Source organism: Brevibacillus fortis (assembly GCF_046196545.1).
Classification (GTDB): Bacteria; Bacillota; Bacilli; order Brevibacillales; family Brevibacillaceae; genus Brevibacillus; species Brevibacillus fortis_A.
Genome location: NZ_CP176370.1, coordinates 4,595,344 through 4,710,686, shown reverse-complemented (window position 1 = coordinate 4,710,686; position 115,343 = coordinate 4,595,344). Strand labels below are relative to the sequence as shown.

Here is a 115,343-nt window from a genome sequence, read left to right as displayed (position 1 = left end):
CGGGTAGTGTATGGCTTAGTGGAGCAGATGGAGTACAAGCCTCACAACCCATTGTTGTTCAAAATGCAACGAACCATGTGCAATCTCAAGCTCCAAAGCTACCAACGAATGAAAATGCTACAGCGCATCAAAAATCGATAGAAGCATTGGTGAATCAAATAGTAAAAGAGCCGGGGATTCCTGGGATGATCGTTCAATCTACTCGAAATGGACAAAAATGGTCGTACGCAGCAGGCGAGGCGAATATAGAAGACAAGAGCAAGATGAGACCCGACTTTCATTTCCGCATAGGCAGTGTGTCAAAGATGTTTGTCGCCACCGTTGTCTTGCAACTAGCAGAAGAGAAAAAGCTATCCCTTGATGATTCCGTCGAAAAATGGTTGCCCGGAGTGCTGAATAGCAGCGGGTTTGATGGCAATAAAATCAAGATCCGACACTTGCTGAATCATACGAGTGGAATCCCCGACTCTGTTGATCAATCGTTTTTAGACATGTTGATTCATAATCCAAAGATGAAGTTTACATTGGAGGAAGAGCTCAAGGTAGCATTAAGTAAAAAACCATTATTTGCACCAGGTACGGATGTAGAATATGCGAATACCAATACGATACTAGCGGGCATGATCATCCTAAAAGCCACAGGGAAATCATACGAAGAACAGATTAAAGAACGGATTATTGTTCCGTTAAAACTAACAGGGACGAGTTTGCCAGGAAGTTCTACTCTTATCCCAGTCCCACATGCGAGGGGATACTTCAATGATTTAGGAGAAGGACTGAAGGATTATACAAATATGAATCTCGCATGGGCAGGTGGCCCGGCTGGTGATATCATCTCGACTACAGATGATCTGAATACATTTATAGGTGCATTATTAGGTGGAAAACTCCTGAAACCCGAGATGCTCGATCAAATGTTGACGGGTACTCCCTACGAAGATGGAGGTTATGGTCTGAATAACGTTGGTCTGGGGATTTTTGAATATAAGTTGGCAAATGGTACTTCCGTTTGGGGTCATGGAGGCGGAGTCCCGGGATCCAATACACTGGTGGTCGGTACTGTAGGGGGAGAGCATGTAATATCCATGAATGTGAACGTGTTGGACAGGAAAGTGCTGGATAGATTTTATAAATTGATAGAAAAAGAGTTTCAACAGTAAAAGGTCGACGTTATTTCCTGACTTGATTTTATCGCATCCAAACGATAAGATGTATGAATGATAACCATTATCAAATGGGGCGAATAACTAGTCAAGAAGGTGACCGATGTGTCCATTGCCAAAGTAATTCGAGAGCGCCGCTCGATTAAAAAAGATTATAAACCAGATACTGTGTCCGAAGAACTTGTTCTGGAGCTGTTGAATGACGCAGTGTACGCGCCGAACCATGGTATTCGTGAGCCATGGAGATTTATGTTTGTATCGTCAGAGAAAAAAGAAGCGTTTGTGGAGAAGCTGATCACCTGCTATCCTTCAGAAGCCCATCAGGTGCGCAGAGACATGTACAATCAACCGGCAGCTTATTTGGTTGTCATCATGAAAGAAGATCCGCGCCAAAAACAATGGGAAGAGGATTTCAGTGCGACGGCTGCTCTCATTCAAAACTTCCAGTTGCTCGCATGGGAGCGTGGATTAGGTGTAGTCTGGAAAACAAACGCGCACAACTGGGACCCGAAGGCACACGCCATCTTGGGTGTTACGCCAGGAGAGAAAATCGTTGGTTTCCTTCACCTCGGTTTTTTCGATCAGGAAAATGTACCAGCAGCACGCACACGCACACCTGCCGAAGAAAAGTTCACTCGGTTCGAATAAACGAAAAAACGAGACCATTCGAAGGTCTCGTTTTTTTGCAACTACTTTGCTGCTGCTTCCTGCGCTACGACTTTTACCATGCTTGAAATGATCCCCAGATGGATGGACTCGTGCATGACGGCAAAGTTAAAGACTTCTCCTACCGTCGTGAACTGGAAGGGACCCATTGTAATGGGGGCTGGCAAAGCTGCCTCTAGCTCGTCAGGGGTGACGGAGGCCAACCTTTCGAGCTGTACGGACAAGTAGTGAATCAGCGCATCTTTGGTGGGAGGTGCAGTCGTCCAGTCAGAAGGCTTCGTTCCCGTCTGAAAAAGAGTAGCGTAAGAAGCGGGAAGGTCAGATTGGTAAGGCAAGCCAATGGACAGGAAATGCTGAAAACAAAAGACGATATGCCCGATATTCCAGCGAAGTGTGTTTGAAAAAGCGGGGGATTGGACATCCAATAGCTCCTCAGGAATCAACGGAATCTGTTGCAGGCCAATTTGACGCACGGATGTGGCTGTAGTGAGCATGCTTTGAGACATGAGACAAAACCTCCCTATCATTTTCCTATGATTGACAGTGCTCTTACCGTCAACTAAAGTGTACGTCGTAGGGGAAAACGCAACAATCATGCTTTTCCGATTAGAATGATTAGTAAAAATGATAATGGGCACAAGAGGTGAAGCAATGGAGCTCAGGCAATTGGAGTATTTTATGGCAATATGTGAGGAAATGAATTTTTCCCGGGCCTCAGAAAAGCTGTGTACCTCGCAGTCCAATCTCAGCCAGCAAATCAAGTTTTTAGAGAGTGAGCTGGGTGTCCCGCTGTTTGACCGCTTGGGCAAGCGAATCACACTGACAGAAGCAGGAAAGGTATTGCTGGAACAGAGTCGGCATGTTTTTTCCCATATCGACTACGCACGCGAAGCGATTGCTGCCATGAAAAACAACGAAGGCGGCACGCTCACGATCGGTGTCCTGCCTGGCGATGCTGACTTGTTGTTTGATGCTCTTCTTGTAGAATTCCACCGCTTGTATCCGAAAACATCCTTATCCGTCATTGAGACTACAAGAATAGTGGAGCAAATCATATCCGGCGAGATTGATTTGGGCGTGACTGTGTTGCCTGAGCCAGATGAGAGAATCACTGTCATTCCGCTTTTTCACGAAGAATTCGCGCTTGCGGTTCATAGCGCACATCCACTTGCCAAGGAAAAGGCGATCAAGTTTGAGCAGCTTCAAGATGTAAAAATGGTGATGTTTCCGCCGGATCATCAAGCGAGACAGCTCATCAATCGCTATTGCCTACAGGAAGGCTTTCGCTTGCAGCCTCATATCGAAACGACCACACTCCTGTCTCTATTGACTCTTGTAAAAAAGGGGATCGGGGGCTGTATTTTGCCTAGTTTATTGCTGCAAAATGTAAACGACGATGAGATTGCGATCATCAACCTCTTGCATCCGACTCCCAGCCAAGACATCTGTTTGGTTTATCGCAGGGACAAATATATGGGGTTCGCCGCTCGCACCTTCATCGATACACTACAGGCGTATATTCAATCCGCCATCGACAACGTCCATGCTTCGCCTAAAAATAAAAATCACTCGTAAGATTTTCCTTTCCTTGGTAAAATGCATATCATTACGAACCTTACGATCTGGTCGATGGGAGGAAGTTCACATGCATCCAAAAAAAGTCCCCCGTTAATCCCGAGGTCCTCCATTCATGCATTTGTGTCAGCTCACCCCCAAAATAGATCAAGGGAGATGTACGTAAATGAACATGAATGGACCTGTAAAAATATCTCGAAGTGAACGATTTCAAACCTGCCAAGAAATTGCTGCGAGATTACATGAAGTGTACAAAGAAAAAGTTCTCGCCATTGGGGTGTATGGTTCCATTTCTCGAGGGACAGACGGCCCTTATTCGGATATCGAGATGTTTTGTGTACTAGAAGAATCAGGGGAAGAAATAGAATTTAGCTACGAATGGTCAGCGGGACCTTGGAAGGCTGAAGTGAATGTGTGCAGTGCAGATGTTTTGCTGAACACTGCTGCTACTGTCGAGGATGATTGGCCGCTGACACATGGCCCATTCTTTTCTCCGCTGAGTCTATACGATCCGAAGGGCTTTTTTGAAACGCTCAAAAAAGCAGCAGAATCACCATCGCAGGAAGTGTTCACAGAAGGAATCAACGGTATTCTCGTAGGGGAAATGTACGAATTTATTGGCAAGTTGCGGAACGTAAATCTAAACGGCCCACATACCTATCTGCCCTACTTGGCCATGCAGTTTGCCCAATACGGTGCGATGTTGATCGGGCTGCACAACCGAAAGCTTTACTCGACAGGGGCCAAGGTTTTGCCGGAAGCGCTGGAATTGCCGAATCGTCCGGCTGGATTCGATCAGGTAGCCAGATTGGTGATGGCGGGGGATCTGACTGATTCAGCAAAAATCGTATGCGCTTGCGAAGCATTCTGGGATGGTCTCCAAGAGTGGGCTGCACAGTATCAGTATGTGATTCATTCAGAGCGAATCCCTTTTTAATCGATAAAAAACAAGACGAGACCCCTTTCGCGAGGGGTCTCAACTTACCAAGAAAGCCTTGCTTCCTAGCGAGGCTTTTATTTTTGGGGCTTATTCCACTTTGCCGCTCAGATGCTCATGAATGAGCTTCCATTCATCTGTCTCTGTTTTCGTAAAAATATTCGTAGCTCTGCCACTTCCCGTGACGAATTCTCCGTTGTAATAGCCTTGATATTGATACGTGTATACACAGCTAGCGGACCTTTGATCGACAGCAATCCACTTTACATCCGTAGCCGCATAGACTTCATCCTTGATCAAATGCCATGCATTTTCAAAGTAAGCGCCGATCTCACTCATGGATGTACAAGTCTTGTCAGAAAACCAGTAAATGGCATTCGGATGAAGCACTTTTTCTACATTGGCAAAGTCATGTGTATTGGTAGCGTCAATATATTGCGCCAACGCCTGTTTATACCCTTCCACAAATGATCCCTCTCTCCGCTAAAAATGGTCTATTTATCCATATTTTATATCTTTGCGGCAAGGAAAAAAAGCCCGCCCGATGTAGAAGGGGGCTATTCGGGCGGAAATGGAGGACGTAATGTCCATCGTAGGGTCTGACACATTCATGATAGTTGTCTGATGTTAAGGAAGAGTAGAGAGAACATGAAGCATTTGTTAATTTTAGGTTTTGTATAAAAGCCGAGGGGCAAGCACCCGTTTTTTCCTTTTTGATCGCTGGAATAGACAGGCATCCATACAGGAGAGATGCGGTTGTCATAAGCTGAATGCAGTACTGATCCTTGCCAGCAGATCGGTGCGTCCATCTGATCTCAATGAGAGGAGAGGAAGATTATGGGTTGCAATCGCGGTGGCTTTTTTGGAGGCGGTTTCCTTTGGATTCTCATCATCATTTTTCTCGTATTTGCCTTCCTAGATGATTAAGGCTTCATAGTAGAGAAAAGACTCTGTACTCTTATACAAGAGACAGAGTCTTTTCTCTGGTCATTACTTCAAATGCTGCAAAAACTGACGTGTGCGTTCCTCACGCGGCTTTGCGAACAGATTCGAAGGTGTATCTCGCTCCACGATGATGCCTTGGTCCATAAAAATAACCTCGTCGGCAACTTCCCGAGCGAACCCCATCTCGTGCGTGACGACGATCATCGTCATCCCTTCCTGGGCAAGCTCCTTCATCACCTTCAACACTTCGCCAACGAGCTCCGGGTCGAGAGCGGAGGTAGGCTCGTCAAACAGCATGACTTGCGGGTCCATCGCCAGTGCCCGGGCAATCCCTACACGCTGCTGCTGTCCTCCAGACAACTGTGCAGGAAAATGGTCCAGCTTGTCACCGAGCCCTACTTTTGTCAGCAGAGCAGCGGCTTTCGCACGTGCTTTTTCTTTGTCTTCTTTTTTGACAGTGACGGGTCCCTCCATCACATTTTCAACGGCTGTCATGTGCGGGAAGAGATTGTAGTTTTGAAACACCATCCCGGTTTGCTTTCGCAGCTTCGGAATACTTGTTCTCTCTACTTTTTTGGAAAAGTCCAGCTTCACGTCCCCGATCTGGACGCTGCCGCTGGTCGGAACCTCAAGTGCATTCAGGCAGCGAAGCAAGGTTGTTTTCCCGGAGCCAGAAGGACCGATGATAACGACTACCTTTCCTTTTTCCACCGAGAGGGAAATGCCTTTGAGTACATGTAAGGTATTGAATTGTTTATGCACATCCGTGATCGTAATCATGCGTTTTCACCTGCTTTTTAGACATAACGGTCCAGCTTGTTTTCAATGCGATCCTGGATAATAGAGAGTACGAAGCAAATCACCCAGTAGATAAGGGCTGCTTCCGCGTAGACGAGCAGCGGCTCATATGTCGCAGCGACGACTTCTTGGGCTTTGCGAAACATCTCTGGTACCAGAACGACCGAAGCCAGGGAAGTATCCTTGACCAAACTAATAAACGAGTTGGACAAAGGAGGAATGGAGACGCGAGCTGCCTGAGGGAGCACGACTCTGTGCAGCGCTTGCCAGTAGGTCATCCCCAGGGAGTAGGCTGCTTCCCATTGCCCTTTGTGAATGGACAAGATCGCTGCACGTACCACCTCGGAGGAATAGGCACCGACGCTGAGTGAGAAACCGATGATTGCTGACGGTATCGGATCGATCATCAAGCCGATGCTCGGCAAGCCATAAAAAATGATGAACAATTGGACCAATAAAGGAGTACCGCGAACGATCGATACATAAAAGCGGGCGATGGCAATCAGCGGCTTTATGCCGGATAGGCGTGCCAGCGCAGTGAGAACCGCAATGATCAGACCAATGAAAAAGGAAGCGATGGCGATTGTCAAAGAATAGAGCAAGGCTCCTTTCAACAGAGGAAGAAAGGAGCTTTGCGCGATATCGATCCATCGGTTCAGGCGTTCTGGGTTTTCGAAGAGGCTACTTAGAGACATCTGCACCAAACCATTTCTCTGATATTTTTGCGAGGGTACCATCTTTCGTCATGTCATCCAGTGCTTTGTTGAATGCATCAACCAGCTCTGTGCTGCCCTTGCGGAAGAGGAAACCGTTTTTCGCTACGTTCGGATCTTTTGCGATGATTTTGATAGGAACATCAGGCTTTTGCTTCATGAAGTCCAACAGGGAAATCCCATCGTTGATCGTAATGTCTACACGTTTGGAAACAAGCAAGTCGATCGCTTGGTTAAAGCCTTCCACACCGACGATTTCCGCTCCGTTTTTCTTCGCGATATCTGTGAGGTTGCTCGTCAATGTTTGGGCTGCTTTCAAACCTTTAATATCCTCGAAGCCTTTTACGGTCGTGTTGTCTTTATGGGTGACGAGGACCGCTGTGGATACGGTGTATGGATTGGAGAAATCGTATTTTTCCTGGCGATCAGGGCGAATGCCTACCTGATTCGCTACGACATCAAAGCGCTTGGAGTCGAGTCCTGCGAACATCGCATCCCATTGTGTTTCTTGAAACACAGGCGCAACGCCGATGCGCTTCGCTACCTCAGTCACGACCTCCACATCATAGCCCGTCAGCTTGCCAGACTGATCGTGGAACGTAAACGGCGCATACGTACCCTCGGTTCCGATCAGAATTTTTCCGTCGGCTTTTACTTTTTCCAACAAGTTTTGTTCTTTTTTCTCTTCTGTTGGGGCAGGAGCGGCACTATTTTGCGGTGGTTGTCCCGTTGAAGACGACCCGCAACCTGCCAATGCGACTAACAGAGTGGAAGCGAGAAGGGAAAATAATAGTTTTTTCATAAATTAACCCCCACTAAACCGATGTGAATTTGAATAGGAACATACTAAAAGGGACAGACAATTTTGTCAACGCCTAAGAATTACTTCGTGATATCTTCGCCGAACCATTTGATGGAAATTTTGGAAAGGGTGCCGTCCTGCTGCATCTCATCGAGCGCCTTGTTAATCGCGTCCGTTAGTTCTGTACTTCCTTTACGGAACATGAAAGCAGTTGGTTGGCCCTCGGTATTTTTGGCCACGACTTTGATTGGTGTATCCGGCTTTTGCTTCAGGAAATCAAGTACCGACAAATTATCGTTGAGCACAACGTCCACGCGTTTTTGTGCAATCAGGTCAATGGCTTGATTGAAGTTGTCTACACCGACGATTTCTGCCTCATTGGCGCGTGCCAGGTCAGCGTAGTTGCTGGTCATGGATTGTCCGGCTTTTAACCCTTTGATATCCTTGAAGTCTTTGACGGTGTTATTGTCCTTGTGAGTCACCAAAACCGCACGGGAAACCGTATATGGCCTGGAGAAATCGTACTTTTCCTGACGATCAGGGCGGATTCCTACCTGATTGGCAATGACGTCAAAGCGCTTGGAGTCGAGTCCCGCAAACATGGCATCCCACTGGGTTTCCTGGAATACAGGCTCTACACCGAGCCGCTTGGCTACTTCCGTGACAACCTCCACATCATAGCCAGTCAATTTGCCCGACTGATCATGGTACGTAAACGGAGAGTATGTACCTTCCGTACCAATGACGAGTTTTTTCTCGGCTTTCACTTTTTCCAGCAAATTTTGCGAAGCTGCTTGATCAGCAGGCGGAGTCGTATTATTCGGCTGAGAAGGCGAACCGGAAGTGCTGCAGCCAGCCATTCCCAGTAGCAGACAAGATAGTAAGGTAGACAGAATGACTTTTTTCATGTTGTAATCCCCTTTATGTTAATCGGATTTCATGGATTCATAGTAGTGGTCGTTCATGTCTTTGTCAATCTTTAAATTGTTAAATCCTATTTGATTACTTTGGATTAAAAGGAACAAGGTTCTATGTAGCTGCGGTGGGGAGAAGAATATTTCCAGTCTAGGCTCCAGGCTCCGTCCTGCTGGGGGCTAAGACTGTCCGCTCCAAAGGGATTCGCGGGGAAACGCAAAAGTGGTAGCCGCTTCGTCGCATGGGCACGTTGCGTTTCTTTTGCCCGCAAATCCCTTCTCCGCTTGGTAGGACTCCACAAGTCGCTACGTCTGGAAATATTCTTCTCTGTCGTAACTAATGACATTTCTTCATTCTTTCAAAGCGTTAAAAACCGGAGTAAGCACGGAAAGCTCGTAGAGGAAACAGGAGAAAACAGCGAAGATCTTTGGTACACCGACCGAGACGGAATGCCAAAAGCGAAACACGCCTTTAAGCGTCCACCTCTGCAATACATCCTGAAAGGACCACTTTGGACGCGGTTTCGCTTTTGGCATGGAGGCGGGCAGAGGGTCCCACAGCGGGTGGGACAAGAAGCTGAGCGTTTTCTCCTGTTTCCTCCCCACCACTACAGTAACGTTTATACTTGTTATCTCTTTTAAGATTCTCTATTCATGCGGTGGCTATGTGCATGAGACGAAAACTTGGCGCAGAAGTAGTGGTTGAGGTTCCTCGTCAAGAAGCGTACAATTAGTACGAATTGAAAGGCCTACAAGCAATGACGTGCTTGTTCTTCATAGGAGAGCGCACCGACAAAAGGAGTCAATCAACATGTTAAACGACTGGCGTATGTATACAGATGGAAGTGGAATGGAGCAAAAGCATGTAGCTTGGCATGAAGTGCTGAAGGAAATTGCTCAATTGGATGGAGTAACGCGGACGTTGGTTCACGCAGCGTATGGAGACCATGTGGATTTGGTCGTAGCAGGCGGGAACAACGGCAAAGTTTTGGTGCAATGGAAAGAACACGAGCCGGTTGAGCAGCACTTTGTACTTGCGGCAGACAAGCAATCGGCGGTGATGTCCACGCTCGTCATCGAGGGTAGTGAAGTTGCCTTTCCCCTTTCCTGGTGTGTTCCGCTTGAGCAGGTTGTTCCTTTGTGCGGAGATTTGCTACGAACATGTGAAAAAGGGGAGCCGACCGAACTCGAATGGCTTCCGGTAGAAATGTAGGCAGGAGGGCAGCATGGAACTACAAACGTTGCAGCAGTCCATCCTCATCATGGCCGTCATCATTGGGATCGGTAGCTTAATCGGCTACCGGCAACCCTTGACTGCGGACTCTCGCCAACTCGTCATCACGATTATTGTAAACGTAGCCATGCCGTGCATTATTTTAGACGGGATCTTTCAGACAACCATTGATCAGCAAATTTTATACCAAATTTTTGCAATATTCTTCATTTCGATTATCCTAAACTGCTTGGGCATTTTTATCGGCTGGTTAGGTGCGCGTGCACTTCCGCTTCCGGTGAAAAAACGTCGGGAGATTGCGCTCTTGTCCGGCTTGGGGAATACAGGCTTCATCGGCTTGCCGCTTTGTGCGGCATTGTTTGGGCCAAAAGGGGCGCTCTTGGCGGCTATTTTCGACGCAGGCGTGGATGTTGTGCTATGGACAGTGGGTGTGATGATGCTCCAGGAAAAAGGAAGCTTCTCCTTGAAAGGGCTCAAGACACTCATCAACATTCCGATGATTGCGATCGTATTTGGACTCGGTTCTGCCATCATCGGGTTTGTGCCGCCTGAGCCTGTGAAGCAGCTGTTTGGAACGCTGTCCAAGCTCGCCTCTCCGTTAGCCATGATGTACATTGGTATGCTTTTGCCTATGTTTTTGCGCAACAAACCGCAAGTGTCATTGAAGCTTTTGAGTATGCCACTCACATTTAAATTAGTTGTTTTTCCGCTGATGACGGCGTTTCTTTTGTCCGTTTTTTCAATCGACAGCGATATTGTCAGCGTTTCCCTTGTGCAAGTAGCAATGCCCACCCTGACATTGGCCTCGATCTTGTTCGGGCGCTATGCGGCGGATGAGGAGATGGGCGCCATGACGACGGTTTGTTCCACCTTGCTGGCCCTCTTGTCTATCCCGGTTGTTCTAGTCATGGGAAATTGGCTTTTGCACTAATCTCTCGCCAATCTCAGTCATAGTGAAACGAATCAGAGGAAACCTATGTCTAACAAGTAAGAATGACGAAAATGATGATCAGGGATGGAGGAACAACAATGAAAGGCAAATCGATTCTGGCTGTTGCACTGACGCTGCAAGTGTTAACGGCTTATTCTGTGCAGGCGGCAGTGTCTAGCACACCACAAACAACGACAACTGCGATACTGGTAAACGGAGAGCAATCTTCCTTGGCAAAAGCACCGATTCTCGTCCAGCAGCGCACCTATGTATCTGCCGAGGATGCGAGCCGGATTTTAGGAGGCACTTGGAAACAAGATGCAACGAGTGGAGAAATGAAGCTGGCAAAAGGTACGCTGACATTCCAACTCGCTACAGGAAAAGTAGCGTTGAATGGCAAGTGGCTGCTAGATGGGCAGGGCGCAATCGTGCGTGACAAGCAAGTGTATGTGCCGTTGAGATGGATGGCAGAGCAGGCCGGACATCAAATCACGTGGAATGCTGAGAAAAAGGCGGTGGAAATTTCGATGGCCGGGGAAGAGAGTGCTTTTACGCTTGTCGATGCCGATAAGCTGACGGAACAGGAACGTTCGTTTATTGACTCGGTAAAAGAACAGCAAGGCATCCACAAGCAGGGAGATCTTTATGTCATCGCACGTGGGGCCTCACCGAATCCTGGCTACGGTCTGCAAGTAACCAAAGTTGAGCAGAGCTGGGAGCAGCTTTTTGTGTATGTCAAACAAACGCTGCCTGACCCGGGCAGAATGTACCCGCAAGTGATTTCCTATCCGTATTTGGCGGCAAAAGTGAAGCTGCCACCTTACACGACGATTGTCTTTTTGGATGCAGAGACGAAGAAGCCGCTGTTTGCCACAGATGGCAACGGAAGTCGATAAGAAAATCGGGTAAAAGACGTACAGGGCCTGCTAGTGAGGAGCACATAGCAGGCCCTCTTGTTTTTGTGTGACTCCTGAGGTAAGATATGGTTGTGATTTCCTATCCCTTGAGAAACGGAGGTGTGTGTACGTGTTCGGAACTCTGCAAGCATGGTTTGTGGTAGAAACTTCCAGTATGACGCATGGTTTTACATTCAACGGGACCAGTCTGTCCTTTTTTGCGCATACAACTGAACGGAGTTTCCATAGGCGTACCATGCATCGATCAGGGGCGGTTTGTTCTTGTCTATAATGGGTAACTGACATAGGTCGGTCCCTTTCACGATGCCGCAGGTAATGGCCTGCGGCTTTTTTGCGTCCACTCGCACATGCGGTGTGGTCTCAACATTGTGCCGGGGCCATCAGGAAATCCATTATTTTGAACCGTTACCAACATTCCAAGGAGGAAATAATCATGATTATTGTCGCGACACAGCAATTGCAGAAATCGTACGGAGCAGATCCGGTTTTACAAGATATCACATTGGAAATAAAAGCAGGGGAACGCGTCGGGATCGTCGGACCGAATGGAGCAGGCAAAACCACGTTGTTCAAGCTGCTGGCAGGTATCGAAAGCCCCGATTCTGGTGAGCTTTTTCGGGCAAAAGGAACGATTTGGGCGTACCTGCCGCAAACGCCGCAGTATCCGGCTGAATGGACGGGGGCGGATGTTGTAGCCAGCGCGTTTGCTGATGTCATCAAGCTGCAGGAGCAGATGCGCGAGCTCGAGCAGCAGATGGGAATGCTTTACGAAAATGAACAAGAGCTAAACCGCCTCATGCTGCGCTATCAAAAGCTGCAAGATGAATTTGAACAACTGGATGGCTATCAGTGGGAGACGAAAATGACTCAGGTGACACAGGGCTTGGGTGTTAATTCAGAACTGTTAGCGACACCTTTTGCCCAACTCAGCGGAGGCGAAAAGACGAAGGCTGGCCTTGCAAAGCTACTCTGCCAACAAAGCGATGTTCTGCTCTTGGATGAGCCGACCAACCATTTGGATGTGGAGTCGATGGAATGGTTAGAGGAGTTTTTAAACAATTATCAGGGTACGATCCTGATCATCTCCCATGATCGTTATTTTTTGGATGCGGTCGTCACGTCCGTCTATCATGTGGACGGGGGAGAAGCCGAATCCTATATTGGCAATTACAGCGCATTCGCTACGGAGCGTGAAGAACGCTTGCTGCGCCAGTTTGCCGCTTATCAGGAACAACAGAAGCAAATCAAGAAAATGAAAGAGACAATCAAACGGCTCAAGGAGTGGGGCAATCGCTCCAATCCGCCGAACGAGGCTTTTCACCGAAGGGCAAAAAGCATGGAAAAAGCGTTGGCGCGGATTGAGCGTATCGAGCGACCGAAAATGGAAGCGGATCGCATGGGCTTGCAGTTTATGAAGACCGACCGAAGCGGGCAGGATGTGCTGAATGCGACGGGGGTACAGAAAACATTTGGCGGAAAACAGTTGTTTACGGATGCTAGCTTTTTATTGCGCTACGGCGAGAGAAAAGCGCTGCTTGGACCAAATGGCTGCGGTAAATCTACGCTAATTCGCATGCTGCTGGGAGAGGTTGAGCCAGACGCAGGTACGCTCAAAATTGGCAGCAGCGTTAAGGTGGGCTACTTGTCACAGCAAGCTTTGGAAGGGGATCAAAACCAGCGGCTGATTGACGTTTTCCGTGAAGTAGCCAGAGTGACCGAGCCGGAAGCACGGCATTTGCTGGCGAGGTTTATGTTTTACGGCGAACAAGTTTTCAAGCGGATCGGGCAGCTGAGCGGTGGAGAGCGGATGCGACTGCGCTTGGCCCAAATGATGCATCAGGAAATCAACCTGCTCATTCTCGACGAACCGACCAACCATCTAGATATTGAAGCGCGAGAAACATTGGAGGAAGCGTTGGCGGATTTTCGCGGGTCGTTATTTATCATCTCGCATGATCGCTATTTCCTGCAAAAGATGGCAGATGGTGTGTTTTGGGTAGAAAATAAGCGGCTGGTTCACGATGTGGGTTCCTATGAGGAAGCAAGGGAAAAGCAAAAACAGCGGATCGCTGCTCGTGCCAGTAAGCCGGAGGAAATAGAGCGAAAGCAGCCAGCAGTCAAGCAAGTCCAAGAGACGGCCGTGACGAATGCGACAGCCAAACGTCCGAATCCGTACAAGCTGGCAGAGCTTGAACAAAAAATAGCCTCATTAGAAGGAAAAAAAGGTGAACTGACGGCCTTACTCCAAAGTGAAGGGGCCGATTACGAGCAGTTAGTGGCTTGGCAACAATCGATCGATCAGGTGCAGCAGGAGATAGATGTAACCTTTTCGGCTTGGATGGAGCTACAGGAACAGTAGGCTGCAATAAAAATAGCACCGCCAGCAAAGTGTTAAATGCTGGCGGTGCTTCATTTTCTGACTCATGATTGTGCTTGTGTGCTTGGTTCTGGCAGGCGACGATAGCCGCTGACGAACCAGAGGAGGAGCAGTACCATCAAGACTCCTCCGAGGAAGAACGGACCGCTGTGGGAGACTTGGTAAACCGCTCCACCAGCTAATGGACCCAAGATGCGTCCAAGGCTGTCCATGGAGCTGATTGCTCCACTCGTCACGCCTTGGCCTTGCGTCGTTCGTTGGGTGATCATTGCTGTGGCTGTCGCTCTGATCATTCCTTGTCCCGCTCCGAATAACGAGAGGATCAGCGCCAGCACCCAAAAGTTACCCGACAACGGAATGGCAAAAAATCCAATGCCGTAAAGAATCATCCCAATGACGAGGACGCTTGCTTCCCCTAGCTGCTTGACCATCCTTCCGATGAGCCCGCCTTGTACCGCGGCAGCGATCAAGCCCATGACGAGAAACATATAGCCGAGGTCTTTGGAGGTAAAACCGTACAAATCACTTATGTACAGGGCAAAAGTCGTTTCTAGTCCGGAAAAAGCAAAGGAGACCGTAAACAAAATACCGTACAGCAAGGACATGGAACCGAACAAAGAGACAAGCGGATTTTGCCGCTGTTCTTTATGCAGATTCGCCCGTTTTTCTTTCGGCAAGCTCTCTGGCAAGGCAAACAGGATCAGGAAAAACGTAAGCAAGGCCACGATACCCGAAGCGTAGAAGGGAACGGCAAAGCCGAATTCACTGAGCAGTCCACCAATCACCGGACCAAAGACAAAGCTAAGTCCAATCCCGGCGCCAATGACCCCCATCCCTTTTGCCCGTTCTTCTGAAGGGAAGAGATCCGCCACCATAGCGGTTACAGTTGGCAATGCGGCTGCCGAGACGATTCCACCCAAAATGCGATACAGGAGCATTTCTGTATAACTGTCAGCTAGTCCAAACAGGATAAAGGTGATGGAAAAGCCGAACAGCCCGAATGATATGAGTGGCTTTCGCCCGATTCTGTCTGAAAGTGCTCCCCAAATCGGTGCAAACACCAGCTGCATAATATTATAGCTGGCAAAAAGCACGCCGATTTGAAACGAAGTCGCACCCAATTTTTCCGCGAAAAAGGGAAGAATGGGGATAATGATGCCAAAACCGAGCATGATGAAAAAAGCAATAAAGAACAAGAGGGCAAGGTGCTTCTTATTCACTACGTCTACCTCTTTTCGCACAAAAATCTGTTCAAGCGGATTGTTTGCTTTTTCCACCTTACGTGAAGGAAAAGGCGAAGTCAAGCCAACAGCATGGGCAGTTATCGCGAGACGTGCTATAATAGAAAAGAAATAAGAATGGCTACTAATATTGTCAAGTATATATCCATGAGGTGTTTGTTACATGTCTACTGCGATGCTTTACTACCTGGCCTGGCATGAAGATGATTGGCTGGATGAAGTGCTCGATCGTTTTCCTGAGATCAATGCCATTGTGCCTTCGGTCAAAACGTCTGAGTTACTGGCTAAACAAAGAGAGTCCGGAGAAGTTGAGCGAGCTGTCCTCGTTCTGAATGCGGCTGTCGAACAGGAGAGATGCAAGGAGTTTTTACGCTTGTGTCAAGAACACCCGCAGCTGTCCGCGGACCCTTTGTATATCGTCGGATTGAAACCGGAAGAGGAGGAGGCGTGGCAAGAAGCGTATCCACACGCGAAGATCATCGTCATTACCGGCTTTGCTGTCGAGTTTGATTACGATGCCGTCCTCGCAAGGATGGAAATCGATCTGGAGGGAGCTCATTGAAAATAAACCCGAATGAATTCGATTTGAAGGCGTTTCTGCACCGTTTCGGATTGGTTATTTATACAGGTGATCCTGAAGGGGATTTGCTGTTGATAGAAGATGAAATTCGGGAGCTATATGAGCTGAATGTCATTGACAAGGAAGAGTTCATTGAAGCCATGTCAGCGTTGCGTAGCAAGCGTAAGGCTGAGGGAAGAGAATAGAATAAAGAGTAAAAACGTGTTTGCCAAGCCGTGTGTATGCGGTAGTTGGTAAACACGTTTTTTTGTGGTCGATACCCTATAGTGGAATGTAATTTCGCAACTTTATACCTATTTTTTATGATCAGTCCAGTATCTGATACCTAGCATATGGGTATTATTTCCTTTTTATATAGAATGGATATTGGTCTTCATCTATTAGCATGAGCATCTTCCATCTGTATAGGAACCTTACAGAGAGGAGGAGACTGTATGCCCAATATTGAAGGTATCTCCGTCCAACAATCGAATGCGGAACGCAAGAGCTATGTGGTTGTTGGTGCCATTTTATCATGCAGCAGCGGAAGTCAGTTAAGTCGGCTGAAAATGCCGTTCAGTCATGGTGTTTTTGTAAAAGGGAAGCCGCAAATGAACATCATGGACTTCGTTCCTAACGTCAATATCATGCCATTTGGTAAGTGCAGCAACTTGAAGAATCCCACCGTTGCCTCTGCCACTTTAGCTAATAATGGTGTGCTGACACAGATGCCTTGCATACCTGTGATGACCATGCCATGGATCGATGGCAAAGCGGACAAAATGGTCGGCGGACACCCCGCATTGCTGAACAAATCCACGAATATGTGTTTCCATTGTGGACTGATCAAGATTGAGGACGATGGGCAGGATTTGGGTGGTGTAACGATAGGGAATCAGTCGTCAACAAACAGTGGGCCTTCAGATGCCAGTTTTGGACAAGGACCCGCTTGCGAGAAGCCACAGCAAAAGCCGACCATGTGGGACAACTTCGTCAAAGGAATATCAAAGCTGGGAGATGTTCCTGCTGCAATGCAAAAAGCGGCAAGTGAGCTGCCAGGAGCTTTGGAGAAAGCCGCAAATGATTTGCCAAAAGGTTTGCAAAAGGCGGCAGAGGATTTACCTAAGGGTGTAAATCTGTTTGTGCAAGAAAGCTATGTTAAGCCGATACAGGAAGACTTGGATACGTTGCGGGATGATCAGCTAAACCTCGCTGATGCAGATGCAGTCGGTGGGATTGTTTTTGCGGCACTTACGGTGGGAAGAAGTAAAAATGCTGAGGATTTATGGGATGGGTTAGCGAATGTAAATAAGAGGAAGGTTGATATTAATAAGAATACTAAATTTTCCGAGATGGGTGAAGAGCAACAACTTAATATAGCAAAAGAGTATAGAAAGAGTGCACCAATTGAAATACCTGAAAATGCAAATATGAAAGCAAAGTCAATGAACGATGGCTACGAACAAATAACTTACAAGTGGAATGACGGGACCTATAAGTATGAAGTCAGGTGGCATACAAGAACCTCTGGAGCGCCTGTTGATCAAGGAAACACCTGGGTAATTCAAAGAACTATTCCTGGTAGTGGAGGACAAAAACCAAAGTCATTTTATAAAATTGGAGAAAATGAATGGGTGGAAGGGTACAAATGGTATGAAGCAATAGCTGCTAGAAAAGCGGGAACCGCTACACCTGAACAAGTAAGAATATTAGATCAAGGTCATTGGAAGGAGTAAGGTTATGAAATCAGAAGCGATAAATGATTTATATTATATTGGATTTGAAGGAGAGCCTGAGATAATCTTTATGTATGAAAAATCAAATGAAGTGCAAGTGCTCAAACTTTGGAATGGCTATTTTGAATCATTGCTAGATTGCTTGGTTCAACAGGCTCCCGTTCAAGATGGAATTTTACATGAATATTACGTTCATGAAGGATGGTATGAAGAAAGCCCTTGGGAAATCAAAAATGTTGAAAAAGCAGTACAATTGTTTAAATCATTTGATGTTAAGAAAGTTACAGAAAATGAGTCAAGTAATATTATTCCAGTGCTCCCGGCTATTACAATGGATATTATTAGCTTTTTAGAGCAAGCAATTCAAAGTGGAAATAGAGTGTTTATTGTGTACGAATAAGTGAATTTCTATCATTTTGTGTAGACCAGTTTTCCAATTTTAATAACAAAGATCGTACAATAAAATCCAAACCAAACAAAAAACTTGATAGCCAAGCATAATTCACTTTCAAAGCTCATTCCACTTTGAACACAAAGGAGGAATGAGCTTTTTTGCGCACTTCGTAAGAAATTCTTCAGAAATACTTATCCTTTTCTTAAGGATTTCTGTCTTCTTTTGAAAGGTTTACCCGTTAGGATAGAGTGCAGAGAGAAAGGAGGCGGCACAGGTGGAGTTTACAGGGTATTACGAGCTATTCTGGGAGATGGTTACAGGCATGCTGGGAAAATTCATTCCTGATGAGATTACGGTCATGACCGTGGGGGCGCAGATTGCCAATACAGGAGCGGACTTTTTTACAGCATTTGCCGTTATATACCCCGTTTTTTTCATTGTTTCTTGCGCGGGGTACTTACTGGGAGTGAAGGCATTTGGCTGGATGGCCCGGAATCTGGGCTTGCGTGGTGATTTCTTGTCGGCATTGCGCGGATCAATGGGCTGTCTGCTTGCTTTTGGTATCTTTCTTCCAATTATTCGTCATATCGTGCCTATCCTCGCCGGTGCCAGCCGAATGCCGTTTCGGCAGTTCCTCCTATTCTTTTTGCCGAGCAGTATCGTTTGGACCTTGCATTACTTTATGGCAGGCTATTGGTTCTCCGATCAACTGGAAATATTGGTTGCGGGCGTTTACCAATATAGCAAAATTACACTGACGATCGTTTGTTTCGCAGGGTTTTCGTTCCTCATGATTCGCCAGTTTCAGCGTCTTGGTGGAATGAAAGAACCTCGAACGAATAAGCAACCACCTGTTTCGTAATCGATACGAATTCCTAGAGTACGGCGTCTACTATCCACGAACTTTTCGGATGGCAGGCGCCTTTTTGTTATGTGGATTTATTTTTGTTATGTTCTGGCATTTTTAAAAGTTCGCGAAAAAGAAGTTTACATTTGGTAATAGTGGGGTAGATTACCAAATGTCGTCGTGTCATGAATTTCCATTTTTTCAATTTGTGTGATTGGGGGCTTTTGCATGAGGAGCATAAAAAATGTGCTGGTAACCATTTTGGCTGCCATCACCATCGGTATTTTTATTCTTCAGCTAGTGTTTGGTTTTCTCCAGTTTGAGCAAATTATCTCGAATGAAGTAGAAGCAAAGCTACAAATGCAGGTAGCGAAAGAGGCAGCTTATCTGAATGGTATGCTGGACAAGACAGGCAAGCTCTCGGAAACACTCACTTATTCTGTCTCACATGGCTCCAAGGAAACAATCAAGCATATCGAAGGGACGCTGGTCGATGTCGTAGCGTCTGAGCCTTTGATTGTGGGCGGTGGATTTTGGATGGAGCCATACAGCTTCGACAGCTCGCAAAAGCTGTACGGCAGGTACGCTATCCGCAATAACGACAAAGTAGAGCTCGATCCGGCTTACAGCGACGGCAGCTATGATTATCTTGCGCAGGATTGGTACAAGGCGGGGATGGTTGACAAACCATATGTGTGGACTGAGCCGTATACCGACCCGATTTCCAAAGTTCCTATGGTTACAGCGATTGCGCCCATTAAAGTGGGAGGAAAAATCAGCGGTACGACGACATTGGATATCGGGCTTACGGAGCTTAACAAAAGCATCGAAAATCTGAAGGTTGGCGAAACAGGCTACGGCTTTATCGTTTCCAAGTCGGGCATTTACGTTTCCCATCGCGATGCACAAAAGAACTTGGAAGCGAAAATTACGGACGAGTCTGAGACGGGGCTAAAGGACATTGCCCAAAGCATTACCGAAGCAACCGAAACGGGGATGACCCAAGCTACCATAGGTGGTCAAAAGCAATACGTCACCTTTGCTCCAATCGGGGAAACGGGCATGACGCTAGCTACTGTCATGCCCGCAGCAGAGATTAAGGGGCCGATTACCCAATATCTTTACATCAGCCTGATTATTTTTGGTGTCTCCATCAGTATTTTCCTCCTGATCTTGTACTGGTTCATCAATCGACAGGTAGCACGTCCATTGCTGCAGCTGAAAGCAGGCATCGTCAACTTGGTGGAAAAAAAGGATTTAACCCAGACGATCCCAATCCGGCGCAAGGATGAAATTGGCGACGTAGCGACAGCGGTGAATGCATTCATTGAGGATCTGCACGGAATGATGAAAAATATTAGCGGCTATACCGGTCAAGTAGGGACAGTCTCGGAAACCTCCGCAAAGAAGGCTCATGAAGCACGACTTGCCTTTGGTCAGGTGGCCTCGTCGTTCCAAGAGGTAGCAACCGGCACGGAGAATCAACAGCATAGTGCCGAAGAAAGTGCGCGGGCTATGGAAGAGATGGCGATCGGTATTCAGCGGATTGCCGAAGCCTCCTCCACGATGGCCGAATCATCGAAACATATGGCAAATGAAGCGGTGGCAGGCAACCAATCCGTAGAAAAGGTGTCAGGACAGATGGATTCGATCAACCGATCCGTAAGCCATTCTGCCGATGTCGTTCGTTCGTTGGATAGCCGATCAGCAGAAATCTCACAGATCGTGGAAGTAATCGCAAGCATCGCATCCCAGACGAACCTGTTGGCACTCAATGCGGCGATTGAAGCTGCACGTGCAGGTGAACAGGGAAGAGGTTTCGCTGTGGTAGCGGATGAAGTGCGCAAGCTGGCAGAGCAGTCCAACGACTCGGCCAACCAAATTGCCAACCTGATTACCGAAATCCAACGGGAAACAACTTCAGCGGTACAAGCCATGGATGAGGGAACACGCGAGGTTGAAACCGGAATCCAGATCGCCCATGAGACAGGAGAAGCATTCCGCCGGATCATGGATTCTACCCAGGATGTAGCAGATCAGATTCAGGAGATTTCCTCCGTTGCAGAACAAATGTCAGCGGCAACGGAACAGGTGACGGCATCCATATTGCAGTTGTCCTCGATTGCAAAGGAATCTGCCGTAAGTGCATCGAGTGTGGCTGCTTCAACGGAAGAGCAGCGCATCTCGATGAACCAGCTCTCTACATCCGCAGAGCAGCTAAACCAGATGGCAAAGGAATTACAGCAAATGATCAACCGTTTCACACTCTAACCACTGTTTGCAAAAAAATGCAAAATGATGAACTGCTGCTGTCATGCGATGGTAGCAGTTTCGTTCGTTGACAGAAAAATACAAGTCAGAATATAATGAATACGAAATAAAGCAAGCTAAAGCAAAATTTTGCAAACAAAAATCCGAGGTTGGTGGAACAGAATGCATAACCATAAGTACGACGTTGTGGTGATTGGTGGTGGAGTAGTCGGTACAGCCATATTACGCGCCCTTTCGTTTTATCAACTGAAACTGCTTTTAATCGAAAAGCAGCCTGACGTTTGTGAAGGGACAAGCAAGGCGAACAGTGGGATTGTTCATACCGGATTTGATGCAAAGCCAGGCACGGTTGAGGCAGAGTGCCTGCGCCGCTCCCGCAGCTTATGGCCGATGTTAGTTGAGAATCTGAGAATCCCCTACATTCCATGTGGCGCCGTGATGGTAGCGACAAACGAAGAGGAAAAGCAGATAATCGAAACCACCTATGTTCCCAATGCAAAGGCGAATGACGTAGATGTTCACTGGATTTCTGCTGAGGAGATTCTGGAGATGAATCCCGCTGTGACAGCCAAGGTAACAGGCGGATTGGCAGTACCGGGTGAAGCTATCTGCGATCCATTCTGGGCCACCAGAGCCTTCGGAGAGATAGCAGTGCTAAACGGTGCGGAGGTTGTGCTTGGGCAAGGCGTCTCCCGCATCGAGACATTACCGGATGGAGAGGGCTTGCTCCTTACGCTGGAAAATGGTGAAACCGTCACGACCCGCTATGCGGTGAATGCTGCCGGATTATGGTCCGATGAAATTGCCCGGATGGTGGGAGATGAGAGCTTCTCGATTTCACCGCGTAAAGGCCAGTTTATCCTGACCGAAGAGGCGATATCCATCTCTTCGATCATCCTGCCTGTCCCTACGAAAACCTCCAAGGGCGTGTTGGTTTCACCAGTCGTGTTCGGCGGTTTTCTACTTGGGCCAACGGCGGAAGATCAAGAGGACAAATGGGATCGTGCCACCTCACAGATTGGCATGGAATCGGTACTGGCAGGCTGTGAGAAGCTGGTTCCCGACTCTCGGCAGTTTTCCACGATTCGCCAGTTTGCCGGGGTCAGGGCAGTTTGCAGCGAAGGAGATTTTGTCATCCGTCCATCCGCTGTACAGCCACACATGATTCATGCCGCCGGGATTCGTTCCACTGGACTCTCTGCTTCCCCTGGCATAGCAGAGCTGGTAGCGGAAACTCTCCAGAATGCCGGGCTTGAGCTGCAAGCAAACGAACAGGCACAGCATGCCCTGCCGGATCTCTTTTCAGAAGAGCAGGAAACAGGAGAAATCATTTGTCTGTGCCGCTCCATTACCCGGAGTGAGATCGTCAATTCGTTGAAGCGTCCTCTCACCCCGCAGACCATTGATGGAGTGAAGCGACGGACGGGCGCCACCTTAGGAGAATGCCAAGGAAACTGCTGTATTCCCAAAATCATCGATGTTATGGCCGAGACCTATCCTGAACAGACCGGGAAGCAGCCTTTAAAAGGAGTAAGAAACTCTTATCTAGCTGTAACACAAGGAGAGAAGCAGGCATGATGTATGAATTGGTGATCATTGGAGCAGGAATCTCGGGATTGACAGCAGCCCTTTCAGCGTGGGAAGGAGGAGTCACCTCTGTTCTCATGATCGATTACCAGAAGAGAAGAGGTGGCTTCACCTTACCGTATTGGAGCTCTGATGAGTTTGCTCCAGAACGGGAACTTTTGAGAAAAGCCGCGTCGCTTCCCTACGAGATTCACGAACAATCAACTGTCGTCGGTTTTTTCCCTGGGGCAAACGGTCAACTGCACCAGTTGTACGTCCAATCGCCGATGGGCACCTATTCTATTGAGGCAAAAAAGGTACTGATCGCCTCAGGCTCGCTGGAAAAACCGCGTGAGGCGCACAAAATTCCGGGGACACGTCCGGCAGGAGTCATGACGCCGATGATGGCGATGCAGCTGATCGAGCGAGGTCATCAGCCGGGCCGCAAGATTGTGTTGATCGAGAATGGCAAAATCTCTCGTAGTACAGCGACCCTTCTCGAAAAAGAGACGAGCAATTTGGTCAAATATGCTGAGTCAGATTGGGAGCTTACCTCTATCAAGGGATTGTCCCGTGTAGAAGGAGTACAGCTGCGGAATCGGATGACGGATGAGATAAACGAAGTGGCATGCGATACGCTCATTTTTGCAAAAGGTCGGGTGCCCTGCACGTTTTTCTTGAAAGGAACACCAATCGAACGAGATCATCACGATGCGATTATCGTAGATGCCACGGGGAAAACGAATCTGCCAGATATTTATGCAGCGGGGAGTTGTACCTGCCTTGGCGACGATGATCACACCAATTCGATGGAATTGGCGAAAGAAACAGCCAAGCACCTCTTTTAAAGAGATCATCAGAAGGGAGAGTTTACGATGAAGCTATCCGACTCGTTTACCATTCAGGCAAGCAAAGCGGATGTATGGTCCGTCTTTATGGATGTTGAAAAGCTTTCAGGCTGCGTACCAGGCTGCAAAGAAGTAAAAATGAGCAGCCCCACCCGTTATGAAGCCAACATGGAAGTGAAAATACAGTTTATGACGATTCAATTCCGCGTCACGGGGGAATTAAAAGAAGCGGTAGAAGGAGAAGCGCTGCAAGTAGAGATGACCGGACAACCGGTAGCGTTGGCAGGATTGTTCCGCAATCAATTGCACCTTCAGCTAAAAGAGGAACAGCCGGGAACGACAAGGGTAGAATACGAGATGGATATGCAAATGACAGGACGACTGGCATCATTAGGAGATATACTAATGAAGGGGACTGTGAAGAAAAAGGCAGAAGAATTTGCGACCAACGTCCAGACTCTGTTCCAGTCTAGTCAGGAGATTTACAATTAAGAGAAGATGGTGATCATCCATGCTACAAGAAGAAAGACAGCAGCTGATCCTGCAAATGCTACAAGAGAATCAATCCGTTCGTATTGCAGAGCTATGCAGCCGATTAACGGTGACGCGCGAAACAATCAGGCGTGATTTGTATGAAATGGAGCAGCAGGGACTACTCAAGAAGGTGCATGGTGGCGCTATTCTGAATAAAACCAACGTGGAGCCTCCTTATGCCAAGCGGAGTGGATTAAACTTGGCGGAGAAGGAGGCGATTGCGGTCGCCGCCGCTTCCTTGGTGGAGGACGGCGACGCGATCTATATTGATTTGGGCACGACGACACAATTGTTCGCCAAACACCTTTCCCATAAAAAAGGAATTACGGTGATAACCAATGCATTACTGGTGGCATTGGAACTATCTCATCACCCGGATGCGAAGGTGATCATGAGTGGGGGTGAATTGCGCGCAGGGGATCTGGCCATGTCCGGTCCGATCGCCAGGAAAAGCCTTGAGGGCTTGTTTGTTGACAAAGCGTTTATTGGTGTGGGGGGATTGGCAGCAGAAACAGGTTTTACGGATTACCATGTGGGAGAGTCAGACATCAGACAGCTGATGCTTGCAAACGCCAAAGAAACATATGCACTGATTGATCATTCCAAAATAAATGTAACCGCTTTTATGAGGGTGGCAGAGCTATCTGACATCGACGTAGTCATTACAGATGAGGAACTACCCCAATCTCTTGCTGGGCGACTCGCTCAGGAAGGATTGCAAGTCATCGTTGCTAAGACATCCGTGTAAAGCAAATGGTGAGGGAGGCAATCCATGGTGAAACAATCGGTACAAGCAAATGATTCGCAAGATATGCAAACGTATCATTATAAGCAAGAATTGAGACGGACATTAAAACTGTTCAGTTCGTTTGCCGTCGCGTTTTCTTTCATTTCCATTACCACAGGCATTTTTAGCAATTATGGATTTGTGCTTAGTACGGCTGGGCCGGCTGGTATCTGGACCTGGCCGATTGTAACCATTGGGCATTTGATAGTGGCCATTATTTTTGCAGAGCTGGCCGGACGAATTCCATTGAGCGGTTATTCCTATCAATGGGTGACACGTCTTGCCAACCCGGGGCTGGGTTGGTTTGCTGGCTGGATTGCCTTTTGCTTTCTCGTTATCGTGGTTCCAACCGTCGACTATGCGCTGGCGCCCATCATTGCCGAGATGTTTGGCTGGGATACAGGCTCCAAGACGCTGGTCTGGATCGTGATTGGTACGCTGGTCGTACAAGCTCTATTAAACATTTATGGAGTGAAGCTGGCTACTCGCATTAATGATATCGCCGTATACACCGAAGTGATCGGTATGGTTGGGATCGTTGTGGTGCTTGGGGCAGTGGTGATGTACAACGGAGCGAATTGGAGCATGCTGACTGATATTGGTGCGGCTGCGACTCAAGCGGACGGCTCGTACCTAGGTGCTTTTATTATGGCTGCCCTGATGGGCTCCTTTACATTGGTAGGGTTTGAGGCTGCTGCGAATCTTTCTGAGGAGACGATCAATGCGAAGAAAACGGTGCCTCGTGCCATGATTTTATCCGTATTATTGAGTGGTGTGATCGGTTTCTTGCTGTTGATCGTGATTTCTGTTGCCATTACGGATCTGCCAACTGTGCTGGGTGCAGCGAATCCGATTCCGTACATTTTGCAAACAAGTCTTGGCTCTGCTGTATCCAGCTTCTTTCTGGTGCTTTGCCTCATTTCCATCTTCGCGTGCGGCTTGATCATCATGGCTTCCGCTTCCCGACTCATCTATGCGTTGTCACGCGACAATGTATTCTTCGCTTCCTCTATTTTCAAGAAGGTATCACCTCAGACTTCCGTACCAACAAACGCAGTTTTACTCGTTTTAGCGCTAGGCATTCTCGCTGTATTATTCGCAGATTCCTTGACCCTTCTGGTAGGGGCCACCTCGGTTCTGCCTGCCCTTCTCTATCTGACAACGATTGCTGCTTATGCATGGAAACGCAAGGAACTGCCCAAATCGAAGCACTTTGACCTGGGCAAGTGGCGCACACCGCTCACTTTCCTTGCTATCGCATGGTTGATCTTTGAAATTGGCATCTTGACCATTCCGGAAAATTTCCATAGCGTAGCGATCGTGGCAGCTACCTTGCTGGCTGCTGGCGTCATTTTGTATCATCTGCTGTTCCGCAAAGGGATTATGGAGGGCCGTATCGGCATTAAAGACAGAACATTCGGATTTGATGAAGAGAAAGAAGATCATTCAGCCTAGAATAATGAAAAAGGAGTCTGCTGTATGGAGAAGTATTTGCTGTCGATCGATCAGGGAACAACTGGGACCAAGGTGCTGCTGGTAAATCACCATGGACGGGTTGCTGCCGAAAGCTATCAGAAGCACACGCAATATTATCCACAATCAGGATGGGTAGAGCATAACCCGGAGGAGATCTGGGAAAAGGTCTTGATGGGAGTTGCTGACGTGCTGCTCAAGGGACGAATCGAACCTGAGCAGGTGGAAGCGGTAGGCCTAGCCAATCAGGGGGAAACGGTCCTCTTCTGGGATTCGGTCAGCGGAGAGCCGCTTTATCCGGCTGTCGTCTGGTCGTGCCGCCGCTCCGATCAAATCGCCGAGCGTTGGAAGGTGGATGGTGCGTGGGCACAGAAGGTAGCCGAGAAAACCGGACTTTTGATTGACCCGTATTTTTCTGCGACCAAAATCAGATGGATGATGGAGGAAGTGCCTCTGGTGCAAGAAAAGATCCGACAGCAGCAGGCTTATTGCAGCACGCTTGACTCTTGGCTGATCTGGCAGATGACAGGAGGCGCCTCGTATGTAACTGATGCTTCCACCGCTGCCCGAACTCTGTTGTTTGCTCATCGGCAGGCGAATTGGGATGAGGAAATATTGCGGTATTTGGAGATAGAGGAAGACTGGCTGCCGCAGGTTCGTCCAACAGTTGGCTCGTTTGGCAGTACAGATCCGGATAAATTTTGTGGCATTCAAGCACCAATTCTCGTCAGCCAGGTGGATCAACCAGCCGCCCTTTACGGTCATCTCTGCATAGAGCCGGGTATGTCCAAATGCACATACGGCACGGGCTGCTTTGCTTACATGAACGTGGGAAATGAGCCGCCTGCTACGAAAGAGAGCGGACTCTTGACGACGCTTGTCTGGAAACGCGGGGCCAAGCATACTTATGCGCTGGATGGAGCGATTTATGCGGCGGGGTCTGCTATCGAATGGGGCAAGGAGCAGCTTGGGCTGTATCAGGATATAGACGAGCTGCAACGATGGTCGGAGCAGTGGTATGAAGAACTGCACAAGGGAAAAGCCCCAACCAATCTTTTATTTATCCCGGCATTGAATGGGATCGGCACGCCATACTGGAACTCGGAGGCGAGAGGGGTGTTTCTCGGACTCTCCCAGCATACGGACCGACCGCTAATGGCAAAAGCGATGCTGGAAGGGATCGCTCACCGTGTAGCGGATGTGTTTGTCACAATGGAACAGGCGGTCGGACAAAAGATTTCGGTCTTGCGTGTAGATGGCGGCTTGACGGACAATCCGTATTTGATGCAGTTTCAGGCAGACCTGCTGGGTGTTCCGGTTGAGGTGCCCCAGATCAATGAAACAACAGCGATGGGGATTGCGTTTCTACTCGGGGAAGAGTGCGGCTGGTGGTCAGCGAACGATTTGGAAGCGCGAATGAAGGTAGGGCGTCGCTATGAGCCGACACTTGACGAAGCGGTGAGGAAAAGACTGCGTGCGCGTTGGAACAAGGCAGTGCACCTTCTGTTACAAATAAGCGAAGGGTAACGTAAAAAAGCAACCAACTGCCAAAGCGAGCACAATGCTTTTGGCGGATGGTTGCTTTTTATTACTTCTTCAACTCGAATGCAGGCTCCCAGCCAAAGCTGTCAAACCACTGCTTGCGTCTAAAGTTCAAGAGAGCTTGTCTCACATAAGGAATGACGTTCGGGGGTAATTTATCCATGTCCACCCATACGAGCTCATCGCATTTATTCGGCTCAGCATTGATAATTTCTCCGCGCCATTCAGTAGCAGCGACAAAAAAATCGATACGCTCATCATTGGAGCGACGATGCATGACGCCTACCATCTCCAAGCTCGCTGGATCGATGTCAATTCCGCATTCTTCTTTTGCCTCGCGGATCGCAGCGGTCTTCACTTCTTCATTCCCATCCAGATGTCCAGCGGGAACACTGTAACTGCCGTCCTCGTAGCCGGTATTGTAGCGGCGTAATAACAAGACTTGCGCATCCTTCACTAGGAAAAGGTGAACGGCTACCTGCATCGCGAAGCGCTCTTTCTGCATGCGGATTCTCCTCTATTGACGATATTCTTCTGGACGATGATTCTCGGCAGCTTGTCGGCGGCGTTCCAGTCTGTTTTTCTTCAAAATAGGCGAGCTGGTCAAGGCCATGAGCAGCATAATAATTCCAGCAGCACCCAAGACGATCCCGATAGTAAGATACAACCAATTCATTGAAAAAGACCTCCTTCATTTATGCAAAGCGAACATGATTCTAAATGGGAACTATGCTATAATGGCACAGTGTGTTTTTACCCGATAATCGGTAGTTATTTCTAGAAAACGCAGGGAGGATTTTGCGAGATGACTCAGCATACGTCTGTTGATCAGCTATCCATTAATACCATCCGCACGTTGGCGATTGATGCCATCGAGAAGGCGAATTCCGGTCACCCGGGAATGCCGATGGGTGCAGCCCCTATGGCACATGTACTGTGGAGCCGCTTTATGAAAGTAAATCCGAGCAATCCAAAATGGATTGACCGTGACCGTTTTGTCCTCTCAGCAGGACATGGCTCTATGCTATTATACTCGATGTTGCATCTGATGAAATACGATGTTTCATTGGAAGACCTACATAACTTCCGTCAATGGGGAAGCAAAACGCCTGGTCACCCTGAGTTTGGACACACGGCGGGTGTTGACGCGACAACGGGTCCTCTGGGACAAGGGATCGCGATGGCTGTCGGTATGGCGATGGCTGAAAAGCACATGGCAGCTGTTTACAACCGCGACAATTTTGACATCGTTGACCATTACACATACGTAATTTGCGGCGACGGTGACCTGATGGAGGGTGTATCCAGCGAGGCTTCTTCTCTGGCTGCTCACCTGAAACTGGGCAAAATGATCGTGCTCTACGATTCGAACGATATCTCTCTGGATGGCGAGCTTTCCCGTTCCTTCTCTGAAAACGTTGCGGGTCGTTACCAAGCGTATGGCTGGCAATACATTCGCGTAGAAGACGGCAATGATCTGGCTGCTATTGACGCGGCTATCGCAGAAGCGAAAAAAGATTTGGATCGTCCTACCTTGATCGAAGTAAAAACCGTCATTGGATACGGAAGCCCGAACAAAGGCGGCTCCAGCTCTTCTCACGGCGCTCCGCTTGGAAAAGACGAAGTGAAGCTGACAAAAGCAAACTACGAGTGGCACCATGAAAGTGAGTTCCACGTACCACAAGAAGTGAATGATTTCTTTGCAGGCTTGGCTGATGCTGGAGAAAAAGCAGAAGCTGCTTGGCGCGACCTGTTTGCTGCTTACGCAAAAGCGTATCCGGAACTGGCACTGCAATTTACGACTGCACAAGAAGGTCATCTGCCTACTGGTTGGGACAACCATATGCCGACGTATGAAGCTGGCGCGAAGCTGGCGACACGCGTTGCTTCCGGTAATGCGATCAATGCATTGGCAAACAGCGTTCCGTTCTTCCTGGGCGGATCTGCTGACTTGGCACATTCCAACAACACGGTGATTAAAGAAGCAGGCAACTTCCTGCCAGGCTCTTACGATGGCCGCAACATTTGGTTTGGTGTTCGCGAATTCGCGATGGGTGCAGCCCTCAACGGTATGGCTCTCCACGGTGGCGTAAAAGTATACGGCGGTACGTTCTTCGTATTCTCCGACTACGTGCGTCCGGCGATTCGCCTCTCTGCACTGATGAAACAGCCAGTTGTCTACGTATTTACACATGACTCGATCGCAGTTGGTGAAGACGGACCGACGCATGAGCCGATTGAGCAGCTCGCTTCCTTGCGTGCGATGCCAGGCTTGACCATTCTTCGTCCGTCTGATGCAGTAGAAACGAACGAGGCTTGGAAATATGCTGTATCTCGCACAGATGAGCCAGTTGTACTGGTGCTGACTCGTCAAAACCTGCCAGTCCTGCCTGAGACCATTGAGAAAGCGGCAGAAGGCGTGAGCAAAGGTGCGTATGTGCTTGCAGACGCGCCAAGCGGCAACCCGCAGCTCATCTTGTTGGCAACTGGTTCTGAGGTATCCCTCGTGATGCAGGCACGTGAGCAACTCCTCGCGAAAGGTATTGAAACACGCGTTGTTTCCATGCCGAGCTGGAACCTGTTCGAGCGTCAACCGAAAGAGTATCGCGATGCTGTGATTCCACCGGCTGTAAAAGCACGTGTGGCGGTAGAAATGGGCTCTCCAATGGGTTGGGAGCGTTACGCTGGCGATAGCGGTACGGTTATCGCAATCGATCAGTTTGGCGCATCTGCTCCAGGTGAGCGCATCATGAAGGAATACGGCTTCACGGTAGAAAACGTCGTGGCTGAAGCAGAAAAACTGCTAAAATAAATCGTTTACCCTTAGGAAAAGCCTATCTTCTGTTTCAGGAGATAGGCTTTTCCAGTGACAAATAAAGTTCAATATGGAATGATAGACTACGACCCAAAACAGAAACTTTTTTGAAATGGCACCGTCTATATAAGATGTGGGGGAGAGAGAGAAGACCAGGAGGTAAATAATGGCAGCAAAGGCCAAGAAGAAAGTCAGGAAGAAAAAGAACAACTTGCTGATGATTGCCGTATCGTTTGCAATTTTCCTGTTCCTTAGTGTGATCGGGGGCTACTTCGCCCTGTTGTATGCGGGAGATCGGTTGATTGAGCAAAACGTACAAAAGCTACAGGACTTAAAAGCAGAACCAACTGTCATATACGACAAAAACGGGAAAGAGATGACGAGTCTGATTCGTCAGAAAAACCGTATATACAAACCGATTAATGAAATGCCAAAGACTCTGATCGATGCTTTCCTCGCCGTAGAGGATAAGCGCTTTTATGAACACAAAGGCGTCGATATGGTTCGGATCGGTGGCGCCATCGTCAATGACATCAAAAAAGGATCGTTAGCTGAAGGGGGAAGTACCATTACCCAACAGCTGGCTAGAAACGTCTTTCTCACCCTAGACCAAACGTTCTGGCGTAAAACGAAAGAAATGAGTATCGCGATTGGCTTGGAGCGCAGGTATTCCAAGGATCAAATTTTGGAGATGTACTTGAACCGCGTTTATTTGGGAGAAGGGGAATTTGGGGTAGAGGATGCTGCCCAGTATTACTTCGGCAAGTCGGTAAGCCATGAGAAGTTTTCCATTGCGGAAGCAGCGATGCTGGCGGCTATTCCAAAAGCACCGACCACTTATTCACCTTTTAACAATCCAGAAAAAGCGAAACTGCGTCGAGACACCGTTATTCGTCTGATGCATGAACAAGGAATCATTACTGATGAGCAAAAAGAGGCAGCGCAAGCAGAGCCGTTGCCGAAAGAACCGCATGAAGTAGCGGGTGCGAGCTTGAAAAAAGGCTATCGTGCGTTTTTTGATCATATGGTAGAAGAATCCGAAGCCGCGTTCGGTGTGACAGAAGAAGAACTGTACCGCGGAGGCTGGGACATTTACACGACCTTTGATCCGAAAGTACAGGATGCCATGGTAGAGGAATATGCCAATGCCAAAAACTTCCCGAAAGACGGTGCCAAGCGCGGTGTAGAATCATCGATGATTGTCATCGACGCGAAAACGGGCGGAATTGCCGGGATGGTGGGCGGACGCAACTATGCGGCAAAAGGCTTTAACTATGCGACAGACATGAAGCGTCAGCCGGGCTCCAGCTTTAAGCCGATCGCGGTGTTCGCTCCAGCAGTCAATAAAGATATCAACAAATGGAACGCGAATTCGCAACTGAGCAACAAAAGGCAGAGCTTCAATGGCTATGAGCCACGCAACTACAATAACCGTTACACGGAAACGATGAGCATGAACCGGGCGATGATCGACTCAGCGAACATCCCGCCAGTATGGTTATTGAATGAAATCGGCGTACCAGCAAGCTTGGAATACCTCAAGAAAGTCGGCATTGAGCTGACTCCGAACGATCGAAACCTGGCAATTGCCCTCGGGGGCTTGAGTGTAGGTACATCCCCGATGGAAATGGCCCAGGCGTACACACCTTTTGTCAATGGAGGGGTAGTGTCTGAGGCGCATGCGATCACCAAGGTCGAGAACAAGGACGAGGGCGTTTTGCGTGAATATAAACCGCAACAAGCTGAGGCACTGAAGCCGGAAGCAGCTTGGGAGATTCACACCATGCTGGAGAAAGCGGTTCAGGAAGGGACAGGGAAGGCAGCGCGTATCTCTGGCCGCCATGTTGCAGGTAAAACTGGTACGACCCAATCAATAGCAGGCGACAGCAAAGCAAACAAGGATGCTTGGTTCGTCGGATATACACCGGAATACGTCGGTGCCGTTTGGATGGGCTTCGATCCAGAGGATAAACAGCATTTGATGCACCAAGGAAGTAGCATGACGGCGCAAATGTTCTCCAAAGTGTTGGCAACAGCCTTAAAAGGCGTGCCGTCTTCGGACTTCGTTCGACCAGAAGGCGTCGTACAACATAAACAAGAGGAAGTTGAACCGGAAATCCAATTGGCTGCAGACATGACATTGGATAATAACCAATTGAAGGTAGTGCTTAGCTGGATTGGCGGAGCTGATGGTAGTACGTACGATTTGTACCGCATTAGCGAAAACGGCGAAAGACAGCTCATCTCTGCGGGTATGAAGGAAACCTCATTCTTAGATGTGTTGGATAGTCCCAAACAATATCGTTATCAAGTCGTTCCGAGAAATGCGCAAGGTGAGGAAGGGACACCATCAAGAGAAGTCCCAATCGACTCCAAGAAGCTGGAGAATCTGATTAATCAAGATCCAGGTCATAACGAGGAAGGTAACGAACAGGGACAAAATCCAGATGGTACCGAAAATGGCAATGGTGAAATTCCACCTGACCAAGGTACCGGAGGAACTGGTGAGCATACAAATAATGGAGACGGTAGCCAACCGCCAACTTCGGGAACAGGTGAGGTTCCACCTGATATCGAGAATCCAGAACCTAGTCAGACAAATGGTTCCTCCAACGAAATCCAATTACCGCCACCTCCACAAGAAGAGGGGCAGAACCAGTTCCCAGATGCATCAAACGGCTAAAGATTAGCCCAGCAAGAACGATTTAAAACCGATTCGACTATTTGCACAGCTTCTTTCGCGTGGTACAATACCAGTAAATCGGGAGACAGGGGGGACAGTCCATGTCTGGCTACGCACAAAGAGATCTACCCACATTTTTCAAAGAACAGTTAAGCCAAACCAAGGTGAATTTTGAGCGAGCTCTTGACTGTAAACACACCGATTTCGATGATCTTTACCCATACATGAACGAACAGCCACAGTTCTTCTGGTACAAACGTTACGTGGCTTGGTCAGAACTGTTGACCGTCGTACGTCTAGCTGAACAATTGGGTATTGAGTGGACAGAGGATTTCAGTGAGCAGCAGGTAGAATTCATTCAAGGTAAGGTTCTGCAAGGAAAAGTGCTCGATTATTGGAACCCAGAAGAAGAACAAGAAGAATCGATGAGGGAATTGGAAGAAGAAAAATAAATGTGATCGTAATAACATGGCGCGTTCCCACTTGCGGGAACGCGCTTTTTTGCGTGCGCTAAGCGAAGCTCCTTTTGACAGTAACAGTGTCTAATGTTTCATACATGTTTATGTACTTTTGTAAAAAAATGTATACATTCCCACTCTTCTTTTCTGTTATATGTATTGGCACCATAATTGCAATTCTAACAGCGTGTATTTTATTACAGTCCAAATGGAGAGAAGGTGAAGCTGCACAAAACAAAATTCGGTTTCCTCGCAACAAACGAAAATACGGTTACCATTCAAAGGAGGTTTGCTCATCCATGAAGAAAAAGCGTCACACGGTACACACAAGCCGCATGATGGCTGGTGTCCTTCTCTCGACATCATTTCTATTGGGGACGGTTGGTAGTCCTGTCCAAGCCTTGGCAGTCAAAGATTATGCAAGTGCGATCGGTAGGGATGGGAGCCCAAACGTTCCGCCTTCTGGAAAATATGTGGAGAGAAAGCTGGACCCGATCACCTCGTTTCAGCATCAATCCAGTGACGAAGCAGGAGAATATCCGCATCCAGTGGAGCCGACCTGGAGTGTAGAGGAGCAAGAGTCTTCTAACGAACAGCAGCGGAGCATCAAGGCAAACGTCGAAAAGTACGCGATGTCCGATTTGAACAAGCTCAGCTACGACGAATTGGTCAATGTACTGGTGACGATCAACTGGGAGCAGATTCCTGAATTATTTGATTTTACCCCCGATTCGTATGCCTTTTACAACGATCGCCAGCGCGTTCAAGCCATTATTGACGCATTGCAAGTCAGAGGCACACAATACTCCAGCAGCGATTCCAAAGGAATTGACACCTTGGTTGAGGTGCTTCGCTCTGGATATTACCTCGGCTACTACCATCAGGAATTATCCTACCTCAATCAGAGAAGCGAGCATCAAAAAGTGTTCCCTGCTCTGCATGCCATTGCAGACAATCCGAATTTCAAATTAGGAACAGATGCTCAAAATGAGGTAGTAGGTGCATTTGGTGGACTTATTGGAAACAGTTTTGTAAGCGCTTCCCTCGTGGAGAAGGCTGCGCCGATCATCCGTCAATACGAAGAACAAATGGATACTTTCATTACGCAGCGGAGTGCTGGTGATGCTGTTTTTCGTATCATGAGCCAGTTTAGCTATATTTTGATGTGGAGAGTGGATGAACCAACCAAGCAACAGGAGTTTTACGGCAAAATAGATACGTATCTGAACGAGCTGGGAAATCTCGCCTTGCATGGCGATACGGATGAGGCGAAAGAATGGGTCCTCGACAATGGTTTTTATCACAGTGCTTATTTGGGAGAATACCATTCTAATCCGAATAAGGGCAACGAGGTACTCACAGAAGCGTTAGAGCTTTATCCGTATGTGGGACTTCAGTATATGCAGGTAGCGAAGCTGATCCAGACGGTCTATGGCGGAAAAGATGCGCAGGGAAGGGACATCCAGTTCAACAAGATTCGTGAGGATGCCATGGAAAAGTATCTGCCCAAAGAATATACGTTTGATGACGGAAGCATCGTCATGAAAACAGGCGGGGATGTCACAGAAGAAAAAGTCAAACGGTTATATTGGGCGGCTAAAGAGGTAAAAGCTCAGTTTCATCGGATGGCAGGACGAGATGAGCCGATGGAAAAAGGGAACCCGGACGATATTTTGACCATTGTCCTTTACAATAGTCCTTCAGAGTACAAGATGAACAACCCCCTGTATGGCTATGAAACGGACAACGGGGGCATGTATATCGAGGGGAAAGGAACGTTCTTCACCTACGAACGAACACCGCAGCAGAGTACGTACACACTGGAAGAATTGTTCCGTCATGAGTTCACGCACTATTTACAAGGGCGCTACGCTATACCTGGCTTGTGGAATGAAGGCCCGATTTACAGAGACGAGAGACTGTCGTGGTTTGAAGAAGGAGGAGCGGAGCTCTTTGCAGGCTCCACGCGAACAACAGGTGTTCTGCCTCGAAAATCCATGGTCAACAATCTGATTCGCTTTGGACAAAATAATTGGTACACGGCATCTCAAACGTTGCACGCACGCTACGGCACGTGGGACTTTTATACGTATTCATACGCCTTGCAGTATCACATGATGAAAGAGGACTGGAACAAGCTCGATGATATCATGGATTACATAGAGGCCAATAACGTTGATGGTTATGACCAGTTAATCCGTACGCTCAGCAATGATTCAGAGCTAAATCGGGATTACCACCGTACCATGGAATCGTTGGTAGACAGCTATCCTGATCTGACCGTGCCGCTGGTGTCGGATGATTATCTGGTCACGCCGGACCCCAAAGCAAGTGCAGCCATCTTCCAGGAAATTGAAGATGTCACTGGATTGCAAAACGTGTCTACCAAAAGGTACGATTCAGAGTTCTTCCAAACCTTTACGTTAACAGGGACGTACACGGGTATGCAGGCAGAAGGGGAGAAGGAAGACTGGGAAACGATGAGTCGCATCACAGACGAATTTCTAACCACGCTTACTTCCCATCCATGGAACGGCTACAAAACCGTAACCGCCTACTTTACCAACTACAGAGTAAATGCGTCCAATCAGTTTGAATATGATGTCACGTTCCATGGAGTCCTTCCCGAACAAGGAGATGGAGAGAACCAGCCGCCTGTTATTGTGATGAACGGCCCGTCAAAAGCAGCCGTAAACGAGGAAGTGACGTTTAGCAGTAACGGAAGCTCCGATCCAGATGGAAGCATTGTATCTTATCTGTGGGAATTTGGAGATGGCACAAGCAGCAGTGCTGCCAATCCTACGCATGTCTACGAAAATCAGGGAGAATATACCGTGAAACTGCGAGTAACCGATGACAAAGGAGCGGTTACTGCGAAATCGATGAGCATCATGATCGAGGAGCAGGGTGGAGAAATTGGGGAGAAGGAACAAGAGCCAAACAACAGCTTTTCAGAAGCAAATCTGTTGAAAAGCAATGTGGGGTTGAGTGGTCAAACAAGCAAACAAGACGACAAGGACATTTTTGCCTTGAAAGTATTGGGCAACGGAACAGTGAAAATCAACGTAACGAGTGAGCATGATACTGGTTTGAACTGGGTCGTTCACCACGAGGATGATCTGAATGAATATGTCGCTTACCCCAATACCTCAGGAAAAACGCTCTCCGGTGAGTTTGAAGCAACTCCGGGTACCTATTATTTGTCCGTGTACAACTTTAACGGTGAAACCATTCCATACAAAGTAACCGCGGAATTGCCAGAAGAAGTAACAGAACCAACCGAAACGGAGCCGAACAATTCATTCGATGAGGCTAATGCGCTACAGTTGGGCGAAGAGATAAGTGGTCAAACCGATCGTACAGATGATAAGGACACGTACATCATTCAGGTTAAAGAGGAAGGAATCGTTCAAGTTACGGTAAGTAGCGAGAAGGACGAAGGCTTAAACTGGGTGGTGTTCCATGAAGATGATCTCGAAACGTATTACGCCTACCCCGAAAACGTAGGTAAGAAACTGACTGGAGAATTTGAGGCAAAACCAGGGAAATATTACTTGTTAGTCTACAACAATAACAACACGACGATTCCGTACAAAGTTATCGTGAACGCAGAGTAATCCCCCATTCATAGGAAAAAAGCCCTTTCTACCCCTTTTTTAACAAGGATAGAAGGGCTTTTTTCGTTTGACAAGCGTCTGGTAAAAATCAGCGCGTAACGGTATGGCGTTTTGCACGTCTTTTCTTTACGTAGCCTGAGAATCAGTGGAGCCAATTGTAAATGACTTGTGGCGTCTCTTCCTCAGGGCCAGCCGGGAGAACGAATGGAACAGGATTGCTCCAAGGCTGGGCAGAGGAAGGGGCATTGGAGATAATGAATTCTGTCCCCAATGAAACAAAGGTGTACAGCTCCTCGATAGCGGCATTGTACAAGCGAACACATCCGAGCGAAACAGATGAGCCGATGCTCTCCGGATGGTTTGTCCCGTGGATGGCATACCCGTTCTCCTGAAAGACCATGCCCCTCGTTCCATAAATATTGTCATGTCCACGAGGCTGATTGATTTTTTGTTGAATGGTATAGTAGCCTTCGGGTGTAGAAGCGTTTTTGCCTATGGCGACAGGATAGCTGCGTACTAGATGGGAACCGCTGATGAGCTTCATCGTATGTGTCGAGGTAGTCAAGTGAAGCTGTAACGGTTCGAAAGGCGCCACTGGCTCCGGATAGCCGGGAAGTGGGAGCACATTGCGCAAGCTGTCCCATGCGGACTCTGGCAAGAAGGCTTTGGGATGATACGGATAGCTTTTTAACAAAAGTCTCTTTGGCGGTACTGGAATTTGCGGCAAATAATTGCCTGGATAAGCGCCAGCCAGATCAGACAGCTGGGCAGGCAACGTACCCGTTTTCTGATAATAGCGGTACAAGGCGTTTCGCAAGATCAGTACATGCTGGAGGGTTAGCTGCTCATCCGTTAGTTCTGCCTTACCTGTGGCAAGTGTCGGTTCTCGTTCCAACTGTACAGGCTTATCCCACCATTTTTCACTGAGAACAGTCCGACTCGCCGGATTGTAACGCAAGATGCCTCGGACTTCGCGCGGCTGATAAAACAGCAAGGGACGGAACAACGGCGAACCAGGTACTTCTGGGACAACCATCACTGTAAAAGGCTGCGTAAGAGCAGGACGCCGGGACTCTACATAGCGCCGGACCTGTTCAGATAGCTCACGGGCACTGAGTGTAGGGGGAACTGCAATGACCTCGACATGTGGCTGCGTTTGTGCTGTTGTCGGTACGGGCTGTTTGGCAGTCTGCGGTGTTGTCTTGGAGGACGCATCCCTCAACGGTCCGGGCGAAAAAGCGAATTGAAAATAGAGAAACAAGAGTGAAGCCAAGAGTAAACGTGTTCGATGGCCCCACGTATTGCGCTGTCGCTCCCGCAGCAGCCGTTGATAAGCGTCACGCGTCTCGTTGTAATACGAGCCTTGCTTGGATACCAGACCACGCCTGTACGCTTCGAGAGCCTGTTCCGAGTTTCCTAGTGCTTCTCGTTCTTGGCCGAGGTGAAACCAGCCGATGGCCTCGTTTGGATATTGAGTCGTATACCACCGGTAAAAGGCGAGGTCGCTCTGATCCGGATATTTCATATGAAATGTACTTTTTTCCTGAAGAAAGGAAACCTTGTCCACGGATACTTCTCCTCCAAATAAATGAGCGTTCAAAAAGGCGCCCTTATAAGGATGTATCGGCGTGAGAAGGGAAAATAATGAGACTGGAGGTCAAAAATGGTTTACTTACGAACGATCAAGCTGTTGCGAGAAAACTTTCCGAACACGAAAGAATATCCTTTTCACTTGCCCTCCTTGCGCAAGCTGGAAGCGATCGAGCTTGCGAGCAGCGTCACATTTTTTGTAGGAGAGAATGGCTCGGGTAAATCGACTTTACTGGAATCGATTGCCTATCAATGCGGTTTTAACACGGCTGGCGGATCGCGTCACAACTTTTATGAGGTGCATCGCTCGGAGGCGATTCTGGGTGACTACATACGCCTTTCCTGGCTGCCCAAAATAACGAATGGTTTTTTCCTGCGAGCGGAGAGCTTCTATCAGTTTGCCAGCCATATCGATGAGATGGGCCCGAAAAGCTATCAAAATTACGGCGGACGCTCGCTGCATGAGCAGTCGCACGGAGAATCTTTTTTCTCGTTGTTTGCCAATCGCTTCAATGGGAGGGGGATCTACCTGCTGGATGAGCCCGAGGCTGCTCTTTCACCAAAGCGCCAGATTGCTTTTCTGTATCTCATGCGAGACTTGATAGAAGAAGGCGCCCAATTCATTATTGCGACGCACTCGCCGATACTATTGGGCTATCCCGGAGCGACTATTCTCAATTTTGACGAGTCGCCCGTACAAGAGGTCAATTATCGCGATACGGAGCACTATCAATTGACGCGCCGTTTCCTGGAAAAGCCCGATCTATTTTTCGATGAAAAATAATTTTCATTCTTCCTGTCACAAAAATCGCCTTGGCGGTTTCTATTAGATGAACGAAGCAGTAGAGGCATTCGTCAATGGCGCACGCAGGAAGGAGGAATCCAGTGGAGGTGCAAGCGAACCTGGTGATGAACCATGCTCGAGTAGAGGATCAAGCAGATTCCTTTCAAGAATTGTTTACGACCTATTATTCGTTTGTGGTCAGACAGATCATGCGAATTGTGAAAGATCAACAAACGGCAGAAGATATTGCACAGGATGTATTTCTCTCCTTTTACCATACGGATCGCTCGGCGATTGAACATATCCCGGCATGGCTGTCCAAGTCCGCGCTCTACGCAGCGTACAATTATCTTCGTTCAGAAAAACGCAGGTACGCAAGACAAGAGCGAAGTGCATCTGAGCAAGAGCACGTCAGCCCTTCTTCAGAAGAGATGTGGCTTGCAAAAGAGTCCCAGAGTATCGTTCGCGATGTGCTAGAGGAGCTAGATGAGCGGGAACGAACCTTGCTCGTCATGAAATATTCCGGATTTCCTTATGCGGAGTTGGCTAAAGCGACTGGCACGCAGATCAGCTCGGTGGGAACACTCCTCGCGAGAGCGAAAAGTAAATTTCGTACCATCTATGGCCGGATGAGGGGGGAAGAGGAATGAAATGTGCCGATACAGGCTTTATCCAGGCGTTCTTGGATGGGGAAAGCAGCGCAAAAGAAAGTAAGCAATTCCTGCTTCATCTGGAGTACTGTGAAACCTGCCGCACGCAGCTGGACGAATTGTCCGCGTTGGATAGCTGGACGCGTGAGAAGATGGAGCATGCTTTCTCCGAGACTAACGATGTGAAGATCAATACAGAAGCAGCATGGCAGCGTTTTTCGCAAACAATCGAGAAACCGACGAACACAAATGCACAAGATCGACAAGCGATAACCAATCGAGCAACAATCAGAAGGAGCTGGAATCAGATGAACAAGCAAACAAAAAGATGGGTAACAGGCGCTTCGGCAGCAGCAGTATTGGCTGTTTCCCTGTCTTTCCCCCAAGTGCAGGCAGCAGCGAACGATTTTCTGTCCATTTTCCGCATGGATAAAGTAGAGTTTGTGAAAGTGACGAAAGAAGATTTGCAAGAACTGGAACAATGGATCGCAAATGGCAATATGGGCGAGATGGAACTGAATGGAATTGGGAAAATATGGATTGATAATGGGATCGATCAAGAGAAGCTCGAACAAAGAGACCATTATTACAACAGCAGAGAAGCCGCTGAAAAGGCTGGAGTGAAGCTGCCTGAGCTGCCGCAGGATGTCACGGTGGATAGCGTAACCATCAATTATCCTTACACCATGCACATGGAAATCGATGCCGATCGTGCAAACAAGCTACTGGAGCAATTGCAGGTAGAGGCGCGCTTTGATGAAAAGCTGAGTGGCAAACGCTTCTCCTTGAAGATCCCACAGATGCAGCGCGTCTGGATCATTGTCGGAAAAGAAAATATTGGCTACTCTGTCATAGACGCTCCTGAGCTAAGCGCACCAGAGGGAGTCGATCTGGCACAGCTTCGCGAGACATTCTTGGCCCTGCCGTTCATTCCGGATCAAGTGAAAAAGCAGATGATTAGCATCGAAGACTGGCAGCATACCCTCCCTGTGCCATACATGGCAGACGGCGAGAGCAAAATGAAGGAAGTAAAAGTGAACGGTCAAAACGGAATGCTGATCACAGGTAAATACAATACGCATCTGATGTGGCAGCAGGATGGACAGATTCACATGCTGGAAGGCAGCGAAAAGAACGCTGACGGGCTGTTGGATTTTGCAAAACAACTGAAATAAGTAAACAAATAGTGGGGCATTGGCAGAGTTTTCCTGATGAAGGGGGGCTCTGCTTTGTCCCGTTTGCAATGGAGAAAGTGAGGTAAGCGATGTCAGAATATGTGATAGAGACCTGGGAGTTAACTAAACAATATAACGGTAAAGCCGGCTGCAAAAATATTACGCTACAAGTACCGCGCGGCTCCGTATTTGGTTTCCTCGGTCAAAATGGAGCGGGGAAAAGTACCTTTGTCAGAACGATGCTCGGGTTATTGCACCCGACGAATGGCAAAGCGGTCATGCTTGGGCAGCCGATTGGCAGTGTAGAATCGCGAAAAAAGGTAGGGTACTTGCCAGAGCTGTTCCGCTATCCTGATTGGTTGACGGGCCAGCAGCTCTTGGAGCATCATGCCGAGTTGTGTGGATTAACACATCGCGAGAGCAAATCAGTGATAAAAAATGTCGTTGAGCTGGTCGGAATGGCTGGACGTGAGCGTGAACGCATCCGGGGCTATTCCAAAGGCATGCAGCAGCGTATCGGTATTGCCTGCGCTCTCTTATCCGATCCAGAGCTGATCTTCCTTGATGAGCCGACCTCCGCACTAGACCCAATCGGGCGAAAAGAAGTACGTGAGCTGATCGCGCGGCTGCGTGACCAAGGAAAGACGGTTTTTCTCAACAGTCATCTACTGAGTGAAATGGAGAGCGTGTGCAACTACGTTGGGATCATTCACCGTAGTGAGCTGGTCGTACAAGGCGACTGGCGCAAGCTGAGCACCGTCCAACCACAAATTGAATTGACAGTGGACAAGGATAGCGCAGGCTTTCATCATGAGCTTCCTTCCTTCATCACAGAGAGTCGTCTCGTAAGACAAGAGGAAAACCGTGATACATGGTTAATGACGCTGGATCAGGACAATCGGGTACCAGCTCTGTTGCAACAGTTGATTGCTTCAGGGGCTGGGGTACATGAAGTCGTGCGCAAGCAGCAATCACTGGAAGACGTATTCCTGTACTGGGTGCAAAGAAAGGAGGGAGAACGACATGTGGCCGATCATCAAAATCACGTATAGAGAAATGATCTCCAAGCGTATTTTCACGATTACGCTGATCATGTCGCTGGCCTTCCTGCTGCTGTTTGGACTTGCAACAGGCTATGCGGTCAAGGAAATGAAGGAATCGTTCGGGGAATTAAGTCCAGATGCTTTGCTGCAAAAAAACTTCTTTTCCACGCAGCTCTTGGGGATGGGCTTGTACTTTGGCTCTATCATTACGGCACTCTTGGCGATTTTGAGCAGTGTCGGGAGCATCGCATCTGAAATCGAGAGCCACCAAATCGACACGTGGCTGGCTCGCTCCCTTCCTCGCTACAAATATGTATTGGGGAAATTTTTCGGGTTGGCAAGTATGTTGGGGCTGTACGCACTCCTGATGTTCATCGGACTTTTGGCGATCAACCAATGGGTTGGCGGCGGTGCGTTGGCTGTTCAGGTAGGAGGCGGCCAAATCCTGAAAGCAGCAGTTTTCTTCGTAGGTATGCCGATCATACTTGTCTGTGTAGCCATGTTCTTGAGCAGTATGACTACAACAGTAACAGGCGGCATTATCCTGATCATTCTGTACGGGATCAGCTTCATCGGTGGCTTTATCGAGCAGCTTGGTGTTGCCTTTAGCAACAGCTCACTCACGAACATCGGGATTATTTCCAGTCTGGTATTTCCAACCGATTCGTTATTCAGGCAAATGACGCTCTCGCTATTTGACACAGCTGACGATCCGCTGTCCTTTGCTTCGCAAGGAATTTTCGGTACGACTTCTCCTCCGAGTACTGCCATGCTCATCTACACCATTCTCTATGGCATCGTGGCGTTGGGGCTGTCCATTCGGGTGTTTCAAAAGCGAGATGTATAAGAGAAAAACAAGAGAACGGCTGATTCGAGCCGTTCTTTTTCTTTTCGAAAGCTGGGTCTATTTATCCAGCTTTTTTATGTGCACATGTGTTCGGATCACCATATGCGCATGCCGTGATTTTTATGATGTTAATAGAGGAAATGCGGTTAAAACAGTTTATGCGCATATTCTATTCGGATTTTTACGAACATTGTTATAATGACAGCACAATATGAAAGCGCATTCGTCATGGTTGCTACAACATCATTGTAAGCGCATTCTTGCAAGGGGGAACTAGCGTATGCTGGCATTACTTGGATTTCTCATGGTAGCCGTTTTCATGTACTTGATTATGTCGAGACGGCTTTCGGCATTGGTTGCTTTGATTGTTGTTCCTGTTGTTTTTGCCTTGTTTAGCGGATTTGGTACTACAGAAATTGGCGACATGATGCTTGCAGGCATCAAAAAAATTGCGCCTACGGGAATTATGCTGTTGTTCGCCATTCTATACTTTGGAGTCATGATGGACGCGGGTCTGTTTGATCCATTAATTAAGAAAATCGTGAAAATTGTGAAGGGTGACCCACTAAAGGTTATTGTAGGTACAGCGATTCTCGCTACTTTGGTGGCGCTGGATGGTGATGGAACCACGACGTATATGATTACCGTTACCGCGATGCTGCCTTTGTATCGCAAGCTGGGAATTAGACCGATGATTTTGGCAGTCGTGCCGATGCTCGCACTCGGTGTCATGAACATGACGCCTTGGGGTGGACCGACAGCACGTGTCATGAGTGTTCTCCATATGGATGTTTCCGAGATTTTCGTCCCTGTTATTCCTGCGATGATTGGCGGAATTGCGTGGGTTATGATCGTAGCCTGTATTCTGGGCAAACAAGAGCGTAAGCGTCTGGGAATTATTGAGATAGCAGATGAAGATTTGCAAACGCTTGCAGGACAAGAAGTAGCGGCGACGGATGAGACTGCTGCACTGAAACGTCCGCGCCTGATCTGGTTCAACCTGTTGTTGACAGCAGCCCTGATGGTCGGCCTGATTACGAGCTTCTTGCCACTGCCGACGATGTTCATGCTCGCTTTTGCCATTGCCCTGTTTATGAACTACCCGAAAATGCAAGATCAGAAAGAGCGGATTGCAGCCCACGCAGCTAACGCACTGGCTACGGTGTCCATGGTTTTCGCTGCGGGAATCTTTACAGGCATCCTGACTGAAACGAAAATGATCGATGCGATGGCGAGCACACTCGTTTCCTGGATTCCGGATTCACTCGGTTCCCATATGCCTCTACTCGTAGCGCTGACAAGCATGCCATTCACGTATTTCATGTCTAACGATGCGTATTACTTCGGGATCGTTCCCATCCTGGCAAATGCAGCAGCAGCTTACGGAATCGATCCGGCGGAAATTGGTCGCGCTTCCATCCTGGGTCAACCGCTGCATGTACTCAGCCCGTTGTTTGCAGCACAGTACCTGTTGATCGGAATGGTTGGGGTGGATTATGCGGAAACCCAAAAGTTCATCCTGAAATGGGCGTTTGGAACATCGATCGTGATGATTGCGCTTGCTCTTCTTACCGGAGTCATCTCATTCTAGTCAACGATAAGAAGGAAGAAATAAAAAAAGAGGCCTGCTCATGGCCTCTTTTTTCGTCATCGAGCGAAATGAGATACAATGAGAAGAAGAGGAGGGAACGATGTGCGTTTTCACAGCAAGCTAATGTTGATTATTTGCTCGCTCCTTTTTGGCGTGACGGTCATCCTCGGTACAATGTTTGAACAGATGCTGGCGGGTGTGTTAGAGCATGAGATTGGAACGCGAGCACTGCATACCGCCAAGACCGTCGCACAGATGTCCGAGATCAAACAGGCATTTGACGCGGAAGATCCTGCCAAGATTATCAATCCAATCGTGGAAAAAATACGCGTGGACACGAATGCAGCTTTTATCACAGTAGGAAATTTGCAAAGCATCCGCTACTCACATCCTGATCCAGAGCAGATTGGCAAAAAGATGGTGGGAGGCGACAATGAGGCAGTATTTGAGGGGCAATCCATCATCTCTGAGACAGTCGGTTCGCTTGGCCCCGGACTCAGAGGAAAGACACCGATCTATGATGAGGAAGGAAAGGTGATGGGGGTCGTTTCTGTCGGCTTTTTGTTTGAGGATATAAATGAAACGATCGAATCGTATCGCAATCGAATCTTCGTCATCGGCATCGTCACCTTGCTCTTGGGTGTGGTGGCTACGCTCATTCTTTCACAGAATGTAAAGAAAGCGATATTTGGTTTGGAGCCTGAACAAATCGGGCGATTGTATCAGGAAAATCAAGCCGTGCTGGAATCGATTCGCGAAGGCATTGTGGCGGTCAATAAGGAAGGGGCGATCACGCTCGCGAATCAGACCGCTCTGCATATGCTGGGTCAAGCGAAGGATAAAGACAGTATCATGGACAAACAGGACGAGCTGGTTCGTTCGCTGGGCCTTCATGAGGTGATTGAGACAGGGAAAGCCGAATTTGACCGCGAAACGAATGTGGACGAGCACGTATTAGTCGTGAACCGCGTCCCGATTATGGCTAAGGAGCGTCATGTTATGGGCGCGGTAGCGAGCTTTCGCAATCGGTCCGAGCTGTTCGAGGTCACACAGGAGCTGTCTCGGGTGAAGGAGTATGCGGAAGTCCTTCGTTCCCAGACGCATGAGTATTCCAACAAACTGCATCTCATATCAGGACTCATCCAGCTTGAATCGTATCAGGAAGCCATTGAAACGATTTCTTCTGAGCTAAATGTGCATGTCCACAATACGACGTTTATTATGCAAGAAGTCCCCGACCCACTGATAGGTGGCTTGTTGCTCGGGAAGCTGAATCAAGCGAACGAACGCAAAGTGGAATTGAAAATTGATCCGGAAAGCAACTTCCGTGACATTCCTGCCTCGATTGATCGCTCACAGCTGATTGTCATTCTCGGCAATTTGATAGATAATGCGATGGACGCTGTAAAAGCTCCAGGTGCATTTGCACCAGAAATCACGATCTTTTTGCTCAATATGGAAGAGGTCTTGCTCATAGAGGTAGAGGACCTGGGACCAGGCATCTCCGAAGAAAATGCTGAACGAATCTTTGAGCTGGGCTTCTCTACCAAGCAACAGCCGAATCATGGCTACGGACTCCACTTAGTCAAACAAGCTGTTTTGCATGTACACGGCAATATTACGCATACGGGAAATCCGGTAGGCGGAACGATTTTTACTGTGACGATACCAAAGGATGCACGCACGGCAGAAAGGAAGGAGGCCGTTATAGATGATACGGGTACTCATTATTGAAGACGACCTGAGAATTGCAGAGGTAAACCGACGCTTCGTGGAAAAAGTAGAGGGGTACGAGGTGATTGGCATTGCCACGAATGGGCAAGAGGCCAAGGACCAGATGGAAATTTTGCAGCCTGATCTCGTGTTGCTCGACATTTATTTTCCGGATATGGACGGCCTCGATTTTTTGTCGATCATAAAGGAGCAGTTCCCTACAACGGATGTCATCATGCTGACAGCCGCCAAAGAAGTGGATGCGGTTGTAGAGGCGATCCGCTATGGCGTATTCGATTTTATTACCAAGCCACTTATCTTTGCACGCCTGCAACAAACGTTACGGAATTATCAGGAGTTCAGGCAAAAGGTGAGTGATTGGAAAAAAGACACCGATCAGATCAGTCAAGCCCAAATCGATGAGCTCATTGCCCGAACAGGCCAAAAGAAGACAACCGAGACAAGGGCAGTCAAAGGAATTGATCAAATTACGTTGGACAAGATTTCAGGCTTTCTCATGCAAACGCAGGAGGCTACCACGGATTTGGTCAGCAAAGAAACAGGCATTAGCCGTTCAACAGCAAGGCGATACCTCGAATATTTGGTAGCCAAAGGAGACGCCATCGCAGACCTTTCGTACGGTGTCGTCGGCCGTCCAGAGCGCGTATACAAGAGCGTCGGGCGGCAAAAAGAATAGTAAAAAACCCTCCGCGTTCGCAAGTAAGGTTCAAGCCTTCTTGCGAGCGCGGAGGGTTTTTTGTATTAGATAGGCATTTTAGAAAGTACCGATGAACCAACAAAGCTGGCGAGAAGAAAAAGCACAGATCTCGCAGACCTTGACAACGCCTACCCAGTCGGAACTTCCAAAAGGGGACCAGGTTGTCGAACACTTCTTCTTTGAGAAACTTCCGCCCGTAGGGTGGCTTTGGCTCGACGGTCCCCTTTTGGAAGTGGAGACGGCCAGTCAATCCCCAGGCTGGCGTGTCAGAGTCGAAGAGAACTGTGCTTTTTCTTCTCCTCCACCATGTTGACTCAAACTAGGGTCTACTTAATCACACAGCTCGCTTCCACCCGATAAATACGCTGCCCACGAGAAGAAAAGCGCTCCTCGTACTCCGTCATCACATTATCTGCCGCCAGCTTGGACTGGTGCAGGTCAAAGGTGATATTGCGCATCTGGAAGCGCTCCGCAGCGAATTGGTTGAGTGAAAACTCAAAAAGGTTCTCGTTGTCTGTCTTCATATGAATCTCGCCGTCTGCCACAAGTACCTGACGATACGTGTTCAAGAAGCTTTTGTAAGTAAGACGGCGTTTCGCATGACGGGTTTTTGGCCACGGATCACTAAAGTTCAGATAGATGCGAGAAATTTCGTGATCGGCAAACAACTCGGTCAACTTGGAAGCGTCGAACTGGACAAAGGCCAGATTCGGAACAACTTTGTACTCTGTGCGCTGGACAGCGCGCAGAACGACCTCCGCCTTCAGTTCAACCGCAATGAAATTGATGTCAGGGTGACGCTCGGCCAGTGTATTAATGAAACGTCCTTTTCCACAGCCGATCTCCACATGAATCGGGTTGTTATTCCCGAAGCGTTCCTTCCAATTTCCTTTATAGGAAAGGGGATTGTCTACGAACGTCGGATATTCTCTCAGGGCCGCTTCGGCACCTGGAATGTTACGCAGTCGCATATGTGCCTCCTTCAAAACGAACTCCTATCTACTTTACGATGACATTCTGCTAGTTGCAAGTAGAGAGAGAAGAAAGGAAAGCAAGATTCCAGAGGCAGATTACGTGAAAAAGGAGGGAAAAGGGGTTTTTTGTAAATGGAACTAGGACGAAAGTCGCACGGGACGCGGATTTTAACAATTGGGGGCTGGATAAATTTTGCCAATTTGAGAGGGACATTATGGAAAGGAAATAGACTGAAAATTTGAGGAATGCCTGTTAAATCAAGCACGAAGGCGTCAAGCGGTAATCGTATCCAGTTGAAAAAATAGTTTTTGGTAAGTTTTTGGTAATTTCATAGAGTGTGAGCTTTGGTAAAGTAGAGAACAAGTGAGAGGTCAGCCAAACTTTGCATAAAATGGTCCCTTGTTGAGCGGGGATCTTTTTCAAAAGAAAAGGGAGGATGAACAGCATGAAATTACATAAAGCCCTCATAGGAATCGTAATGGGAGTAGCATTGGGAGTCACAGCGATTGTCGCTCCACTGCCAGGAGAGCAAAATGTAGCCGAGGCGGCATGGTCGCAATCCAGGGCGGACAAGGTCATTGCCACAGGAAGAAAGTATATGGGGACTCCGTATAAATTCGGTGCGAGCAGTAATACCACAGCCGTATTTGATTGCTCTTCCTTTACACAGCGCGTATTTAAAGTCGCAGTCGGCAAGAGCTTGCCACGCACTTCTCGCGATCAAGCAAAGAAAGGAACGAGTGTGTCCAAGGCCAACCTGAAAAAAGGAGACCTGGTGTTCTTCAAGGCGAGCACAACGACGACATCTAAACGGATCACCCACGTGGCGATTTATGCAGGCAACAACAAACTCTTGCATACATATGGAAAACCAGGAGTGACGTATTCGACCTTTAAGGGCACGTCCTGGGAGAAGCGCTTCGTTTCGGCACGACGAGTCTTGTAAGCTACTCGTCTGGCTCTCTACTTACTAATACGTCTCGCACTCTGTAAAGTTGCGATGAGTGAATAGGCAAGTTTTGTAAATACGATAGGGAAGAGGGATGATCCATTGCAGATCATCCCTTTTTGCTTTCGTGCAAAACTCAATCGGATCTCTTTGCAGGCCGAGCGTACTTTTGCCGCCAATAAAAGAAACAGGAAGCAAGAAAGAGGGGGATGGAGGCAAGTAGCATCACTTCCTTGGCCGCCAGTCCGCATGCGATCAAAAGACTCGTCATCGCCTGTGAAATCGGCTGCAAACCTAAAGAGGAGAGCGAGACCAAACTCATGACTTTCCCCAACGAGGCTTGTGGCACCTTTTCCTGAACAAAAGAGAGAATCGGAATATTAATGAGAGAAAACGTGACGCCAAGTGTAAAAAGAATAAGCAAGCTTAGCCAGAACTGTTGGGTGAGACTAAAAGCAAAGAAGACAAGCGCTTGCATCATCATGAAAAGAAAGGCGATCTGCAACCTGTTTTGACCCAATGTCGTGAGTGCGAGCACGATCGCCCCGGCAAGCATTCCAAAAGCGAGTGCCCCTTCCAAAAAGCTGTACTGCAGGGTGGAACCAGACAACACCTGATCTACAAAAATCGGCAAGCCGATGTATAAGGGGCCCATCAAAAATACGTTCAGGCAGATGATGGAGGTCAATAGCAAGGGAAGGAAATCCGATTGTCTGACATAACAGAAGCTTTCCTTTATAGATTCCTTGAGCCTTTGCTGTGGTTTTGAAAGAACGGCTGGTTCCTGCTTCGGCATGCACCATGCAGATACACTTGCAACCAGAAGAAGCAGCCCAACAAAGCCGTATAAAAAGGGGTAACTTCCCCACTCAATCACAAAACCGGCAAGAACAGGACCGAGCAGCTGTGAGGTTTGGTTTGTCGTTTGCAGCACCGAATTCGCACGCAAAAGGGAAGAAGAGGGTACGATTGACGGTATGAACGAATTTTGAGCTGGCCAATAAAAGGCATCAATGGTACCGAAGAAGAGAGCGAACCAAACAAACAGCGCAAGCGAGGAATACCCCCACCAGATGATTCCCCCAAGCAGAAGCATCAAAAATGCTTTCAACATGCTTGTGATCGACAGGATTCTCTTTTTGCTCATTCGATCAGCGAGCGTTCCGCCTATGAGCATGAAGACGATCCTGGGAATGGTTGCGGCCATAAATACGATGCCTAATGAGGCCTCCTGAGATAAAACCTGGATGATATACCAGGTTTGCGAGAAAAGAAAGAGTGAGATACTGAGTCCGGAACAAAGAGCAGACAACCAAAGAAGGGTAAAAGGTATCGTAAACAAGCGGGATGTATCCGCCGAGGGAAGGTTAGATTGCTTGGGGACAGCTTCCATGGAAATTCACTCTCCTTAATGTTAACCGGTTAAAAAATATTAACCGTATGCCCGAAAGAAAAACCTACTCGAATAGGTTTTTCAAACACATGTGGAATGATCGTATTTCATTTCCTTTGTTACTCCTGTCCTTCCTTTTTGAATAACGGTTCATCAATTTGAAATCCCGTAATCATCAGGTAGTAATCTTGCTTCGAAGATGGGTCATCCAAGGAGCTTTGATGCAATTCGTGGAGCAGGTTCCGGTATTTTTGCAAAAAGGACACAAACGCCTGCTCGCTGACTCTGACCTCAGACTGCAGGGAGATGCGCGGCCATTTCTCGACTTCCGTTGACGTCAGCGCAAAGGCTTCTTCAGGAGCACTGAGCGCTCTTGTTTTCGCCCGTTGCAAGACTTCGACGTAGGATTGCCTGGTAGCCTCCTTCGACTCCGTATACGTGAGTAGATGATCAGCGGGTATGAAGCCTCTTGCCACCGCCTGATAGTATTTGAGAATGTTGCCGCCCTTTTCTTCTTTTTTAACCAACTGGATGATACCGTGCTTCTCCAGCTCACGCAGGTGGTAGAGAATCTTCGCGCGAGACTGCCCAAAAAGTTGTGAGAGCTGTTGCCCCGTGTGCGGCTTTTCCACCAGGCGCATCAGCATTTTCGTGCGCAACGGGTCACTGATCACTTTTAGCTGATCGTAGTTTTCGATGATAAAAATCGACTTTTGCACCAATATGCATCACAATCCTTTTAACCAGTTAAATTTTATTAACTTGATTGTAAAAGGGAGGAGCTGGAAAAGTCAATACAAAAACCCTTCCTGAGTGACGGTGATTCACAAAGGAAGGGTTTTGCCTTTACTGCAACACTAGATTTTCAAAATACCACCCATGCTTGCATTCGTTACCAGTTTGGAGTAACGAGCCAGATAGCCTGTTTTTACTTTTGGCTCGAATTCTTTCCAGTCTTCTTTGCGGCGAGCCAGCTCGGCTTCATCCACGAGCAGTTGCATCGTGCGCTCCTCGAGGTCAATCGAGATGATATCTCCGTCCTGTACGAAGGCAATAGGACCGCCTTCTGCGGCTTCTGGAGACACGTGACCGATACTGATCCCGCGGGAAGCACCGGAGAAGCGTCCGTCTGTAACGAGAGCGACCTCTTTACCGAGGCCCATACCCACGATTTGTGAGGTAGGAGCCAGCATTTCTGGCATACCTGGGCCGCCTTTAGGTCCCTCGTAGCGGATGACGACCACATGACCGGATTTGATTTTGCCAGCAGCGATTCCTGCCAGAGCCTCTTCTTGGGAGTCGAAGCAGATGGCTGGACCTTCGTGCTTTTTAATAGAAGGATCGACACCGCCTGTTTTGATGATCGAGCCTTGCTCCGCCAGGTTGCCGAACAGAACAGCGAGACCGCCGGAAGCACTGTACGGGTTGTCCAGGCGACGAATAACCTGATCGTTTTTGATTTCAGCATCAGCGATGTTTTCGCCAAGGGTTTTGCCCGTGACAGTGATACGGTCTGGATGGATCGCGCCTGCTTTTTTCGCGATTTCTTTCAGAACGGCTGATACGCCGCCTGCCTCATGGCAATCCTCGATATGGTAGTCGGAGGAAGGCGCCAGCTTGCAAATATGCGGAATGCGCTTCGCTACTTCGTTGATGCGCTCGATTGGGTATTCGATGCCTGCCTCTTGTGCGATAGCCAGTGTATGGAGAACGGTATTGGTTGACCCACCCATCGCCATGTCGAGTGCGAATGCATCGTCGATTGCCTCGAGTGTCACGATGTCGCGTGGCTTAATGTCGCGTTCAATCAGATTTTTCAGTTTTTCAGCAGATGCTTGTACCAGCTCGCGACGTTCAGGCGAGACAGCGAGTACGGTACCGTTGCCAGGCAGTGCCAAACCGATGGCTTCGAGCAGACAGTTCATCGAGTTCGCTGTAAACATACCGGAACAGGAACCGCAAGTCGGGCATCCATATTGCTCCAGCTCTTCGAGTTGCTGGTCGTTGATCAAGCCTGCTTGGTGAGCTCCGACACCCTCGAATACGGAGGAAAGTGAGATAGAGCGGCCATCACTCGTTTTTCCGGCTTTCATAGGACCACCGGTTACAAATACGGTTGGAATGTTGACACGAAGTGCCCCCATGATCATCCCAGGTGTGATCTTGTCACAGTTCGGAATACAGATCATGCCGTCAAACCAGTGAGCAGCGACAACGGTCTCCAAGCTGTCTGCGATGATCTCGCGGCTCGGGAGGGAGTAGCGCATCCCGATATGTCCCATAGCGATTCCGTCGTCAACACCAATCGTATTGAATTCGAATGGAACCATGCCAGCAGCACGAACAGCTTCTTTGACCAGTTTTCCAAATTCCTGCAAGTGCACGTGACCTGGAATAATGTCGATGTACGAGTTGCAAATAGCGATAAACGGTTTATCGAAATCCTCATCCTTTACACCTGCTGCACGAAGCAAGCTACGGTGCGGTGCGCGGTCGAATCCTTTTTTGATCATGTCACTTCGTTGTCTGGCCAATTTGAAAAACTCCCTTCCCATACGGATAATGCCTGTCTTATGTTTTGAACTATCTTATCAATTTTTAATAACAGAAACAACCGTAAAAGTCTGAACATTTGCTCAGTCTCGAATGGTTCGGACAGCTGCTCTCGATTGCCAATAGGTTAGGAATCATAGCGAAATCAGCTTGTTTGGGATAAAATAGAAGAATCGATTCTATTCGGTTGGAGTGAACAAAATGTTAGATGAGTTAAAAAACATCTGGTCGGATGGGAATGACGAGGAGCGCCGCATTCTCGAGCTGGCTGTTGCTGCCATTCATCAAAAGCGGGAACGGAATAGCGCGTTTATCTCTGGGTTTCTTGGATTAAAGGGAGAGTTCATTGACGAAGAAAGACAGTCGTATCGCTTCGAATTGCCTCTGACCCCTTTTATGCACAATTCAGGTCGAGTTGTTCATGGAGGAATTCTCGCGACCTTGATCGATTCAGCGATGGGCTCCTTGATCAATCGGTCCTTGCCACCCAATCAGTATGCAGTGACGACAGAGCTGAAGGTCAATTATTTGCTTCCGGGAATAGGGGAGCGGCTGCGCGCAGAAGCGAGCTTTTTGCATCGCGGAAACACGTTGGTCGTCATGGAGGGCAGTGTCTACGATGATCGGGATAGGCGGATCGCCCATGGTACAGGAACGTTCATTGTGCTATCCAGAAATGATCGGAAATAAAAAAAACTCACTCCACACAAAAAAGGTGAGAGCGAGGGTCGAGGTGTTATTTGATGACAACGAGACCGCTGTATTCCGAAATATAAGTGAGCATTTTAGTGGAAAGCGGCACGATAAACTCCATGTTTTCTTTTTCGACGATACCGGATCGAGAAACAATCCGCGCCCAATTGGCTGTCAGCTTATAGTAATCGGAACCAAACGAGGCATGAACCGTCTCACTCTGATGCCGAAACATGACAGGGCTAGCGTCCAGCTTCATCGGGACCATGCTGATGATATCCTGCAAAAACAAATGGTAGGTCATGTGTGGCTTGAAAAAAACGAGCTCCTTTGTGGTGACAGAGAAGCCGTAGCTATTGTTCATTTGGGTGAATTTGAGTTCACCTTCCATATTTTTCAGCCGAATGAAGTCGGTGTTCATGTTTATCCCCCTCCTTCGGGTGTCTTTCTATGATAGTAATCTTTCCTGTACAAGTGCAAGTGGAAGGTTGTTCAAAAGAGAAAAAGGAGAGAAATGTCATGATCGAAATTGCAAAAGAAGCAGCAAGTGTCGCGGGTGCGTTTTTGAAGGAACGTTTTCTCGAACAGCTCGTGCCCGATGAGGAATTGCATAACGACGTGAAGCTGCCAGAGGATAAAGGCAGTGAACAGCGCATCATTGAGGTTCTGCATCGCCACTTCCCGACACATACCATTTTTTCTGAAGAAGTCGGAATGGTTTCCCGTGAGGAAGAGTATCTGTGGATTATCGATCCTTTAGATGGAACGAATAACTATTTTATCGGCTATCCGTATTTCTCGATCTCGATTGCGTTGCAGCACAAGGGTGAGCTGGTACTGGGCGTTATCTACAATCCGGTAGCGGGTCAAATGTTTTGGGCGGAAAAAGGAAAAGGAGCCTATTTGAACGGAAAACGATTGAACGTCAACAACCGCCAAGACCTCACACGTGCAGTCGGTACGTATATCCGTGGACGCGACACGGTGACGAAGGAAGAAGAGATGGCTTTTACGGAACCGTTTGTATTCCAGACCAAGCGTCTCATGCGAAATATTGCGCCTGCACTGGACTGGTGCTTGCTGGCAAATGGATGGCTCGATTATATCGTGATGCAACGTTCCAATATTATGGATGTGGCCGCCGGAATTGTTATCGCCAAGGAGGCGGGTGCAACGATTACGGACTGGGCTGGAAAATCGTATCAGCATGAGCCATTCCAACAAGATCACACTCCTTCATTAGTGGCGAGCAACGGACATTTGCATGAAACCATTCGCGGTATGATTCGACAGTAACGGGATCAAAAGAAGTAGGACTTATGTAGTGGTTTATGGCTCTGCTGGATTTCTTTTCATTTATTGGCAACCAAATGTTTCGGCGCACGTATAAAATTGTTGCGAATGATTTGTTATTCTGTGATAGGTAAAAGAGGTGAGAAAAATGGCACGAATGGAATATCGGCTGCTGGATGAGGCGAGGGGATACCCTGTTCAGTTTTACTACGACAACGTGAACAAAGATGAGGTTTCCTTGCGTTTCGCTTGCGATTATTTGGTGAAGGGGCATGTCGTTTATGAAAAGACGTCCTGTGCAATCGAAAACGGCACGTATGTCATTTACGTCAAGCGCTCAACAGAAGAGCAAGCTGTCGATTATGCGGAGGCTGTGTCTGCACGCTGGGGCAGCATCCAGATCGAAATGCGTGAATATCAAGAAAATGCAAGCGTTTATCCGCTGGTACACACGTTTTATTTCAAGGACGATGACGATGCTCTCTTGCATTTGCAAAGCGACTATTTGTACGTGAATGGACGCGAATGGGAGAAGACATCGGCCGAGGTGGATGAAGATCGGCAGGTTTATGTTTACTACGCGAAGCCAGTGTAGGAGGAAGAAAAATGGCACAAACGAAATCGAAGAAGGTAGTCGGTCTGTTCGTCGCAGCTGCACTTGCGATCAGCGGTTGTTCTTCCGGTGACGACTATGATGATGATTGCTACGATAACGACAATGATGGCTATTGTGACGATAGCAGCAGCAGTGGGGGTTCGAGCTCTACTTACAGGTCTTACAAGAGCAAATCCGGAGTATCGAGTGGGATAAGCACGAGCAGCTCCAAGGGCGGTATCGGCAGCTCGGGCTATTCCAGCTCCGGGTGAGGTGATGGAAGTGGAAGACCACAACCTACGAGAACGAGAGGCACTGTACGGCCCGATGCGGGAAGAGGGCGTATTTACCTGGGATTGGATGTATGGCGAGGAGTATGCGCTTTATGATATCCACCTGATCACTCCCTCCTTTCGAGAGGAGATCGCGATGGCAACCGAGCGGCTTGGGCAAATCTTTACCAAGGTCGTTCCGGTATTGCAGCGTGCAGAGGACTCCCTGTTGTTGGAACTAGGAGTGCCAAAGCAGGCTTTGCAGGCAGTCAGGATCGTCGTTTCCCAAACAGTGCCGACTGTGATTGGCCGCTTTGATTTTGCCCAGACGACAGAAGGATTGAAGATGCTTGAGTGTAACAGCGATACCCCTACAGGAATCGTCGAGGCTTTTTATGTGAACGGTCGTGCTTGTCGCCATTTCCTGCGCGAGGACCCGAATGAAGGAATGGAGCGGCAGTTGCGTTCGGCATTCAGCAAGGTGGTCAACGCGTATCGGGCACAGGGCTATGATACGGATTCTATCTGGTTTAGCTCGCTCGACTGGCATGAGGAAGACAAAGGAACGACCTTGTACTTACTGAACCAATCGGGTCTGTCTGCCCGGTTTGCCGCTTTGGAGCATTTGCGTGTTTGGCAAGATCGTCTCTATGTAAAGGAGAATGAGGAGCTTCTGCCAGTCGATGTGCTGTACCGCCTGCATGCTTTGGAAAAGCTGGCGGTAGAACAGGATGAAGATGGCTACCCGACTGGTGAGCATGTGCTTTCGTTGATTGCCCGCAAAAAGCTCGCCATTATTAATCCTCCTTCTGCGTTTCTCATTCAAACGAAGGCTTTGCAGGCGCTCATCTGGAACTTGCATGAGGCGAATGAGTTTTTCACCGATGAGGAGCACGCGATCATCGAAGCTTATATGCTGCCGACTTATTTTGAAAATCGGTTTGCAGGCAGGGAGGACTACGTCACGAAGCCGATTTTTGGGCGAGAAGGTGGCGGTGTCATGCTGTTTGCATCAGATGGTACGCTGCAAGAGAAGGATCAGGAAGAGTTTTACTGGGAGCAGCCGATGATTTATCAGAAACGGGTGGAGCTTCCACAGATAACGGTTCAGACGATGAAGGGAGCTTATGCTGGACGGCTGCTCTGGGGGTCCTTTTGGATCGGCACAGAGGCATCAGCAATTGTAGCCCGTGTCGGGGGACCGATTACAAACAACCTATCATATTATTTGCCGGTCGGCATAGACAAGTAGCGAAAGGAGAGGACAACTTACATGTTGGGACAATTGGATTACGTAGTAAACTTTTTATCTTATTTGGCAGTGACCATTCCGATATTGGCTGTGGGGATTTTTGTGTTTACGATTACGACTCCTTACAAGGAGTTTGATCTGATCAAGCAGGGAGCACAGACTGACGATCCGAAGAAAATGGCAGCGGCAAAAGCAGCCTCGCACGATTTGGGAGGTAAAATCATCGGTTTGGCAATCGTCCTCGCTTCGGCTGTATACCACTCCGTTAACTTGTGGGATTTAGTCATCTGGGGTATTGTAGGAATGGTATTTCAAGTCATCATTTTTTATTTGTTCGAATGGGTTACACCATTTAAAGTCGTGTCTGAAATTCCGAACGGGAACGTATCCGTCGGTATTTTCGCTTCGCGGTTGAGTATTGCAGCGGGCTTATTGATGGCTGCGCTGATCAGCTATTAAGCATGGAAAGAGGCGTTCACCTTCGAAGTCTGGTGCTCGTGTAGGCTCTCTACATTTGGCTCCTCCCGCTTCAGGTTCTCGCCTCTTTTTCGATGCGGAACAGATCATATTTTGAACAGGCACTTATGAGCACAGGGAGGAGTCTTTTTGTTCTGGCGCGTCATGTATGAGATTTTTATCATTATGTTAGTGATTACGTATGCGATCCTGTTGTTCGCAGACTTCTCTAATCATCCTCTGTTGACGGATGAACTGATGGACAAGGTAGACACTGGGCTGATCATCATGCTGATTGTCGAGTATTTGTTCCGGCTATGGAGGGCGAAAGACAAACGAAAATTCGTTTTTGCCAATTGGTTCGATCTGATCGCGATGATTCCATTGGACTCTTATTTGTATTTAGCCAGAATCATGCGCGTGCTTCGGCTGGTGCGCATCGTGCGTGCTTCGCCGTTTTTGTTGGGAATCATTCGATCAGGCCCGATGCGTCAAGTAGTTGGTGTCGTCACGATCATCATGCTGTGGAGCTCGACTGCTATTTATTTGCTCGAATACGGTGTAAACGAGAACATCAAAAGCTTCCCGGATGCGTTGTGGTGGTCGATTGTGACAACCACGACAGTCGGCTACGGTGATATTTCGCCTGTGACGGCAGGAGGAAGGATCATGGCGACGATCTTGATGATAACGGGGATCGGAATGCTGGGAGCTTTGACGGCGAATTTTGCAACGCATTGGACAGAGACACATGAAAGCAAAAGCCAGGATGAAAAAGATCGCTTGACCGAAGAGATCAAAAAGCAGGCGATCGCAAATATCCAACAGATCGAAAACTTGACCGAGCACGAGTATGAGACGCTCAAAGAAAGTATGGATTTGCTATATCGTCGAACGAGGAAAAAGAGTGAGGAATAGGGAAGGCAACTAGCTGTCAGGTCATCAGACTTGGCAGTTTTTTTACTTAGTTTGAATCACTTTCATAATGTTTAAAAAGCTGCGTAGGAAGAAGTTCATTTCCAGTCCAAGCGCCTCTGGAGCCCGACTAAGCTTTGAAATGAATGGCGGGGATTTTCAGCTTCACCTATGGAATCCTTCTTCGAAACGTCTACGTTTGAAGCGCTCCCGCCATTCATTTCAAAGCGGACAGTCAATCCCCCTTGCGGGGCGTAGGCCGAAGCGCAGACTGGAAATGAACTTCTTCCCTCCCCAACAGCCAAACAGTATGTTCAAGTGAAATATGATTTTGTTATTGACGAGGCAATCCATCCCAATTATAATTCCGAGTAAACATATATGAATTACAAAATAAGTTTGGATAAGGGGATTATCCGATGGCGAAAACAGCGGTTTTGGTAATTGCTCACGGTTCACCCGATCCTGACTGGTTGGCGCTGGTGGAATCAGCCGTTTGGCAGTGCCGCACTGATTTGCCAATTCGGGTAGCTTACTTGGGAGGAGTGGAAGGACGAAGCATCAGCGATGAAGTGAAACGTCTGGAAGCATCAGGAGCGACAACGATTGTCGTCGTGCCGCTCTTCGCTACGGCAGGAAGCAATCACGTAGGGGAAATCCGCGCGATGCTTGGACTAGACCCATGGCCGACAGGAGAGACAGACCTGATTCGCGTTCCGGTTCAGGCAAGAATTATCTGGTGTCCGCCATTGGAGGATCACGGAAACGTCGAGCAGATCGTGGCAGAGCGAATCGCAAGTTTATCACGCTTGCCTAGTCAGGAGGCTTTGTTGCTCGTCGGGCACGGCAGTGACTTGCCTGGATGTCATGAGCGCTGGGAAAAGCTGCTCTTGCGTCTGACATTCCGCTTGCAAAACCGCTATGCATTTGCCGCTGCCGGATATGCGACACTGAGGCCCGATACACTGTACGATCAAGCCTGTTTACTGGCACAAAAAGGGGAGGTCCTCGTGCTTCCTCTGTTCGTCAGCCAAGGCTATTTCACGCGACAAGCAATTCCGAAACGGCTTGTGGGCTTGGCCTATCGCTATGAGGGTAGTGCGTACTTGCCCCACCCCCTGATTGCGGACTGGATGAGCCAATCGATTCGAATGGCATTGGTAACTGATATCTTCACACAAAGGAGCATGTACGAGCATGGCAGAGAGAAAGCAGTGGAAGTGGGCTGCTGATCCATCCCTCAACAAAATGGAGTTTACGAAGCTGGAAAAAGACGGACTGGATGTCATCGAAACGATCGTAAACACCTATTCCAAAGAAGGCTTCGCATCGATTGAATCTTCTGACATGGATCGTTTTAAATGGGCAGGCGTCTATCAGCAGCGACCAAAGGACGGCCACTTCATGATGCGCGTGCGCATACCTGGAGGCATTTTGAGCAGTGAACAAGCTAGGGTGCTCGCCAACATCGCGGAAGATTATGGACGTGATCTGGTGGATGTGACCACACGTCAGGCCGTGCAATTTCACTCGCTCACGGTAGAATCGCTCGCTGACATTTTTGATCGGCTCGCATCGGCAGGACTATCCTCTTTTGAAGCATGTGGAGACTGCCCGCGGCAAATCATGGGGAACCCACTGGCAGGAATTGATCCGCATGAAGTGCTGGATACGCGTCCCATCGTAGCGGAGTTAGAAAAATTTTTCTTGCTCAATCGTGAGTTCTCCAATCTGCCACGCAAGTACAAAATATCGGTTTCTGCCAATATTCATAACGCCGCGCATGCGCAAATTAACGATCTGGCTTTCACTCCGGCCAAAAAAGTCATGGCTGGCGAGGAAGTGATCGGCTTTCACGTATGGGTAGGTGGCGGCTTGTCAGCGAAGCCATATTTGGCGAAGCAACTAGATGTGTTCGTGCGACCAGAAGAGGTCGTCAAAGTGGCGGCAGGCGTTACGACTTTGTTCCGCGATTTCGGCTACCGTCAAAAACGTACGCATGCACGTCTAAAGTTCTTGGTCGCTGACTGGGGACCGGAAAAGTTCAAGGAGCAATTACTGGAGCTGGTGGGCGAGCTTGAGCCGGGTGGTATCGATTTAACCTCGGGCTGGAATGGTGGATATTTTTACGGCATTCACGAGCAACGCCAAGCAGGGCTATACTACGCAGGCTTGTCTGTTCCTGTTGGGCGGATGAATGCAGGGGAGCTAAATGAACTTGCCCGTCTGGCGGACGAATATGGCGATGGGACGATTGGCACCTGTAACACTCAAAATGTCCTGATTCGCAACATTCCTGAAGCAAAGGTCGCAGCTTTCCGCAATGAGCCGATCATTGTGAACCGTTTCAAATTGCAGCCCAATACGTTTGTCGGGTATGCCGTATCGTGTACCGGTACGGAATATTGCAATCTGGCTATCGTGGAGACCAAGGAGCGGATGCGTTCGCTGGCTCACTATTTGGATGATACGGTCGTTCTCGAAACGCCGCTGCGCATTCATATGATTGGTTGCCCAAATTCTTGCGGTCAGCGCCAAATTGCGGATATCGGCCTGCAAGGCGCATTGGTCAAGACATCGAACGGGATGATAGAGGCGTTTGACATCTACGTAGGTGGGACGCTGGAGGAGCCGCAATTCAACCGCAAGCTCAATGCACGGATAACCGTGGACAGACTCGGTCCGTTCCTTGCCCAATTGATCACGCTGTACAAGGCGGATCGTCAGGAAGGCGAACCTTACTGGCGCTACGTGGAACGGGTAGGACTTTCCCATATCCAAGCACAGGTTGACTCCATTCTGCAACCAGCGTAATGCTTGTGCGGGTATAGCCAGGTTAGGGGGACATGTCATGGCAGAGGAACAAACAGAGAGCTACCTTTACAAGCTGGAAGCCGTGCTAGAGGAAGGGCGGTTACTGACGGTTGTGGTCATCGCCAAAACGGATGAGCGAGCCTTCTCTTCAGCCGAGAACAATCTCTTGCGACATACGATAGAGCCTCCTCGTATCAAAGAGCTGAGCTTGGTGGAAAAGAAGCTGCTCGGACGTCAAGGAGTCGGGTACGTAGTGGAAACCTCTACGTTTGCTTAAAACGGCGAGGGCTCTTCCTGTGAAGGAACAAAGCAGCAAGGAGGACGGATTCGCTATGAACACAGGCAGAGTCGTTTTTGTCGGAGCAGGGCCTGGTGACCCCAAGCTGCTGACGATTCGCGGCATGGAGTCGCTTCGTCTTGCGGATGTGATTGTGTACGATCGCCTAGCAAGCCCGCAGCTTCTCTCGTACGCAAAAAAGGGAGCCACCCTCATCTATTGCGGGAAAGAGGTCGATCATCATACATTGCCGCAAGAAGAGATCAACCTCCTGATCATCCAGGAAGCTCAAAAAGGGAAATATGTCGTTCGCCTGAAAGGCGGGGATCCGAGCATGTTCGGGCGGGTAGGAGAGGAAGCGCAGATATGCCGTGACCATTCTATTCCGTTTGAGATTGTCCCAGGAATTACTTCCGGGATGGCGGCTCCGCTCTATGCGGGTATTCCGCTGACTCATCGTGACTACAACTCTTCCGTCGCTTTTGTCACCGGTCACTTGTGTGAAAAAAATGCGGAAAAGGAGCCGGACTGGGCTGCCCTCGCCTCGATGGAAACGTTGGTCATCTACATGGGTGTGAAAAATCTGCCTCGCATCAGGGAGCGCCTACTTGCACATGGAAAAGACGCCCATACGCCCGTCGCTCTCGTGCGCTGGGGGACGGTTCGTGAGCAGGAGACGTTGATCGGCAAGCTTGGGACGATAGATAAGGAAGTCGAGCAGGCTCGTTTTGCCGCACCCGCTATCATTATCGTAGGTGAGGTCGTGCGTCTGCGGGAATCGCTGAATTGGTACGAATCACGCCCCTTGTTCGGACAACGGGTAGCCGTTGCAAGTAGAGCAAGCGATGAAGGAAATAGCGAGCTTGTGATTGCCTTGGAGCAGTTGGGCGGCGAAGTCCTACCGATTCCTTTGATCGAACGCTGCATGTTTGACACACCATTGACAGAGCTTGCCACTTATCGTTGGCTCGTCTTCGAGAATGAGCAGCAAGTATCCTTTTTTACTTCTGCCTTGCGACAACAGCGCTATGATGTACGTCGCTTGACGAGCAAGCTGGCTGTTTGTGGACAACGGGCATTTGAGGCTTTCGAAAAACGAGGGATATATCCGGACTTGGTGCTGGATGAAAACAAATCACTGCTCGCATTCCCTGACCTGCTTGCCTTGGAAAAAGAAGAGCAGGTGCTTTACCTAGGGGAAAGGAAGCCGCAAAGAATCACGCTGGCCCACGGCAAGGTGATTCAAGTGATCCAAGCGGGCATGGTGGAATGGGATGAGAAGCACCTTGGTGCGAAAGAGGCAGGTTTGTCATTTGACTGGCTAGCGACGGATGACGCTCATACGCTGTCAGCTCTGGCGCAATTCGCCGGCGATGCCTGGTCAAAGACACCGATCGTATGTGTCGGAAAGGAAACAGCAGATGCAGCGAGAGAAATGGGCTGGCAATCCGTGAGCAGCCAAACAGATAACGCGATCCAAATAAATGAGCTCATGGCGTGGCGTGACCATGCCAAGCGTGGGCAGACTCTTGTCTTGTCGACGACTGGTTCGCAGGAAGGATCGTACGCAAAATGATCAAGGAGGGGGCACATGAGCCAGCTGAATTATGCGTCAGCTACAGAGGAACAACTCGCTTCCATCAATAATAGTCTCGCAAAAGGCGACACCATAGATGTAATCAAATGGGCCTACAAAACGTTTTCAGATGATTTGATTTATTCTTGTAGCTTTGGGGCCGAGGCCATGGTGCTGCTCGATATGATCAGCGATGTGAAAAAGGATGCCAAGGTCACTTTTTTGGATACCAATCTCCACTTTTCCGAGACGTACAGCTTGATTGAGCAGGTGAGAGCGAGGTATCCCGCGCTGCGGATAACGGTCAAGCAGCCGGACATTACGCTGGTACAGCAGGCAGACCTCCATGGCGAACAATTGTGGAGCAGGCAGCCGGATATGTGCTGCCATATCCGCAAAGTACAGCCGATGGAAAGTGTGCTGACCGGAGCGGTTGCATGGTTGTCAGGACTACGCAGAGAGCAGTCGGCCACGAGAGCGAATGTCGAGTTTATCAATCGGGATGAAAAATTCCAATCGCTAAAAATTTGCCCGCTCATTCATTGGAAGTCGGAGGAAGTGTGGCAGTACATTCGAGCATTTGAATTGCCGTACAACTCCCTTCACGACCAGAGCTATCCGAGCATCGGCTGCGCTCCTTGTACTCGTCCTGTAAAAGAGGGCGAGGATTCGAGAGCAGGACGCTGGGCCCAAGCAGGGAAAACGGAATGTGGCCTGCATCTCGCAAGGTAACGAGAAAGAGAAGAACAAACCAAGGATAGGAGGGGCTTTTGTATGAGTGGGAAACCTCACGAGGGAGAGCTGGTAAACCGTTTTGATCCACAAGCAGACCTGTCGGTGACAACGCATGAGGTAGAGATAGATGCATTTGCACTCGCAGATCTGGAGTTAATCGGGATTGGGGGCTACAGTCCGCTTGAAGGATTTTTGAATCGGGCGGATTATATTTCTGTCGTAGAGCAGATGCGACTGGCAGATGGTACCGTTTGGAGCATTCCGATTACGCTTCCGGTCTCGACCACTGTCGCAGGAGCCTTGCAGATCGGAGACAAAGTGCGGTTGAGCCATCAAGGTTCGGTATATGGCATTCTTGTGATCACCGATATTTATTCACCTGACAAGGAGCGAGAAGCCAGGCTCGTCTATGGCACCGACGATACGAATCATCCCGGGGTGAAAAAGCTGCTGGAGCGTCCCGCCGTTTATTTGGCTGGCCCGATTACGTTGGTAAAGCGCACCGAAAAAGGTCGCTTTGCCAGCTATCACTTCGATCCGGCACAAACGAGAGAAAGATTTGCCGAGAAGGGCTGGAAAACGATTGTCGGCTTTCAGACGCGCAACCCAGTCCACCGCGCGCATGAATACATTCAGAAGTCAGCTCTCGAAATCGTCGACGGTCTCTTTCTGAACCCTCTCGTGGGCGAAACGAAGGCAGATGACATCCCTGCTGATGTGCGGATGAACAGTTATCAGGTATTGCTGGAAAAATACTATCCATCTACCCGGGTAGAGTTGGCCGTGTTTCCAGCTGCCATGCGTTATGCAGGACCGCGGGAAGCGATTTTTCACGCATTGGTGAGGAAGAATTACGGCTGCACTCATTTTATTGTAGGTCGGGACCACGCGGGTGTTGGCAACTATTACGGGACGTACGATGCCCAGCATATTTTCCGCCAGTTCCAGCCAGAGGAGCTGGGGATTACGCCATTATTTTTCGAGAACAGCTTTTATTGCAAGAGCTGCGAAAACATGGCCTCTACCAAAACATGCCCGCATGATAATGAGCATCATGTCGCGTTGTCCGGGACAAAGGTGAGGGAAATGCTGGCGCGCGGGGAGGCTCCGCCACCTCAATTTAGCCGTCCTGAGGTCGCGCAGGTATTGATCGAAGGGCTGCGACCGGTGTCCGTATAATCGGCTGGAAGAAAGTGGTTGTAAGAGAGGAGAGAGAAGATGAGTAGAGAGGGCACCGCGAATATCGTATGGCATCCGACGACGGTAACCAAGCAAGACCGTCAAAAGCGTGCAGGCCACAAAAGCTGTGTCTTATGGTTTACAGGGCTGTCTGGTGCTGGCAAATCGACATTGGCCAATGCAGTCGAACATGAACTGCATCAAAGAGGGCTAGCCAGTTACGTACTGGATGGTGACAATATACGTCACGGCTTAAACCGTGGATTGGGGTTTGGGGCAGAGGACAGACGGGAAAATATTCGCCGCATTGGCGAGGTCGCGAAGCTGTTCGTAGATGCAGGCGTGATTACCTTGACGGCATTTATCTCTCCCTATCGGGAAGACCGGGAGCTTGCGCGTAATCTGATAGAGGCGGGAGAATTCATCGAGGTATATGTAAAATGTTCATTGGATGAGTGTGAGCGTCGGGATGTGAAGGGACTATACCAAAAAGCGAGAAGCGGAGAGATTGGTCAGTTTACGGGGATTTCAGCACCGTATGAAGAGCCTCTTCAAGCGGAACTGGTCATTGAGAGCGACAAGCAGACGATTGAAGAGTCTGTCCAGATTGTCCTTACATACCTGGAAGAGCACCAAATTCTCTAGTATTATGGGGATGTAAAAAAGCACGACGCGAGAGGCGCCGTGCTTTCTTCGTGAGGAAAAATATTACTTTGTAGTGGTCGCTGCTTCTTCAGCTTCCAAATCCTCGGTCATTTCTTCCATCCATTTTTGTTGATCAACCATGCTTTCAGCGATTGGACGTACAAAGCCTTTGTCGCTAAAGCTGTTGATTGCTTTTTCATCTTTCACCAGCTGTTCTACAGTCAGACCAGCATCTTTTGCTGGCGCATTGAACTTGGTTGCTTTTCCGAAGTTGTATGCATATTGATCAGCAGCCAGACCAATTGTTACAGCTTGCTTCATTTCAGGAGCTTGGAAAGTTACGCTCAGATCGCTTGTTTGTTTCACAGGCATTTTGTTGCTGTCGATGTAGAAGTCGAGGTTCCAAGCGAGCTTGTGGAAGCCTTCTTTTTTCATTTCTTCTACGATTTTTTCAGGTGTGTATTCTTTACCTGTTTCATCCAACCATTTTTTCGCTTCAGCCATGCCTTCGTTTATCATCGCTTCCGCATTTGCGCGCTTCTCAGCTTCTGTGGTTTTCTTGCCCAGTTCCGGGTACAGATCTTCTGTCATGGAAGTGGTCAGTACCATCATATCGATCGCGAAATCTTTTACTTCTTTGCTAGCTACTGCATCGTTAGCTGTGAAGAAGAACATTTTTACCAATTCTTTTGCGTCGATTTTTACAGTTACATGAGTGGCTTCTACTTTTTCACCGTTCGGCAATGTAACGGATTGTTTGCCATGGTTTTTCGCGTCTGCCAATGTATAGCCATATTTACTTACATACTTTTTGACAAAGTTGAAAGTAAGGTCGTTCATTTTGTCTTGGTATTCTTTCAGCTTCGCAGCGTTAGCAGCATCGGAGCCGCCAAGCTCAGCCATGAAAGGATTGGATGCGCTCGAATCGATTACCAAGTATTTGCTGTCCAGCGGAGACTTCACGTATACTTTATCTTCGTCAACGATCGTTTCAACAGATGCTTTTTTGTCACCTGTCCAGAGCTTGTTGTCGCGCAGGAGCTTGTCGTCTTTTACTTCTACTTCAAACTTCACCGTGTCCAGATCCAGCTGGGAGCCTTTTACTGTTACGCCTGCCTTCAAAGCGGACAACAGCGCCTGTCCTTCTTTGTCAGCCGGTTCTCCGAATGCTTCAGGCAATTTCTCAACGTCGCCTGTCAGCTTCAAGGTGCCTTCAAAATCATAGTTTGGCTTGTCAATTGTCGCTACGATAGAATCACGCACCAGGGATGCCTCGCCAGCACAACCGGTCAGCAATACTGTACCTGCTACCAGAAGGGCGCTTCCTTTTTTCCACATGATGTGTTCCTCCCCTATGTATATTATTTTTTTATTCCCCTCTTCTTCTACGCACGATTAGAGAAAAGGTTTCGCAAAAACGGAAAAAAATCACAATCCAGCTAATTCTGCCCCATTTTCGTGGTAAGATGAAGGGGAAAAGATGGTTAGTGAAGAAAGGGCGTTGCAACATGTGGTCGTGGCTTCAAAAGCTGATGAACTTTTTTCAGGGAGAAAGAGAAGAAATAGAGGAAGAAGGCCGTCCAACAGGTACCGGTAACCCAACAGGTAATCCCGTTCCCCGTCAGCCTCAGCCTCAGGCGAAAACAAAAAGCATTTACCCAAAAGAACGGGTAAACAATCGAGATATAGAAGACAATGTGCGTGAAAGAAGAGAGCGTCAATTTCGTTTTCCAGTTGTCCCGGATGACTATTTGCAGAAGAAGCGTAATCATAGCGTAAATCCTGCCGAATCGAATGAACGCAGTCGCCAGCAAGCACCTCGTGAGAGATTCGAGCCCAAGCGTGAAACGGTGCGGCCAGCAAACGAACGCGTGTTGGAAACAAAGACAGAGCCTGTTTTCGAGAAAAAGAAACCTGAGCTTGTCAAAAACAACATCGAGATACCGCAGCGTCCAAACCGTACGCCGCAAAAAGAAGCGGAAAAAGTGACGAGACCGGTTTTTTCTACAGAAGAAAAGCGTGCTTACCAGCCGTCTGAAATCGTTTCCCCTGTCTATGGGAAGATAACCGCGGCGACGCGCGAGGCAGAGCATCGGATTCACACGACTGCGGGAATCATTTATCCGCGTCTGGAGCAAGAAGAGCATTTGCAGCAGATGAAGCAGTGGGAACAAGAGATAAGCGAGCGGTATTTTCCAGAGGAACAAGAGTCTACTTCTTTTGAGCAAAATGAGCCGCAGCATATTGTTGTTGAAGATGAATCTGTACATAACGAGAGAGAAGAGACTGCTTCGGAATCTGCTGTGGCAGAAGCTCTTGATTCAGAACAAGAAGTTGCTGCTTCCGTACAACTGGAAGAGAAGGTAGCAGATTCGCAAGCTACGGATCTGCAAGATTCTGATTCTGAAGCTTTTGAGCCAAAAGTCGAAGAGACTGTAGCTCGGGAGAATGAGGAAGAAGAGGGATCGGAGTCTATTGGGCAACCAGAACCGACAGACTACTCTCAAACGATGGAAGAGCGACTAGCCCATGAGGAGGCCGAGCATAGACTGATCACTACACTCAGTGCGGTTGTGCAGGTGGAGACCGAGAATAATGGCGATAACGTGCAGTCGCCTTCTGCCGGGGAGGATGATCAAGAAGTCGAAACGGAGCTAGCGAGCGAAGGCGTCGAGGAACCTGCCTATGCATCTTCAATTAGCCGTTTGCTAGAGCGAGCAGAAGTAGATTCACCCCAGGAGCTCAGTTCAGCAGGAGTGGGTTCGGTTTCCGAAGGTAGGCCAGAGCAAACAGAACCAATTGAGCCAACTGAGCCAGAATCTATTGCTCAACAAATTGTGGAACCAGTTGTGGAGCCGGTGGAACCGACTGTGGAACCGGTGGAACCGACTGTGGAACCGGTGGAACCGACTGTGGAACCGAGTGTGGGACTAGTTGCAGAACCAGTTGCGGAAACCGTACCAGTCCCAGTCCCTGCTTCATCCGCTGCACAGCCCGTGAACATGTCCCAGGCATCCATGACAAAGCAGCCTGCGTCAGCTCCGGTAAAAGACTCGTCCAATGAAGCTGATCAAGGAGCAGAGTCAGCACAGCCGCCATACGCCTTGCCGGGTTTGGGACTGCTGAATCCAAGCCCGCCGGTCAGTGATGACGACGATGAGCATACCCAAATTCAAAAGCTGTTATTGGAAGAGACGCTCGCGAATTTCAATGTCAGCGCTCAGGTCGTAGGGATTGTCAAAGGCCCATCCGTGACGCGCTTTGAGCTGCAACCGGCTCCCGGCGTAAAAGTGAACAAGATTACGGGATTGATTGACGATATCAAGCTGAATTTGGCTGCCAAAGATATTCGCATCGAGGCACCGATTCCAGGTCGTAATGCCATCGGAATCGAAGTCCCGAATATGTCCAGCCAGCCTGTATTAATCGAAAAGATCATCAGCTCAGACAAGTTTCAGGAGCATTCCTCTCCGCTGGCGGTCGCACTCGGTATGGACATCGGCGGTGAGCCGATTATTGCGGATATTAAAAAGATGCCGCACGGTTTGATTGCCGGCTCTACAGGCTCGGGTAAAAGTGTCTGCATCAACTCTATCATCGTCAGTCTGCTGTACAAGGCGACTCCTGAGCAGGTGCGATTGCTCTTGATCGATCCGAAAATGGTGGAGCTCGCTCCTTACAACAATTTGCCGCATCTGGTTACGCCTGTCGTGACGGAGGCCAAGCAGGCAACGGCTTCTCTCAAGTGGGCCGTGGAAGAAATGGAGAAGCGCTATGCGTTGTTCGTAGATGCGGGTGTTCGCGATATTGACCGCTACAATCAGACGACAGATGATCAGCTGCCTTATATCGTGATCGTCATTGATGAGTTGGCTGACCTGATGATGGTCTCTCCGCAGGATGTGGAGGACTGCATTATCCGGATCGCCCAGAAGGCACGTGCTTGCGGTATTCATTTGCTTTTGGCGACACAGCGCCCATCCGTGGATGTTATTACCGGAAACATCAAGGCAAACGTACCGACTCGTCTTGCTTTTGCTGTGTTCTCCCAAGTTGACTCGCGTACGATTCTCGATCAGTCTGGGGCAGAACGACTGTTGGGTAGAGGGGACATGCTGTTCCTGGAGAGCGGCACGACTCCGGTTCGTCTGCAAGGGAACTTCGTCTCGGATGACGAGATCGAGCGAATCACACACATGATCAAAAAGCAAAGAAAGCCTGCGTACATTTTCAGCAAGGAAGATTTGGAGCAGCAGGTTGCATCGTTTGACAGCGGAGATGATCCGTTGTATCTGGAAGCGCTCGTGTTCGTGGCCGATCAGGGACAAGCATCTGCATCTGGATTGCAACGCCGTTTCCGCGTCGGATATAACCGTGCTGCCCGTCTCATCGAAATGATGGAGGCAGATGGGTACGTCGCAGGACAAAGCGGCGGTAAGGCTCGCGCCGTCCTTATTTCCAAGGAGGACGCACAAGCCGTAGTGGAGGGATCTACACTCCTGTAAAAACGAGGGTCTTGCATGGAGCAAGGCCCTTTCTACACGGACGAGTTGCCTAAATATTCAGTAAGGTAGTATGCTATAGAATAGATGTGAGATGGAAAGGACCGATGACGATGAATCCGCTGGCAAAAAAGTATCAGGAAATTGACGACAAAATTGTCTTGTTCAATGAAGAGTATTATTTGAGCGTGGAAAAAATCGACATTGCCGCAATGACGCTGGAAAAAAGGGAGTCTCTCTTTAACCAGCTGTACGATTTCGACAGTTCGGACATGGAGCTGGAGATCGATGTCTCCGAGGAAGATAAGGGCGTTTGGTACCTGCAATTGCTCGTACCGCATGTATTGACGCTGCCTGAGGCAGCCATAAGACGAATCGAAAATGGAACCAATCAACTCACCCAGCATTTGAGTGAACAGGCAAATGAGCTAGTGAGAACGCAATTGCTCGGGGAAGAAATTTATACCTATGTGAAACGGTACAATCCGGATTTGGAGCGTATTGCCTAATAACAAACATCCATCTATCCCACAACGAGGGGCAAGATGGATGTTTTTCATTACCTTAGCTTTTGGCCGTTTTGGTCACCAGCCAGGTGCAGGCAGTCTTATTTGTCGTTGTTGCAATCCATTCGCACGGTTGGTTGTTTACAGGAGTGATCAAGCGCAGTGTATCGCCTTTGAGCCCGCCGTATTTGACGGTGGTGCTTGGTGGAGCTGCTACATACACCACACGCTCGTTGATCGAAACAGTTGGGATATAGGAAGAGTTTTCGGATTTGTAGCCGCTAGTGAGGGAAACAGGAACAGGGAGGTTTTTCATGGAGAGGGTTATTTTATCCGAAGACTTGTGATAAAACATTTTTCCAGTAACCTGGCTGAAGTCGCCACCATCCACGGTGACTACCAATGGGTACGTTCCGGTGCCGTAGAGCATGATCGCGTGATCAGAACCGGAATAACGGTTGTTGATGAGGGAAACATTTCCGCAGCGGTTCAACGAAATGTTTTGGGTCAACCGAGGGTCAAACGAACAGTTTCTCACGGTAACTTGTCTTTCGGCGAGTACATCCCACGGCTCCAAGCTCAAGGCGTAGCCGCCGATGGAAGTAGCTGTATCATTGGCCTCGAAGCTGCACCCATCAAATACAAGGCCTACATCTGAATAATCCACGGTCAGACCAGTACCAACCGTCTTTGTACTTCCTTGTGCGGTCGTATGCAACACCCAGCGACAGTTGCTGAACGTCATGTTTTTCATAAAGTTCACCCGATTTTTCTCATTGGGTGCCGTATAAAAAACGGATGAGCTGATACAGCCTGTCATGCCAGTGAGACTGAAGCTGGTGAGCGAAACAAGCTGACTACCTTGTACGACCATCGGGGAGGACAGATCTCCCTCCAAGTCGAGCTGTTGACGGCAAGAGATATTGCTCAGGTTTACGAACATGGGTGTGGCTCCGTCGTACCCTTGATTGAGCTCGACCTCAAAACGATCACACGCTACATTCGCTGCATTCAGACGTTCCAGGCCACCCGTCACTGTAATATCAGAACGTGTACGCTTGCGGTTGTCGCTGTAAAAATCGGTAACTTGCACAGAGCGGACATAGCAGTTCGTTTCCCCGGCAAAGTAAAAATGGTCGGCGACTCCATCCGTACACCATACTTGTCGTAGCGCTACGTAATTGATATAGCTGCTAGGACCGGCACCACGAATGTAGAAATCCGCGCTATGCTCGTAATCGTAAGGATCGGGAGGCAGCGGGTTTGCTCTGGCGTTGGAATCAATCTTCAGGTTAGTGACCACAAAAGAATCCGCATCACCATCTGTCGACGTAATCGAGAAAAGCCAGCGCCAATCTGCTGCAGTTGAATTGGCTTTCCTTTTTAACACGGAATAAGGACCGATTCCTAGCATCACTAGGCTTTTTCCTGTTCCTAGGATGACCTCCAGTCTGTTTGGTTCAATGATGTAGGTACCAGCAGGGAAAAATATTGGAATCTGCAGGTTCAGAGCAGCAGTTAAGGCAGCCTGGATTGCTTGGGTATCGTCGGTCACACCATCCCCCTTTGCTCCGTGCGTTTTTACATCAATCCACATAGAAGCATTCTCCTCCAATAATTGGTAGACAAGATTGTCTTCTTTTCATTTCATTCAACCATTTCTCAAATGTTGACAACCATTTAGTAAAAAGGGCATGGACTACATAAAAAATGTGTTCCATAAACTTTGGGCAGCCACTGGCATATTTGTCCTAGAACCTCCGTATGAATAAGCAAAGAGGTGGAGAGTATGTCGATTTTGGTGACAGGAGCAGCTGGATTTATCGGTTTTCATGTAGCACGACGGCTTTTGGAACAAGGACAGACGGTGTGGGGGGTAGATAATTGCAATGAGTATTACGACCCGGTCTTGAAGAGCAAACGACTGGAAATCCTCCAAGCGTATCCAACCTTTCGTTTTCGCAAAGCGGATATTGCAGATCAGAGCAAAATGGACGAGTTGTTCCGAGAAATGGAGCCGGAGATTGTCATTCACTTGGCCGCTCAAGCGGGTGTCAGGTACAGTCTGGAAAATCCTCATGCCTATACGACTTCCAATATCACCGGGTTTCTGCACATTTTGGAAGGATGCCGACGGACGAGAGTCAGGCATTTGCTCTACGCATCTTCAAGCTCCGTCTACGGAGGGAATACAAAGCTACCATTTGCTGAGTATGATCCCGTAGATGAGCCAGTCAGCTTGTACGCAGCGACGAAAAAAGCCAATGAACTGATGGCCTATACCTATAGTCATTTATACGGCTTGCCTGCGACGGGACTTCGCTTCTTTACGGTATATGGGCCTTGGGGCCGACCTGATATGGCGCTCTATACGTTTACGAAGGCGATTTTGTCGGGAGAGCCTGTCCGCATTTTCAATTACGGCAACATGACAAGGGACTTTACGTATGTGGACGATATCGTCGAAGGGATGCTGCGACTGATGAATCGAATTCCCCAAAGGGAGGGGGAAAAGGCACCACATGAGGTGTTCAACATCGGGAATCACCAACCGATCGATTTACTTACGTTTCTCGCGATTCTGGAAGAGAAGCTGGGTAAAAAGGCTGTTCGCGACTATTTGCCCATCCAGCCGGGGGATGTTCCTGCTACCTACGCGTCAGTGGAAGCTCTGTATGTGGCGACAGGCTTTCGGCCGAAAACACCAGTCGATGTGGGGATATCTCGCTTTGTAGACTGGTACGTCAGTTATTATGGTGTCGCTCATGCGTAAAAAAGTGGGAGTAGTAGGTCTTGGATATGTAGGATTGCCTGTCGCGATTGCTTTTGGCCAAGTGCTTCCAGTGGTTGGTTTTGACATAGACGAAAGACGCATACGCAGTCTGGAGGGCGGAATGGATGAAACGGGAGAGATGTCGGCGGATGAGCTAAAGCGAGCCAACATCACCTATACAGATGACCCCGCCAGTCTTGCAGCGTGCGATTTTATCATCATCACGGTACCGACTCCTGTCGATTCTGCGAAACGGCCCGATATGCGGGCACTTATTCTCGCGTCTGAAAGCGTTGGGCGACATCTGTCTTCAGGGACCATCGTCGTCTATGAATCGACAGTCTATCCAGGGGCAACAGAAGAAATTTGTATGCCTGTATTGGAACAAGCGTCTGGAAAGCTGGCGGGGATTGACTTTTTCGTCGGCTACTCACCTGAACGAATTAATCCAGGAGATCGGGAACGGAGATTGTCCCAGATCGTCAAGGTCGTTTCCGGGCAAGATCGCCAGACGTGTGAAACGATTGCCGAGATGTACGGGTTGATTGTAGAGGCGGGTATTCACAAAGCGCCCTCGATTCAGGTGGCTGAGGCAGCCAAGGTGATTGAGAACACGCAACGCGACATCAATATCGCCTTGATCAATGAGCTCTCGATTATTTTTGACCGCTTGGGTATTTCTACGGCAGATGTGCTCCAAGCAGCTCGAACAAAATGGAACTTCCTTCCGTTCTCTCCAGGACTCGTCGGTGGTCATTGCATTGGCGTCGATCCGTACTATTTGACATACAAGGCGGAGAGTGTTGGTTATCATCCGCAGGTTATACTGGCTGGACGACGGATCAATGACGGAATGGGCAAGTTCGTCGCGACCTCACTCGTGAAGCAAATGATCTGGCAAAATATTGCGATTCAAGGCTCGCGAATTACGATCATGGGCATCACCTTTAAAGAAAACGTGTCAGACATTCGCAATAGTCGGGTCATCGACATTATTCAGGAACTAAAGGAGTTCGGAGTAGAGGTCCAAGTGACAGATGAATTGGCTTGTCCAGAGCGGACGAGAGAGGAATACGGCATTCAATTGCGAGAGTGGGAAGATCTGCAGCCTGCCCACGGAATCGTATTGGCCGTACCTCATGAGCGATATCTGCATCTGGGATGGGAGGAGCTTGCCGGACTCTTGTATCAGGGGCAAGGTGTCATCGCAGACGTGAAAAGCGTGCTAAATCGCGAAACATGCCCGGCAGAAATTAGTCTGTGGCGTTTATGATGACCATTCTTTGAATAACGATCACCTGGAGCGGATGAATATGAGCTACCGGAAGAGAAGATTCTGGTTAAGCTTATCGGACGCAGGAATTATCAGCTTGGCTGTCTGGTTGGCCTGCCTGGTTCGATTTGATTTTTCTTTCACAGAGATAAGCGAATATCAACCTATGTATTTGATGATGGGCCACGTACTGTTCGTCGTGACAGGCATGCACTTTACTCAACTCTATCGACCTGTTTTCCGCTATGTCAGTGTTCGCGAACTGGTCTCGATCATTTTAGCCACGAGCTTTTCCGTTTTGGCTCTCTACCTGGTACTGAAAATAACGTACCTGCTTGGTTGGTCCATCCGATTTCCCACCTCACTCTTTCTCATGACGCTAGCCTTTGTCTTGCTCGGCATCACAGGCTCCCGGTTTGTCTGGAAGTGGTGGTATGAAGAGCGGGAGAAAAGAACGCAGGAGCGTAGGCGCACATTAATTATCGGGGCAGGTAGCGCAGGTGTGCTTGTAGCCAGGGAGATGAAAATCTCGCCTTTGTCGGAGCTGCGTCCAGTAGCCTTTATCGATGATGAGCCCAGCAAAGAAAATCTGCGTGTGTACGGCCTGCCGGTTGTAGGGAATCGGGCAGATATCGCCCGCGTCGTGCAACGACTTTCCATATCAGACATCGTGATTGCTATGCCATCCGCTTCCCGGCAGACGATTAAGGATATTTTCGATATTTGCAAAACGACGAGAGCCAGCGTCAAAATTTTGCCGCACGTAGCAGACATCATCAGCGGAAAAATCACGATGAACATGATTCGGGATGTAGCACTGGAGGATTTATTGGGAAGGGAGCCTGTTCAGGTCAATCTGGATGAGATTACGGGGTACTTGCGGCAGCAAGTCGTACTTGTGACAGGAGCGGGCGGCTCGATTGGGTCCGAGCTTTGCAGACAAATAGCTAGATTTGGACCAAGGAAACTTCTTCTCTTGGGGAATGAAGAGAACGGCATTTTTGAAATGAGCCTGGAGCTCTCGCGCTTGTTTCCTGAGCAGGAGACGGTCAGCTTGATTGCAGATATTCGTGACAGACAAAGAATTGCTTCGATTATGCAGGAGTATCGTCCCGCTGTTGTTTTTCATGCGGCAGCCCACAAGCATGTGCCGTTAATGGAGAGCAACCCGTGTGAGGCATTAAAAAATAACATTCTGGGTACGAAAAACGTTGCGGAATGCGCGCTGGAAACCAGCGTCTCTCATTTCATCCTGATCTCGACGGACAAGGCAGTGAATCCAACCAGTGTGATGGGTGCCACGAAAAGGATCGCTGAGCTTCTGATCCAGGGTTATAACCACTTCGGACTTACCCGGTTTGCGGCTGTTCGTTTTGGAAATGTTCTGGGGAGCAGGGGGAGTGTCGTTCCTGTTTTTCTCAATCAAATCCGGGCAGGTGGACCGATTACCATTACGCATCCAGATATGGAGAGATTCTTTATGACCATTCCTGAGGCTGCCCAGCTCGTCATCCAGGCGGGAGCACTCGCTCAGGGAGGGGAGATATTCATTCTCGATATGGGGAAACCGGTCAAAATTGTCGATATGGCTCTCGACCTGATTCGCTTGGCAGGCTTGGAGCCCGGGAAGGATATTCCGGTCGTATTCACGGGAATTCGTTCGGGTGAGAAGCTGTACGAAGAAATTTTGACGGCGGAAGAAGGCTTGTCGTCTACTTGCCATAATCGCATCTTCATTGGGAAGCCGCTCGATTTTTCCTGGAATGAGCTATTGGCAGGGATCGCCCGGTTGGAGCAAATTGCAGACAAGGGAGCGACGATGGAGGACAAACAATCCATCATTGAGATTTTGCAAGGGATCGTTCCAGGCTATCAATCCACTTCTTACGTGAAGGAAGAGTCTACGCCAGTCCCTTATCAAGTGGCGATCGGATGAGCGTCAGCAAATGGAAGGAAAAGATCGACACGATAAAGTGGAAGCGGCTGCTTGTCTGGGGAGGATTGATTTGTCTCATTAGCTTGAGTGGCTATGGTGTGTACGTCTATCTGTCGTTAAAAGAAACGGCTAGCAAAATGTACCTTCCTATCCGCACGCAGAAAACTATCGAGATACCTGTAGCGACTGAACCAGCATCAGTGAGGCAATCTCCGACCGTGAATACCCAAGAAGCAACTACACCGCCATCGGCTGAAGTGGAGAACTCCGCTATCTTGCCCAAAGAACCGATCACCCTGCTGCTTCTTGGCGTTGATGAACGAGAGAATGACAAGGGGCGCTCTGATGTCATCCTCGTACTCTCCGTCAACCCGAAAACGAAATCTGCGTTGCTCATCAGCATACCGCGTGATACGCGAACCGCTATGGCTCACAAAGGTACCCAGGATAAGATCAATCACGCATATGCATTCGGCGGAGTGCAACAGGCAGTGGACACCGTCGAACAGTTTCTCCAATTTCCCATTGATTACGTGGTGACCGCAAATATGGAAGGATTCGCAGGTGTGATCGATGCGCTGGGGGGAGTGGAAGTCAACAACAAGCTTGCCTTCACTTATGCCGATTACACCTTTCCAGTAGGTCCCATCCAGTTAGACGGAAAGCAAGCCTTGGTCTACGCTCGCATGCGCTATGAAGATCCGAGAGGCGATCTCGGGCGCAACGAAAGACAGCAGGAAATCATCAAGGCATTGTTAGACAAAGGGGTGACCCTTGCATCGCCTACTCGATTGAATGACGTCCTTGCGACGATGGAGAAATACGTGAAAACGAACATGACCTTTGATGTGATGAAACAGCTCGCCCTAAGCTACAGCACGGCAGTTACCTCCGTCGAGACGATTCGTTTGGAAGGAAAGGGTCAAATGATCAATGGAATCTACTACTATATCGTCAGCCCGCAAGAGCGTGAGAGGTTGACTGAGAGTCTTTCAACTTTTCAAAAACAAATCGAACTTCCCGTACAACTGCCGAAAGAAGGAAGTGACAGCATGGCGGGGCAAAGGGGGAAGCAGGATGAATGAGGAGCTTAATCTTCGTGAAATACTCCTGATGTTGTTGAAGCGATGGAAGCTGATCCTTTTGATTACCTCTTTGTGCACCATCGGAACAGCGCTCGTGAGCTTCTATTTGCTGACACCGATTTATCAGGCGAAGACGGAAATATTAGTGAATCGCTCACTGGATTCAACCGTAGAGAGCATGCTATCCGTCGCGGAAATTGATTCCAATCTGAAATTGATTGAGACCTACCGCGTGATTATTGAAAGTCCGCGGGTGATGGAACGCGTGCTCGAAGTGATCGGGGCCGGGGCTACGATGGAGGATCTGCTGCTGAATACGAAGGTGGAGCCAGTCAAGGACTCGCAGGTCATTTCCATTACGGTAGAAGACCCGGATCAAGGCAGAGCTGTGCTCATCGCCAATACAATCGCGACGACCTTTCAGGAAGAAGTCGTCAAAATGCTTAGCATGAACAACGTGCATATTTTAGCGGAAGCCCGAAACAATCCGGCGGCCATTCCAGTGAGCCCAAAACCGATTCTCAATTCGGTGATCGCCTTTGTCCTCGGGTTGGCAACATCTATGGTCGTCGTCTTCTTGCTTGCGCAGATGGATACCCGACTTCAATCGGAAAAAGAAGTGGAGGAGTATTTAGGCTTACCTGTACTGGCAACCATTGCAGTGATTGACAAAAAAACGCGGAAGGCATTTCGCCAGCCAAAGGTGGAGGAAGTGAGGAATGAGTATGAGAAGGCAGAAGCCTGATGATCGTTACCAAAAGCTGATCGCCCATTGGGAGCCGCTGTCTCCGCTGGTAGAGGGCTACCGTACCCTTCGCTTAAACATTCAGTTTTCCATGGGCGACAAGCTGATGCAAACGATTTTAGTCACCAGTCCAGGGGCTTCTGAGGGAAAAACGATCACCGCTGCCAACCTGTCCTTGATGATGGCAAAGGATCACAAAAAAACGGTACTGCTTGATTTTGACTTGCGCAATCCGCGGGTACATTTCACCTTTGATATGCCCAATCTGTACGGGATCAGTTCTTACTTTTCGGATATGTGCCAGATTGCCGATATTATTCAACCATCTGGCGTGTCAGAGCTGTCGATCATTACGGCAGGGCCAATCCCGCATAATCCGGCGGAAATGCTCGGAACGCCACGGCTCTTGGAATTGATGGCATACCTGCGCCACAATTTTGATTTTGTGATTGTCGACAGCCCGCCATTAATCGTAAGCGATGCAATGGTGCTGGCGAGGGAAATGGACGGCTGTGTCATGGTGGTGGATGCAAGCAAGACGAAGCGGGATTCTGCTGTCAAAGCGGTAGAGCAGTTAAAAGCGGCAGGAGCCAATCTGCTCGGTGTTGTTCTCAACAACAAAAAGGTAGGGAAAAGAGAAGGCTACTACGGATATGGGTACAACGCATAGCAGAAAGCGGGGCGTTTGTAGGCATGCATGCCCTCAAATTGGCTTGGCAACGACAATGGAGCCGTCTGCATAAAGATCGCGATGTTCAAGAAGTGATTCGCGGCTCGGCCTTCACGTTTTTGTTTCGGCTCCTTGGCTTCGTACTGCTCTATCTCTTGCAGTTCTACATTGCCAGAGAGTATGGAGCCGAGAGCCTGGGCATCTATTCGCTGACGATCACCCTGATGAACATCGGAATGGTGCTGGCCGTTTTGGGGACGGATACAGCCATAATCCGCTTTCTCTCGGAGTTTCGAGCGAAAGGCTCGCTTTATCAGATTTCCGAAGTATTCAACAAAGTAGTGCTGTGGGCGACACTGATTTCAATTGTGCTTGGGGTACTTTTGTATGTGTTCTCAGAGCAGGTAGCCGCCTACGTGTTTGCAGGGGAGCTGCCAGCAGAGGCGCTGCGAGTCGTCGCGTGGATGCTTCCGTTTGTGTCGCTCGCAAGGCTGTATGCATCTGCGTTTCGAGCACTGCATCGGGTTGTCATCTCGATCACTGTCGATATTGTCGGTATGCGTTTTCTGCACTTGGCGTTTCTTTTCATCGCCATTCCTTTTTTCGAACCCAGTACGATGCTCTTGATTCAACTGCTCGCGGCTGCTGTTATCTTGAATGCCGTCTATGGGATGGGGCAGTGGTATACGACGAGCCGAGGTCTCCGTAACGGTGTACAGCCCACTATGGGAGAGCCTGGCGTTGGGTTGAGGGAAATTATTGCAGTCGCATTGCCCATGTATCTCAGTGCGTCGATGGAATTGATTATGACATGGACAGATATGATCATGCTGGGCATTTTTACGGATGCAAAAACAGTCGGAGTATACAGTGTGGTCATTCGTTTGGCAATGGTGACGGGCTTTGCGTTGATTTCCATCAATACGATCCTCTCTCCCAAGTTCTCTGAGCTGTACGCACGTAATGATATGGACGGCTTGAAAAAGATGATTTCGTTTGCCAATCGGCTTATTTTCTTCACCTCTGCTCCTCTCAATCTGCTAGTGGCGATATTTGCCGTTCCATTGCTCACTTTTTTTGGCGAAGATTTTGCGAGTGAGAGCCTCGTCCTTGTGATTCTGTGCATGGGGCAGTTTGTCAATTTTTGCACAGGCAGTGTCATCCCCTTATTGACGATGACCGGGCATCAAAAAACGGCCCGCAATATTCTTGTCTGTTCAGCTGCACTAAACATCATCGGAAACGCTTGTCTCATTCCGCTGTATGGAATTATCGGGGCCGCCATTGCTACTTCAATCAGCCTGATCTGTCGAGATCTTTGTGCTTCGTATTGGGCATCCAAATATTTTGGTTTTCGCACGTGGTATATCCCGTTTTTATCCGAAAAATATTCCGTCTCGCTCCAGGAGACGAGGTCATGAAGAAGGTGGCTTACCGTGAAGGATGAGCTGTATCCGTCTATGTTTTGGGATAGTGAAGAGACACGCCATTGCCGTGTGCAGGTGCAGAAGCCGTGGAGCAGGGAGGAGTTTTGGTCGTACTACTTCACACGTCGCATCTCCATTTACGTGAGTTTATTGCTGACCCGAAAAACACAAATAACCCCCAACGCGATTACAATGGGGGGGATTGTCGCCGGACTCCTTAGCGCAGCGGCTTTTATGTACGGAACGGCGGCATCCTTTCTGCTCGGCTGCTTCTTATGTCAGTTGTGCTACCTGGCGGATTGCGTCGACGGGGAAGTAGCCCGCATGCGCAACCAGAAGAGCAAGGGAGGAGAATGGCTGGACATCGGGCTCAACTATGCACTCTACCTGGTGTCATTCGGTGTGATCTACGGTATCACGAATCAACACGCGATGTTGGGTCCATGGCTGCTCTATTTGATTCTGTTCACGATTTTTGCAGAGATTTTGGCGACCAATGGCTCCGATCTCGTCTTTAGTCAAGGGAAAATCTCTCACGAAACAGTCTCTATGAGAAAGCGCAGCAAATGGATCGATGCTTTTGTCTTCCTTTTTCTTACCCAAACGGGCTATCAGTTGGGCGTGCTAGTTACCGCATTTCTGTGGGCAATCAGCGGTCAGATGCTATTTTTGCTCTTATGGACCTTCTACCACCTGCTCGTCGGACTGGCCAGATCGATGTACAAGCTGAAGCTGAACATCAAATACGTCATGCCATCTCTGAAAGAAGGAGGGGAGTCGGATGAAGGCACTGCTCATGGCAGCAGGTCTCGGGTCACGAATCAACGAGCAAATTGACGGAATTCCCAAGTGTACAGTAGACATCGGAAGCCATGCGCTCATTGAAAATACGATAACGGAGCTAAGGCGCCACGGAATTGAAGAGATCGCGATGGTGGTGGGTTATCAAGCTAACGTGATTACCGAGTTGCTCAGAGATGAACCTATTCGTTTTTATCACAATCCTTTTTATGATCGGACGAATAGTATTGTGTCCCTCTGGTTCGCCCGCGAGTTTTTGCAAGGAAGCGACTGCTTGCTGTTGAATGCAGACGTTTACTTTGAATCGAAGGTGCTGGAAGTCGTATTGCAAGAGACCGCGTGTCCCGTCATGTTTGCTGATCCAGTCCGTCGCTATGAGGGAGATTATAAATTTGGCTATGAAAACGGACTGCTGCTCCGCCATGGAAAGGAGCTCTCACTGGAAGAGACAACTGGCGAATACGTTGGAATTGCCAAACTTCAAGAGAGCTTTCTGCCAATATTTTTGCGTCGATTACAAAGGTTGATTCAGGAGAAGCAGTATGATCTTTGGTGGGAAAATGTCCTCTATTCTTTTTTGGGCGAAAGGAATGTGTATGTCGCACAAATACCACCGGGATTGTTTTGGGCAGAGGTTGATACGTGGGAGGATTATCGGCGAATCCTGCAATTCACCAACCATCTGGCGCACAGGTAAATGATGATCAAGGAGAAGCTCTCACCGGACAAGATCCTTCTTTTGCTTTATGTGGTGCTTAAGCCCTTCTACTTCTTCCCAAGTGGCAATCCGCAAATCGCCGATTTTATTATGCTCATCTTGATCACCTACAGCTTCTTGTTTCGCCTGGGTCGCATCAACCGCAGACTCGGATTTTTTCTCTTCCTTACCCTTCTGTTTTTGTACGACATTATGATGGTAAATGGCATATGGACGATTGCACTCGGCGGGGAAATGGATGTATTCAGCTCGACCAAGTGGTATTTGTACAACGGAGCCGTGATGCTTGCCCTGGTTATTTTGTTCAGGCACAACCCTCAAGAGTACGTCAAATGGGTCTTCCTGGCTACGTCCACTTCCTTGCTCGTTCAGGCATTCATTCTCGTGTCAGGACTGTCACCGGATAGCGGAGAGTTCAGACAGTCCTTGTTCTTCAACAATCCGAACCAGCTCGGCTATTTTGGGCTTTTGTGCATGGGGATATGCCTGCTGTGTGCTCGCTTCGTATCTGTGAAGACCATTCCTCTCTTTATTGCGATCAGCACGGCGTTTAGCATCATTGCAGTGTCCTTATCGAAAGCAGCGATCATTAGTGCCGTAGGGATGTACCTCGTTTTTTTGCTCCTCTCCATCAAAGAACGAACGGGCTTGTTTTGGATGAATCTGCTTTGTGTGCTCGTCTCGTCCTTCACTGTCTTCTTCATCTACTTGTACACCAACGAAAACGTACTGAGCGATGCTTCTATTTACACACAAATCGAAGAACGAATGGTATCACTCGGGGAAGATTCGGATGACAATTTGGCGGCGCGGGGCTATGACCGGATTGCCAACCATCCGGAGTACATTTTATTCGGAGCAGGGGAAGGGATGTATGATCGATTTAACAGCAGCATTTCATTGGAACTCCATTCTACGTTAGCCAATCTGTTTTTCTCCTATGGTGTAATGGGCACGGTGTTGTTCATTCTCGTGATTTATGGGGCGGTCCGTGGGCATCGATTGGTTGCTTGGTATCCACTTGTCTTCCAAATTTTGTACGGACTCACTCATAACGGAATTCGCGAAACGTTTTTCTGGATCATGCTCGCGCTGTATTTCGTGACAGCCGAAATCAATACACGTCAGATCAAAAATGGCGGTGATCTGCTTGAAAAAAATCTTACAAGTATGCGCAATTGACCGTTCTGTAGAAAGCTTGCTGTTTCCCCTGATTGAAAAGCTGATGGATGAAGGCTACGAGGTGCATACTGCGTGTTCGGATACAGGGCGCTTTGATGTACTAACAGCAAAGGGATTGACGCTCAGAAGAATCCCGATTAAGCGAAAGATCGACCCGATTTCCAATTTGGTGACCATTGGGGCATTGTATCGACTGATGAAAAGGGAGAAGTATGATGTCGTGCATGTCCATACGCCGATTGCGGCTGTTCTCGGACGCGTGGCAGCAAGGCTGGCAGGGGTGCCACATGTCATTTACACAGCGCATGGCTACTTTTTTCATGAGGGCATGAGCAAAAGCAAGTATCAGATGTACTACACGCTGGAAAAATGGTTTGCCCGGCATATGACTGACTATCTTTTACTTCAGAGTCGAGAGGATTACGAGTTGAGCGTGAAGGATAGCTTCTCCTCCCAGACGGAGCGGATTCTGCACATTGGCAACGGCGTTGATCTCACAGAACGCTTTCATCCGCGACACGTAACGAGAGAAAAGGTCCAGTCTATCAAGGCCTCTCTGGGCCTGCGGGATGATCATGTGGTGATTACCTATGTAGGACGTATGGTCTCGGAGAAAGGAATTTTTGAGCTGTTGGAGGCTTTTCGCAAGCTGGCGGGTGAATTTCCACGCCTGCGCCTCTTGTTGGTGGGGGACGTGTCTTCCAGTGAACGCGATCAGCGGGGTCAAAACTTCGTGGAGCTTTGTCGCCAGCATCCGCAAATCATTTTGGCTGGATTTCGCACAGACATCCCGGAGCTGATGGCCGCCAGCGATATTTTTGTTCTTCCCTCTCATCGTGAAGGACTGCCTCGATCCATCATTGAAGCGATGGCGATGGCAAAACCGATCGTCGCCACGAATATCCGTGGATGTCGGGAGGAAGTCAGGGATGGTGTCAACGGATTTTTAGTAGAACCGAAACAAGTATGTCCCTTGTATGCAGCCTTAAAAAAGCTCGTAGTCGATTCCAGACTCAGAGAAGCATTCGGGCAGAACAGCCGCAGCATTGCGCTTGAGCACTTCGATGAGCGAGCGGTCCTTGCGAAGCAGGCGGCGTTATTTGCCCAATTGACTGGTCAGCTGCGAGAAGAGAGAGAGCAGGAGAAAGGAGGCAGCGGAGAAGATTGGACAAGACGGGAGCATTCGTCATTTCCCTAGACTTTGAACTTTACTGGGGCGTCCGAGACAAGAGAACCATTCAGTCCTATGAGCAAAATTTGTTAGGTGTTCGTCAAGTGATCCCCGCACTTTTGGAGTTGTTTGCCAAGTATGAAATGCATGTCACCTGGGCAACTGTCGGTTTTTTGTTTTGCGAGTCGCGCAAGGAGCTAGCAGGCGTCATCCCAGAGCATCTCCCGGCGTATTCCAATGATAAGCTGTCACCCTATCCCTATATGGACACAGATGCGATTGGAGAGCATGAGCAGGTCGATCCGTATCATTTTGCTCCTTCCTTGATCAAGCTGATATCCTCTTACCCGCATCAATTTATCGGAAGCCACACCCTTTCCCACTATTATTGTCTAGAGCCTGGACAGACTCCCGAAGCTTTTGCTGCTGACCTTGATTCCTTTCATAGTGTGACTCGCAAAAAAGGGTACTCATCTTCCAGTATCGTTTTTCCGCGAAATCAGGTGCAGCCAGCCTATTTATCTTTGTGCAAGAAAAAGGGGTTCCGTTCGTATCGCGGCAACGAGCAGTCTTGGATGTATCACACAAGAGGGGCTGCCGAAGAGACATTATTCAAAAGAGCCATGCGACTGATGGATGCGTATGTGAATCTCTCGGGTCATAACAACTATGAATCATTGCAGCGTAGTCCAGAGGGAATGGTCGATGTTCCATCCAGCCGGTTTTTGCGTCCTTATTCTCCTCGCCTACAGAGGTTGGAAAAATGGCGCATGAAGAGAATCAAATGCGACCTGACTCATACGGCGGAGCACAAGCGCTTGTATCATCTGTGGTGGCATCCGGAGAATTTTGGGAATCACATCGAAGAGAATCTGTCCTTTTTGGAGGAAATACTCCAGCATTACTCCGTGTTACGCGAGAGATACGGCATGCAAAGCCTCAGCATGGAGGAAGCGGCAGCGAAGTGGAATCAACAGGAGGTGCGGCATGAAGTCCTTGTTTGATCGTTGCGTATCCTTCCTGATGCTCGTCATGCTGTCCCCACTGATATTGCTAGTGAGTCTGCTCATCCGCTGGAAGCTGGGGTCTCCGGTTTTGTTTGTACAAGAGCGACCAGGTTTGCACGGAAAACCATTTTTCATCTATAAATTTCGCACGATGACCAATGAACGCGACGAGAGTGGAGAGCTTCTCTCTGACGAGCAGCGACTGGGATCATTCGGAACGCTTTTGCGCAAGTATAGCTTGGATGAACTGCCGCAATTATGGAATGTGCTTCGTGGTGAAATGAGCCTCGTAGGACCGAGACCTCTACTGATGGAGTACCTGCCCCTGTACACACCGCGGCAGTTGAAGCGACACGACGTAAAGCCGGGGATTACAGGCTGGGCACAGGTCAATGGGAGAAATGCGATTGACTGGGAGCAAAAGTTCGAGCTGGACATCTGGTATGTAGAAAATGGCAGCTTTTTTCTGGATATGCGGATTATCGGTCTGACAATCAAGCGCGTTTTTCAATCGACAGGCATAAATCAGCAGGGCAGCGTCACGGTAGAAGACTTCAGAGGGAGTGAAAACACAGAGCGCGCTGGGAGGGAAGCATGTGAGCCTGATCGTACTCTCGGAACTGGATGATTGGACCGAATATTTGCGACGTTTTTTAAAATTAGACGTGTCCTACACGAAAGAATACGTACAGCTGTACGCCAAAATGGAGCAGGGCACGCCAGAAGCTGTTTTTTTCAAGAGTGGGGAGAACGAGGTTTTCTACCCGTATCTGGTCAGACGTCTAGATGAGTGGATTCCCGGTTATGCCGATTTGGTTTCGATTGGATACGGAGGGCCATTCGTCGTGGGGGGGCAGACGGCTGCTCGATTGTTCCAGGAGCAATTCCACGTCTACTGTCGGTACAAAAACTACCTAACGGAAACGGTTCGCTTTCATCCGTTACTGGGGAATGCGGAGCTGTTCGCGGGTCAAATGCGACTGGATCTGGTGAGGATGGTAACCGCGGTCGATTTGCGCCCCACACTTGCATACATTCGTGCCCATTATACGCAAAACGTAAGGCGAAATATGAGGAAGGCCGCAGCAAACGACGTCCGGGTTACATTGGGCGGAACCGATCGGCTGCATTCTTTTATCCAGCTGCATCGGGAGACGATGGACCGCAATCAAGCCGCGGCGATCTACTACTATGCTCCGGAATTTTTTTTAGGACTCATGAAAAAAACAGCGCTGTGCAAGCCGCGGCTTCTGCTTGCCATGCATGAGGATCGGCCGGTGGCGGGAGTGCTTTTGCTCAGTGGAAATCAATTCGCCCATTATCAGCTAGGGGCATCACATACGGAAGACATGGCGCATGGCGTCAACCACCTTCTCTTCGACGCCATGATCCAGCAGGCAAAGCTGGATGGAGCACAGCTGCTTCTCCTTGGAGGAGGGAATCTGGACGGAGATGGCTTGTTCCGTTTCAAGTCGTCATTTGCAAATAGCAATCATTTTCCTTACTGGATGGGCAAAAAAGTTCACGATGAGGAAGTGTATTTGGCTTTGTGCCAAAAACTACAGGTCGATCAGGCTGGGGAGCAAGATTTTTTTCCTGCCTATCGCAATGGGGGGACGTCGAAATGAGTGCACAGCAGCGGATCTTTTTATCACCGCCACATATGGGAGAGGATGAGCGGGAGTTGGTGGCAGACGCCTTTGCCTCCAATTGGATCGCGCCGTTGGGGGGACACGTCGATGCTTTTGAGCAAGAGATTGCCCAGTATGTGGGCGTAAAAGCTGCACTGGCAGTGTCCTCTGGCACGGCTGCTATCCATCTCGGGCTTAGGCTAGCAGGCGTCGCACCGGGTGATACGGTGTTCTGCTCCAGCCTCACCTTCGTCGCCAGTGCTAATCCGATTCTGTACCAGGGAGCGACTCCGGTATTCATTGATTCCGAGGAAGGGTCTTGGAATATGTCTCCACTGGCATTAGAGCGAGCCCTGCGGGAAGCGGCAGCAGCGGACAAGTTGCCCAAGGCGGTCGTCATCGTTAATTTATATGGGCAGAGTGCAGAGATGGGGCCGTTGATTGCACTTTGTGAACGGTATGGGGTGTGCGTGGTGGAAGATGCCGCAGAATCGTTAGGGGCTGTATACAAAGGGAGAATGAGCGGTGCCTTAGGTCATGTTGGGACCTTTTCATTTAATGGCAATAAAATCATGACGACTTCAGGTGGTGGAATGCTCGTCTCCGATGACGTTGAGGCGATCGAAAAGGCGCGCTTCTGGTCGACGCAGGCGAAGGAGCCAGCTAGACATTACCAGCATGATGAGATGGGCTACAACTATCGGTTGAGCAACGTACTGGCGGCAATTGGCCGGGGGCAGCTGCGCGTTTTGGAGGAGCGAATCGAGGCAAGGCGAGGCATTTACAAGCGTTATGAACAAGCTCTCAGACAATTACCTGGTATTTCGTTCATGCCAGAGCCGGCGACAGGGCGATCCACGCGATGGCTGACTGTAATGACACTGAATCCAGCGGACACAACCCTCTCTGCTGCACAATTGATTGATGCACTGGGCAAAGAAAATATCGAAGCCCGTCCCGTGTGGAAGCCGATGCATTTGCAACCGTTGTTCGCACAGTGCCAATACTATCCGCACCAACCTGATGAGAGTGTATCCGATCGGCTATTTGCCCAAGGTGTTTGCTTGCCGTCCGGTTCCAGCTTGACCGCTGAACAGCAGGAGCGAGTCATCGGTGTTATCACGAACTGCCTCCTGAACCAGGAACAGGGGGTGCGCCATGTATAGTTATGAGCAGGTAGAAAAATGGCGTAGTCTCTGCTCGTCTTCTTTTTACGTACTGGACACAGGGAAGCTCTCCGAGAACTATCGTCGTTTCCAACGGGCGTTTACTCGACGCTATGAGCATGTGGTCGTCGCGTATTCATATAAGACCAATTACTTGCCGTTTTTATGCCAAAAGCTGCATCAGTTAGGTGCCCATGCGGAAGTCGTCTCTCGACTGGAGTATGAATTGGCACTGAAGCTCGGCGTCGATCCTGCTTCCATCATTTTTAACGGCCCGCTCAAAACGGAAGAGGACATTCACCTTGCCTTGGAGCAGGGGAGCCTGATCAATCTGGATTCTTTTTCGGAAATACCGTGGGTGGTGGCCTACGCCAAGCAGTATCCCGAGAAGACGTTTCGGATTGGGCTACGGATTAATGTGGATTTGGCCAGGGGTGGAGTGAGTCCTCTGCAAAATGGGTACGAGGTCAGCCGATTTGGTTTTTGCGTCGAAAACGGCAATTTGGAAAAAGCCCTGAGCCAATTGGCTATTGCCCCGAATGTGCATGTAGTCGGGTTGCATGGACACTTTTCCACCAATCGCAGTGTGGGTGTGTATCGCCAAATTGCGCGCCATCTATGCCGTTTGGGGAAGCAGCATCTGGGCCGGCGGCTTGCTTTTATCGATATGGGAGGCGGATTCTATGGCGAGCTCCCGACCTCGTTCGGGATGACGGCTGCACCAACCTTTGAGGAGTACGCCGAAGCGATTACGTCTGTCGTGAAGGAGGAGCTGGCAGAGCTGGATCATGCGCCGCTGTTGATTCTGGAGCCAGGTATTTCACTCGTGGCAGATGCCCTTGATTTCGTTTGCCAAGTCATCGATGTAAAAGAAAACAGAGGAGAGCGGTTTGTTCTCGTGGATGGAAGCATACACAATGTCAAGCCGACGATGCACGCGCACCTCTTGCCAGCCCGACTTGTGTGCAACCGCAAGACAGTTCCCGAAGCGAGCTATCATGTCGTCGGGTATACGTGCATGGAAAAAGATTATTTGCTTCAAGGCTATACGGGGCCTTTGCCTGATATTGGGGATTATTTTGTCTTTGGACACGTTGGGGCGTATACGCTTGTCTTTAATCCACCGTTTATTCGGGAGAGGCCGCCAGTTCTCGCCATCGACGGAAATGAAGCGGTCATTGTCAGGGGAAAAGAGACTCTCCAACAATTCATTCCCGAATCGGTTTATCGTTTTCACGTTGACAAGCAGGAGGTCGTGAACTGAATGAACGTACTTGTGACCAGTGTAGGCAGACGAGTCAAGCTGCTCCACTATTTTGTACGCGAATGGGGTGACACTGGCAAAATTATCGCAGTTGACTGCGATCTGACGGCCCCAGCCCTGTACGCTGCCCATCATCACGAGCAGGTGCCGCGTATCGATGATCCTGGTTATCTCGATGCCCTGCTGCAAATTTGCCAACGGTACGAGATCAAGGCAATCCTCTCCTTAATTGACCCTGAGCTGACACTGTTGGCTGCGCATGCAGACCGTTTCTACATGCAGGGCATCGAGGTGATCGTGTCCAGCCGGGATGTAATCGAGATGTGCTTGGATAAGATGGCAACGCATGATTTTTTGTCCGCGCACCAGATTCCCGCTATTCCCACCTTTACAAAAATGGACGAGGTACAAGCAGCGCTTTTGGCAGGGCAGATTACGTATCCATTGATCGTCAAGCCGCGGTATGGAAGTGCGAGTTTGGGCATCACACGTGTGGAGAATGATCAAGAATGGTCCGTGCTCATGGAAAAAACGGAGGATGTCGTCATTCAACCGTTCTTACAGGCAGAAGAGTACGGAGTGGATGGCTATGTGGATCTGATCTCAGGGGAGCTGGTGACACTTTTCACCCGCAAAAAGCTGCGAATGCGGGCAGGGGAGACGGATCGCTCCCTCGCGGTAAAAGATCCGCGTTTGCTGTCACTAGCGAAGGAACTCATTCGTGTCCTAGAGCCGCGTGGGCCAATTGACATCGATTGTTTTTTTGTGGGGGATCAGTACGTTGTGTCGGAGATCAATCCTCGTTTTGGCGGCGGGTATCCGCATGCTCACGAAAGCGGAGTAAACAGCGTGCGTGCGCTTCTCCAAAACATAAAGGGTCTGGTGAATCTGCCAAAAGTGGGGGAGTACAAGGAAGGAAGCATCATGATGAAATACGATGAGGTCATGCTTCTGGAATGAACGCAAAAATATCCTTCAGGAGCGGGACATGGACAGGAAGCAAAACGGAATTCCTGCACTCTCCCTGCATTCCGGCATCAACATTTTATAGTACCAGTATATTTCTCTACTGTGCTACAATTATAGTTGGGCGTCCATTACAGTCGCTCACTTGATTGAAGGTCAGGAGTGTTACTTGTTATGGTTATGATCCAGTTCGTTCGTTATCGGTAATGTGAGGTACAGATCAACGGAATCCCGCATTTTTTAAAAATGCTTGGGGTTTATTTGACTGTGCCTTTTTTCATTCACCGAAATACGAATGAATGGGGTGCTTTTTTTGATTTCTACAGCTATCTCCCAGCATGTGGAGATTTTTCGTTGTCCAATTTGCCAGACGGCTATGCGCAACGTACCTGCAACCAGCTTGGTATGCAACAATCATCATTGCTTTGATTTATCCAAGCACGGCTATGTTCACTTGGCTACGCGAACCTACAAAACAAAGTACGACAAGCAATTATTTGCAGCGAGAAGGGCGATAATGGAGCAAGGTTTTTTTGATCCATTGTATGACGTGTTGAGTGAAGTCATCCTGCATACGACAGAACCTAAGGAAAGCCAGATGTACGTACTGGATGCAGGATGTGGCGAAGGCTATCATCTGTCGCAGGTTCGGCAGAGAGTGATGCAAACAAGCGAAGTCCCATTTATCGGAGTGGGTGTCGATCTTGCCAAAGAGGGAGTTATGCTCGCGGCGAAGAGCGATCCAGAAGTAGCTTGGTGCGTTGGCGATTTGACGAAGGCGCCGTTTGCCGACAGACAGTTTTCATACATTTTGAATCTGTTATCTCCATCCAATTCGGATGAGTTTCATAGACTTCTGGCTGATGATGGACGGATGATCAAAGTCATTCCCGAGGCCAACTATTTGCGAGAACTACGAGAAGTCTTGTATCAAGAGACACCAAAAACACAATATGCGAATCATCGTACGATCGATCACTTCAAAGCCAGCTTCCAGCTAATCGGCAAAGAACGGGTTCAGTATCAGTTCGGACTGGATGAAGGGAGTCTTTCTTCCCTGCTCCAGATGACTCCGTTGGCATGGGGGGCGACACCTGAGCAGTTGGAACGGGTATCTGACTTGGCGGGAGTGGACATAACGATCGACTTGGTTGTGTTGATTGGCAGGAAATAAACCAGCGACTGTCCTGAGCGGGGAAAATCCGTTCTGGACGGTCGTTTTTTATTTTTCAAGTGGCTGCTCCGCAGCGATTCGCGGGGAAATGCAAAAGTGGTAGCCGCTTCGTCGCGTGGGCACGTTGCATTTCTTTTGCCCGCAAATCCCCGCGAAGCTGGGCTGGACTTCGAAAGTCGCTAGGACTGGAAATATTCTTCTCTGGCGTGGCTGTTCAATGCTTCTCAATCTTTAAAAGCCACTTGAAAACCATCCACTCGCAAGGAAACAGGAGAAATAAGCGAAGATCTTTGGGGCGCCTACCGAGGCGCAATGGAAAAAGCGAAACACGCTCTTAAGTGTCCACCTCTGAAAAGCATCCCTGACCCTCTACTTTGGACGCGGATTCGCTTTTTCCATGAAGCCGTGCAGTCAATCCCCCAGCTGGTGACCCAAGAAGCTGGAGCGTTTTCTCCTGTTTCCTCCCACCAAAACAGCTGGAATGACGAGTATCAAAACAAGACTTAAAGTATCAAAATGATACAATAAAATCTCATTTTGATACGAATACCACCAAACTAATAAGCCACCCACGCCTCGAACCGTTGGCACGATCCTTGCTTTATCAAAAAGGATGAAACCACCCGAGGAGGTACACATCTGATGGAAAAACGTAATTTACCACTCATCTACGTCGTAAAAAATAAGAGAAAAAATAGCGAGAGTTCTCGCATTCCTATCTATTTGACTGAAAAAGAAACCCGTTTTGCCAAAGTCTTTCACCAATCTCTCTCAAACTACGAGCCAACTCCTCTCGTCACATTGCCTGCGTTGGCACGTGAGCTGGGAGTAGGACAGGTACTAGTAAAAGATGAGTCTAAACGATTTGGCCTCAATGCCTTCAAGGTTCTGGGAGCCTCTTATGCGATGGCTCGTTTCTTGTGCGAAAAGCTGGGGAAATCGACAGAAGAGATGACCTTTGAAGCACTGTGCTCCCCAGAAATGAGAGACCAAATCGGAGAAGTCACCTTCGTCACTGCGACCGATGGCAATCACGGACGGGCAGTTGCATGGGCTGCTAAGGCGCTCGGGCAGCATGCCGTTGTTTATTTGCCCAAAGGCTCCGCCCAGCAACGGGTAGATGCGATACGCGAGGCTGGCGCAGAAGCCCACGTCATCAATGGAAACTACGATGAAGCCGTACGCCTCTCTGAACAAATGGCCAAAGAACGTGGTTGGCAAGTGATTCAAGATACGGCATGGGAAGGCTATACGACCATTCCCACGTGGATCATGCAAGGCTATACAACGATGGCAGCAGAGGCCTTGGAACAACTCACAGCCCTCATGGACTCCAAAAAGCCGACGCATCTGTTCCTGCAGGCAGGTGTCGGTTCCATGGCCGCCGCAGTCTTGGGACATTTCGTAGCAACGCAAGCAAACAAAGACGTTACGACTGTGATCGTCGAGCCGCATAGCGCCAATTGCATGGTCCTCTCAGCAGAAGAGAACGATGGACAACCACATGCAGCTACGGGCGAACTCGGAACCATCATGGCAGGTCTAGCATGTGGTGAGCCGAATCCGATGGCATGGGAGATTTTGCAGGGGCATGCAGACTTCTTTGTCAGCTGTGCCGATTACGTGGCGGCAAACGGCATGCGTATACTGGCGATACCGACTGGAGACGACCCTTCTATTGTGAGCGGGGAAAGTGGAGCAGTAGGGGTAGGACTTCTCGCTGCCTTGATGAGCAAGCCCATTTATCATCAACAGCGTGAGCAGCTTGGCTTGAATGAAAACTCCATTGTTCTGTGCTTTAGTACGGAAGGTGATACGGATCGGGATATTTACAGACGTATCATCTGGGAAGGCGCATGCCCAGAAGAGGAGGACATGACAAAATGAACGTGACGATCAATCGAGACGAACTGATTTCATTGGTGCAGGATTTGATTCGCATTGATTCGGTGAATCCGTTCCTTGATGAGGATGGGCCGGGCGAGAAAGCGATCGCTGCTTTTATTCGGGAGCGATTGGAGGCGGCGGGACTGGAGGTCCATGTCACTCCTATTAACGACACAGCGGTCAATGTCGTCGGGATCCTACGGGGAACAGGCGGCGGCAAATCTTTGATGCTAAATGGACATATGGATACGGTAAGCGCCAAACGCATGGAGATTGGGCCGTTTGAGCCTACCCTTGTGGACAACAAAATTTACGGCAGAGGCAGTCAGGACATGAAGGGAAGTCTCGGGGCCATGATCGCCGCAGTAGAGGCGATCGCACAAGCAAAGGTTCCGTTGGCAGGAGATGTCATTTTGACTTTTGTCGCTGACGAGGAGTATAAAAGCATCGGTACAGAGGAGCTGGTAAAGGCGTACAAAGCAGATGCGGCGATATGCTGTGAGCCTTCCAATCTGGCGATTGGCGTCGTTCACAGAGGATTTGCCTGGGTCAAATGCGAGGTGCTGGGCAAAGCAGCTCACGGAAGTCGTCCAGCAGAAGGGATTGATGCAATCGTTCGTGCGGGCAGGGTACTGCAAGAGCTGGAACGTCTTTCAGACAGATTGGCTCAAGGCACGGCTCATCCGATACTCGGTGCGGCATCTGTCCATGCTTCGCTCATTCAGGGCGGAACGGAGCTGTCCACCTATCCAGACTATTGCCGCATCGACTGGGAGAGAAGGACGTTGCCGGGTGAGACAGAGGCAGACATCGCAAATGAAATAGAAGCAATCCTACAGAAGCTGCGCGCTGAAGATGAGACGTTCCAAGCAAGCGCCGAGCTGTCATTTTTGCGAGAGCCGTTTGAAGTCGAGCTGGATGAACCTGTTTATATCGCACTTCAGGCAGCGTGTAAGAGCGTGATGAGAAAAACACCAGAAGTATGCGGATTCTCAGGATGGACGGATGCGGCATTGTTGCAGGAAGCGGGAATCCCTACGGTCTTGTTTGGACCAGTGGGAGCTGGTCTCCATGCGGCAGTCGAATATGTAGAGGTGGATAGCTTGGTAGACATGAGTGCCATCTTGGTGGAGACGATTTGCGATTTTTGCAGGTAAAAAAATGCATAAGGGCTGGCTTCTCCTGTGATGCGCTATAATATAGGCAAGAGATTGACGGGAGGGGAAGCCAGATGCCCTTGCGAGATATTCAAGAAAGTGTGCAACAGATTGCTTCGGCTGTTGCATCCGTTCTGCGCGTAGAGGTAGAGATTGCGGACAGTCAGTTTTTGCGGATCGCAGGAACGGGCAAGACTGAGGCTGGCGTTTTGCGGACGATGGCAGGAGAGGACCATATATACCGCGAGTCGTTGCTTGCTGGGCATCCTGTTGTGATCATGCATCCGGGGCAGGATGAACGGTGTCGTCCCTGTATGCATTATGGAAATTGTGCGGAGACGGGAGAGATTTGCTGCCCGATTCAATTAGACAATGAAAATATAGGTGTGATCGGTCTGCTCGCTTTCGATGAGGAGCAGCGCGAGCGGTTGTTTGCGGATGTGGATGCGATATTGACATATTTGCAAAAAATGGCCGAGCTGATCGCCATTAAGCTAAAAGAGCACTACTTGTACGTCGAGCAGTTGCATACGGTAGAAAAGCTGCGTGTCGTCATGGATGAAATGGACAAAGCCATGTTTCTCGTCGATCAAGACAATCGGATCATTCAGGCGAATCAGCGTGCCCGTCAATATTTGCAGCTCGATCACGACGACAGTCAAACGGCAGAATGGATCGATGCTATTCGCCGTGCAGATGCCGAGCAGTCTGCGCCAAAGCAGGTCGTTTTGTCCATCGGGCAGGAAGACAAAACATTTTTGTTTGCCATTAAGCCCATTCTACTGACAGCAACAGTCAAAGAATGGGTGATTACGCTAGATGATGTACAGGAAGTCGTGCAAATCGCAAGGCAGGTGAGTGGATACTCGGAGCCCGACCCTTTTCGGGTGATCGGTGGAAATAGTCCTGCGATTGTACAGGCAAAGGAAGTGGCAAGACGTGTGGCAGCCAGTGATTCGACTGTCCTGCTCCAAGGTGAAAGTGGAACCGGAAAGGAGCTCTTTGCCAGAGCCATTCATCAGGCAAGCCCGCGCCGTGAAGAGCCGTTCCTTTCGATTAATTGCGCCGCAATCCCTGAGCATTTGATGGAGAGCGAGTTGTTCGGTTACGAGGAAGGCTCATTCACAGGAGCGCGAAAGGGTGGAAAACCGGGATTGTTTGAGGTCGCAGGAAAAGGCACACTGTTTCTCGATGAAATCGGGGAGATGCCCTTGCATTTACAGAGCAAGCTGCTGCGCGTGTTGCAAGAAAAGGAACTGTACCGAATTGGAGGTAACGGCAAGCCTATACCGTTAGCGGCAAGAATCGTTGCAGCGACCCATCTGGATTTGCAGGAGCGGGTAGATGCGGGGCTGTTTCGGTTGGACTTGTACTATCGATTGCATGTGATTCCCATCCACTTGCCCTCGCTGCGAGAACGTAGAGAGGATATACTGCCTTTGGCGAACGATATCCTTTTGGCGCATGCGAATCGGGTGGGGAAGAAGGTGCACGGCTTTTCCCAAGAAACGCAAAACGTCCTGTTTCATCACGACTGGAGAGGAAATGTCCGAGAGCTGGAAAATGTAATCGAGTACGCGGTCAATATGGAAGCAACCTCTTGGGTCCAGCCTTCGAGCTTGCCCATTCGAACGGGAATGCTGCGTGAATCTTCCCCGCATTCCGTAAAAGAAAGTCAGGGGCCATTCGACTGGCAAAAGCAAGGACTTGTGCTGAAAGAACTGGAACGAGCAGCAATCGATACCGCGATGCAACAAATCCGAGATAGAAACGGACGAAAAGAAGAAGCAGCTGCGCTATTAGGCATAAGTCGGGCAACGCTGTTTCGGAAACTTCGCGAGTACGGTCTCACCTGATCTTTGTTTCTGGCCGATTTTTGGGATTGCGCGGATAATGTGGTATGATGGTTTCGATACAGGAAAAGAGAATGGTAAAAGGAAGGAGTGCCAAAAGAAAATGAGAGAAGTATTGGGATGGATTCGATCGATAACCTTTGCTGTCGTTTTCGCTCTTGTCCTCGGAATCTTTGTATTTCAACCGTTCAAGGTTGATGGGCATTCCATGGACCCAACCTTACAAGACGAACAGCGCATATATGTGTCTAAACTATCACACACGTTTTCTTATTTGCCAGATTACGGCGAGATTGTCGTGATCGACAGTCGGGTAGAGCGAGACCGTACATTGATGGACGATATCGTGGGGCATCCCTTGGTGTCGCTGGTCACAGGTCAAGGCGATGATCACACGATGTATGTCAAGCGGGTCATCGGAAGACCAGGCGACGTACTAGAGTTCAAAGACAATAAGGTGTATCGAAACGGTGAGGCATTGAACGAACCGTACATCAAAGAAACGATGGAATACGTAGCGGACGGAAAGATCGCGGTTCCAGCCGATCATGTTTATGTCATGGGAGATAACCGGAATCACAGTACAGATTCCCGCGATATTGGCTTTATTCCGCTGGATCATGTGATGGGAACCATGATCGAAAATCCTCTCAAGAAGTAATAACGTGAGTGAGAAAAGGTTGTCCAATTATGGGCAACCTTTGTTTCATAGAAAAAGATTGTCCCACTCTTCTGATAGCTCTAAAAAGGAGGGCGGCTTATGCCTAGCATTTTGATAGCGGATCGGGATCAGAACGAACGAATCGGAATCGGATGGCTCGTCCACAGCTATGCCATTCCATATGACAAGGTGCATAGTGCCGGGACTATGGAAGATGTTTTTGAAATGATGGAAGCGCATACACCGGAAGTGCTCTGTATTGAACTGGACATGATCGGGCGCGGGCAGTGGGACCGGCTGAAGTTGCTGGTGGATCAGTATCGTCCGACCGTTGTGGTGACCACATCAGAGGCGACGTTCGAGCGTGCGATGCAGGGGATTGGACTTTTTGCACGCGATCTATGGCTGAAGCCACAGACTCCTGAATACATCAGGAGAATCCTGACGAGATGCTGCCAGGAGCGCTTGGTTCGGAAGCGAATGAACGAAGAGAAGGGAACGGGATCGAAGAATGACAGGGATGTCTCGTATCTTGACCTGTTTTTCCCCGGGCATGCACAAGCCAAATCTTTTTCGCTCATGCTGGCTCAATTGGAGGATCCGAAGCGGCATCCGGAACTGCTACGCTTTTTTGAGGAGTATCCGTTTCGCGACAAACCTGATCTTTTGCCGCTAGGGGAGACTATTGTGGGGGTTTTTCCAATAGATGCTGCGGTCTCGCCTTCTACGCTCCACCAAATGGGCAAGCGTTTGCTGATGGACTGGGAAGCAAACAATGATGCACCGCTCTTTTTGGTCATGTATGACGCAAGCAACTATGAGCAGAGCTTGAACGAAACGTACGCGGAAGCGAGCCAAGCGCTGCAAGTCCGTTTTTTCAAAGGATATCGGCAAGTGACGGTTGTGGAAAATCGTGTCGATTGGACGATGATTGACCCATTTTTGACGCCAGCCGAACAGCGTACGTGGGTTGAAATGCTGGATGAAGGCAATCGAGAGGAGTTGAAGCAGTGGCTGTATACACACTTCTTTTACAAGGAAGAGCCTTATCCGGAGCCGGGACTGTTGCGTATTCGGCTGACGAGTATTTTGGCCCAAGTCAGGCGCTACATGATATCACGTGGTCTTGACTCCGCACCCTTGGAAGAGGAGTATCACCGGGTTTTCGAAACGATTCTTTACTCGCCGATCTTGTATCGGATCGTAGTGGAACTACTGCTGTTCATCAATCAGCTTCTTGATGCTGCTCATCATCCCATCGACGAGTCCCGTGCAGATGTCGTGGAACAGGCGATTCGCTATATAGAAGGCCGCTACACTGATCCGGCACTGCGCCTGGAGGAAGTGGCACGCTATATCGACCGCAGCCCTTCCTATTTCAGTACGCTGCTCGCACAAAAGCAAGGAAGCTCTTTTCGCCAGATACTCACATCGTTGCGGGTAAAAGAAGCACGCCGATTGCTTCTCGAAACATCTTTGTCTGTCCAAGAGGTGGCAGAGCGTTGTGGATTCATTAACGCCAATTATTTCAGTAAAATTTTTAAGGAAAAGACAGGGACAACTCCACGTTTGTTACGAAATCAGAAGAAAAGATAGAAATCGAAAGAAAAGACAGATTTTTTCGTCAAACCATGAATGCGGTTGCAAGTGAATCAAAAATAGAGGCACCAAATCGAAAGAGCGGTGCCTTTTTTGTCTTTCCTTGCTTTTTTACAATGGAGCTAAGAAATATATCCTTTTAGAAAAGCAGGTGGAAATGATGACGACGACACAATCCGTTGAGCAAATGATCCAAGCCTTTTCAGGTACCCAATTACATACAAAGGGATGGGTGCAGGAAGCGGCGTTGCGTATGCTCTTGAACAACCTCAATCCCGATGTAGCTGAGCGTACAGAGGATCTGGTTGTATACGGCGGAATTGGCAAGGCGGCACGGAATTGGGAATGCTTCGATGCGATTGTCAAAACATTGCAAACGTTAGAGAGCGATGAAACACTCCTCATCCAGTCTGGGAAGCCGGTTGCTGTATTCAAATCGCATACCGATGCGCCGCGTGTGCTGCTGGCAAACTCGAATCTGGTGCCTGCCTGGGCGAATTGGGAGCATTTCCACGAGCTGGACAAAAAGGGTTTGATGATGTACGGACAAATGACAGCGGGAAGCTGGATTTACATTGGCAGTCAGGGTATCGTGCAGGGGACGTACGAGACGTTTGCAGAACTGGCACGCCAGCATTTTGAAGGCACGCTGACCGGAACGATTACCTTGACAGCAGGCTTGGGCGGCATGGGTGGTGCGCAACCGTTGGCCGTATCGCTCAATGGTGGCGTCAGCATCAATATCGAGGTGGACCCGACCCGTATCCAACGCAGACTGGACACGAAATACTTGGATGTGATGACAGAAAGTCTGGACGAAGCGATCCGTTTGGCGGAAGAAGCGAAACGCGACAAAAAAGGCATTTCCATTGGTCTGTTGGGCAATGCACCGGAAGTGCTGAACGCTATGCTGGCTCGCGACTTTATTCCGGATGTGCTGACGGACCAGACCTCCTCGCATGATCCACTCAACGGCTACATTCCCATCGGCATGTCACTGGAGGAAGCTGCCGAACTGCGGACACGCGATCCGAAAGCGTACGAATCTCGCGCAAAAGCAAGCATCGCTGAACATGTTCGCGCCATGCTCGCCATGCAGGAAAAAGGAGCAGTCACTTTCGACTATGGCAATAACATCAGGCAGGTGGCAAAAAACGAGGGTGTGGAGGATGCGTTCCGTTTCCCTGGCTTTGTGCCAGCCTACATCCGTCCGCAGTTTTGCGAAGGCAAGGGGCCGTTCCGCTGGGTAGCACTGTCCGGCGATCCTGAGGATATTTACAAGACAGACGAGGTCATCCTGCGCGAGTTTTCCTACAACACGCATCTGTGCAACTGGATTCGCATGGCGCAGGAGCGTATTCAGTTCCAGGGATTGCCTTCCCGCATTTGCTGGTTAGGCTATGGCGAGCGTGCGCGTTTTGGTCAAATCATCAATGAGATGGTGGCGCGTGGTGAGCTTTCGGCCCCTATCGTCATTGGGCGTGACCATCTGGACTCCGGTTCTGTTGCTTCGCCAAACCGTGAGACGGAAGCGATGAAGGATGGCAGCGATGCAGTTGCAGACTGGCCGATTCTCAATGCCATGATCAATGCGGTAGGCGGAGCGAGCTGGGTATCTGTACACCACGGAGGCGGCGTTGGCATGGGCTATTCTCTCCACGCAGGAATGGTCATCGTGGCAGATGGTACTCCAGAAGCAGCTCGTCGACTGGAGCGCGTCCTCACGACAGATCCAGGCATGGGCATCGTCCGACATGTCGATGCAGGGTACGACCTCGCAATTCAAACAGCCAAGGAAAAAGGCGTCCACATTCCGATGATGAAGGAGTAAGAGCTATGACAAAACCTGTATGGATTCGCCACGCCAGTCAGCTTGCCACGCTGGCTGGCGGCTCCTCTTCCCCGGTAGTAGGAGCGCAAATGAACGAGTTGTCGATCATCGAGGACGGAAGCATCTGGCTGGAAGGCGGCGTTATCCAGCGTGTAGGAACAGATGAAGAGCTGGCGCTTTACTATCAAGACCGTGCGCATGAGGCGCAAATCATCGATGCTTCGGGCAAGCTGGTCACACCAGGGCTGATCGATCCGCATACACATCTGGTGCACGCGGGCAGTCGGCAAAACGAGTTTAACATGCGGCTAAACGGTGCGACCTATATGGAGATTATGAACAATGGCGGCGGAATTCACTCGACTACCGCGGCGACGCGCGCAGCTACCCACGAAGAGCTGTTTGCCCAGAGCAAGCAGCGTCTTGACCAATTTCTGTTGCATGGGGTCACAACCGTCGAGGCGAAAAGCGGCTACGGCCTGACATTGGAAGATGAGCTAAAGCAGCTGGAGGTCGCCAAGCAGTTGCACGAAGAACATGCCATCGACATCGTCAGTACCTTCATGGGTGCACATGCGGTGCCGCGTGAATACAAGGAAAATCCGGATGCGTTTGTAGACGTGGTCATCGAGGAAATGATCCCAGAGGTCGCTCGTCGCAAGCTGGCTGTTTTTAACGATGTGTTTTGCGAAAGAGGTGTGTTCACCCCTGAGCAGTCCCGACGCATTCTCGAAGCGGGGGTCCGTCATGGGTTGCTGCCAAAGATTCATGCGGACGAAATCGAACCGTATGAAGGGGCAGAGCTGGCAGCTTCGGTTGGCGCGGTATCTGCGGATCATTTGCTGCGCGCCTCTGACAAGGGGATTGAACAGATGGCAGAAGCGGGTGTCATCGCTGTGTTACTGCCCGGTACGGCGTTTTTCCTGATGGCAGAGTCAGCAAATGGCAGGAAAATGATTGATCGTGGTGTGGCTGTCGCGATTTCGACGGACTGCAATCCGGGCTCGTCTCCAACCGTTTCGCTCCCACTCATCATGAATCTGGGTTGCCTGAAAATGGGGATGACGCCAGCCGAGGTGCTGACGGCAGCTACCATCAATGCTGCTCACGCAATCCGCTGCGCGCATGAAGTCGGCAGTCTTGAGGTCGGGAAAAAAGCAGATGTCACGATTTATGACGTTCCTGATTTCATGACCTTGCAATATCGTTACGGAATCAACCACGTAAACACGGTAATCAAAAACGGAACCATTGTCGTTGCTGGCGGAAGACTGGCGTAATACAAAAGAGAGCAAAGAAAATGGATAGAAGTGGGGGAGACCGGCTTGTCTTAGAAATGGGGGGACATGTATGGGCAATATTTCGAACAGCAATCTTGCACCTCATCCTGGTCAGCAAGCCGTATCCACCACACATGCTTGGAAGTTTTTTGTTTTTAGCCTCATTGGTATTTTCGTCTTTTTTATCCCTGTTACGATTCATAACACGAGCTCGATTATACTGGATCATATCGTGACATGGGTTCGGCAAATCATGCCGGGTGCGATACCGATATATGCTTTGCTTGTCATTGTGCTTGGGGCCATTTATCCGTTTGTGACGGGAAGTTGGAAGCTGAGCAAAGTAAACCTCGTTTTTTCTGCGCTAAAAGTACTAGGTGTGCCTATCGCTCTGTTGATCTATTTTCAGGGGGGTCCTGCATGGCTGCTGGACAAGAATATGGGGCCCTTTCTCTTCGAAAAGCTGGTGATTCCAGTAGGCATGGTGGTCCCGATCGGCTCCGTGTTTTTGGCGTTGCTTGTTGGCTACGGCCTATTGGAATTTATCGGTGTACTGGTGCAGCCGATCATGCGCCCGATTTGGAAAACACCAGGCCGCTCTGCGGTAGATGCGGTGGCTTCCTTTGTGGGGAGCTATTCGATCGGTCTTTTGATTACGAACCGGGTATTCAAAGAAGGTAAATATACGATTAAAGAAGCAGCCATTATTGCAACAGGTTTTTCCACCGTATCTGCGACATTTATGATCGTCATCGCGAAAACATTGGATTTGATGAATTACTGGAATCTTTATTTTTGGGTCTCACTTGTAGTGACGTTTCTCGTAACGGCAGTGACGGTGCGTATTTGGCCACTGTCCAACATGAGCGATGCGTATTACCAAGACAACGGTGATCCTGAGAAAGTGATCAAGGAGAAACGGTTGCGTCAGGCGTGGACAGAAGCAATGGAAGCGGCGGGAAAAGCGTTGCCACTTACGCGAAACATTTGGGAGAACTTACGGGATGGTTTCATTATGACCATGAGTATTCTTCCGTCCATCATGTCGGTCGGTTTGCTCGGGTTGGTGCTGGCTGAATTTACCCCTTTGTTTGACTGGCTGGGCTACTTGTTTTACCCGATTACATGGCTCTTGCAAATTCCAGAGCCGATGCTGGCTGCAAAAGCGTCAGCGATCGAAATTGCCGAGATGTTTTTGCCAGCTCTGCTTGTAGTGAAGGCACCGCTAGTCACCAAGTTTGTGATTGCGGTCGTTTCGGTTTCTTCCATTTTGTTCTTTTCAGCGACGATTCCTTGCATTTTGTCCACGGAGATTCCGATTAGTATTCCAAAGCTTCTGGTGATTTGGGTAGAGCGTACGATTCTGACCCTGCTGCTTGTGACACCTCTAGCTTTCCTGCTTCTGCCATAAGCAAAAAAAGTGGTATGATGGTGGCAGGTTCGAACAAGCAGAGGAAAGAAGGGGTAGTCATGTCAGGATTCGGAATATTCCGTGATGTGGTCACGTCAGAGCAGCAACTACGGGAAATGGTCGGAGAGCCAAGTCGTCTCGTTCAGAACAAGGCGATAACCCAGTTGGATGCTCATAGCCGCAAATATATCGCCCAAGCGCCATTTCTCATCATTGCCACAGCAGACAAAGATGGCCATTGCGATGCTTCGCCACGTGGAGATGCGCCTGGCTTTGTGCATGTCATCGACGATCACCATCTCGTCATCCCTGAGCGCCCAGGAAACAAGCGGATGGACTCCATCACGAACATTTTGGTCAACCCGCATATTGGGCTTATCTTTTTGATTCCTACGCTGGAAGAGACGTTCCGCGTGAACGGCAAGGCTTGCATTATTCGTGATGAAGAAATACTGGCGAAGATGGCGGTAAACGGGAAGGCGCCTACGCTTGGGATTGGCGTAAAGGTAGAGGAATGCTTCGTTCACTGTGCGAAGGCATTTATGCGCTCTGGTCTATGGAAGCCGGAGTCGTGGCCGGCAGAGGGGACGACTCCTAATGTCGCCCAAATGCTGGCGGACCATGTGAAGCTTCCGGGTGTGACGGCAAAAGAAGTGGCGGAGGGCTTGCAAGACAGCTATACGAATCGATTGTACTAAGCATAGGAAAAACGGCAGTTCTCCCATTTCGTTGTGGAGCCTGCCGTTTCTCGGTTTATTCAGGCATAGGGTCATCTACCAACCACCCAGTATTGGAGCTGCCGCAGTAATAGCATTCGACTGTATAAGAGGGCATGTTCGAATAGCGTATATGTTCCGGGATTAAGAAGGTCGGGTCAGCGGTTCCGGTCCCACCCGTTGGGGTTCCTTTTGTAATGCCCCGGAAAATGATCTTGATATCATAACCTGGCAGATTGGTCATATTGCTCAATCTAGCGGTCAGTCTAGCTTTAAGATCAACCAGCGGGGCGCTGGCCCTATTTTCGGCTGCGGTGTACGGCCAAGGGTTTTCAGGATGATACTTCTGAATGACGATGACATACTCTTTATATCGATTCGTATCCCGCCGCTTGTCTAATTGACCGATCGCTTCATGAATACGGGAGCCAATTTGGGAATCGTCATGAGAGCTGATTGTCTTGATCTCCATAGCCACGCGTTTTTTCTCGTATAAAACGGTTGAATCATCCTCGTCCTCCTCCAGCATGCGGTCTTCCTCAGGCATGTCGTTTTGCTGCTCCTCCAAATAGGTGTAATCAATGTCAGGATCGTCGTCCTTATCCTTTCCGAAAAAGGGCGTGATATTTTCTTTGAAAAGACGCTGTGCCTCCTCCAACTCTGTATAGTTCCCGCCCGTAACCGAGAAAATATCAGAAATTTTGGCGTGTAGACTGATTCCGTAACGTACTTGGTCAAAGTAGTTATCTACGTCGCCCACTTGCTCAAAAAGCTCATTTACCGTTCCTTCATCCAGGTTATTTGTTTTCTCCACATGTTTGTCCCACATTCTGCGTGCATCTTTTACATCTTCGTCCCAAGTGCCTTGGATAATCGGGGCTGATACAGAACCAGCAGCATCCGCACCTGTACCATCCGTCATGGTACCAGCAGCTGCGTGTGACCCATAGCGATCAGCCTCTGCTTCGAGAGCAGGATCGTCATTGATGGGCAAGCTGGAATCCGGCACGTTCGCTTTTACCCGTCCTTGCCGTTGCTGGACTACATGTGTCAGCTCATGACCGAGTAGCTGTTGACCGCTTTGCGTTTCCGGCTGATAGGTGCCGGGAGCGAAGTGAATGTCATTCCCTTGGGCGAAGGCAATAGCTCCGATTTGGGAGGCGGCAGACGATTCTGGATGAATCTGTACATCTGAAAAATCAGTGTGAAAAGCCTGCTCCATTTTTGCTTGGACGGAATCGGGGAGTGAGCGGCCGCTGACAGAAGAGAGATTCTCCGATCTTTGCAGGGGGGTCTTTGATAACATGCGCTGCACTGCCTGATTGCCAAGAGTCTTTTGCAGAGAAAGGATGTGGGAAGAGTGACTCGCCTTTCTTTGGACCTGGCTCGGTTGGAGCATGGGCCTGGAAACAGGTGCTTTCGTTTTTTCATGAGTCGCATCCATAGACGGCTTGCTAGATTCATAGCGCCTCATTTTTACACCCCCTCTGCTTTTGTCACGTCCAATTGAACAGGTTCCTTTTGCTGTGCTTGATAGAAATAGAGGTACAGATACGGGTCGACCAAATAGCTCGTGATAGCTCCAGTACGGTTAGAATACGTGGTGGACGTCTTGGGCAAAATGGCAGATTTGCTGTCGAGCTCGTTCCGATCTTCTTTGACGATAGAGATGACCTGTGGGTGATATACGTGGACGGCAGTGACAATCTGCTTGGTAGGGTGTCCTGGTGCTGGTTCAAGTGTAAAAGCCATGTTCATGTCACGATAGGTAAGTTTTTGAGACGATAAGGTGGCCTCATTCGCTGGTGGAGCTTCGGGTACTTTTTGATCGGCAGAAGGAGTGACAGCTCCCTCGACTTGTTTCGGCGCGTCATCGTCGGGCTTGCCCATAATCTCTTCCAGCTTGCTCCTGGAGATGCCGATGAATCCAGGTAAATAAATACGCCCTTCGCGGAAGTACCCCTTGTATAACGGTAAGCCTTCCTTGTCGTAAAGCGCCCCGATGCCGTCGTAGGCACCTGCCCGAAATTGCCCCTGATACAACAGAGCGTTTTCGGCAGAACGAAGCTCTCCCGTTCCGTGATAATGCCCTTCGGCAAAACCGCCTTTATACAGCGTTACGCCACTTGCATCACGAAGCTCGCCCTGCCCGTGATACACACCAAGCAAAAAGTCACCTTGATAGACGATGCTGCCACTGGTGGAGAATTTGGTTCCGGCTCCATTGAAGTGCCCATTTCGAAAATGACCTTCATACACGAGCTTGCCATCCCGATCAAAAAAACTTCCGGGTCCATTGTATCTGCCGTCCACAAATTGCCCTTTGTACTGCACGAGCCCGTTTTCGTAGTAATCGGTACCTTCACCGCCGTAGAATCCATTGTCAAGCAGTCCGTCGTAAAGCAGCTTTCCATCCTTTGTAAAAAGCCTGCCAGCTCCGTTGTACACGCCGTTTTTAAAAGCGCCCTCGTATTTGATTGCGCCGTTTGTGTACAATTCCTGACCGGCTCCATCCAGCTTCCCATTTTTGAATTCTCCCTGAAAAACGACTTGCTGGTTGTCGTTGTACAACGCTCCTTGACCAGCGTATACCCCATTTTCAAACCCGCCTTGATAGACGAGAACGCCTTTCCGATATCCTTTGCCTAAACCTTGCGGAGTGCCGCTTTTGAACTCGCCGGTATAAAGAAGCTTCCCATTGTCGTCATAGAGCTCGCCTTTTCCTTCATACAGACCATCGACGAGCTGACCATGATAAATCATCGTGCCTTCCGGGTTGTAGATGATCGCGAGACCTGTATCGGAAATCTGTTGATTTGGAGTTTTGAGATGAATGACGATGGGACGTTGCAAAAAGCGGTTAAGCGCATCAGGAGGATTGATGAACAGGAAGTAGGCCAGGACAAGGAGGAATAGTCCTGTCAAAATGAGAAAGCGTTTGGCGATGTAAAAACGGCCGATATGCACGTAATCGTTGAGTGAAGTTTCTTTTTTGGTGAACAGTCCGGCAATGCCATTCTTGATCCAATCGAGGGCTTGCTTGGGGAGGGCGGCTCCTTTTTTTATCCAATCCTGTACCCATTTTTTGAGTGGATTGGTAAGCGGGTCGACAATCGTTTGTTCCGTTAGCTTTTGGAGTTGTTTGTCCATATCGTTTCCTCCCTATCTGTCAGGGAACCTGAATCGTCGCTTGACCGGGGTTCGTGATTTGGATGACGCCACCCCAGCTGCACATGAGCTTGGAGGTTTGATTGAGAGCAGGCATATTGGCGACGAGAACAGTAGGGGAGCCAGGAACCCAAGGGGCGGCGGTGACAGGAACGCAGGGGACAGGAGTGAAAACGCCCAGCTTCGCCGCTGTGGCTGCTGCGACCTGAGGGTTGGACATCGTATTGCACATCCCGAATGGAAGGACGTTTACCATCGGTTTATTGTCCATGATGTTTGCGATTGGCATATTGGTGGTGACGCGATTCACCGGGAGCACCATGAGTGAGCTGGGAGCTGCGCCGAAGCTGCACTGCAGCATGGCTCCTCCGCAGACGAGTTGTCCCATGAAGCCAACTCCTTTGCATAAGTCATCTGGTAAGATATTGAAAATCAATCTGTATAGTAGTATAAATGTCAAATAGAGAAGATGTATAGCGAAATTTGTAATTTTTAGTATAATGTTGCTTGGTATCATTTTCGAAAATACGTTTTCGAGAGATGGGAGAACCGCAAACGATGGGAAATAACAAGAAGTATTCCTGGTTGACCGGACTGCTGATTGTGTTTGTTGGGATCGGCTTGCTGCTCGTTTGGAACGTGGATAGAAGCGGGAAGCAGGATGTACCGTTTCACGGGATCGATAGCATCGCGGTCAATAGTCAAAAGGATGTCGTCCTCATAACGGATGGACATCAAAAGCTGACTAGCCTGTACCCCGATCGGTCGCTAAGGTACCAGCAAGTACTGGAGCAAAATCCGGAAGAAGGCTTGGAAAATTTCACAGAGGTAGCCATCGACGAAGAAGGTTATGCGTACGTGCTGATCACAAAGCTCGATAGCTTTGGGTTGCGGACCGTATCCGAGAGAATCGTGCGAATGTCGCCAGATGGAGAAATCGTACAAGTCGTGTATGAAGATTCATACGGAGCGAACAGCTCGTACAAGCGGATTGGCAAGGTACGCTCCCTGCAAGTCGCGAAAGATCGTCTTTACTTTTATGTTTATCAACACCCTGAAGTGATTGCCTATCAATTTGTACCCTCTGATTCACCCCCCACACAACTCTATCAAATCCAATTGCCTAATGAAGTATACGTCAATGAAATCACAGGAGTAGACCCGCGGCATACCTATGTCACTACCAAGCGCGGAGAGGTTTTCCAGATCGACGTTCCCCAAGGAAGCGGGGAAGCGCAAGTGAAAGGTCCGCTCTACGTTCACTCCGAACGGTCCGAAAAGAATCATGCCGCCCCCAACCATGTCAAAGTGGGGCCAGCAGGTCGTCTCCTGTTCTACAATTCCGATCAAAATGTCATCGAACGCTTCGATCCCGCACATCCAGATGAAATCGCCTTGATGGTGCCTTCCAAAACATTCGAGCAGATCAAGTCGAGCGATAGCAGTGCCTTAACGGCGTTTGCTGTAACCCCCAAGTATGAGTTCGTAGTGGCCACTGATAGTCAGCTCGCCTTCCTGGATCAACAAGGAAATGTGATGACCAAGCTCACTTCCCCATCTGTATCCGAAAAAGACCGCTTGAAGGAATGGACCTGGTGGACAGGATTGGGAGTGGAAATTCTCCTGTTTGGTGTCATTCAGTTTCTGTTGTTTCGCCTTTTCCGGATTCCGTTGATTATCAAGCAAACGATCGTGATAGCCCCACTGGTTGTTGTCCCCGTATTCCTACAACTGGAGGGAACAAAGCTGACCTTTTCGTTTATGGAGCAGGAAAATCAAACCGATCTTCGTCTCCAAGCCTATGTGATTTCCACTCTGATCGAAGGGGACAAGCTGGATGGAATCAACGGAGCCATTGACTACCTGAATGCGGAATATCAAGCAGTACAGGCCAAGCTGAAAAAACTGGAGGTTCCAGATGATGTGCATGTGAACAGGGGGCTGTACAAAACGATTTACAAATACAAAGATGGCGAATTATTTCTCATGATGGATGACAATGACAGCGCAGAAGTGTTTGAGAATGTTGCCATTGATGACGAGTTCCGCAGTGTAGTCATGAAACGGGAGATCGTCTCCGGTAAAGCACAGGATCGGACAGGCTACTGGATGTACGCGATGGCTCCGATATACAACTCCTCCGGCAAGCTATCGGGTGTGTTGGAGCTGGGCAGAGAAATGAACGGGGTCCGCATGCAGCACAACGAAATGTCCCGTGAGCTCGGCCGTGGCGCTGCGCTGGTCTGGTCGATTTGTGCGAGTCTATTTTTCCTTTTCTCGTGGCTGACATACCGAAACATCCGCAATCTGCAAACAAACGTCTCCGATATGGGAAAAGGCGACTACAGTGTGGTGGCGAGGGTTCGCTCCATGGATGAAATTCAAAAGCTGGCAGAAAGCTTCAACCAAATGGCAAAGCGCATTCGTCAGTACATTTCGAATATCACGAGGATGAGCGAGGCGAACAATCGCTTTGTGCCGCAGCAGTTTATCCATTTTCTGGGGAAGGAAAGTATCCTCGACGTGGAGCTGGGTGATCAGGTGGAGCGGGAAATGGCGATTATGCGGATGAGTCTGCAATCGTTTCATGCCATCTCTCATCGTCTGCGACCAGAGACGACCTTCCGCGTTATCAATGCGTTTCTCAAGCGTTTTGCTCCGATTGTGAACGAGAATCAAGGAATGATTACCGAATACCTCGATCCCGGCGTGCTTGCTGTTTATCCAAAAGAGGCGAAAGACGCGCTGGATGCGGCCGTACAAATGCGCCGTACGTTAGCAGACTATAACGAGCAACGGGCGGAAAAAGGGTACGATCCGATTGAATTGCGGGTGGCCCTGCATCACGGTCCGCTGATGCTAGGGATTATTGGCGAGGCGACGCGGCTTGAGGCTGCGATCATATCGGATCACGTCCGCGTGGTGGAGAAAATGGAAAAGATGGCAGAAACGCTCGGAGCCTGCATCCTGATGTCCGATTCGCTGTTTGCCGAGATGGGAGAGAGCACGCCGTACCGATATCGTGATTTAGGCTGGGTGCATATCGAGGGAGAGGCTCAGCCGATGCATCTGTACGACGTCTACGAGGGGGACACTAACCAGATTCGTGCGCACAAGGAGGAGACGAAGGAATTGTTTGAGCAAGCGATTGCGATGTATCAGAATGGGAGGTTTCACGATGCACGCTCCGCTTTTCTGTCCGTCATCAAGCAAAACCGCTGGGATCAGGCGGCCCGACAGTATTTCTACTTATGTGACGAGTACGCCCAAAAAGGGGCCGAACGAGATTGGTCTGGCGAGTTGAAAATATCGTAGGAGCGGTGAAAAAGCGAAATGACTAGTCCCGAACCGAATCACAACCAGTGGAACTATTACGAAGAGATGCTTCGATGGCTGGATATTCATCTGATGCGCTTGCTGGCCGTGCGAGCACAGCAGGGAGATGATTATCCGCTGGATCAAATGAGGGGGGTGATTGTCACAGAGGAAGAGGTCGTGCAATTGCTTGAGGCAGCCCCGCCAGCAACGCAGCTATGGGAAGTTTTTACAGAGCGGGTGGCAGCATGCGAGGAAAGACTGGATGCCCTGCACATGCAAGAAGCAGGTAGCGTACCGATTATGGCAGTGGCAGAGGCTTTTTCGCTCAATCGCTTCGAGATGGGATGTTTATTTCTTTGTCTGGCAGTCGAGCTCGATCGGAAGTACGAAAAGTTGTTTGGCTACCTCCTCGATGATATTACGTGCAAGTCGCCTACTCCCGAATTGGCGATGCAGCTATTTTGCCGGACAGCTGCTGAGAGAATAGAGGCCTGGACAGCGTTTACGCAAAAAAGCAAGCTGGGTCGATTGCTGCTTTTTACCGAGGCGGACATGGGTGGCAGCGGCTCCTGGCTCTCTCGGCCGTTAAAGCTGGATGAACGCATGCTGCACTTTTTGACGACAAGGGATGGAGGTGATGCCAGTCTGCCGCCTTGGCTATCCTGGAGCTTGCCAGATCAAGAGTTGGAACCGTTGGTAGGGGAGAGCGGGTTTCATTTGCAGGAGCGCTTTGAAACATTGTGGGAAACGGCAGGAGCAGATTCAGAGCGGCTTCTCCTGCATTTGCATGGTCCGACTGGCGTTGGTAAAAGGCATCGAGTCAAGCATTTGTTTCATCGCGTCAGGCGACCGGTGCTGTTCGTCGATGCAGAGCGCTTGATCCGCGAGGAAGCTTTTTCACGAAGATTACAGCAGGTATTGCGGGAGGTACAGCTGCGTCAGGGTGTGTTGTGCTTGCATCAGTTCGAAGTTTTTCTGACAGAAGAGGTCCAAACAGTTGGGCGCAAGCAGCTGGTGATGGATGAACTCGATAGCTTTTCAGGCCCCATTGCCATTGTGGCGAAAAGTCAATGGAAGCCGGAAAACGCTCTGCGGAAGCGAATTTGGCTGGAAATGGAGGTGCCTGGCCCAGATGAAACCGAAAGGAGGCGATTATGGGAGACAGGCAGTGCAGGCATGAGCTTTTCTCAAGAGATTGATGTAGGCGTTTTGGCAGGGAAATTCAAGCTGAATGCCGGGCAAATCAATCAGGCGCTTCACAGAGCAAAGGAGATGGCGATGCAGACGAAAGACAGGATCATTACGAAAACGCATCTCCATGAAGCTTGCTTCCTGCAAATGAGACATGCGCTAGAAAAGCACGCTTCTCGATTGAGACCCAAATATAGCTGGGAAGATCTGATTTTGCCTGAGGAGCAACTGACTTTGTTGCGAAACGCCTGTAATCAGGTGACCTATCGAAATGTTGTTTTGGGAGAGTGGGGCTTTGGGCGAAAGCTCTCTTATGGCAAGGGCGTTAGCATGTTGTTTGCAGGTCCTCCCGGTACAGGCAAGACGATGTCGGCGGAAGTCGTGGCAAACGAACTGGGTCTGGAACTTTTTAAAATTGACCTGTCGCAGGTGATCAGCAAATACATTGGGGAGACGGAAAAAAACCTCCACCACATCTTCTCGGAAGCGAGAATCGGCAATGCCATCCTCTTCTTCGATGAAGCCGATGCCCTTTTTGGCAAGCGCTCAGAAGTCAAAGATTCGCATGACAAATACGCGAATGTGGAAACGGCCTACTTGCTGCAAAAGATGGAGGAGTACGAGGGGGTCTCCGTTTTGGCGACGAATCTCCTGCAAAATTTTGACGAGGCCTTCATGCGCAGAATCAACTACGTGGTGAAGTTTCCTTTTCCCGAACCGTCCTATCGCGAAGAAATATGGCGTAGCATGTTCCCGGCCGATACGCCACGAGCTGCTGACATCGATTTTGAGTTTCTCGCGTCCAAGCTGCACATTGCTGGGGGCGGGATCAAAAATGTGGTTCTCGCTGCCTCTTTCTTGGCTGCATCGGAAGGCACACCTGTTTCCATGAGTCATTTGATTGCGGCCGCAAAGCAGGAGTTAAAAAAGACGGGTAAGCTGCTATTGAAAGAGGATTTGGGGGAGTATGCCAACAGGTAGTGGTATAGGAAGGATGCGTAATTTTACAAAATTAGATAAAAATTCATGCAAAACCATTAATTTCAATGTTATGATAAGTATATTCTGTCAAATAATGTCGAGGTGAACGGGTATCAGCCAGTACACCGCCATTGCTGAAGTAGGAGAGACGCTGCTCGCTCTTTTGCGAAAAAAGATGACGCCGGAGCCGATTAGCCAACCCGAGTTAATTGGTCTAAGCTCGCCTGCTCAGCCAGGAGATTTGGCGTTAGCCTTGTTTTTATACGAAATTCGGGAAAGTCAGGAGAGGCAGCATATGATGATCAGTGAAGGTACTGATCAGTTGCGATATCCCCCAATGACGGTCAATCTATCCTACATATTGACTGCCCATTCCCCAGCAGAACAGCATACCCGCATGCTGGACGAGCACCGCATCCTCGGGCGTGCCATGCAGGTTCTCTACGACAACGCCATTTTACGTGGCGATCAGCTTCAAGGCTCCCTTGCAAACATGGATACAGAGCTTCGTGTCGTCGTGGAGCAGCCTCCCGTTGATAAACTCATCCAACTCTTTCCACATGTTCCGTACAAGCTATCCATCGGCTACTCGGTAGGGCCGGTTCATATCGATTCAACCCGAGTTCGTTCAACGAAGCGCGTACTGGAACGGGATATTCGCATACGAGGGGAAGGTCATGGTTAATGGATCAGCATTTTCAGGTGCGCATTCGTTCCGTACCCTCGTATGCCGTCCGTCTTGTGGACATGTATACAAGAGGAGCCCCTTTTCGCTCGAGCTTGTCTGTTCGCTTGGCGAATCATCCACAAGTGCCCGTATGCAAAGGGGACGGATGGTATATCTTTACGGACTTGCCTGAGGGGATTTACACGCTCACCGTAAGCAGCCGAGAGTATATGGATCACTCCATGTCCTTCTCCGTGATCACTGGGAGCACATCTTACACGGAGTCCATCATTTACTTGCATCCGAGTCCAGCCTATCCATTCCGGGCAGGAGACTCCCTTGTTCGAGGGAGAGCTTGCGTGGGGGATGGTTCCCCAGCTGGCGGAGCCTATGTGCAAGCTGTCATCTCGTATGAGCGAGATGCCCCGGTGAGATTGGCCGAGGACGCTGACAAAGAGGCGACGGAGCTAATCGTAGCCAGTAAAAAAGGTCAAGTCGATTTGGCTGAAGCTTTTCTTCTCGAAACACCCACATGCAAAGGGACGATCATTCGTTTTGCAAGTCCCCCAAAAGGTCGGGCTTATCCCTTGGCCGAACCTCTTTCTTTTGCCTACCCAAGAGGCACTGTCTTACTCCCACTGCTCGAAACGCATTGCGACGACAGAGGAGAATTCGTAGTTGCCCTTCCGTTGTTTCTGGAAAAAACTCATGCTCGAATGAAAATTGAAGTGTGGCGGGAAGTAGCCGCTGGTTTTGCCGAGCTTTCCATTCAAGCCGGTACGACCCAATCCATAGGTATCATCCAAATGAACAGACCCAAATAGGGTGATCCGGCAGTTGTTTGGCGTCGGTCATGACATCCTGCTGCCTGATTATAGAGCAAGACTCACGTATCAAAACGGCTTTTTTCGTAAGTGGTAAAGCAAGTGATGAAATTAATCGGAGGGAGGGACTGATTGCAGGTTTCTGCTGCTGATACATGCGGAACTCTCCAATCAGGTTACGATGCCAGAGTACTTATCACCAGGGGTGTATGTCGAGGAGTTTGATAGTGGCCCCGTTCCCATGGAGGGAGCGAGTACGAGCACGGCCGGCTTTATCGGGCTGGCCCAAAAAGGACCCGTTGCGGGATTGCCTGAGCTGATTACAGGTGTCAATGATTTCCGCAAGTTATTCGGTTCCTATTTATCTGAGAATGCGTTTGGCGAATACCGCTATCTCGCCTATGCGGTGGATCACTTCTTTCTGAATGGAGGCTCCCGTTGCTATGTGATGCGGGTAGCGCCAGCAGATGCGAAGCCAGCTTCCAATGAAGGCAACAGCGAAGGAGCTGTCCTTCGGATTACGGCAAAAAACCCGGGGGCATGGGGAAATCAGATTCGCGTAAATTTGATTCCGTCGAGCAAGGCCAAAACACAGATTTACGAGCAGCTAGGCGAGGCTCCCAAGTACCGTGTGAAAAACAGTGCAGGCTTTCAACCAGGGGATGTCGTTTCGTTCTATGACGGTGAAACCAAGCAGTACAGTGAAGTGGTTTCATCCCAGGACAATGTGATCGAGCTGTCAGCTGTGCTTACAGGAGACGTCATCGATAACAATT

Annotated in this window: 100 protein-coding genes and 1 pseudogene (2 of these 101 only partly in view); 81 read left to right on the top strand and 20 right to left on the bottom strand. The window is 49.2% G+C overall.

Translation table 11 applies throughout. From position 1 onward, the window contains the following. Together ACKKE8_RS23265 and ACKKE8_RS23260 are read left to right on the top strand one after the other, a co-directional pair. Positions 1-1,160, top strand: the 3' portion of a protein-coding gene (locus ACKKE8_RS23265) for a serine hydrolase domain-containing protein (protein ID WP_409175102.1). The gene continues 52 nt to the left of window position 1, outside the view; only the last 1,160 of its 1,212 coding nucleotides appear in the window; the start codon falls outside the window, past its left edge; its stop codon occupies positions 1,158-1,160. Positions 1,161-1,259: 99 nt separating this feature from the next. Beyond that, on the top strand, positions 1,260-1,811 hold the full coding sequence (locus ACKKE8_RS23260; protein ID WP_409175101.1) for a nitroreductase: 552 nt from the start codon (positions 1,260-1,262) through the stop codon (positions 1,809-1,811). A 41-nt stretch (positions 1,812-1,852) separates the two neighbouring features. On the opposite strand, the gene ACKKE8_RS23255 is transcribed toward ACKKE8_RS23260, so the two are convergent. Next, positions 1,853-2,335 carry a DinB family protein gene (locus ACKKE8_RS23255; protein WP_409175100.1) on the bottom strand — a complete coding sequence of 161 codons (483 nt, stop codon included), beginning with the start codon at positions 2,333-2,335 and terminating at the stop codon, positions 1,853-1,855. A gap of 145 nt (positions 2,336-2,480) precedes the next feature. Between ACKKE8_RS23255 and ACKKE8_RS23250 the strand changes: the two genes are divergently transcribed. Continuing rightward, the gene (locus ACKKE8_RS23250; RefSeq protein WP_409175099.1) at positions 2,481-3,404 is read left to right on the top strand and encodes a LysR family transcriptional regulator; all 924 of its coding nucleotides are present in this window, start codon (positions 2,481-2,483) and stop codon (positions 3,402-3,404) included. Positions 3,405-3,570: 166 nt separating this feature from the next. Then, on the top strand, positions 3,571-4,341 hold the full coding sequence (locus tag ACKKE8_RS23245) for an ANT(4')-I family aminoglycoside nucleotidyltransferase (protein WP_409175098.1): 771 nt from the start codon (positions 3,571-3,573) through the stop codon (positions 4,339-4,341). 90 nt (positions 4,342-4,431) lie between these two features. Here ACKKE8_RS23245 and ACKKE8_RS23240 read toward each other — a convergent pair whose 3' ends face one another. From ACKKE8_RS23240 to ACKKE8_RS23220, 5 genes are all read right to left on the bottom strand, one after another. Continuing rightward, positions 4,432-4,806, bottom strand: coding sequence for a YybH family protein (locus ACKKE8_RS23240; protein ID WP_409175097.1), 375 nt, complete (start codon positions 4,804-4,806; stop codon positions 4,432-4,434). A 525-nt stretch (positions 4,807-5,331) separates the two neighbouring features. Then, a complete protein-coding gene (locus ACKKE8_RS23235; protein WP_409175096.1) occupies positions 5,332-6,066 on the bottom strand; it encodes an amino acid ABC transporter ATP-binding protein in 735 nt (244 codons plus the stop codon). 17 nt (positions 6,067-6,083) lie between these two features. Beyond that, the gene (locus tag ACKKE8_RS23230; protein WP_409175095.1) at positions 6,084-6,779 is read right to left on the bottom strand and encodes an amino acid ABC transporter permease; all 696 of its coding nucleotides are present in this window, start codon (positions 6,777-6,779) and stop codon (positions 6,084-6,086) included. Beyond that, entirely contained in the window at positions 6,766-7,599 is an 834-nt protein-coding gene (locus ACKKE8_RS23225; RefSeq protein ID WP_409175094.1) for an amino acid ABC transporter substrate-binding protein, read from the bottom strand. The genes ACKKE8_RS23230 and ACKKE8_RS23225 overlap by 14 nt, the downstream gene beginning before the upstream one ends. 80 nt (positions 7,600-7,679) lie before the next feature. Next, positions 7,680-8,507: an amino acid ABC transporter substrate-binding protein gene (locus ACKKE8_RS23220; protein ID WP_409175093.1), complete on the bottom strand. Its 828-nt coding sequence runs from the start codon at positions 8,505-8,507 to the stop codon at positions 7,680-7,682. Between the two features lie 817 nt (positions 8,508-9,324). On the opposite strand from ACKKE8_RS23220, the gene ACKKE8_RS23215 reads away from it, so the two are divergent. The 4 genes from ACKKE8_RS23215 to abc-f all read left to right on the top strand — a co-directional run bounded on the left by ACKKE8_RS23215 (position 9,325) and on the right by abc-f (position 13,954). Continuing rightward, positions 9,325-9,726, top strand: a complete 402-nt coding sequence (locus ACKKE8_RS23215; RefSeq protein WP_017250604.1) for a hypothetical protein — start codon at positions 9,325-9,327, stop codon at positions 9,724-9,726. Positions 9,727-9,739: 13 nt separating this feature from the next. Next, the gene (locus tag ACKKE8_RS23210; RefSeq protein ID WP_069847811.1) at positions 9,740-10,678 is read left to right on the top strand and encodes an AEC family transporter; all 939 of its coding nucleotides are present in this window, start codon (positions 9,740-9,742) and stop codon (positions 10,676-10,678) included. Positions 10,679-10,776: 98 nt separating this feature from the next. Further along, entirely contained in the window at positions 10,777-11,574 is a 798-nt protein-coding gene (locus ACKKE8_RS23205; protein ID WP_409175092.1) for a stalk domain-containing protein, read from the top strand. 454 nt (positions 11,575-12,028) lie between these two features. Further along, on the top strand, positions 12,029-13,954 hold the full coding sequence (abc-f, locus tag ACKKE8_RS23200) for a ribosomal protection-like ABC-F family protein (RefSeq protein ID WP_409175091.1): 1,926 nt from the start codon (positions 12,029-12,031) through the stop codon (positions 13,952-13,954). Positions 13,955-14,016: 62 nt separating this feature from the next. Here abc-f and ACKKE8_RS23195 read toward each other — a convergent pair whose 3' ends face one another. Next, positions 14,017-15,354, bottom strand: coding sequence for an MFS transporter (locus ACKKE8_RS23195; RefSeq protein ID WP_409179182.1), 1,338 nt, complete (start codon positions 15,352-15,354; stop codon positions 14,017-14,019). Between the two features lie 22 nt (positions 15,355-15,376). Here ACKKE8_RS23195 and ACKKE8_RS23190 point away from each other — a divergent pair, with 22 nt between their 5' ends. The 12 genes and pseudogenes from ACKKE8_RS23190 (at position 15,377) to ACKKE8_RS23135 (ending at position 27,755) form a co-directional block, all read left to right on the top strand. Then, positions 15,377-15,775: a hypothetical protein gene (locus ACKKE8_RS23190; RefSeq protein ID WP_409175090.1), complete on the top strand. Its 399-nt coding sequence runs from the start codon at positions 15,377-15,379 to the stop codon at positions 15,773-15,775. Continuing rightward, a complete protein-coding gene (locus tag ACKKE8_RS23185) occupies positions 15,772-15,978 on the top strand; it encodes a YqgQ family protein (protein ID WP_015892550.1) in 207 nt (68 codons plus the stop codon). The genes ACKKE8_RS23190 and ACKKE8_RS23185 overlap by 4 nt, the downstream gene beginning before the upstream one ends. 249 nt (positions 15,979-16,227) lie before the next feature. Beyond that, positions 16,228-16,647, top strand: a pseudogene (locus tag ACKKE8_RS23180) (DUF4280 domain-containing protein); the annotation flags it as partial. 865 nt (positions 16,648-17,512) lie between these two features. Then, positions 17,513-17,908, top strand: a complete 396-nt coding sequence (locus ACKKE8_RS23175; RefSeq protein ID WP_409175089.1) for a hypothetical protein — start codon at positions 17,513-17,515, stop codon at positions 17,906-17,908. 268 nt (positions 17,909-18,176) lie between these two features. After that, the gene (locus ACKKE8_RS23170) at positions 18,177-18,764 is read left to right on the top strand and encodes a DedA family protein (protein ID WP_409175088.1); all 588 of its coding nucleotides are present in this window, start codon (positions 18,177-18,179) and stop codon (positions 18,762-18,764) included. A gap of 213 nt (positions 18,765-18,977) precedes the next feature. Further along, positions 18,978-21,020, top strand: coding sequence for a methyl-accepting chemotaxis protein (locus ACKKE8_RS23165; protein ID WP_409175087.1), 2,043 nt, complete (start codon positions 18,978-18,980; stop codon positions 21,018-21,020). A 162-nt stretch (positions 21,021-21,182) separates the two neighbouring features. After that, positions 21,183-22,598 carry an NAD(P)/FAD-dependent oxidoreductase gene (locus ACKKE8_RS23160; RefSeq protein ID WP_409175086.1) on the top strand — a complete coding sequence of 472 codons (1,416 nt, stop codon included), beginning with the start codon at positions 21,183-21,185 and terminating at the stop codon, positions 22,596-22,598. Next, positions 22,595-23,434 carry an NAD(P)/FAD-dependent oxidoreductase gene (locus tag ACKKE8_RS23155; RefSeq protein WP_409175085.1) on the top strand — a complete coding sequence of 280 codons (840 nt, stop codon included), beginning with the start codon at positions 22,595-22,597 and terminating at the stop codon, positions 23,432-23,434. Before ACKKE8_RS23160 ends, ACKKE8_RS23155 begins: the two co-directional genes overlap by 4 nt. A 27-nt stretch (positions 23,435-23,461) precedes the next feature. Continuing rightward, positions 23,462-23,926: a CoxG family protein gene (locus ACKKE8_RS23150; RefSeq protein ID WP_409175084.1), complete on the top strand. Its 465-nt coding sequence runs from the start codon at positions 23,462-23,464 to the stop codon at positions 23,924-23,926. A 19-nt stretch (positions 23,927-23,945) separates the two neighbouring features. Continuing rightward, complete coding sequence (locus ACKKE8_RS23145; RefSeq protein WP_409175083.1) at positions 23,946-24,716, top strand: DeoR/GlpR family DNA-binding transcription regulator; 771 nt, start codon at positions 23,946-23,948, stop codon at positions 24,714-24,716. A 24-nt stretch (positions 24,717-24,740) separates the two neighbouring features. Then, the gene (locus tag ACKKE8_RS23140; RefSeq protein WP_409175082.1) at positions 24,741-26,210 is read left to right on the top strand and encodes an amino acid permease; all 1,470 of its coding nucleotides are present in this window, start codon (positions 24,741-24,743) and stop codon (positions 26,208-26,210) included. Positions 26,211-26,234: 24 nt separating this feature from the next. Further along, positions 26,235-27,755, top strand: coding sequence for an FGGY family carbohydrate kinase (locus tag ACKKE8_RS23135; RefSeq protein WP_409175081.1), 1,521 nt, complete (start codon positions 26,235-26,237; stop codon positions 27,753-27,755). A 61-nt stretch (positions 27,756-27,816) separates the two neighbouring features. Here the strand turns inward: ACKKE8_RS23135 and ACKKE8_RS23130 are convergent, their stop codons facing one another. Further along, entirely contained in the window at positions 27,817-28,275 is a 459-nt protein-coding gene (locus tag ACKKE8_RS23130) for an NUDIX hydrolase (protein ID WP_409175080.1), read from the bottom strand. A gap of 12 nt (positions 28,276-28,287) precedes the next feature. Beyond that, the gene (locus ACKKE8_RS23125) at positions 28,288-28,446 is read right to left on the bottom strand and encodes a hypothetical protein (RefSeq protein WP_409175079.1); all 159 of its coding nucleotides are present in this window, start codon (positions 28,444-28,446) and stop codon (positions 28,288-28,290) included. Between the two features lie 129 nt (positions 28,447-28,575). Between ACKKE8_RS23125 and tkt the strand changes: the two genes are divergently transcribed. The 4 genes from tkt (at position 28,576) to ACKKE8_RS23105 (ending at position 37,343) form a co-directional block, all read left to right on the top strand. After that, positions 28,576-30,582 (top strand): transketolase, encoded by a 2,007-nt coding sequence (gene tkt / locus ACKKE8_RS23120; protein ID WP_409175078.1) that lies wholly within the window; start codon positions 28,576-28,578, stop codon positions 30,580-30,582. Positions 30,583-30,751: 169 nt separating this feature from the next. After that, on the top strand, positions 30,752-33,268 hold the full coding sequence (locus ACKKE8_RS23115; RefSeq protein ID WP_409175077.1) for a PBP1A family penicillin-binding protein: 2,517 nt from the start codon (positions 30,752-30,754) through the stop codon (positions 33,266-33,268). A 101-nt stretch (positions 33,269-33,369) separates the two neighbouring features. Next, positions 33,370-33,720, top strand: a complete 351-nt coding sequence (locus ACKKE8_RS23110) for a hypothetical protein (protein ID WP_409175076.1) — start codon at positions 33,370-33,372, stop codon at positions 33,718-33,720. Between the two features lie 305 nt (positions 33,721-34,025). Continuing rightward, positions 34,026-37,343 carry a collagenase gene (locus tag ACKKE8_RS23105; RefSeq protein ID WP_409175075.1) on the top strand — a complete coding sequence of 1,106 codons (3,318 nt, stop codon included), beginning with the start codon at positions 34,026-34,028 and terminating at the stop codon, positions 37,341-37,343. A 142-nt stretch (positions 37,344-37,485) separates the two neighbouring features. Here the strand turns inward: ACKKE8_RS23105 and ACKKE8_RS23100 are convergent, their stop codons facing one another. Further along, positions 37,486-38,910: a L,D-transpeptidase family protein gene (locus ACKKE8_RS23100; protein WP_409175074.1), complete on the bottom strand. Its 1,425-nt coding sequence runs from the start codon at positions 38,908-38,910 to the stop codon at positions 37,486-37,488. Between the two features lie 96 nt (positions 38,911-39,006). Between ACKKE8_RS23100 and ACKKE8_RS23095 the strand changes: the two genes are divergently transcribed. The 8 genes from ACKKE8_RS23095 to ACKKE8_RS23060 all read left to right on the top strand — a co-directional run bounded on the left by ACKKE8_RS23095 (position 39,007) and on the right by ACKKE8_RS23060 (position 47,433). Next, positions 39,007-39,717 (top strand): AAA family ATPase, encoded by a 711-nt coding sequence (locus tag ACKKE8_RS23095; protein WP_409175073.1) that lies wholly within the window; start codon positions 39,007-39,009, stop codon positions 39,715-39,717. Between the two features lie 101 nt (positions 39,718-39,818). Then, positions 39,819-40,367: an RNA polymerase sigma factor SigX gene (locus tag ACKKE8_RS23090; protein WP_409175072.1), complete on the top strand. Its 549-nt coding sequence runs from the start codon at positions 39,819-39,821 to the stop codon at positions 40,365-40,367. Next, a complete protein-coding gene (locus tag ACKKE8_RS23085; protein WP_409175071.1) occupies positions 40,364-41,542 on the top strand; it encodes an anti-sigma factor family protein in 1,179 nt (392 codons plus the stop codon). The genes ACKKE8_RS23090 and ACKKE8_RS23085 overlap by 4 nt, the downstream gene beginning before the upstream one ends. Before the next feature lie 89 nt (positions 41,543-41,631). Then, positions 41,632-42,594 carry an ABC transporter ATP-binding protein gene (locus tag ACKKE8_RS23080; protein WP_409175070.1) on the top strand — a complete coding sequence of 321 codons (963 nt, stop codon included), beginning with the start codon at positions 41,632-41,634 and terminating at the stop codon, positions 42,592-42,594. Beyond that, positions 42,566-43,432 carry an ABC transporter permease subunit gene (locus tag ACKKE8_RS23075; RefSeq protein ID WP_409175069.1) on the top strand — a complete coding sequence of 289 codons (867 nt, stop codon included), beginning with the start codon at positions 42,566-42,568 and terminating at the stop codon, positions 43,430-43,432. Before ACKKE8_RS23080 ends, ACKKE8_RS23075 begins: the two co-directional genes overlap by 29 nt. A 280-nt stretch (positions 43,433-43,712) precedes the next feature. Then, the gene (locus ACKKE8_RS23070) at positions 43,713-45,023 is read left to right on the top strand and encodes a CitMHS family transporter (protein ID WP_409175068.1); all 1,311 of its coding nucleotides are present in this window, start codon (positions 43,713-43,715) and stop codon (positions 45,021-45,023) included. Between the two features lie 78 nt (positions 45,024-45,101). Then, positions 45,102-46,757, top strand: a complete 1,656-nt coding sequence (locus ACKKE8_RS23065) for an ATP-binding protein (RefSeq protein WP_409175067.1) — start codon at positions 45,102-45,104, stop codon at positions 46,755-46,757. Continuing rightward, positions 46,735-47,433: a DUF977 family protein gene (locus ACKKE8_RS23060; RefSeq protein WP_007721481.1), complete on the top strand. Its 699-nt coding sequence runs from the start codon at positions 46,735-46,737 to the stop codon at positions 47,431-47,433. The genes ACKKE8_RS23065 and ACKKE8_RS23060 overlap by 23 nt, the downstream gene beginning before the upstream one ends. A 347-nt stretch (positions 47,434-47,780) precedes the next feature. Here ACKKE8_RS23060 and trmB read toward each other — a convergent pair whose 3' ends face one another. Beyond that, positions 47,781-48,425: a tRNA (guanosine(46)-N7)-methyltransferase TrmB gene (gene trmB, locus ACKKE8_RS23055; protein WP_409175066.1), complete on the bottom strand. Its 645-nt coding sequence runs from the start codon at positions 48,423-48,425 to the stop codon at positions 47,781-47,783. Positions 48,426-48,874: 449 nt separating this feature from the next. On the opposite strand from trmB, the gene ACKKE8_RS23050 reads away from it, so the two are divergent. Continuing rightward, positions 48,875-49,375: a C40 family peptidase gene (locus ACKKE8_RS23050; RefSeq protein ID WP_409175065.1), complete on the top strand. Its 501-nt coding sequence runs from the start codon at positions 48,875-48,877 to the stop codon at positions 49,373-49,375. 139 nt (positions 49,376-49,514) lie between these two features. On the opposite strand, the gene ACKKE8_RS23045 is transcribed toward ACKKE8_RS23050, so the two are convergent. The 3 genes from ACKKE8_RS23045 to ilvD form a co-directional block, all read right to left on the bottom strand. Beyond that, positions 49,515-50,771 carry an MFS transporter gene (locus ACKKE8_RS23045; RefSeq protein WP_409175064.1) on the bottom strand — a complete coding sequence of 419 codons (1,257 nt, stop codon included), beginning with the start codon at positions 50,769-50,771 and terminating at the stop codon, positions 49,515-49,517. Between the two features lie 119 nt (positions 50,772-50,890). Further along, entirely contained in the window at positions 50,891-51,493 is a 603-nt protein-coding gene (locus tag ACKKE8_RS23040) for an ArsR/SmtB family transcription factor (protein ID WP_409175063.1), read from the bottom strand. A gap of 135 nt (positions 51,494-51,628) precedes the next feature. Continuing rightward, entirely contained in the window at positions 51,629-53,305 is a 1,677-nt protein-coding gene (gene ilvD / locus ACKKE8_RS23035; RefSeq protein ID WP_173623734.1) for a dihydroxy-acid dehydratase, read from the bottom strand. A 220-nt stretch (positions 53,306-53,525) separates the two neighbouring features. Between ilvD and ACKKE8_RS23030 the strand changes: the two genes are divergently transcribed. Next, positions 53,526-54,014 carry a PaaI family thioesterase gene (locus tag ACKKE8_RS23030; RefSeq protein ID WP_409175062.1) on the top strand — a complete coding sequence of 163 codons (489 nt, stop codon included), beginning with the start codon at positions 53,526-53,528 and terminating at the stop codon, positions 54,012-54,014. A gap of 46 nt (positions 54,015-54,060) precedes the next feature. Here ACKKE8_RS23030 and ACKKE8_RS23025 read toward each other — a convergent pair whose 3' ends face one another. Further along, entirely contained in the window at positions 54,061-54,438 is a 378-nt protein-coding gene (locus ACKKE8_RS23025; RefSeq protein WP_409175061.1) for a hypothetical protein, read from the bottom strand. A 98-nt stretch (positions 54,439-54,536) separates the two neighbouring features. Here ACKKE8_RS23025 and ACKKE8_RS23020 point away from each other — a divergent pair, with 98 nt between their 5' ends. The 13 genes from ACKKE8_RS23020 (at position 54,537) to cysC (ending at position 66,026) form a co-directional block, all read left to right on the top strand. Continuing rightward, positions 54,537-55,313, top strand: a complete 777-nt coding sequence (locus ACKKE8_RS23020) for an inositol monophosphatase family protein (RefSeq protein WP_409175060.1) — start codon at positions 54,537-54,539, stop codon at positions 55,311-55,313. Positions 55,314-55,458: 145 nt separating this feature from the next. After that, on the top strand, positions 55,459-55,905 hold the full coding sequence (locus ACKKE8_RS23015) for a hypothetical protein (protein WP_047071751.1): 447 nt from the start codon (positions 55,459-55,461) through the stop codon (positions 55,903-55,905). An 11-nt stretch (positions 55,906-55,916) separates the two neighbouring features. Next, positions 55,917-56,177, top strand: a complete 261-nt coding sequence (locus tag ACKKE8_RS23010) for a hypothetical protein (RefSeq protein WP_047071752.1) — start codon at positions 55,917-55,919, stop codon at positions 56,175-56,177. Between the two features lie 4 nt (positions 56,178-56,181). After that, entirely contained in the window at positions 56,182-57,429 is a 1,248-nt protein-coding gene (locus ACKKE8_RS23005; RefSeq protein WP_409175059.1) for a glutathionylspermidine synthase family protein, read from the top strand. 21 nt (positions 57,430-57,450) lie between these two features. After that, positions 57,451-57,888, top strand: a complete 438-nt coding sequence (locus tag ACKKE8_RS23000) for a DUF350 domain-containing protein (RefSeq protein WP_409175058.1) — start codon at positions 57,451-57,453, stop codon at positions 57,886-57,888. 147 nt (positions 57,889-58,035) lie between these two features. Continuing rightward, a complete protein-coding gene (locus ACKKE8_RS22995) occupies positions 58,036-58,803 on the top strand; it encodes a potassium channel family protein (RefSeq protein ID WP_409175057.1) in 768 nt (255 codons plus the stop codon). A gap of 416 nt (positions 58,804-59,219) precedes the next feature. Continuing rightward, entirely contained in the window at positions 59,220-60,032 is an 813-nt protein-coding gene (locus tag ACKKE8_RS22990; protein ID WP_409175056.1) for a sirohydrochlorin chelatase, read from the top strand. Next, positions 59,998-61,614 (top strand): nitrite/sulfite reductase, encoded by a 1,617-nt coding sequence (locus ACKKE8_RS22985; RefSeq protein WP_409175055.1) that lies wholly within the window; start codon positions 59,998-60,000, stop codon positions 61,612-61,614. The genes ACKKE8_RS22990 and ACKKE8_RS22985 overlap by 35 nt, the downstream gene beginning before the upstream one ends. A 37-nt stretch (positions 61,615-61,651) precedes the next feature. Beyond that, positions 61,652-61,891, top strand: a complete 240-nt coding sequence (locus tag ACKKE8_RS22980) for a DUF3906 family protein (protein WP_409175054.1) — start codon at positions 61,652-61,654, stop codon at positions 61,889-61,891. 55 nt (positions 61,892-61,946) lie between these two features. After that, complete coding sequence (gene cobA, locus ACKKE8_RS22975; RefSeq protein ID WP_409175053.1) at positions 61,947-63,467, top strand: uroporphyrinogen-III C-methyltransferase; 1,521 nt, start codon at positions 61,947-61,949, stop codon at positions 63,465-63,467. Between the two features lie 15 nt (positions 63,468-63,482). Continuing rightward, positions 63,483-64,199, top strand: coding sequence for a phosphoadenylyl-sulfate reductase (locus ACKKE8_RS22970; protein ID WP_409175052.1), 717 nt, complete (start codon positions 63,483-63,485; stop codon positions 64,197-64,199). A gap of 42 nt (positions 64,200-64,241) precedes the next feature. Beyond that, positions 64,242-65,381, top strand: coding sequence for a sulfate adenylyltransferase (gene sat, locus ACKKE8_RS22965; RefSeq protein WP_409175051.1), 1,140 nt, complete (start codon positions 64,242-64,244; stop codon positions 65,379-65,381). Positions 65,382-65,420: 39 nt separating this feature from the next. After that, entirely contained in the window at positions 65,421-66,026 is a 606-nt protein-coding gene (gene cysC / locus ACKKE8_RS22960; protein WP_409175050.1) for an adenylyl-sulfate kinase, read from the top strand. A 63-nt stretch (positions 66,027-66,089) separates the two neighbouring features. Here cysC and ACKKE8_RS22955 read toward each other — a convergent pair whose 3' ends face one another. Further along, complete coding sequence (locus ACKKE8_RS22955; protein WP_409175049.1) at positions 66,090-67,364, bottom strand: hypothetical protein; 1,275 nt, start codon at positions 67,362-67,364, stop codon at positions 66,090-66,092. 170 nt (positions 67,365-67,534) lie between these two features. On the opposite strand from ACKKE8_RS22955, the gene ACKKE8_RS22950 reads away from it, so the two are divergent. Next, the gene (locus ACKKE8_RS22950; protein ID WP_409175048.1) at positions 67,535-70,531 is read left to right on the top strand and encodes a DNA translocase FtsK; all 2,997 of its coding nucleotides are present in this window, start codon (positions 67,535-67,537) and stop codon (positions 70,529-70,531) included. Between the two features lie 104 nt (positions 70,532-70,635). After that, positions 70,636-71,037 (top strand): hypothetical protein, encoded by a 402-nt coding sequence (locus tag ACKKE8_RS22945; protein ID WP_409175047.1) that lies wholly within the window; start codon positions 70,636-70,638, stop codon positions 71,035-71,037. 55 nt (positions 71,038-71,092) lie between these two features. Here ACKKE8_RS22945 and ACKKE8_RS22940 read toward each other — a convergent pair whose 3' ends face one another. Then, a complete protein-coding gene (locus ACKKE8_RS22940; RefSeq protein WP_409175046.1) occupies positions 71,093-72,631 on the bottom strand; it encodes a glycosyl hydrolase family 28-related protein in 1,539 nt (512 codons plus the stop codon). A gap of 192 nt (positions 72,632-72,823) precedes the next feature. Here ACKKE8_RS22940 and ACKKE8_RS22935 point away from each other — a divergent pair, with 192 nt between their 5' ends. The 27 genes from ACKKE8_RS22935 (at position 72,824) to ACKKE8_RS22805 (ending at position 104,400) form a co-directional block, all read left to right on the top strand. Continuing rightward, on the top strand, positions 72,824-73,807 hold the full coding sequence (locus ACKKE8_RS22935) for an NAD-dependent epimerase (protein ID WP_409175045.1): 984 nt from the start codon (positions 72,824-72,826) through the stop codon (positions 73,805-73,807). Beyond that, complete coding sequence (locus ACKKE8_RS22930) at positions 73,800-75,080, top strand: nucleotide sugar dehydrogenase (RefSeq protein ID WP_409175044.1); 1,281 nt, start codon at positions 73,800-73,802, stop codon at positions 75,078-75,080. The genes ACKKE8_RS22935 and ACKKE8_RS22930 overlap by 8 nt, the downstream gene beginning before the upstream one ends. A 40-nt stretch (positions 75,081-75,120) precedes the next feature. After that, on the top strand, positions 75,121-77,016 hold the full coding sequence (locus tag ACKKE8_RS22925; protein ID WP_409175043.1) for a polysaccharide biosynthesis protein: 1,896 nt from the start codon (positions 75,121-75,123) through the stop codon (positions 77,014-77,016). Further along, entirely contained in the window at positions 77,013-78,101 is a 1,089-nt protein-coding gene (locus ACKKE8_RS22920; RefSeq protein WP_409175042.1) for an LCP family protein, read from the top strand. Before ACKKE8_RS22925 ends, ACKKE8_RS22920 begins: the two co-directional genes overlap by 4 nt. Beyond that, a complete protein-coding gene (locus ACKKE8_RS22915; RefSeq protein ID WP_409175041.1) occupies positions 78,094-78,846 on the top strand; it encodes a YveK family protein in 753 nt (250 codons plus the stop codon). The genes ACKKE8_RS22920 and ACKKE8_RS22915 overlap by 8 nt, the downstream gene beginning before the upstream one ends. Then, the gene (locus ACKKE8_RS22910) at positions 78,821-79,516 is read left to right on the top strand and encodes a CpsD/CapB family tyrosine-protein kinase (protein WP_409175040.1); all 696 of its coding nucleotides are present in this window, start codon (positions 78,821-78,823) and stop codon (positions 79,514-79,516) included. Before ACKKE8_RS22915 ends, ACKKE8_RS22910 begins: the two co-directional genes overlap by 26 nt. Positions 79,517-79,539: 23 nt before the next feature. Beyond that, complete coding sequence (locus tag ACKKE8_RS22905) at positions 79,540-80,937, top strand: flippase (protein ID WP_409175039.1); 1,398 nt, start codon at positions 79,540-79,542, stop codon at positions 80,935-80,937. Between the two features lie 15 nt (positions 80,938-80,952). Continuing rightward, positions 80,953-81,780 carry a CDP-alcohol phosphatidyltransferase family protein gene (locus tag ACKKE8_RS22900; protein WP_409175038.1) on the top strand — a complete coding sequence of 276 codons (828 nt, stop codon included), beginning with the start codon at positions 80,953-80,955 and terminating at the stop codon, positions 81,778-81,780. Further along, positions 81,725-82,441: an NTP transferase domain-containing protein gene (locus ACKKE8_RS22895; protein WP_409175037.1), complete on the top strand. Its 717-nt coding sequence runs from the start codon at positions 81,725-81,727 to the stop codon at positions 82,439-82,441. Before ACKKE8_RS22900 ends, ACKKE8_RS22895 begins: the two co-directional genes overlap by 56 nt. Continuing rightward, positions 82,442-83,644, top strand: a complete 1,203-nt coding sequence (locus tag ACKKE8_RS22890) for a ligase (protein ID WP_409175036.1) — start codon at positions 82,442-82,444, stop codon at positions 83,642-83,644. It abuts the gene before it with no gap. Beyond that, a complete protein-coding gene (locus ACKKE8_RS22885) occupies positions 83,604-84,842 on the top strand; it encodes a glycosyltransferase family 4 protein (RefSeq protein WP_409179181.1) in 1,239 nt (412 codons plus the stop codon). The genes ACKKE8_RS22890 and ACKKE8_RS22885 overlap by 41 nt, the downstream gene beginning before the upstream one ends. Beyond that, positions 84,809-85,819: a polysaccharide deacetylase family protein gene (locus tag ACKKE8_RS22880; protein WP_409175035.1), complete on the top strand. Its 1,011-nt coding sequence runs from the start codon at positions 84,809-84,811 to the stop codon at positions 85,817-85,819. Before ACKKE8_RS22885 ends, ACKKE8_RS22880 begins: the two co-directional genes overlap by 34 nt. Next, positions 85,803-86,450, top strand: a complete 648-nt coding sequence (locus tag ACKKE8_RS22875; RefSeq protein WP_409175034.1) for a sugar transferase — start codon at positions 85,803-85,805, stop codon at positions 86,448-86,450. Before ACKKE8_RS22880 ends, ACKKE8_RS22875 begins: the two co-directional genes overlap by 17 nt. After that, the gene (locus ACKKE8_RS22870; protein ID WP_409175033.1) at positions 86,419-87,450 is read left to right on the top strand and encodes a GNAT family N-acetyltransferase; all 1,032 of its coding nucleotides are present in this window, start codon (positions 86,419-86,421) and stop codon (positions 87,448-87,450) included. Before ACKKE8_RS22875 ends, ACKKE8_RS22870 begins: the two co-directional genes overlap by 32 nt. Next, positions 87,447-88,619, top strand: a complete 1,173-nt coding sequence (locus ACKKE8_RS22865; RefSeq protein WP_409175032.1) for a DegT/DnrJ/EryC1/StrS family aminotransferase — start codon at positions 87,447-87,449, stop codon at positions 88,617-88,619. Before ACKKE8_RS22870 ends, ACKKE8_RS22865 begins: the two co-directional genes overlap by 4 nt. Then, complete coding sequence (locus ACKKE8_RS22860; protein ID WP_409175031.1) at positions 88,612-89,883, top strand: diaminopimelate decarboxylase; 1,272 nt, start codon at positions 88,612-88,614, stop codon at positions 89,881-89,883. The genes ACKKE8_RS22865 and ACKKE8_RS22860 overlap by 8 nt, the downstream gene beginning before the upstream one ends. Further along, complete coding sequence (locus ACKKE8_RS22855; RefSeq protein ID WP_409175030.1) at positions 89,884-90,843, top strand: ATP-grasp domain-containing protein; 960 nt, start codon at positions 89,884-89,886, stop codon at positions 90,841-90,843. It begins immediately after the preceding gene. Positions 90,844-91,153: 310 nt separating this feature from the next. Continuing rightward, on the top strand, positions 91,154-92,023 hold the full coding sequence (locus tag ACKKE8_RS22850) for a putative RNA methyltransferase (RefSeq protein ID WP_409175029.1): 870 nt from the start codon (positions 91,154-91,156) through the stop codon (positions 92,021-92,023). A 642-nt stretch (positions 92,024-92,665) separates the two neighbouring features. After that, entirely contained in the window at positions 92,666-93,910 is a 1,245-nt protein-coding gene (dpaL, locus tag ACKKE8_RS22845; RefSeq protein WP_409175028.1) for a diaminopropionate ammonia-lyase, read from the top strand. After that, complete coding sequence (locus ACKKE8_RS22840; protein ID WP_409175027.1) at positions 93,907-95,067, top strand: ArgE/DapE family deacylase; 1,161 nt, start codon at positions 93,907-93,909, stop codon at positions 95,065-95,067. The genes dpaL and ACKKE8_RS22840 overlap by 4 nt, the downstream gene beginning before the upstream one ends. Before the next feature lie 74 nt (positions 95,068-95,141). Further along, entirely contained in the window at positions 95,142-96,923 is a 1,782-nt protein-coding gene (locus ACKKE8_RS22835) for a sigma 54-interacting transcriptional regulator (protein ID WP_409175026.1), read from the top strand. Between the two features lie 100 nt (positions 96,924-97,023). Further along, positions 97,024-97,581 (top strand): signal peptidase I, encoded by a 558-nt coding sequence (gene lepB / locus ACKKE8_RS22830; RefSeq protein WP_409175025.1) that lies wholly within the window; start codon positions 97,024-97,026, stop codon positions 97,579-97,581. A gap of 99 nt (positions 97,582-97,680) precedes the next feature. Continuing rightward, positions 97,681-99,177: a helix-turn-helix domain-containing protein gene (locus ACKKE8_RS22825; RefSeq protein WP_409175024.1), complete on the top strand. Its 1,497-nt coding sequence runs from the start codon at positions 97,681-97,683 to the stop codon at positions 99,175-99,177. Between the two features lie 163 nt (positions 99,178-99,340). Continuing rightward, positions 99,341-101,011, top strand: a complete 1,671-nt coding sequence (gene hutU / locus ACKKE8_RS22820; protein WP_409175023.1) for a urocanate hydratase — start codon at positions 99,341-99,343, stop codon at positions 101,009-101,011. Positions 101,012-101,016: 5 nt separating this feature from the next. After that, the gene (hutI, locus tag ACKKE8_RS22815; protein WP_409175022.1) at positions 101,017-102,291 is read left to right on the top strand and encodes an imidazolonepropionase; all 1,275 of its coding nucleotides are present in this window, start codon (positions 101,017-101,019) and stop codon (positions 102,289-102,291) included. A 70-nt stretch (positions 102,292-102,361) separates the two neighbouring features. Then, on the top strand, positions 102,362-103,702 hold the full coding sequence (locus ACKKE8_RS22810; protein WP_409175021.1) for a YjiH family protein: 1,341 nt from the start codon (positions 102,362-102,364) through the stop codon (positions 103,700-103,702). Positions 103,703-103,761: 59 nt separating this feature from the next. After that, a complete protein-coding gene (locus ACKKE8_RS22805; RefSeq protein WP_409175020.1) occupies positions 103,762-104,400 on the top strand; it encodes a pyridoxamine 5'-phosphate oxidase family protein in 639 nt (212 codons plus the stop codon). A 55-nt stretch (positions 104,401-104,455) separates the two neighbouring features. On the opposite strand, the gene ACKKE8_RS22800 is transcribed toward ACKKE8_RS22805, so the two are convergent. Genes ACKKE8_RS22800 through ACKKE8_RS22790 form a run of 3 tightly spaced genes read right to left on the bottom strand, consistent with a single transcriptional unit; the run spans position 104,456 to position 107,974 of the window. Beyond that, positions 104,456-105,892 carry a DUF4157 domain-containing protein gene (locus tag ACKKE8_RS22800; RefSeq protein ID WP_409175019.1) on the bottom strand — a complete coding sequence of 479 codons (1,437 nt, stop codon included), beginning with the start codon at positions 105,890-105,892 and terminating at the stop codon, positions 104,456-104,458. Positions 105,893-105,894: 2 nt separating this feature from the next. Beyond that, positions 105,895-107,568, bottom strand: a complete 1,674-nt coding sequence (locus tag ACKKE8_RS22795) for an MORN repeat-containing protein (RefSeq protein ID WP_409175018.1) — start codon at positions 107,566-107,568, stop codon at positions 105,895-105,897. A gap of 19 nt (positions 107,569-107,587) precedes the next feature. Next, positions 107,588-107,974: a DUF4280 domain-containing protein gene (locus ACKKE8_RS22790; protein WP_409175017.1), complete on the bottom strand. Its 387-nt coding sequence runs from the start codon at positions 107,972-107,974 to the stop codon at positions 107,588-107,590. Positions 107,975-108,144: 170 nt separating this feature from the next. Between ACKKE8_RS22790 and ACKKE8_RS22785 the strand changes: the two genes are divergently transcribed. From ACKKE8_RS22785 to ACKKE8_RS22765, 5 genes are all read left to right on the top strand, one after another. Continuing rightward, complete coding sequence (locus ACKKE8_RS22785) at positions 108,145-110,901, top strand: adenylate/guanylate cyclase domain-containing protein (RefSeq protein WP_409175016.1); 2,757 nt, start codon at positions 108,145-108,147, stop codon at positions 110,899-110,901. An 18-nt stretch (positions 110,902-110,919) separates the two neighbouring features. After that, entirely contained in the window at positions 110,920-113,076 is a 2,157-nt protein-coding gene (locus tag ACKKE8_RS22780) for an ATP-binding protein (protein WP_409175015.1), read from the top strand. 112 nt (positions 113,077-113,188) lie between these two features. Next, the gene (locus ACKKE8_RS22775; RefSeq protein WP_409179180.1) at positions 113,189-113,761 is read left to right on the top strand and encodes a DUF4255 domain-containing protein; all 573 of its coding nucleotides are present in this window, start codon (positions 113,189-113,191) and stop codon (positions 113,759-113,761) included. Beyond that, the gene (locus ACKKE8_RS22770) at positions 113,761-114,567 is read left to right on the top strand and encodes a hypothetical protein (protein WP_409175014.1); all 807 of its coding nucleotides are present in this window, start codon (positions 113,761-113,763) and stop codon (positions 114,565-114,567) included. Before ACKKE8_RS22775 ends, ACKKE8_RS22770 begins: the two co-directional genes overlap by 1 nt. Positions 114,568-114,748: 181 nt before the next feature. Continuing rightward, on the top strand, positions 114,749-115,343 hold the beginning of the coding sequence (locus ACKKE8_RS22765; RefSeq protein ID WP_409175013.1) for a phage tail sheath family protein. 1,166 nt of this gene lie beyond the right edge of the window; only the first 595 of its 1,761 coding nucleotides appear in the window; it begins with the start codon at positions 114,749-114,751; its stop codon lies beyond the right edge, outside the window.

Coding starts and splice junctions, on each gene's coding strand:
- ACKKE8_RS23255 (WP_409175100.1), bottom strand. CDS start 2,335: ATGTCTCAAAGCATGCTCACTACAGCCACATCCGTGCGTCAAATTGGC.
- ACKKE8_RS23250 (WP_409175099.1), top strand. CDS start 2,481: ATGGAGCTCAGGCAATTGGAGTATTTTATGGCAATATGTGAGGAAATG.
- ACKKE8_RS23245 (WP_409175098.1), top strand. CDS start 3,571: ATGAACATGAATGGACCTGTAAAAATATCTCGAAGTGAACGATTTCAA.
- ACKKE8_RS23235 (WP_409175096.1), bottom strand. CDS start 6,066: ATGATTACGATCACGGATGTGCATAAACAATTCAATACCTTACATGTA.
- ACKKE8_RS23230 (WP_409175095.1), bottom strand. CDS start 6,779: ATGTCTCTAAGTAGCCTCTTCGAAAACCCAGAACGCCTGAACCGATGG.
- ACKKE8_RS23225 (WP_409175094.1), bottom strand. CDS start 7,599: ATGAAAAAACTATTATTTTCCCTTCTCGCTTCCACTCTGTTAGTCGCA.
- ACKKE8_RS23220 (WP_409175093.1), bottom strand. CDS start 8,507: ATGAAAAAAGTCATTCTGTCTACCTTACTATCTTGTCTGCTACTGGGA.
- ACKKE8_RS23215 (WP_017250604.1), top strand. CDS start 9,325: ATGTTAAACGACTGGCGTATGTATACAGATGGAAGTGGAATGGAGCAA.
- ACKKE8_RS23210 (WP_069847811.1), top strand. CDS start 9,740: ATGGAACTACAAACGTTGCAGCAGTCCATCCTCATCATGGCCGTCATC.
- ACKKE8_RS23205 (WP_409175092.1), top strand. CDS start 10,777: ATGAAAGGCAAATCGATTCTGGCTGTTGCACTGACGCTGCAAGTGTTA.
- abc-f (WP_409175091.1), top strand. CDS start 12,029: ATGATTATTGTCGCGACACAGCAATTGCAGAAATCGTACGGAGCAGAT.
- ACKKE8_RS23190 (WP_409175090.1), top strand. CDS start 15,377: ATGTCTACTGCGATGCTTTACTACCTGGCCTGGCATGAAGATGATTGG.
- ACKKE8_RS23175 (WP_409175089.1), top strand. CDS start 17,513: ATGAAATCAGAAGCGATAAATGATTTATATTATATTGGATTTGAAGGA.
- ACKKE8_RS23165 (WP_409175087.1), top strand. CDS start 18,978: ATGAGGAGCATAAAAAATGTGCTGGTAACCATTTTGGCTGCCATCACC.
- ACKKE8_RS23160 (WP_409175086.1), top strand. CDS start 21,183: ATGCATAACCATAAGTACGACGTTGTGGTGATTGGTGGTGGAGTAGTC.
- ACKKE8_RS23155 (WP_409175085.1), top strand. CDS start 22,595: ATGATGTATGAATTGGTGATCATTGGAGCAGGAATCTCGGGATTGACA.
- ACKKE8_RS23150 (WP_409175084.1), top strand. CDS start 23,462: ATGAAGCTATCCGACTCGTTTACCATTCAGGCAAGCAAAGCGGATGTA.
- ACKKE8_RS23145 (WP_409175083.1), top strand. CDS start 23,946: ATGCTACAAGAAGAAAGACAGCAGCTGATCCTGCAAATGCTACAAGAG.
- ACKKE8_RS23140 (WP_409175082.1), top strand. CDS start 24,741: ATGGTGAAACAATCGGTACAAGCAAATGATTCGCAAGATATGCAAACG.
- ACKKE8_RS23135 (WP_409175081.1), top strand. CDS start 26,235: ATGGAGAAGTATTTGCTGTCGATCGATCAGGGAACAACTGGGACCAAG.
- ACKKE8_RS23130 (WP_409175080.1), bottom strand. CDS start 28,275: ATGCAGAAAGAGCGCTTCGCGATGCAGGTAGCCGTTCACCTTTTCCTA.
- ACKKE8_RS23125 (WP_409175079.1), bottom strand. CDS start 28,446: ATGAATTGGTTGTATCTTACTATCGGGATCGTCTTGGGTGCTGCTGGA.
- tkt (WP_409175078.1), top strand. CDS start 28,576: ATGACTCAGCATACGTCTGTTGATCAGCTATCCATTAATACCATCCGC.
- ACKKE8_RS23115 (WP_409175077.1), top strand. CDS start 30,752: ATGGCAGCAAAGGCCAAGAAGAAAGTCAGGAAGAAAAAGAACAACTTG.
- ACKKE8_RS23110 (WP_409175076.1), top strand. CDS start 33,370: ATGTCTGGCTACGCACAAAGAGATCTACCCACATTTTTCAAAGAACAG.
- ACKKE8_RS23105 (WP_409175075.1), top strand. CDS start 34,026: ATGAAGAAAAAGCGTCACACGGTACACACAAGCCGCATGATGGCTGGT.
- ACKKE8_RS23095 (WP_409175073.1), top strand. CDS start 39,007: ATGGTTTACTTACGAACGATCAAGCTGTTGCGAGAAAACTTTCCGAAC.
- ACKKE8_RS23085 (WP_409175071.1), top strand. CDS start 40,364: ATGAAATGTGCCGATACAGGCTTTATCCAGGCGTTCTTGGATGGGGAA.
- ACKKE8_RS23080 (WP_409175070.1), top strand. CDS start 41,632: ATGTCAGAATATGTGATAGAGACCTGGGAGTTAACTAAACAATATAAC.
- ACKKE8_RS23075 (WP_409175069.1), top strand. CDS start 42,566: ATGTGGCCGATCATCAAAATCACGTATAGAGAAATGATCTCCAAGCGT.
- ACKKE8_RS23070 (WP_409175068.1), top strand. CDS start 43,713: ATGCTGGCATTACTTGGATTTCTCATGGTAGCCGTTTTCATGTACTTG.
- ACKKE8_RS23065 (WP_409175067.1), top strand. CDS start 45,102: ATGAGAAGAAGAGGAGGGAACGATGTGCGTTTTCACAGCAAGCTAATG.
- ACKKE8_RS23060 (WP_007721481.1), top strand. CDS start 46,735: ATGATACGGGTACTCATTATTGAAGACGACCTGAGAATTGCAGAGGTA.
- trmB (WP_409175066.1), bottom strand. CDS start 48,425: ATGCGACTGCGTAACATTCCAGGTGCCGAAGCGGCCCTGAGAGAATAT.
- ACKKE8_RS23050 (WP_409175065.1), top strand. CDS start 48,875: ATGAAATTACATAAAGCCCTCATAGGAATCGTAATGGGAGTAGCATTG.
- ACKKE8_RS23045 (WP_409175064.1), bottom strand. CDS start 50,771: ATGGAAGCTGTCCCCAAGCAATCTAACCTTCCCTCGGCGGATACATCC.
- ACKKE8_RS23030 (WP_409175062.1), top strand. CDS start 53,526: ATGTTAGATGAGTTAAAAAACATCTGGTCGGATGGGAATGACGAGGAG.
- ACKKE8_RS23025 (WP_409175061.1), bottom strand. CDS start 54,438: ATGAACACCGACTTCATTCGGCTGAAAAATATGGAAGGTGAACTCAAA.
- ACKKE8_RS23020 (WP_409175060.1), top strand. CDS start 54,537: ATGATCGAAATTGCAAAAGAAGCAGCAAGTGTCGCGGGTGCGTTTTTG.
- ACKKE8_RS23015 (WP_047071751.1), top strand. CDS start 55,459: ATGGCACGAATGGAATATCGGCTGCTGGATGAGGCGAGGGGATACCCT.
- ACKKE8_RS23010 (WP_047071752.1), top strand. CDS start 55,917: ATGGCACAAACGAAATCGAAGAAGGTAGTCGGTCTGTTCGTCGCAGCT.
- ACKKE8_RS23005 (WP_409175059.1), top strand. CDS start 56,182: ATGGAAGTGGAAGACCACAACCTACGAGAACGAGAGGCACTGTACGGC.
- ACKKE8_RS23000 (WP_409175058.1), top strand. CDS start 57,451: ATGTTGGGACAATTGGATTACGTAGTAAACTTTTTATCTTATTTGGCA.
- ACKKE8_RS22990 (WP_409175056.1), top strand. CDS start 59,220: ATGGCGAAAACAGCGGTTTTGGTAATTGCTCACGGTTCACCCGATCCT.
- ACKKE8_RS22985 (WP_409175055.1), top strand. CDS start 59,998: ATGGCAGAGAGAAAGCAGTGGAAGTGGGCTGCTGATCCATCCCTCAAC.
- ACKKE8_RS22980 (WP_409175054.1), top strand. CDS start 61,652: ATGGCAGAGGAACAAACAGAGAGCTACCTTTACAAGCTGGAAGCCGTG.
- cobA (WP_409175053.1), top strand. CDS start 61,947: ATGAACACAGGCAGAGTCGTTTTTGTCGGAGCAGGGCCTGGTGACCCC.
- ACKKE8_RS22970 (WP_409175052.1), top strand. CDS start 63,483: ATGAGCCAGCTGAATTATGCGTCAGCTACAGAGGAACAACTCGCTTCC.
- sat (WP_409175051.1), top strand. CDS start 64,242: ATGAGTGGGAAACCTCACGAGGGAGAGCTGGTAAACCGTTTTGATCCA.
- cysC (WP_409175050.1), top strand. CDS start 65,421: ATGAGTAGAGAGGGCACCGCGAATATCGTATGGCATCCGACGACGGTA.
- ACKKE8_RS22955 (WP_409175049.1), bottom strand. CDS start 67,364: ATGTGGAAAAAAGGAAGCGCCCTTCTGGTAGCAGGTACAGTATTGCTG.
- ACKKE8_RS22950 (WP_409175048.1), top strand. CDS start 67,535: ATGTGGTCGTGGCTTCAAAAGCTGATGAACTTTTTTCAGGGAGAAAGA.
- ACKKE8_RS22945 (WP_409175047.1), top strand. CDS start 70,636: ATGACGATGAATCCGCTGGCAAAAAAGTATCAGGAAATTGACGACAAA.
- ACKKE8_RS22940 (WP_409175046.1), bottom strand. CDS start 72,631: ATGTGGATTGATGTAAAAACGCACGGAGCAAAGGGGGATGGTGTGACC.
- ACKKE8_RS22935 (WP_409175045.1), top strand. CDS start 72,824: ATGTCGATTTTGGTGACAGGAGCAGCTGGATTTATCGGTTTTCATGTA.
- ACKKE8_RS22930 (WP_409175044.1), top strand. CDS start 73,800: ATGCGTAAAAAAGTGGGAGTAGTAGGTCTTGGATATGTAGGATTGCCT.
- ACKKE8_RS22925 (WP_409175043.1), top strand. CDS start 75,121: ATGAGCTACCGGAAGAGAAGATTCTGGTTAAGCTTATCGGACGCAGGA.
- ACKKE8_RS22920 (WP_409175042.1), top strand. CDS start 77,013: ATGAGCGTCAGCAAATGGAAGGAAAAGATCGACACGATAAAGTGGAAG.
- ACKKE8_RS22915 (WP_409175041.1), top strand. CDS start 78,094: ATGAATGAGGAGCTTAATCTTCGTGAAATACTCCTGATGTTGTTGAAG.
- ACKKE8_RS22910 (WP_409175040.1), top strand. CDS start 78,821: ATGAGTATGAGAAGGCAGAAGCCTGATGATCGTTACCAAAAGCTGATC.
- ACKKE8_RS22905 (WP_409175039.1), top strand. CDS start 79,540: ATGCATGCCCTCAAATTGGCTTGGCAACGACAATGGAGCCGTCTGCAT.
- ACKKE8_RS22895 (WP_409175037.1), top strand. CDS start 81,725: ATGAAGGCACTGCTCATGGCAGCAGGTCTCGGGTCACGAATCAACGAG.
- ACKKE8_RS22890 (WP_409175036.1), top strand. CDS start 82,442: ATGATGATCAAGGAGAAGCTCTCACCGGACAAGATCCTTCTTTTGCTT.
- ACKKE8_RS22875 (WP_409175034.1), top strand. CDS start 85,803: ATGAAGTCCTTGTTTGATCGTTGCGTATCCTTCCTGATGCTCGTCATG.
- ACKKE8_RS22865 (WP_409175032.1), top strand. CDS start 87,447: ATGAGTGCACAGCAGCGGATCTTTTTATCACCGCCACATATGGGAGAG.
- ACKKE8_RS22860 (WP_409175031.1), top strand. CDS start 88,612: ATGTATAGTTATGAGCAGGTAGAAAAATGGCGTAGTCTCTGCTCGTCT.
- ACKKE8_RS22855 (WP_409175030.1), top strand. CDS start 89,884: ATGAACGTACTTGTGACCAGTGTAGGCAGACGAGTCAAGCTGCTCCAC.
- dpaL (WP_409175028.1), top strand. CDS start 92,666: ATGGAAAAACGTAATTTACCACTCATCTACGTCGTAAAAAATAAGAGA.
- ACKKE8_RS22840 (WP_409175027.1), top strand. CDS start 93,907: ATGAACGTGACGATCAATCGAGACGAACTGATTTCATTGGTGCAGGAT.
- ACKKE8_RS22835 (WP_409175026.1), top strand. CDS start 95,142: ATGCCCTTGCGAGATATTCAAGAAAGTGTGCAACAGATTGCTTCGGCT.
- lepB (WP_409175025.1), top strand. CDS start 97,024: ATGAGAGAAGTATTGGGATGGATTCGATCGATAACCTTTGCTGTCGTT.
- ACKKE8_RS22825 (WP_409175024.1), top strand. CDS start 97,681: ATGCCTAGCATTTTGATAGCGGATCGGGATCAGAACGAACGAATCGGA.
- hutU (WP_409175023.1), top strand. CDS start 99,341: ATGACGACGACACAATCCGTTGAGCAAATGATCCAAGCCTTTTCAGGT.
- hutI (WP_409175022.1), top strand. CDS start 101,017: ATGACAAAACCTGTATGGATTCGCCACGCCAGTCAGCTTGCCACGCTG.
- ACKKE8_RS22810 (WP_409175021.1), top strand. CDS start 102,362: ATGGGCAATATTTCGAACAGCAATCTTGCACCTCATCCTGGTCAGCAA.
- ACKKE8_RS22805 (WP_409175020.1), top strand. CDS start 103,762: ATGTCAGGATTCGGAATATTCCGTGATGTGGTCACGTCAGAGCAGCAA.
- ACKKE8_RS22800 (WP_409175019.1), bottom strand. CDS start 105,892: ATGAGGCGCTATGAATCTAGCAAGCCGTCTATGGATGCGACTCATGAA.
- ACKKE8_RS22795 (WP_409175018.1), bottom strand. CDS start 107,568: ATGGACAAACAACTCCAAAAGCTAACGGAACAAACGATTGTCGACCCG.
- ACKKE8_RS22790 (WP_409175017.1), bottom strand. CDS start 107,974: ATGGGACAACTCGTCTGCGGAGGAGCCATGCTGCAGTGCAGCTTCGGC.
- ACKKE8_RS22785 (WP_409175016.1), top strand. CDS start 108,145: ATGGGAAATAACAAGAAGTATTCCTGGTTGACCGGACTGCTGATTGTG.
- ACKKE8_RS22780 (WP_409175015.1), top strand. CDS start 110,920: ATGACTAGTCCCGAACCGAATCACAACCAGTGGAACTATTACGAAGAG.
- ACKKE8_RS22770 (WP_409175014.1), top strand. CDS start 113,761: ATGGATCAGCATTTTCAGGTGCGCATTCGTTCCGTACCCTCGTATGCC.